General features: G+C 73.3%; 114 protein-coding genes and 3 pseudogenes (2 of these 117 only partly in view). 60 read left to right on the top strand and 57 right to left on the bottom strand.

All coding sequences use genetic code 11. The features are described 5' to 3' along the window. The 3 genes from FKM96_RS07735 to FKM96_RS07725 all read left to right on the top strand — a co-directional run. A protein-coding gene (locus tag FKM96_RS07735) for a vitamin K epoxide reductase family protein (RefSeq protein WP_147794756.1) crosses the window boundary here: on the top strand, window positions 1-260 show its final stretch. The gene continues 436 nt to the left of window position 1, outside the view; only the last 260 of its 696 coding nucleotides appear in the window; its start codon lies off the left edge, out of view; the stop codon is at window positions 258-260. Window positions 261-463: 203 nt separating this feature from the next. Then, window positions 464-1171: a cytochrome c biogenesis CcdA family protein gene (locus FKM96_RS07730; RefSeq protein ID WP_371300506.1), complete on the top strand. Its 708-nt coding sequence runs from the start codon at window positions 464-466 to the stop codon at window positions 1169-1171. A 291-nt stretch (window positions 1172-1462) separates the two neighbouring features. After that, window positions 1463-2320: an SAM-dependent methyltransferase gene (locus FKM96_RS07725; protein WP_147794755.1), complete on the top strand. Its 858-nt coding sequence runs from the start codon at window positions 1463-1465 to the stop codon at window positions 2318-2320. A 148-nt stretch (window positions 2321-2468) separates the two neighbouring features. On the opposite strand, the gene FKM96_RS07720 is transcribed toward FKM96_RS07725, so the two are convergent. The 4 genes from FKM96_RS07720 to FKM96_RS07705 form a co-directional block, all read right to left on the bottom strand. After that, window positions 2469-2663 carry a hypothetical protein gene (locus FKM96_RS07720; protein ID WP_147794754.1) on the bottom strand — a complete coding sequence of 65 codons (195 nt, stop codon included), beginning with the start codon at window positions 2661-2663 and terminating at the stop codon, window positions 2469-2471. A gap of 29 nt (window positions 2664-2692) precedes the next feature. Then, window positions 2693-3694 (bottom strand): c-type cytochrome biogenesis protein CcsB, encoded by a 1002-nt coding sequence (ccsB, locus tag FKM96_RS07715; protein ID WP_147794753.1) that lies wholly within the window; start codon window positions 3692-3694, stop codon window positions 2693-2695. Window positions 3695-3699: 5 nt separating this feature from the next. After that, window positions 3700-4488 (bottom strand): C40 family peptidase, encoded by a 789-nt coding sequence (locus FKM96_RS07710; protein WP_147794752.1) that lies wholly within the window; start codon window positions 4486-4488, stop codon window positions 3700-3702. A gap of 579 nt (window positions 4489-5067) precedes the next feature. Continuing rightward, a complete protein-coding gene (locus tag FKM96_RS07705) occupies window positions 5068-5292 on the bottom strand; it encodes a DUF2188 domain-containing protein (RefSeq protein WP_147794751.1) in 225 nt (74 codons plus the stop codon). Between the two features lie 1150 nt (window positions 5293-6442). Between FKM96_RS07705 and FKM96_RS07700 the strand changes: the two genes are divergently transcribed. The 4 genes from FKM96_RS07700 (at window position 6443) to FKM96_RS07685 (ending at window position 10086) form a co-directional block, all read left to right on the top strand. Beyond that, on the top strand, window positions 6443-7879 hold the full coding sequence (locus FKM96_RS07700; protein ID WP_147794750.1) for a ParB N-terminal domain-containing protein: 1437 nt from the start codon (window positions 6443-6445) through the stop codon (window positions 7877-7879). 569 nt (window positions 7880-8448) lie between these two features. Continuing rightward, the gene (locus tag FKM96_RS07695) at window positions 8449-8805 is read left to right on the top strand and encodes a hypothetical protein (protein WP_147794749.1); all 357 of its coding nucleotides are present in this window, start codon (window positions 8449-8451) and stop codon (window positions 8803-8805) included. Then, on the top strand, window positions 8805-9224 hold the full coding sequence (locus FKM96_RS07690) for a hypothetical protein (RefSeq protein ID WP_147794748.1): 420 nt from the start codon (window positions 8805-8807) through the stop codon (window positions 9222-9224). The genes FKM96_RS07695 and FKM96_RS07690 overlap by 1 nt, the downstream gene beginning before the upstream one ends. A 358-nt stretch (window positions 9225-9582) precedes the next feature. Next, window positions 9583-10086 (top strand): hypothetical protein, encoded by a 504-nt coding sequence (locus tag FKM96_RS07685; protein ID WP_147794747.1) that lies wholly within the window; start codon window positions 9583-9585, stop codon window positions 10084-10086. A gap of 178 nt (window positions 10087-10264) precedes the next feature. Here the strand turns inward: FKM96_RS07685 and FKM96_RS07680 are convergent, their stop codons facing one another. Continuing rightward, entirely contained in the window at window positions 10265-10663 is a 399-nt protein-coding gene (locus FKM96_RS07680; RefSeq protein WP_147794746.1) for a hypothetical protein, read from the bottom strand. 548 nt (window positions 10664-11211) lie between these two features. Between FKM96_RS07680 and FKM96_RS07675 the strand changes: the two genes are divergently transcribed. Beyond that, a complete protein-coding gene (locus FKM96_RS07675; RefSeq protein WP_147794745.1) occupies window positions 11212-12117 on the top strand; it encodes an ArdC family protein in 906 nt (301 codons plus the stop codon). A 596-nt stretch (window positions 12118-12713) separates the two neighbouring features. Here the strand turns inward: FKM96_RS07675 and FKM96_RS07670 are convergent. Together FKM96_RS07670 and FKM96_RS07665 are read right to left on the bottom strand one after the other, a co-directional pair. Then, window positions 12714-13121 (bottom strand): hypothetical protein, encoded by a 408-nt coding sequence (locus FKM96_RS07670; RefSeq protein ID WP_147794744.1) that lies wholly within the window; start codon window positions 13119-13121, stop codon window positions 12714-12716. A gap of 10 nt (window positions 13122-13131) precedes the next feature. Then, on the bottom strand, window positions 13132-13722 hold the full coding sequence (locus FKM96_RS07665) for a hypothetical protein (RefSeq protein WP_147794743.1): 591 nt from the start codon (window positions 13720-13722) through the stop codon (window positions 13132-13134). A gap of 814 nt (window positions 13723-14536) precedes the next feature. Here FKM96_RS07665 and FKM96_RS07660 point away from each other — a divergent pair. Genes FKM96_RS07660 through FKM96_RS07645 form a run of 4 tightly spaced genes read left to right on the top strand, consistent with a single transcriptional unit; the run spans window position 14537 to window position 16477 of the window. Beyond that, entirely contained in the window at window positions 14537-14986 is a 450-nt protein-coding gene (locus tag FKM96_RS07660) for a hypothetical protein (RefSeq protein ID WP_147794742.1), read from the top strand. 47 nt (window positions 14987-15033) lie between these two features. Further along, on the top strand, window positions 15034-15282 hold the full coding sequence (gene nrdH, locus FKM96_RS07655) for a glutaredoxin-like protein NrdH (RefSeq protein ID WP_147794741.1): 249 nt from the start codon (window positions 15034-15036) through the stop codon (window positions 15280-15282). Next, window positions 15279-15803 (top strand): hypothetical protein, encoded by a 525-nt coding sequence (locus FKM96_RS07650; protein ID WP_147794740.1) that lies wholly within the window; start codon window positions 15279-15281, stop codon window positions 15801-15803. The genes nrdH (FKM96_RS07655) and FKM96_RS07650 overlap by 4 nt, the downstream gene beginning before the upstream one ends. Next, window positions 15800-16477 (top strand): ParB/RepB/Spo0J family partition protein, encoded by a 678-nt coding sequence (locus tag FKM96_RS07645; protein ID WP_147794739.1) that lies wholly within the window; start codon window positions 15800-15802, stop codon window positions 16475-16477. The genes FKM96_RS07650 and FKM96_RS07645 overlap by 4 nt, the downstream gene beginning before the upstream one ends. A gap of 29 nt (window positions 16478-16506) precedes the next feature. Here the strand turns inward: FKM96_RS07645 and FKM96_RS07640 are convergent, their stop codons facing one another. Both FKM96_RS07640 and FKM96_RS07635 read right to left on the bottom strand, forming a co-directional pair. After that, window positions 16507-16950, bottom strand: a complete 444-nt coding sequence (locus tag FKM96_RS07640) for a hypothetical protein (RefSeq protein ID WP_147794738.1) — start codon at window positions 16948-16950, stop codon at window positions 16507-16509. Between the two features lie 110 nt (window positions 16951-17060). Next, the gene (locus FKM96_RS07635; protein ID WP_147794737.1) at window positions 17061-17264 is read right to left on the bottom strand and encodes a hypothetical protein; all 204 of its coding nucleotides are present in this window, start codon (window positions 17262-17264) and stop codon (window positions 17061-17063) included. Between the two features lie 442 nt (window positions 17265-17706). On the opposite strand from FKM96_RS07635, the gene mobF reads away from it, so the two are divergent. Beyond that, window positions 17707-21771: a MobF family relaxase gene (mobF, locus tag FKM96_RS07630; protein ID WP_147794736.1), complete on the top strand. Its 4065-nt coding sequence runs from the start codon at window positions 17707-17709 to the stop codon at window positions 21769-21771. Window positions 21772-21966: 195 nt separating this feature from the next. Here mobF and FKM96_RS21815 read toward each other — a convergent pair whose 3' ends face one another. Next, window positions 21967-22098 (bottom strand): hypothetical protein, encoded by a 132-nt coding sequence (locus FKM96_RS21815; protein WP_256375953.1) that lies wholly within the window; start codon window positions 22096-22098, stop codon window positions 21967-21969. 172 nt (window positions 22099-22270) lie between these two features. Between FKM96_RS21815 and FKM96_RS07620 the strand changes: the two genes are divergently transcribed. The 3 genes from FKM96_RS07620 to FKM96_RS07610 all read left to right on the top strand — a co-directional run bounded on the left by FKM96_RS07620 (window position 22271) and on the right by FKM96_RS07610 (window position 24136). Continuing rightward, window positions 22271-22738 (top strand): hypothetical protein, encoded by a 468-nt coding sequence (locus tag FKM96_RS07620; RefSeq protein ID WP_147794735.1) that lies wholly within the window; start codon window positions 22271-22273, stop codon window positions 22736-22738. Then, window positions 22735-23115 carry a hypothetical protein gene (locus tag FKM96_RS07615; RefSeq protein WP_147794734.1) on the top strand — a complete coding sequence of 127 codons (381 nt, stop codon included), beginning with the start codon at window positions 22735-22737 and terminating at the stop codon, window positions 23113-23115. The genes FKM96_RS07620 and FKM96_RS07615 overlap by 4 nt, the downstream gene beginning before the upstream one ends. 280 nt (window positions 23116-23395) lie before the next feature. Then, window positions 23396-24136: a hypothetical protein gene (locus FKM96_RS07610; RefSeq protein ID WP_147794733.1), complete on the top strand. Its 741-nt coding sequence runs from the start codon at window positions 23396-23398 to the stop codon at window positions 24134-24136. Window positions 24137-24267: 131 nt separating this feature from the next. Here FKM96_RS07610 and FKM96_RS07605 read toward each other — a convergent pair whose 3' ends face one another. Both FKM96_RS07605 and FKM96_RS07600 read right to left on the bottom strand, forming a co-directional pair. Further along, a complete protein-coding gene (locus FKM96_RS07605) occupies window positions 24268-25380 on the bottom strand; it encodes a hypothetical protein (protein ID WP_147794732.1) in 1113 nt (370 codons plus the stop codon). 627 nt (window positions 25381-26007) lie between these two features. Next, window positions 26008-27171 carry a hypothetical protein gene (locus FKM96_RS07600; RefSeq protein ID WP_147794731.1) on the bottom strand — a complete coding sequence of 388 codons (1164 nt, stop codon included), beginning with the start codon at window positions 27169-27171 and terminating at the stop codon, window positions 26008-26010. Window positions 27172-27295: 124 nt separating this feature from the next. Between FKM96_RS07600 and FKM96_RS07595 the strand changes: the two genes are divergently transcribed. Both FKM96_RS07595 and FKM96_RS07590 read left to right on the top strand, forming a co-directional pair. Further along, window positions 27296-27601, top strand: coding sequence for a hypothetical protein (locus tag FKM96_RS07595; RefSeq protein ID WP_210417388.1), 306 nt, complete (start codon window positions 27296-27298; stop codon window positions 27599-27601). 4 nt (window positions 27602-27605) lie between these two features. Next, on the top strand, window positions 27606-28166 hold the full coding sequence (locus FKM96_RS07590) for an RES domain-containing protein (RefSeq protein WP_147794729.1): 561 nt from the start codon (window positions 27606-27608) through the stop codon (window positions 28164-28166). Window positions 28167-28343: 177 nt separating this feature from the next. On the opposite strand, the pseudogene FKM96_RS07585 reads toward FKM96_RS07590, so the two are convergent. The 3 genes and pseudogenes from FKM96_RS07585 to FKM96_RS07575 form a co-directional block, all read right to left on the bottom strand. Further along, window positions 28344-28939 (bottom strand): annotated as a pseudogene (locus FKM96_RS07585) (recombinase family protein). A gap of 172 nt (window positions 28940-29111) precedes the next feature. Beyond that, window positions 29112-29795, bottom strand: coding sequence for an ankyrin repeat domain-containing protein (locus FKM96_RS07580; RefSeq protein WP_168216913.1), 684 nt, complete (start codon window positions 29793-29795; stop codon window positions 29112-29114). A 498-nt stretch (window positions 29796-30293) separates the two neighbouring features. Continuing rightward, window positions 30294-30692, bottom strand: coding sequence for a heavy metal-responsive transcriptional regulator (locus FKM96_RS07575; protein WP_166771975.1), 399 nt, complete (start codon window positions 30690-30692; stop codon window positions 30294-30296). Between the two features lie 55 nt (window positions 30693-30747). Here FKM96_RS07575 and merA point away from each other — a divergent pair, with 55 nt between their 5' ends. Beyond that, complete coding sequence (merA, locus tag FKM96_RS07570) at window positions 30748-32127, top strand: mercury(II) reductase (protein ID WP_094180443.1); 1380 nt, start codon at window positions 30748-30750, stop codon at window positions 32125-32127. A gap of 312 nt (window positions 32128-32439) precedes the next feature. Here the strand turns inward: merA and FKM96_RS07565 are convergent, their stop codons facing one another. Continuing rightward, window positions 32440-33039 carry a cadmium resistance transporter gene (locus FKM96_RS07565; RefSeq protein WP_013115601.1) on the bottom strand — a complete coding sequence of 200 codons (600 nt, stop codon included), beginning with the start codon at window positions 33037-33039 and terminating at the stop codon, window positions 32440-32442. Beyond that, window positions 33036-33395, bottom strand: a complete 360-nt coding sequence (locus FKM96_RS07560; protein WP_090034559.1) for a helix-turn-helix transcriptional regulator — start codon at window positions 33393-33395, stop codon at window positions 33036-33038. The genes FKM96_RS07565 and FKM96_RS07560 overlap by 4 nt, the downstream gene beginning before the upstream one ends. Window positions 33396-33577: 182 nt before the next feature. Here FKM96_RS07560 and FKM96_RS07555 point away from each other — a divergent pair, with 182 nt between their 5' ends. The 6 genes from FKM96_RS07555 to FKM96_RS20585 all read left to right on the top strand — a co-directional run bounded on the left by FKM96_RS07555 (window position 33578) and on the right by FKM96_RS20585 (window position 38661). Next, window positions 33578-34177 (top strand): recombinase family protein, encoded by a 600-nt coding sequence (locus FKM96_RS07555; RefSeq protein WP_147794727.1) that lies wholly within the window; start codon window positions 33578-33580, stop codon window positions 34175-34177. Between the two features lie 7 nt (window positions 34178-34184). Next, on the top strand, window positions 34185-35588 hold the full coding sequence (locus FKM96_RS07550) for a Mu transposase C-terminal domain-containing protein (RefSeq protein ID WP_147794726.1): 1404 nt from the start codon (window positions 34185-34187) through the stop codon (window positions 35586-35588). Next, the gene (locus FKM96_RS07545; RefSeq protein ID WP_147794725.1) at window positions 35585-36403 is read left to right on the top strand and encodes an AAA family ATPase; all 819 of its coding nucleotides are present in this window, start codon (window positions 35585-35587) and stop codon (window positions 36401-36403) included. Before FKM96_RS07550 ends, FKM96_RS07545 begins: the two co-directional genes overlap by 4 nt. 258 nt (window positions 36404-36661) lie before the next feature. Next, window positions 36662-37249 carry a hypothetical protein gene (locus FKM96_RS07540; RefSeq protein WP_147794724.1) on the top strand — a complete coding sequence of 196 codons (588 nt, stop codon included), beginning with the start codon at window positions 36662-36664 and terminating at the stop codon, window positions 37247-37249. 13 nt (window positions 37250-37262) lie between these two features. After that, window positions 37263-37880, top strand: coding sequence for a hypothetical protein (locus FKM96_RS07535; protein WP_147794723.1), 618 nt, complete (start codon window positions 37263-37265; stop codon window positions 37878-37880). A gap of 619 nt (window positions 37881-38499) precedes the next feature. Further along, entirely contained in the window at window positions 38500-38661 is a 162-nt protein-coding gene (locus FKM96_RS20585) for a hypothetical protein (protein WP_168216912.1), read from the top strand. Between the two features lie 97 nt (window positions 38662-38758). Here the strand turns inward: FKM96_RS20585 and FKM96_RS07530 are convergent, their stop codons facing one another. The 20 genes from FKM96_RS07530 to FKM96_RS07440 all read right to left on the bottom strand — a co-directional run bounded on the left by FKM96_RS07530 (window position 38759) and on the right by FKM96_RS07440 (window position 61626). Then, the gene (locus FKM96_RS07530; RefSeq protein WP_147794722.1) at window positions 38759-39217 is read right to left on the bottom strand and encodes an HNH endonuclease; all 459 of its coding nucleotides are present in this window, start codon (window positions 39215-39217) and stop codon (window positions 38759-38761) included. After that, window positions 39214-40038: a hypothetical protein gene (locus FKM96_RS07525; protein WP_147794721.1), complete on the bottom strand. Its 825-nt coding sequence runs from the start codon at window positions 40036-40038 to the stop codon at window positions 39214-39216. The genes FKM96_RS07530 and FKM96_RS07525 overlap by 4 nt, the downstream gene beginning before the upstream one ends. A gap of 5 nt (window positions 40039-40043) precedes the next feature. Beyond that, a complete protein-coding gene (locus tag FKM96_RS07520) occupies window positions 40044-40946 on the bottom strand; it encodes a hypothetical protein (protein ID WP_147794720.1) in 903 nt (300 codons plus the stop codon). Continuing rightward, on the bottom strand, window positions 40943-41809 hold the full coding sequence (locus FKM96_RS07515; RefSeq protein WP_147794719.1) for a single-stranded DNA-binding protein: 867 nt from the start codon (window positions 41807-41809) through the stop codon (window positions 40943-40945). The genes FKM96_RS07520 and FKM96_RS07515 overlap by 4 nt, the downstream gene beginning before the upstream one ends. Beyond that, a complete protein-coding gene (gene nrdH / locus FKM96_RS07510) occupies window positions 41806-42051 on the bottom strand; it encodes a glutaredoxin-like protein NrdH (protein WP_147794718.1) in 246 nt (81 codons plus the stop codon). Before nrdH (FKM96_RS07510) ends, FKM96_RS07515 begins: the two co-directional genes overlap by 4 nt. Continuing rightward, window positions 42048-42722: a DUF4913 domain-containing protein gene (locus FKM96_RS07505; RefSeq protein WP_168216911.1), complete on the bottom strand. Its 675-nt coding sequence runs from the start codon at window positions 42720-42722 to the stop codon at window positions 42048-42050. Before FKM96_RS07505 ends, nrdH (FKM96_RS07510) begins: the two co-directional genes overlap by 4 nt. Then, a complete protein-coding gene (locus tag FKM96_RS07500; protein WP_147794716.1) occupies window positions 42719-44509 on the bottom strand; it encodes a type IV secretory system conjugative DNA transfer family protein in 1791 nt (596 codons plus the stop codon). The genes FKM96_RS07505 and FKM96_RS07500 overlap by 4 nt, the downstream gene beginning before the upstream one ends. Beyond that, a complete protein-coding gene (locus FKM96_RS07495; protein WP_147794715.1) occupies window positions 44506-46017 on the bottom strand; it encodes an ATP-binding protein in 1512 nt (503 codons plus the stop codon). Before FKM96_RS07495 ends, FKM96_RS07500 begins: the two co-directional genes overlap by 4 nt. Further along, entirely contained in the window at window positions 46014-47522 is a 1509-nt protein-coding gene (locus FKM96_RS07490) for an SCO6880 family protein (protein ID WP_147794714.1), read from the bottom strand. Before FKM96_RS07490 ends, FKM96_RS07495 begins: the two co-directional genes overlap by 4 nt. Continuing rightward, window positions 47519-49240, bottom strand: a complete 1722-nt coding sequence (locus FKM96_RS07485) for a hypothetical protein (RefSeq protein WP_147794713.1) — start codon at window positions 49238-49240, stop codon at window positions 47519-47521. Before FKM96_RS07485 ends, FKM96_RS07490 begins: the two co-directional genes overlap by 4 nt. A 106-nt stretch (window positions 49241-49346) precedes the next feature. Next, the gene (locus tag FKM96_RS07480; RefSeq protein ID WP_147794712.1) at window positions 49347-50120 is read right to left on the bottom strand and encodes a hypothetical protein; all 774 of its coding nucleotides are present in this window, start codon (window positions 50118-50120) and stop codon (window positions 49347-49349) included. Further along, a complete protein-coding gene (locus tag FKM96_RS07475; protein ID WP_147794711.1) occupies window positions 50120-50470 on the bottom strand; it encodes a hypothetical protein in 351 nt (116 codons plus the stop codon). The genes FKM96_RS07480 and FKM96_RS07475 overlap by 1 nt, the downstream gene beginning before the upstream one ends. Next, window positions 50467-51828, bottom strand: coding sequence for a cobalamin biosynthesis protein CobQ (locus tag FKM96_RS07470; RefSeq protein WP_147794710.1), 1362 nt, complete (start codon window positions 51826-51828; stop codon window positions 50467-50469). Before FKM96_RS07470 ends, FKM96_RS07475 begins: the two co-directional genes overlap by 4 nt. 45 nt (window positions 51829-51873) lie before the next feature. Next, window positions 51874-53553, bottom strand: a complete 1680-nt coding sequence (locus FKM96_RS07465; protein ID WP_147794709.1) for a transglycosylase SLT domain-containing protein — start codon at window positions 53551-53553, stop codon at window positions 51874-51876. Next, window positions 53553-54788 carry a hypothetical protein gene (locus FKM96_RS07460; RefSeq protein ID WP_147794708.1) on the bottom strand — a complete coding sequence of 412 codons (1236 nt, stop codon included), beginning with the start codon at window positions 54786-54788 and terminating at the stop codon, window positions 53553-53555. The genes FKM96_RS07465 and FKM96_RS07460 overlap by 1 nt, the downstream gene beginning before the upstream one ends. Before the next feature lie 295 nt (window positions 54789-55083). Beyond that, window positions 55084-55248, bottom strand: coding sequence for a hypothetical protein (locus FKM96_RS20580; protein ID WP_168216910.1), 165 nt, complete (start codon window positions 55246-55248; stop codon window positions 55084-55086). Beyond that, entirely contained in the window at window positions 55245-55697 is a 453-nt protein-coding gene (locus FKM96_RS07455; RefSeq protein WP_147794707.1) for a hypothetical protein, read from the bottom strand. The genes FKM96_RS20580 and FKM96_RS07455 overlap by 4 nt, the downstream gene beginning before the upstream one ends. A 208-nt stretch (window positions 55698-55905) precedes the next feature. After that, window positions 55906-58188 (bottom strand): hypothetical protein, encoded by a 2283-nt coding sequence (locus FKM96_RS07450; protein ID WP_147794706.1) that lies wholly within the window; start codon window positions 58186-58188, stop codon window positions 55906-55908. 1291 nt (window positions 58189-59479) lie between these two features. Next, on the bottom strand, window positions 59480-60730 hold the full coding sequence (locus FKM96_RS07445) for a hypothetical protein (RefSeq protein WP_147794705.1): 1251 nt from the start codon (window positions 60728-60730) through the stop codon (window positions 59480-59482). Next, the gene (locus tag FKM96_RS07440) at window positions 60727-61626 is read right to left on the bottom strand and encodes a tyrosine-type recombinase/integrase (RefSeq protein WP_246855349.1); all 900 of its coding nucleotides are present in this window, start codon (window positions 61624-61626) and stop codon (window positions 60727-60729) included. The genes FKM96_RS07445 and FKM96_RS07440 overlap by 4 nt, the downstream gene beginning before the upstream one ends. Before the next feature lie 99 nt (window positions 61627-61725). Here FKM96_RS07440 and FKM96_RS22160 point away from each other — a divergent pair. The 3 genes and pseudogenes from FKM96_RS22160 to FKM96_RS07425 all read left to right on the top strand — a co-directional run. Continuing rightward, a pseudogene (locus FKM96_RS22160) lies at window positions 61726-62061 on the top strand (hypothetical protein); the annotation flags it as partial. Window positions 62062-62432: 371 nt separating this feature from the next. Further along, window positions 62433-63170: a putative toxin gene (locus FKM96_RS07430; protein ID WP_168216908.1), complete on the top strand. Its 738-nt coding sequence runs from the start codon at window positions 62433-62435 to the stop codon at window positions 63168-63170. Then, entirely contained in the window at window positions 63167-63784 is a 618-nt protein-coding gene (locus FKM96_RS07425; RefSeq protein ID WP_147794701.1) for a HEAT repeat domain-containing protein, read from the top strand. The genes FKM96_RS07430 and FKM96_RS07425 overlap by 4 nt, the downstream gene beginning before the upstream one ends. A gap of 51 nt (window positions 63785-63835) precedes the next feature. Here FKM96_RS07425 and FKM96_RS22155 read toward each other — a convergent pair whose 3' ends face one another. From FKM96_RS22155 to FKM96_RS07410, 3 genes are all read right to left on the bottom strand, one after another. Continuing rightward, window positions 63836-64090, bottom strand: coding sequence for a transposase (locus FKM96_RS22155; protein WP_168216907.1), 255 nt, complete (start codon window positions 64088-64090; stop codon window positions 63836-63838). An 86-nt stretch (window positions 64091-64176) separates the two neighbouring features. After that, entirely contained in the window at window positions 64177-64611 is a 435-nt protein-coding gene (locus tag FKM96_RS07415; RefSeq protein WP_147794700.1) for a hypothetical protein, read from the bottom strand. Between the two features lie 384 nt (window positions 64612-64995). Further along, complete coding sequence (locus FKM96_RS07410; RefSeq protein ID WP_147794699.1) at window positions 64996-65424, bottom strand: hypothetical protein; 429 nt, start codon at window positions 65422-65424, stop codon at window positions 64996-64998. A 527-nt stretch (window positions 65425-65951) separates the two neighbouring features. Here FKM96_RS07410 and FKM96_RS07405 point away from each other — a divergent pair. The 6 genes from FKM96_RS07405 (at window position 65952) to FKM96_RS07380 (ending at window position 69335) form a co-directional block, all read left to right on the top strand. After that, complete coding sequence (locus tag FKM96_RS07405; RefSeq protein ID WP_147794698.1) at window positions 65952-66377, top strand: hypothetical protein; 426 nt, start codon at window positions 65952-65954, stop codon at window positions 66375-66377. Continuing rightward, a complete protein-coding gene (locus FKM96_RS07400; protein WP_147794697.1) occupies window positions 66370-66600 on the top strand; it encodes a helix-turn-helix transcriptional regulator in 231 nt (76 codons plus the stop codon). The genes FKM96_RS07405 and FKM96_RS07400 overlap by 8 nt, the downstream gene beginning before the upstream one ends. 8 nt (window positions 66601-66608) lie before the next feature. Further along, window positions 66609-66950, top strand: a complete 342-nt coding sequence (locus tag FKM96_RS22150) for an SdpI family protein (protein ID WP_147794696.1) — start codon at window positions 66609-66611, stop codon at window positions 66948-66950. Between the two features lie 337 nt (window positions 66951-67287). Then, window positions 67288-67644: a VOC family protein gene (locus tag FKM96_RS07390; RefSeq protein WP_147794695.1), complete on the top strand. Its 357-nt coding sequence runs from the start codon at window positions 67288-67290 to the stop codon at window positions 67642-67644. Between the two features lie 176 nt (window positions 67645-67820). Beyond that, a complete protein-coding gene (locus FKM96_RS07385) occupies window positions 67821-68324 on the top strand; it encodes a hypothetical protein (RefSeq protein ID WP_147794694.1) in 504 nt (167 codons plus the stop codon). Window positions 68325-68876: 552 nt separating this feature from the next. Continuing rightward, window positions 68877-69335 carry a hypothetical protein gene (locus FKM96_RS07380; protein WP_147794693.1) on the top strand — a complete coding sequence of 153 codons (459 nt, stop codon included), beginning with the start codon at window positions 68877-68879 and terminating at the stop codon, window positions 69333-69335. A gap of 528 nt (window positions 69336-69863) precedes the next feature. Here FKM96_RS07380 and FKM96_RS07375 read toward each other — a convergent pair. Next, complete coding sequence (locus tag FKM96_RS07375) at window positions 69864-70334, bottom strand: hypothetical protein (protein ID WP_147794692.1); 471 nt, start codon at window positions 70332-70334, stop codon at window positions 69864-69866. A 180-nt stretch (window positions 70335-70514) separates the two neighbouring features. On the opposite strand from FKM96_RS07375, the gene FKM96_RS07370 reads away from it, so the two are divergent. The 5 genes from FKM96_RS07370 to FKM96_RS07350 all read left to right on the top strand — a co-directional run bounded on the left by FKM96_RS07370 (window position 70515) and on the right by FKM96_RS07350 (window position 73669). Further along, window positions 70515-70763, top strand: coding sequence for a hypothetical protein (locus FKM96_RS07370; protein ID WP_147794691.1), 249 nt, complete (start codon window positions 70515-70517; stop codon window positions 70761-70763). A gap of 123 nt (window positions 70764-70886) precedes the next feature. Continuing rightward, on the top strand, window positions 70887-72116 hold the full coding sequence (locus FKM96_RS07365; protein WP_147794690.1) for a sugar MFS transporter: 1230 nt from the start codon (window positions 70887-70889) through the stop codon (window positions 72114-72116). 19 nt (window positions 72117-72135) lie between these two features. Then, window positions 72136-72450, top strand: coding sequence for a multidrug efflux SMR transporter (locus tag FKM96_RS07360; RefSeq protein WP_147794689.1), 315 nt, complete (start codon window positions 72136-72138; stop codon window positions 72448-72450). Between the two features lies 1 nt (window position 72451). Next, entirely contained in the window at window positions 72452-72817 is a 366-nt protein-coding gene (locus FKM96_RS07355) for a multidrug efflux SMR transporter (RefSeq protein ID WP_147794688.1), read from the top strand. Window positions 72818-72877: 60 nt separating this feature from the next. Next, window positions 72878-73669, top strand: a complete 792-nt coding sequence (locus FKM96_RS07350; RefSeq protein WP_147794687.1) for a phosphatase PAP2 family protein — start codon at window positions 72878-72880, stop codon at window positions 73667-73669. A 28-nt stretch (window positions 73670-73697) separates the two neighbouring features. Here FKM96_RS07350 and FKM96_RS07345 read toward each other — a convergent pair whose 3' ends face one another. Continuing rightward, on the bottom strand, window positions 73698-75308 hold the full coding sequence (locus tag FKM96_RS07345) for an ABC-F family ATP-binding cassette domain-containing protein (protein ID WP_147794686.1): 1611 nt from the start codon (window positions 75306-75308) through the stop codon (window positions 73698-73700). Between the two features lie 368 nt (window positions 75309-75676). Then, the gene (gene ftsW, locus FKM96_RS07340) at window positions 75677-76906 is read right to left on the bottom strand and encodes a putative lipid II flippase FtsW (RefSeq protein ID WP_246855249.1); all 1230 of its coding nucleotides are present in this window, start codon (window positions 76904-76906) and stop codon (window positions 75677-75679) included. Between the two features lie 442 nt (window positions 76907-77348). On the opposite strand from ftsW, the gene FKM96_RS21385 reads away from it, so the two are divergent. Continuing rightward, window positions 77349-77669, top strand: coding sequence for a GyrI-like domain-containing protein (locus FKM96_RS21385; protein ID WP_246855248.1), 321 nt, complete (start codon window positions 77349-77351; stop codon window positions 77667-77669). A 10-nt stretch (window positions 77670-77679) separates the two neighbouring features. Here the strand turns inward: FKM96_RS21385 and FKM96_RS07330 are convergent, their stop codons facing one another. From FKM96_RS07330 to FKM96_RS07320, 3 genes are all read right to left on the bottom strand, one after another. Continuing rightward, window positions 77680-78456: a glycosyltransferase family A protein gene (locus tag FKM96_RS07330; protein ID WP_246855247.1), complete on the bottom strand. Its 777-nt coding sequence runs from the start codon at window positions 78454-78456 to the stop codon at window positions 77680-77682. Window positions 78457-78661: 205 nt separating this feature from the next. Further along, on the bottom strand, window positions 78662-80275 hold the full coding sequence (locus tag FKM96_RS07325) for a proton-conducting transporter membrane subunit (RefSeq protein WP_147794685.1): 1614 nt from the start codon (window positions 80273-80275) through the stop codon (window positions 78662-78664). Window positions 80276-80348: 73 nt separating this feature from the next. Beyond that, window positions 80349-82934, bottom strand: a complete 2586-nt coding sequence (locus FKM96_RS07320; RefSeq protein ID WP_147794684.1) for a LuxR C-terminal-related transcriptional regulator — start codon at window positions 82932-82934, stop codon at window positions 80349-80351. Between the two features lie 592 nt (window positions 82935-83526). On the opposite strand from FKM96_RS07320, the gene FKM96_RS07315 reads away from it, so the two are divergent. The 8 genes from FKM96_RS07315 to FKM96_RS07280 all read left to right on the top strand — a co-directional run bounded on the left by FKM96_RS07315 (window position 83527) and on the right by FKM96_RS07280 (window position 94449). Further along, on the top strand, window positions 83527-86517 hold the full coding sequence (locus FKM96_RS07315) for a hypothetical protein (protein ID WP_147794683.1): 2991 nt from the start codon (window positions 83527-83529) through the stop codon (window positions 86515-86517). A 171-nt stretch (window positions 86518-86688) separates the two neighbouring features. Further along, complete coding sequence (locus FKM96_RS07310; RefSeq protein ID WP_147794682.1) at window positions 86689-87360, top strand: hypothetical protein; 672 nt, start codon at window positions 86689-86691, stop codon at window positions 87358-87360. Then, entirely contained in the window at window positions 87357-88280 is a 924-nt protein-coding gene (locus FKM96_RS07305) for a hypothetical protein (protein ID WP_147794681.1), read from the top strand. Before FKM96_RS07310 ends, FKM96_RS07305 begins: the two co-directional genes overlap by 4 nt. An 83-nt stretch (window positions 88281-88363) precedes the next feature. After that, a complete protein-coding gene (locus FKM96_RS07300) occupies window positions 88364-89143 on the top strand; it encodes an alternate-type signal peptide domain-containing protein (protein ID WP_168216906.1) in 780 nt (259 codons plus the stop codon). Between the two features lie 135 nt (window positions 89144-89278). Further along, window positions 89279-90238 (top strand): signal peptidase I, encoded by a 960-nt coding sequence (locus FKM96_RS07295; protein ID WP_147794679.1) that lies wholly within the window; start codon window positions 89279-89281, stop codon window positions 90236-90238. Continuing rightward, window positions 90238-91389 (top strand): hypothetical protein, encoded by a 1152-nt coding sequence (locus tag FKM96_RS07290; RefSeq protein ID WP_147794678.1) that lies wholly within the window; start codon window positions 90238-90240, stop codon window positions 91387-91389. Before FKM96_RS07295 ends, FKM96_RS07290 begins: the two co-directional genes overlap by 1 nt. Before the next feature lie 101 nt (window positions 91390-91490). Beyond that, on the top strand, window positions 91491-93119 hold the full coding sequence (locus FKM96_RS07285; RefSeq protein WP_147794677.1) for an MFS transporter: 1629 nt from the start codon (window positions 91491-91493) through the stop codon (window positions 93117-93119). 133 nt (window positions 93120-93252) lie between these two features. Beyond that, the gene (locus tag FKM96_RS07280) at window positions 93253-94449 is read left to right on the top strand and encodes an acyltransferase (RefSeq protein ID WP_147794676.1); all 1197 of its coding nucleotides are present in this window, start codon (window positions 93253-93255) and stop codon (window positions 94447-94449) included. A 191-nt stretch (window positions 94450-94640) separates the two neighbouring features. On the opposite strand, the gene FKM96_RS07275 is transcribed toward FKM96_RS07280, so the two are convergent. Then, the gene (locus FKM96_RS07275) at window positions 94641-94865 is read right to left on the bottom strand and encodes a hypothetical protein (RefSeq protein WP_147794675.1); all 225 of its coding nucleotides are present in this window, start codon (window positions 94863-94865) and stop codon (window positions 94641-94643) included. 948 nt (window positions 94866-95813) lie between these two features. After that, window positions 95814-96149: a PadR family transcriptional regulator gene (locus FKM96_RS07270; protein ID WP_147794674.1), complete on the bottom strand. Its 336-nt coding sequence runs from the start codon at window positions 96147-96149 to the stop codon at window positions 95814-95816. A 159-nt stretch (window positions 96150-96308) separates the two neighbouring features. Between FKM96_RS07270 and FKM96_RS07265 the strand changes: the two genes are divergently transcribed. After that, window positions 96309-96578, top strand: a complete 270-nt coding sequence (locus tag FKM96_RS07265; RefSeq protein ID WP_147794673.1) for a hypothetical protein — start codon at window positions 96309-96311, stop codon at window positions 96576-96578. Window positions 96579-96596: 18 nt separating this feature from the next. Here the strand turns inward: FKM96_RS07265 and FKM96_RS07260 are convergent, their stop codons facing one another. The 3 genes from FKM96_RS07260 to FKM96_RS07250 are packed head-to-tail and all read right to left on the bottom strand — an operon-like array spanning window position 96597 to window position 98618. Further along, window positions 96597-97268, bottom strand: coding sequence for a hypothetical protein (locus FKM96_RS07260; RefSeq protein WP_147794672.1), 672 nt, complete (start codon window positions 97266-97268; stop codon window positions 96597-96599). Between the two features lie 7 nt (window positions 97269-97275). After that, window positions 97276-97725, bottom strand: coding sequence for a hypothetical protein (locus FKM96_RS07255; protein ID WP_147794671.1), 450 nt, complete (start codon window positions 97723-97725; stop codon window positions 97276-97278). A gap of 50 nt (window positions 97726-97775) precedes the next feature. After that, window positions 97776-98618 carry an HAD hydrolase family protein gene (locus tag FKM96_RS07250; protein ID WP_246855246.1) on the bottom strand — a complete coding sequence of 281 codons (843 nt, stop codon included), beginning with the start codon at window positions 98616-98618 and terminating at the stop codon, window positions 97776-97778. 73 nt (window positions 98619-98691) lie between these two features. Between FKM96_RS07250 and FKM96_RS07245 the strand changes: the two genes are divergently transcribed. The 6 genes from FKM96_RS07245 (at window position 98692) to FKM96_RS07220 (ending at window position 104728) form a co-directional block, all read left to right on the top strand. Continuing rightward, entirely contained in the window at window positions 98692-99282 is a 591-nt protein-coding gene (locus tag FKM96_RS07245; RefSeq protein ID WP_147794669.1) for a TetR/AcrR family transcriptional regulator, read from the top strand. Then, window positions 99279-100448 carry a GDSL-type esterase/lipase family protein gene (locus tag FKM96_RS07240; protein WP_147794668.1) on the top strand — a complete coding sequence of 390 codons (1170 nt, stop codon included), beginning with the start codon at window positions 99279-99281 and terminating at the stop codon, window positions 100446-100448. The genes FKM96_RS07245 and FKM96_RS07240 overlap by 4 nt, the downstream gene beginning before the upstream one ends. A gap of 151 nt (window positions 100449-100599) precedes the next feature. Continuing rightward, window positions 100600-101355: a GNAT family N-acetyltransferase gene (locus tag FKM96_RS07235; RefSeq protein ID WP_147794667.1), complete on the top strand. Its 756-nt coding sequence runs from the start codon at window positions 100600-100602 to the stop codon at window positions 101353-101355. 268 nt (window positions 101356-101623) lie between these two features. Further along, a complete protein-coding gene (locus FKM96_RS07230) occupies window positions 101624-102583 on the top strand; it encodes an NAD(P)-dependent alcohol dehydrogenase (RefSeq protein ID WP_147794666.1) in 960 nt (319 codons plus the stop codon). 154 nt (window positions 102584-102737) lie between these two features. After that, on the top strand, window positions 102738-103598 hold the full coding sequence (locus FKM96_RS07225; RefSeq protein WP_147794665.1) for a thioredoxin domain-containing protein: 861 nt from the start codon (window positions 102738-102740) through the stop codon (window positions 103596-103598). Window positions 103599-103627: 29 nt separating this feature from the next. Next, window positions 103628-104728: an AI-2E family transporter gene (locus tag FKM96_RS07220; protein ID WP_246855245.1), complete on the top strand. Its 1101-nt coding sequence runs from the start codon at window positions 103628-103630 to the stop codon at window positions 104726-104728. On the opposite strand, the gene FKM96_RS20575 is transcribed toward FKM96_RS07220, so the two are convergent. From FKM96_RS20575 to FKM96_RS07210, 3 genes are all read right to left on the bottom strand, one after another. After that, on the bottom strand, window positions 104725-104883 hold the full coding sequence (locus FKM96_RS20575) for a hypothetical protein (RefSeq protein WP_168216905.1): 159 nt from the start codon (window positions 104881-104883) through the stop codon (window positions 104725-104727). The two genes, FKM96_RS07220 and FKM96_RS20575, sit on opposite strands and share 4 nt — an antisense overlap. 89 nt (window positions 104884-104972) lie before the next feature. Further along, window positions 104973-105833: a hypothetical protein gene (locus tag FKM96_RS07215; protein ID WP_147794663.1), complete on the bottom strand. Its 861-nt coding sequence runs from the start codon at window positions 105831-105833 to the stop codon at window positions 104973-104975. A 101-nt stretch (window positions 105834-105934) separates the two neighbouring features. Further along, complete coding sequence (locus FKM96_RS07210; protein ID WP_147794662.1) at window positions 105935-106165, bottom strand: DUF6480 family protein; 231 nt, start codon at window positions 106163-106165, stop codon at window positions 105935-105937. A 135-nt stretch (window positions 106166-106300) separates the two neighbouring features. Here FKM96_RS07210 and FKM96_RS07205 point away from each other — a divergent pair, with 135 nt between their 5' ends. After that, entirely contained in the window at window positions 106301-106531 is a 231-nt protein-coding gene (locus tag FKM96_RS07205) for a hypothetical protein (protein WP_147794661.1), read from the top strand. A 13-nt stretch (window positions 106532-106544) separates the two neighbouring features. Here FKM96_RS07205 and FKM96_RS07200 read toward each other — a convergent pair whose 3' ends face one another. The 3 genes from FKM96_RS07200 to FKM96_RS07190 form a co-directional block, all read right to left on the bottom strand. After that, window positions 106545-106808 carry a hypothetical protein gene (locus FKM96_RS07200; RefSeq protein WP_147794660.1) on the bottom strand — a complete coding sequence of 88 codons (264 nt, stop codon included), beginning with the start codon at window positions 106806-106808 and terminating at the stop codon, window positions 106545-106547. Window positions 106809-107078: 270 nt separating this feature from the next. Next, window positions 107079-107828, bottom strand: coding sequence for a ZIP family metal transporter (locus FKM96_RS07195; RefSeq protein ID WP_147794659.1), 750 nt, complete (start codon window positions 107826-107828; stop codon window positions 107079-107081). Window positions 107829-107990: 162 nt separating this feature from the next. Beyond that, window positions 107991-109001 (bottom strand): LacI family DNA-binding transcriptional regulator, encoded by a 1011-nt coding sequence (locus FKM96_RS07190; protein ID WP_147794658.1) that lies wholly within the window; start codon window positions 108999-109001, stop codon window positions 107991-107993. Window positions 109002-109199: 198 nt separating this feature from the next. On the opposite strand from FKM96_RS07190, the gene FKM96_RS07185 reads away from it, so the two are divergent. The 4 genes and pseudogenes from FKM96_RS07185 to FKM96_RS21380 form a co-directional block, all read left to right on the top strand. Then, window positions 109200-110465 carry an extracellular solute-binding protein gene (locus FKM96_RS07185; RefSeq protein ID WP_147794657.1) on the top strand — a complete coding sequence of 422 codons (1266 nt, stop codon included), beginning with the start codon at window positions 109200-109202 and terminating at the stop codon, window positions 110463-110465. A gap of 10 nt (window positions 110466-110475) precedes the next feature. Further along, window positions 110476-111417, top strand: a complete 942-nt coding sequence (locus FKM96_RS07180; RefSeq protein WP_147794656.1) for a carbohydrate ABC transporter permease — start codon at window positions 110476-110478, stop codon at window positions 111415-111417. After that, a complete protein-coding gene (locus FKM96_RS07175) occupies window positions 111414-112229 on the top strand; it encodes a carbohydrate ABC transporter permease (RefSeq protein WP_147794655.1) in 816 nt (271 codons plus the stop codon). The genes FKM96_RS07180 and FKM96_RS07175 overlap by 4 nt, the downstream gene beginning before the upstream one ends. A gap of 29 nt (window positions 112230-112258) precedes the next feature. Then, window positions 112259-113319 (top strand): annotated as a pseudogene (locus tag FKM96_RS21380) (glycoside hydrolase family 127 protein) (its annotated part continues 154 nt past the right edge of the window); the annotation flags it as partial.

The following is a 113319-nucleotide window of genomic DNA, read 5'->3' as shown; positions in this document are numbered from 1 at the left end:
GGGCGGTGATGATCCCGTTGTTCCTGTCGGTGACGCTGCGCAACCTGCAGCGCTGGCAGCTCTCGCTGCCCCAGCCTGCCCGAGCCGCCCTCGCGGTGGCCGTCGACTACCGCTCGACGATCCTCACCGCGTGGTACCCTGACGATCGCGCTGCTCGCGCTGCAACGGTTCTGGTTCTACTGGTCCACCCTGCTGCCGTGACCGGGACCCATCGCCCTCGGGCGTCGTGCTCGTCCACGAGGTCGCCGCGGTGGTCGTGATCCACAACGGGGTCCGCGCCGCCCGCGCGCCGCGAGGCCCCGCGACCGGGGACGCGCAGCTGGGCCGCGCCGGGGTGGCGCGGGTCGCCGCCGCATGAGACCGACCGCAGCGGTGCTCCTGGCCGCCGACGTCGGATCGACGTTCGCCACCGCCGCCTTCTCCGGCCCCCTGCTCCTCGCGGTGCTCGTGTCACTCGTCGCGGGTGCGGTGTCCTTCGCCTCGCCGTGCGTCCCTGCCTTTGGTTCCCGGCTACCTGGGGTACCTCAGCGGGCTCACCGCGCAGTCCGTGCAACCAGTCGGCGCCCCGCTCCCGGGCTCCGCGCCGGCGCCGCGCCGGGGACGTCTCGCGCTCGGGGTGACGCTTTTCGTCCTCGGGTTCGCGCTCGTGTTCGTCACTCTCGGCACGCTGGCCGGATCCCTGGGCGGGACGCTGCTTCGCTGGCAGGACCCCATCACGCGCGCGCTCGGCGTCGTGGTGATCGTGATGGGCATCGCGTTCCTCGGTCGGGTGCCGTTCCTCCAGCGCGAGGCGCGGGTCCACCGCCGCCCGCCCGCGACCCTGTGGGGCGCGCCGCTGCTCGGGGTCACGTTCGGGCTCGGTTGGACGCCGTGCATCGGCCCCACGCTTGCCGCAGTGATGGCTCTCTCCCTTGAGGGTGGTTCCCCGGCCCGCGGCGCCTTGCTGTCGTCTGCATACGCCTTGGGTCTCGGGTTGCCGTTCGTGCTGGTCGCGCTCGGGCTGCAGCGCAGCTCGCGGCTGCTCGAGGTCGTCCGACGGCGCCGGAGGGCGATCTCCGTGGTCGGCGGCGGCATGCTCGTGCTGATCGGCCTCGCCCTGGTCACCGGCCTGTGGGGCAGGTGGGCGCAGAGCCTGCAGGGGCTGATCGTGATCTTCCAGCCCGTGGTGTGACAGCCACCGCCCGGCCGCGCGGAGGCATGAACCACGCCCGACTCACCGGAGGCGCGATCGATTCCCTGTCGGTCCTGAGGTGAACCTTCAGCGGACCTTCATCGACGACGGACCTGTTCTCGCGCTCTTCCCGCGCGAGCAGCGGCGATGCTGGCGGAGACCCCCCGACAGTCCCGGCATGGAGGCCTCATGAGTAGAGACGGCGACCGCCGGTCTGACGTCGTTCGGTGGCTTGCTACCGAGCCCACTCTGGAGGAACTGCGGCGGACCTTCCCGCACGAGTGGGACCAGGTGCAGATCCGCCTGGCTCGTGCAGCGGATGCTGGCGAGGACGCGCTTCGCGCTCTGGTTGTCGAAGTCAGTGCTCCGCGAGCCGGATCGCCGGACCGGCAGCCGCGGGCGAAGGACCTGGTCGCCAACGAGGTGCGCCGTCAGATGCTCGCGCACGCGATCCAGCGGGCCGCGTTCGAGGCCGAAGCCGGGGCCGACAAGTCCCAGATCGCGTTCGACGCGTTCAGCGGCCGGGTACTGCAGCGGCTGTTCTTTCGGCGCGGCCTGGAGCGCAGACCTGTCTCGATGCTCGCGTACGCGGTGCTGTGGCCGCTCGCGCGCCAGCGCCGCTACGTCATGCCCCTGGTCCGCCCGCGGGGGATCTACTGCTTCTACTCCGCGGCGCTCGTGCGTCGGCTCGCAAAGCTGATCGGGCCGCGCGAGACCCTGGAGATCGCCGCCGGCGACGGCACACTCACGCGGTTGCTGAAGGAGCGGGGCGTCGACGTCGTCGCCACGGACAACCAGAGCTGGTCGCGGTCGATCGACTACCCCGAGGAAGTCGTACGCCAGGATGCCGTCTCAGCCCTACGCGCCCGCAAACCCCAGGTCGTGGTGTGCTCGTGGCCCCCGGTCGGCAACGGGTTCGAGCGTGAAGTGTTCCGCACGCCAAGCGTCGAGACCTACATCGTCGTCGGCAGCTCTCGCGAGACCGGCAGCGGTAACTGGTTCGACTACCGGCGACAGACCGGGTTCCAGTTCGTCCATGACTACTCGTTGAGCCGGCTCGTGCTTCCCCGGTACCAGGGGAACGCGGTCCTGGTCTTCCAGCGACGGAAACTCGATGGAGGTGTCCTTGGGATCGACTCGATTCGCTGAGCCCCAGGGTCCCCACGCCTCGCCTCGATCGACGTCAGACGACCCCACCCGACCAGCCGGGCTGAGACCAGGACACCGATGCGGCGCCGGAATGTGCGCCACACCCGTGGGAGGTAGCGCGCCGTCGCCGCACTGTCTGCAGGTCGGCTCATCCCCGGCGGCGGAAGTACCAGAACCGAGTTGCCATCGAGCAGATGAAGAGCAGCGCGACCCCCGCGATCATCGGGGCGGCGCTCCTCGCCACGACACCGGCGACCGTCAGGCTGCCGCCGACGACCAGAGTCGTCACGATCCAGATGATCGCGACCCGGTCGCCACCCGGCTGGCCGGCCTCGTTACGCACCTTGTGGTCCTCTCGCTCCGGGGCGGTCGTCAGATGCCCGAGTACGAGTGCTTGCCGTTGACGAACAGGTTCACGACGGTGAAGTTCGCGATCACGACGGCGTACCCCACGTAGACCAGGTACGCGGCACGCCGGCCCTGCCAGCCGCGAGTGGTGCGCGCGTGCAGGTACGCCGCGTACACCACCCACGCGACGAACGTGGCGACCTCCTTGGGATCCCAGCCCCAGTACCGGCCCCACGCCTGCTCAGCCCAGATCGCCCCTCCGATCAGCGTCAGCGTCCACAGCACGAACGCGATCGCATTCAACCGGAACGACAGCGCCTCGAGGCGCACCGCGCTGGGGACCGTCCGCAGCCACAACCATGACGGACCGGTGATCCGCCACCGACGCAGCGAACGGCGCAGCTCGTCGCCCACGCGCCACGGGCGATCCAGCCGGGACCGCCCGGACTCGCGGGAATCCTGCAGGACCTGCAGCACCGAGGTCGCGAACGCGACTGTGAAGATCCCCGTTGCCGCGATGGCGATGCTGACGTGGACGACCAGCCAGTAGCTCTGCAGCGCCGGCTGCACCGCGTCCGCCCGCAGGTAGAACGAGTTCAGCGCGACCACGAGGGACAGCACGGCGATCCCGGTCACAAGCACCCCGATGAACGGCAACGTGCGGGTGCGCCGTACGGCAAGAAAGACCACCGTCGCGACCAAGATCCCGACGATCGTGAACTCGTACATGTTGGCGGTCGGCCACCGCCCGGCCGCCACTCCACGCAGGACCACACCGCCCAGCAGCAGCGCCGTCGCCAGCGTGGCGGTCGATCGCGCGATCCCCGCCGCGCGGCCGGGCGCGGCGATGGTCGATTCTGCGGTCGTGATTGCGGCCGCGCCGGCACCCACGGCGACCGGGCGGCGCTGCGTTCGGGCCGCGGCATCGGCGACGCGGGCCAGAGCGCTCGAGTACGCGACCAGCGCGATCGCGTACGCAGTCACCGCGCCCCACACGAGCAGGGTGCTGAGGTCTCCGATCGGCACGCCGATCAGCCGATCCGGACGAACAACGGGGCGGACTGCCAGATCTCCCGGATCTGGACCGTCTTGCCGGGTACGGGCGCGTCGACCTGCAGGTTGTCACCGGCGTAGATCGCGATGTGCCCGGGCGACCAGATCAGGTCGCCCGGCTGCGCCTGGTCGCGCGGGACGACCGTGCCTGCGTCTCGCTGGGCCGTCGACGTGCGTGGGATCGTGATGCCGACCTGCGCGTACACGTGCGAGGTAAAGCCGGAGCAGTCGAACCCGCTCGGGGTCGTGCCGCCGTACACATAGGGCACACCGACCAGACCCGAAGCGACCGCGACGACGGCGCTGCCGTTCGCAGACTGGGGCACTGGTGCGCCGACCGCGGTCAGCTCCTGCGGTTCGGTGGGCTCGGTTCGTCGCGAGGAGCGGGCCGCCGGCCCATCGGGTCGGGCAGCCGCTTCCTCGACCACCGGCGGGGGAAGCGGTGGCAGCACCGCGGTCGCGCCAGGGACGTCGAACGACCAGGTCGCGGTGACGGGCGCGACTGCACTCGGGGCGGCGGAGGCCAACGCCCGGGCCCCGGCCAGCGCGTTGAGATCGAGAATGCCGGCGCTGCTCTCAGCCGGTTGTGCAGCGGACGCCGGAACCGCTGTGAGCGAGACCGCTACCCCCGAAGTTGCGACAACCGTGCCGACTCGGCGGCCGGCGAGCGTTGCGGTCGCCCGCGCATTCGCACTGGCGTCGGTCAACGGCGTCCGGGCGGGGCCGGGAGTGCGATGGCGCGAGCTGACGCGCAGATGAGCAGGCATGTGGGCTCCTGTCGCCTGCGAGGTGCGTTGTCAGTTCGAACGAAGCTCTTCGACCGACCCGGGACTCACTTGCCGCCGAGGGCGGTTGAGTGCCCGTGGAGACTGGGTCCCCCCGCTCCTGCCACGCAATCGACAAGCCGGGCGGTGGCAGGACTCGGCGTCCGCGCGGCCCCGGACGGCGCCCGGTCCCGAGCGACGCTAGACGGAGCGTCTCCAGCGATGGTGCTCGCCATCGCACTCTTCAGCGAACCTTCATCACCGCTCGCCGACCGCGGAAGGCCGCCGGTCACCCGGACGCCTGCGCAGAACGCCCCAGCACACCTCGGGCCGTGGCTGGCAAGCGGGAGGCCGCCGACCCTCCTCGGCGATCGCCCGGGCGAGTTGCAGCCTGCTGGGACCGTCTGTTCCCCGGCTGTGACCAGCGATCCGCAGCTGGGTGCGTCAACGCCACACCCGGGCCGGAGATACCTGCTAGACATCTTGGCCGGTCCCGAATATCGGACGTTGCCAGGTGCCCGCCCGGACGTGCCCGTCGACGAGGTCGACGCACCGCGTTGACCCGCGGCGCCGGACCGAGCCTCAGCCCGGGATGTTCCGAGGGTCGTGGCCGTAGCTGTTCTTCTCGTGCACCTGACCGTCCAGACCGTGGATGTGGTGCTCCGTGCCGCGCGCGATCGCCTCATCGCGCCCCGCCGCCACCGCGGCGTCCTTCGTCTCGTACCGGTCACCGACCTGCTGGCCGGCGACCTCGTTGATCCACGCACCGTCGCTGTGCACTGTGTGCACCCCGTTGCCCTGGCTCACCACTGACCTCCTAGTTCGACGTCGTCGCCAGTCTTGCCGCCCCGCGGCGCGACGGCATCCGCAGCCGGGTCAGCACGAGGTGAGCAAGCGCGGAGTCGACAGACACCCGCGCGAGCGTCGGGGTCGCCAGCGTTGAGCGCCATTCGGGCCGGAGGGGACGCTCGGGTGTGTCAACGCCACGCCCTACACTCGTGATTGCCACCTCAGATCGAGCAGCTGCACTCCAACAGACCCGGTGGGAGGGGTCGCCTCATACCTCGCAGCTGCGAGGAGATGGGAGGTGGTGGCAGTGACAGACGAACCGTGTCCGCACTGTCGGAGGTCCGAATCTTCTGAACAGCGAACGACCGGCCGAGTCGCGAAGGGGGCAACCTTCGTGAAGCAACTCATGCCGGTCGTCGTGGAAGTTATTCGCCTCATCCGTGAACTCGTGAACTGAGTTCACAACACCGTGGTGACGTCCCGTCATGGACTTCGTCCGTGGCGGGGCGTCGCCACACTGCTATCAGGATGTTAACACCGTGGTGGCTAACGGGCACAGACGCCCGTGAGTCACAGCGGGACTCGCCGACATGACGAGTGCGGGAAGTTCCGTCGTAACCACGAGCGCAAGATCTTCCGGACGTGCTGCGGGAACTTCTCGCGGACCAGATGGCGGACAAGATCTCGGAGCACCCGGCTCCCCGACGCTGTGACCTGCGGGAACATCGACGCGACGTCGCGCCTGCCGCCCGCCGTATCCCTCGCAGCGACTCGCGCTCCGCGCTCTTAGCTGCTCGCCTCACCTCAGCGTCGGGGTGCTCGAGGTGAACCACCGCCAGCCGGCGCCCCAGGGGCACCAGCTGGTAACGGTCGCGCCTACGGCGCGCTGCACCCCCATCGGCGCCCGAGCGGGCCTCGTGGGCGCCGGCCATCGCGGCCCGCCTCGGCCGGTATCAGGCCGTCGCTCCCCACCCGATGCCTCCGCGCCATGACGTAGCCCACCCCGTCGCTGCGCGCCGGCCTGCGCGACGTCACAGCGCTCCGGCCTCGCGCGGGGCCCCTCCCGCTCCTCGGCCTGATACCTCGCGCCTGCCGGTGAGGCCCGAAAGACACGGGCACTCACCGGCCGGACCAACCGGTACCGGACCACACTGAGGAGAGGGTCACCATGGCCACCACCAGCACCACCCAGCCCGCACCCGCAACGCTGCCCGACGGCGTCGCGTTCCTGTACATGAACCCCGGCGACCTCATCGTGGACGCCAACATCCGCACGAACGCCGACATCACCCCCGAGTTCCGCCAGTCGATCCGCGACCTCGGCGTCCGGGTCCCCGTCACCGCGGTCCGCGCCCCCGAGGGCATCAAGGTCCGCGAGGGCCAGCGCCGCACCATCACCGCCACCGAGGAGCAGGTCCCCACCATCCCCGTCTACGTCGTGCCCGACGGCGGCGACGTCGAGCGGATCATCGGCCAGTTGGCCGAGAACCACGACCGCGCCGCGATGACCCAGCCCGACACCGCCGCCGCCTACGAGCAGTTGGCCCTGCTCGGGCTGTCCGCCTCCCAGATCGCCAAGCGCACCCGCCGCACCAAGGCCGAGGTCACCGCCGGGCTCACCGTCGCCAAGTCCACCATCGCCGTCGAGGCCGCCGAGGGGTACGCGCTCGACCTGGTGTCCGCCGCGCTGTTCGCGGAGTTCGACGGCGACGAGGACGCCACCCGCACCCTGCAGTGGACCGCCGAGCGCGGCGGCTCCCTCGCCCACGCCGCCCAGCGCATCCGCGACGAGCGCGCCCGCACCCAGGCCCTCGACGCCGAGCGCACCCGCCTCACCGCCGACGGCGTCACCATCACCCCCAAGCCCGGGTACTACGAGGTCACCGCCGGCCGCGAGGTCACCGCCCTGCGCGCCAAGGGCAGCACCGGGCCCCTGAGCGCCGAGCAGCACGCCACCTGCCCTCACCACGCCGCCTACGTCCACTACGACGACGCCACCGCCACCGCGCGCGCCGTCTACATCTGCACCGACTGGCGCGCCGCCGGGCACCTGCGGTGGACCGACCCCGCCGCCAAGGCCGAGCGGACCCCCGTGTCCGAGTCCGAGCGGGCCGAGCGCCGCCAGGTCCGCGAGAACAACGCCGCCTGGCGCTCGGCCGAGAAGGTGCGGCGCGACTGGTTGGCGGCCACCATCGCCCCCCGGAAGACCCCGCCGAAGGGTGCCGCCGAGATGGTCGCCGACGCCATCGTGAACCAGGCCTCCCGGCTCTCCTACGCCGCCGACCGGGGCTTCCAGGTCGCGGCCAGCCTGCTCGGGCACACCTCCGAGCACGGCGGCCGCCGGTACATTGCCAACCTGCTTAGCAAGGCCAACACCCCCCGCTCGCACGTCATCACCCTCGTGGTCGTCCTGGCCGCCATCGAGGAGTGCACCGGCGTGCACTCCTGGCGTAGCGCCTCCGGCGATAGCGGCGCCGCCGACTACCTGACCACGCTGGAGACCTGGGGCTACCAGTTGTCCGACATCGAGCAGATCGCGTGCGGCCGCACCCCCACCACCGAGCCCGACCCCGAGCCCGCCGAGGCGGCCGCACCGGCGGCCTGACCCCCAGCAGCACGACGCCCGGCCGGAACCAGTGCAAGTGGCTCCGGCCGGGCGGGGGCGGCGGATCGCAGGGGCAGGACCGCCGTCCACCCCACCGTAGCGAGAAGAGGACCATTCACCATGACCGACTACATCACCTCCAGCGCCACCTTCGACCTCACGACCGCCTGACCCCACGCTGGTGGGCGCCCGCGCGCCCACCAGCCACCGGGCGGCCGTGGCCGGCGCCGGGCGCATCGAGCGCCGGCACCACCGCCAGGGCCTCCGGCCCCGGACCCCGGCCAAGGGGCGGTCGCGCCAGCGGCGCGCAGCACCTATCTGGCGCCCGGCCCGGCCGCACGCCACGTGGCCATCGCGTCTCGCCAGGCCGGTATCAGCCCGTGGCCTTCCCACCCGCTGCCTCGCGCCCGCCGGTGAGGCCGGGCAAGCCCAGCGCTCACCGGCCGACCCACCACCGGGTCGACCCCGCCACCATCGAGAGGACCACCATGACCCGCACCACCCAGCCCTGACCCCCCTACTGGACCGGTGAGCGCCTGCTGGCCGTCACGCCCGACGGCAACGGCCTCATGCACGCCAACGTCACCGCCATCACCGCGCACGACGACCCCACCCGCTCGTGGACCGTGGTCTACGCCCGGCCCGACGGCACCGGCTCCACCGTGCGCGTCGACGACGACGACGACCGCGACGCCGACGCCGACGACCAGGTCAGCCCGCTGCCCATCCCCTACCCCGAGCACACCGTCGTCGTCGCGTTCGACGTCTACGGCGCCGACCGTGAGACGGCCACCACCGTCATCACCGCGCTGTTCGCCGAGGACGGACCGTGCGACGTGCTCGCCGCGCACCCCGCCGTCGACGCCTGGCGGCTCCCCGAGCCCGTCGCACCGATCCTCGCCCTCATCGACGGGCAGACCCCGTGATGCCCGCCGACGACTACCAAGCGAAGCTCCGCGCCGAGGCCGACGCCCAAGGCATCGCCGCGATCGTCGTCGCGATCGCCGCCCACGGGCTGCCCGTCGCCGTCGCGCAGACCAGCGGATGGTGCCTGGTCGCCATCACCGTCCTGCCCGACGAGACCACCATCGGCCTGACCCGCGACGACGACGGCGACGTGCTCAGCATCGAGTACACCCCCGACCAGTGGGCCGGTCAGGCCGCCGTCGCCGACGACGCCGCCCGCCACCACCGCACCGTCGAGGACGCAGCCCCCTGGGTCGCCCAACGGTGGACGAGCCCCGAGCCCGACGAAGAGTCCCCACCGGCGTACGGCTGCTACCCACCCGACCCGTTCGACCGACACGGCCAAGCGTGCGACCTGTACGACGGGCCGCGCGAGTAGCGCCCGTGAGCCCCGCGCCCGGTGATGTGGACGACCCGGCGCGGGGCTCGCCTCGGCGCGCACATGGCCGGCGCCGTGCGCATCGAGCGCCGGTACCGACCGCCAGGGCCTCCGGCCCCGGACCCCGGCGGCGAGCAGCCCGCAGCCGGCCACCGCATCCTGTTCATCGAGGCCGCGGTCCGGGGGGCCGCTCCAGCAGGAACACGCTCGAGCCCGATCCGGGACCTCGCATCCGGACGCCTGCCCGCGGTTCGCGATCCACAGAGCGAAAGTCCCTCGACGCAGCGCTCTGACCTGCTACGTTCCGCCTGGGCGCCAATTGGCGCGCGGAATGTACTTTTTCAGGGGGCTTTTCCGCATGCGCTCTTTCCGTTCCATCATCGCCGTGGCCACGTGCGCAGGAGTCCTGGCCATCTCCGGCCAGGCCGCGATCGCCGACGACGACACCGACGCGACCGTCATCGACGGCATCGAGGTGAACGTCCCGGGTGTCGAGACGTCCGCTGACCTCGAGGCGTTCATCCTGTCCGACGAGTCGAAGACGATCACGAGCAACCCGTCGAACGGCGAGGTCATCTCGGTCGAGACCGGTCAGTCCCTGGTGTCGCCGCTCACGACCTCCTCGAACGTGTGCAAGACCGGCAACATGTGCCTGTTCGGCACCGGGGTGCCCAACGCCAACTACGGCTTCACCGGCGCCGGAACGATGCGGGGCAACTGGCCGGCTCGCACCAAGTACACGTCCGGCAGCTGGACCGCCAAGGTCAGGTTCGCCAACGGGATCGTGAGCCCCGAGGTCGGCCCGAACAGCACCAACCTCTTCGACAGGGTCACCGACGTCATCGCCGTCAGCCTGCGATGACGCACCGCGCCTTCTGAGACCAGAGTCTCCTGGGCGCCCGCGCGAGTACGACCAAGGCTCGTTCACCGGCTCGGTGAACGAGCCTTCGTCGTCACCGGACTACCCGGCACATGAGCGACGCCCGCGTCCCGGGCCCACACGATCCGCTTGATGACCGCGGCCATCGCTGCGGTCGCGGTCACCGGCAGGCCCGGGCCTGCACCCACTGCTCCGGCAGGAACGTGCCGCGGCCCGGCACCAGCACCCTGTGCTCGGTCACTAGCAGCTCGTAGACGCACAGCGCCTCGTCGACCGCCAGCGGCTGCCCGCACTGCAGCACCGCCCGCGACGTCAGGACCACCAGGGTCAGGGTCCGGGCGTCCTCTCCGCGGTCCCGGTCGCGGATCCACGCCTCGTCGACCGCCGCCGGTCCGCCGGCGCCCGGCGGGGGCGCGAGAACGGCCTCGGCGTCGACCAGGAGCTCGTACACCCGGGCGGCGTCCTCCGGGTCGAGCGGCGTCCGCCCTCCGGGGCAGAACAGCACGCCGTTCGTCGTCAGGACCTCGACCGTCTGCATCTTCGCGTCGTTGCGAGCCATGCCCGACGGTCCCGACAGGTCGTCGAGTCCGGCAAGGGCGAGAACCTCACACCTGGGTCGTGCTCGCTGGGCGGAGCCGACCCTCCACGGCTCCGACCAGCGAGGACGGCGCCCGCGATCGGGTCCGGGACGCCGCCGGACGGCACCGTAGCGACTCATCCGTCTGTTGCGTACACCCAGCCGACCACCTGTCCGGGGTGCCGTAGGTGCCCGCCCGCCCAAGATGCTCAGCCGGCGCCGGCAGACGGCACCAGCTGACGCCCGACGCGCCTACGGCGCGCAGCACCCTCCCAGCGCGCCGGTCGGTCCCGTCGTGCCCGGCCATCGCGGCTCGCCAGGGCCGGTACCACCCCGCCCGCACCCCACCCGATGCCGTGCGGGCCTGAGCGATCCCACACCGACACTGCGCGCCGGCATGCGATCCCTCACCCCCGCCCGTCCCCGCGCGGGGCCCCGACGCGGACGGCGCGGCACCTCGCGCACGCCGGTGAGGCCTGGCAAGCCCAGCGCTCACCGGCCCACCAACCCGACGCGAGGAGGAACCCGTCATGGCCCGCAAGATCATCACCCGCACCACCCCCGAGCAGCGCCGCGAGCAGGCCACCGCCCTGCACGCCAGCATCGCCGAGCAGGTCGAGACCCTGCGCGACAGCGACCAGTGGCGCGCGTTCCTCGACCTGTCCAGCGGGTTCCACGCCTACTCGCTGAACAACCTGCTGCTCATCTGGTCCCAGCGGCCCGACGCGACCCGCGTCGCCGGGTTCCGACAGTGGCAGGCCCGCGGCCGCCAGGTCCGCAAGGGCGAGAAGGCCATCCGCATCTTCGGGTACGCCACCGCGAAGATCACCGACGACGCCGACGCCCCGGACGACCTCACGCACACCGACGAGAACGGCCAGCGCCGCCGCGTCTGGTTCCCCGTGCTGTCCGTGTTCGACATCGCCCAGACCGACCCGTCCAACCCCGACGCCGCCGACCCCGCCGACCTGACGAAGACCCTCACCGGTGCCGACGACCTCGGCGTGCTCACCGCCGTGAGCGACTATCTGACCGCCGACGGTTGGCGCGTCGAGCGCGAGGCGCTGCCGCCGGGCCTGGGCGGGTTCACCGACTTCAAGACCCGGCGCGTGGTCATCGCCGCAGGAGTCGAGCCCGCGCAGGCCGCCAAGACCGCGCTGCACGAGGCAGCCCACGCGTTCCTGCACGGCGACCTGGAGCCCGGGGAGTACCAGCAGCACCGAGGCACCTACGAGACCGAGGCCGAGTCCGTCGCCTACGTCGTGGCCGGACTGCTCGGCCTCGACACCAGCGCCTACACCATCGGGTACGTCGCCGGATGGTCCGACGCCGACACCGACCTCATCCGCTCGACCGCCGCCAACGTGCTGCGCGCCGTGCACGTCATCGCCGACGCCATCACCACCACCCCCGCCGACCTCGACGCCGTCGCCTGACCAACCGCGGTGCCCGGCCGCACACCGCAGCCGGGCACCGCAGCCCCCCACCCCCCGGGCGGTGCGCGGCCCTCGCCGGCATCGAGCCGGCGAGGGCCGCTGGCCGGGCGCCGACGCGAGGACAGGTGGCCGTCGCTGCCGTCGCCCGGCCGTCGCGGACCCCGTGCGCCGCGGGCGCAGGCGCCCGCGGCCAGGGCCTCCGGCCCCGGACCCCGGCGATGACCAGCCCGTAGCCGTCCGGCCCGTTACACCCCTCGCCCACCCGGGCACGCCGCGAGCGCTATCGCTGCGCGGCTCGCGGCGCACACAGGTGGACGACGTGCCCCAGCAGGCGCCCCCACCCCAGGTCGCGCCGTCACCTTAGGAGGTCAGGCGGCGGTTCGTGTCGCGCGAGCTGAGTACGGCCTTCCAGCCGGGCGGTGCCCGGCCCGCGAAGGTCGGACACCTCGGGCGGCCGTGCGCGGGTGGCCCGCACCGAGCGCCTACCGGACAGCCCAAGGGGCCGCCGGCCCCTTGGACTCCCGGCAGGGTTGGGGAGTCGCAGCATCCAGTTGCGCCTCATCCACACCTGCGACGGGGATGCACCGAAGGTGCCTTTATCGCCGTGCCGCTCGGCCGGTCGACATTGACAGAATGCAGGCCCCAAGCACAAACCCGGTCACCGAGGTCCCGCCGGCCAGTACGAAGTTGACGCCTGCGTCGGGCATTCGCTCGGGTGACACCGCAGCGATGAACGCCAGGATTACCACCGTGAGCCCCGCGGTCGCCGCACTCACGAACGCAGTCCTCGCCAGCACGACCGTCCCCGCGGCCAAGAGCGCGGCGAGGAGGCCGAAGCTGCCGAGACGAGCCGAGGCGTGCGGCGGTTCGACCGCAGCCCATGTTGCCGCCGACACCGCCAGGTAGCCCACGATGCCGGTCAGGAGGCCGGCGACGAACGTCACCGGGGTGATGGACCGGTGCGCTGTCGTCGCGCCGGGCGCGTCGTGCTGCTTAGTGTCCATGGGTGTCATCTCAGCACCGAAGCCACGTGCGTGCCGACTGCGCGAGCACCGAACCGATGCTCGCGCGGTTGTAGTTCGTCCAGTACCGGAAGTTCTCGGCGCACGAGTACGACGTCGAGACCGTCGTGCTGCCCCCCGGGCTCACGACGCCACCAGCGCTGATCTGCTTCTTGTCCGAGATCGAGTCCGGGGCCCACCCCTCCGCGTCGAAGTAGACGCTGGACGCGCACCCAACGCTGATCGCGAGCGTCGCCTTCACCGGCAAGGTGCGGTTGGTGATCGAGGGCGTGTTGATGCTCGCCGTCTGGGTGCAGCCCGCAGCCAGCGGCTGGACGATCGTCACGGTGCCGTCAGCCGACGTGGTCACCGAGGCCTCATCCACCGGCTGGTTCCGCGGGTCGTCCGCGGCCATCTTGCTGGTCACCGTGACCTGAACGTCGCCCTCGGGTGACACCGTCTTCTCGACGTCCGCGCCCTCCGGCACCTCGATCCAGGCGCGCTCCTGAGCCGTCAGTCCGTACTCATCGACCGGCGGCCCCGGGTCCACCCCGGCCGACGCGGCGTTGAGCCCGGTGAGGCCGAGCAGCGCGGCCACCGTCATCGCAGCCACGGTCCGACCTGTCTTCGTTCGTCTCGCCATCTCGACTAGCCCCCATGCCTCGAACCTATGCGCGACGCCCAGATGCCGGCTCATCACGCCCCGGAGCGGCTCTCCGTGCCTGGAGTGTTCCGCCGATCCAGGGGTGCGGGGCCTGGTCTTGATGAACATCCGATGAACAGGCTCGTGCCTACGCCGCGTGCCTGGTCGGGTGCATCGACCAGGCGGACCGGGGCGCCGCAGGCCCTCTGGAGCCGGACGCGAGGGGAGGTGTCGCCGAGCTGCACCCCTCGCCCACCTGGGCACGCCGCGAGCTCCATCGCTGCGCGGCTCTCGGCGTACACAGGTGGACGACGGGACCCAACAGGCGCCCGCACACAGGCCGCGCCGTCACCTCAGGGGGTCAGGCGGCGGTTCGCGACGCGCAACCTGTGCACGGCCTCGCAGGCGTCGGTGGCACCTGTGGCACGTGGTGCGCCGCGTCCGCCGCGGGCGGCGCGGCCCACCGCCAGGGCCTCCGGCCCCGGACCCCGGCGACGCGCGCCCGCCCGGGGCTGTGGTCCCGGACGGCGTGCGGGTCACCTGCGGGCCCATCGATCCGAGCCGCTGATCGTTGTCGCGCCGCCGTGGGCGTCAAGGGCCGATCACCTCGAGCACGTGGCCGGGGAAGGTGCTCCGCACCTGCGGTGGCTGGGTCGGTCGGTCTGGCCCTTGACCCCCACGGCTCTGCGACATGGGCCTCCGGCTATCGAAGCGATGGCCAGCCGCACCGAGGCCACCGGCGCCGGAACCAACCGGCTTTGACCAGGAGGACACCATGCGCACCACCTTGAACCTCACCGTCGAGATCGACACCGCCGCCTGGGCCGAGGCCTACGGTAGTGAGACGGCCGCTGACATCCACGCCGACGTCCTCACCTACCTGCGCACCCACATCGACTGCGCAGCCGGCCCCGTCTGCGTCATCGCCGCCCGCGTCGTCGCCGACTCCGGGCACGGCGACCAGCGCCCCACCCCGGCCGTCCAGATCGGCACTCACCGGGCCAGCGCGCTCGCCCAGGTCTGGCTCCGGAGCGTGGACCTCCCCGCGTACAACGCCTGGAAGCAGCGCTACATGGCCGCCGACACCGTCGAGGACGCACGCGCCGACAGGGACGAGCTCATCGCGCAGTGGCGCGCCGCCGGGTGCCCGGCTCCCGCACCGGCCTCCAGCCCTGCGCCCCGCCGCGGGCTGACCCACATCGTGCGACGCCTCACCCGCCGCTGACCCGACCCGCTCGCCCTGTCAGCCGCCCACCCGACAGGAGAACCGCCGTGAACATCACCGTCTACAGCAAGCCCGATTGCGTGCAGTGCGACGCGACCTACCGCGCCCTGGACAAGGCCGGCCTGCAGTACGAGATCGTCGACATCACCACCGACGCCGTCGCCCGCGGCTACGTCATGGGCCTGGGGCACCTGCAGTCGCCCGTCGTCGTCGCCGACGGCCAGCACTGGTCCGGGTACCGCCCCGACCGCGTCACCGCCCTCGCCGACCACGCGCACGTGAGCGTCGCGCCGTGAACCCCGCCGACCCGACCGAGGCCCAGGTCGTCGACGAGCTCGCCTACAGGGCGCTGTGGTCCCGTGCCGAAGCCGAGACCATCCGCGCCCGCGACCCGCGGTGGGCGCTCGGCGGCGCCGCACTGCGGCCCGCGCTCGCCGCCCTGATCCACGACCACGACGACCACCGCCCCGATGCCCCCGCCAGAGGGCCCGCCCGCGCCGCGAGCATCTGGGACTGGATCGAGGCCCGAGCCGGCCAGGTCGAGGCACTGCGCGACGCCCGCCAGTCCTGGGCACTGACCGGGCGGCGGGGACCGCAGCCGGCAGGCCCCGCGCGCGAGGTCCGAGACGGGCTCTACGCCCGCGCCGAAGGGCGGCCCGACCCGGGCCTGCTCGCCCACGCGCCCACCGTGCTCACCGCGCTGCCCGCGATCATCGCCCCCGACGCGCACCAGGACGGGAGCACCGCGCGCCTGCTGCACACCCTCGGCCGGCTCCGCGACGCCGACCTCGCCGCGCAGCTGGAGGTGCTGGCATGACCACCACCCTGCCCATCGAGCGGATCGTCCCGAACCCCGAGAACATCCGCCGCGAGCTGCGGGGCATGGACGAATTGGTCGCGTCGGTGCGCGAGGTCGGGATCCTGCACCCGATCACCGTCACCCCGTCCGCCGAGGGCCGGTTCCGCCTCATCGACGGCCACCGCCGCTACGAAGCCGCGTGCCGCGTCGGGCTCCAGGTCATCCCCGTCATCGCCCGGCGCACCCGCACCGGGACCGACCACCTCTTCCTCATGCTCATCGCCGCCCTGCACGACCCGCTCACCCCGCTCGAGGAAGCGGCCGCGTTCGCACGGCTCCGCGACGCCGGCGTGCCGTTCGCCGACATCGCACGCAAGAGCGGACGCTCCCCGAACACCGTCCGCGACCGCCTGGCCCTGCTGCGCCTGCCCGACGAGGCCCGGGCCATGCTCGACGACGGCCAGCTCCCGCTGTCCAGCGCCGTCGACCTCGCTCGCGGCGTCACCACCGGCACCCCCCGCACGGTCCCCGCACGCACCGACGGCCGGCGCACCGGGTGGTTCACGAAGACCCACCGGCTCGCCGCCACCGTCCGCGCCAACTGCACCCACCGCGGCACCCGTCAGATGGTCGGCGGCATCGGCTGCGGCCAGTGCTGGGAACACGCCATCGTCAACGACGCACGAGCCTGATCGGACCCGAGCTGCCTGCTCGGGGCTCATCAGCCGAGGACTTCCGGATCAAGCCACAAGACACCCTGCCCGGCGTCGACCGGGCGCAAGCCTGCCGCGATCGCAGCGGCTGGGTCGTCGCCGGCGCGTACGGCGTCTCGGACCGCGACGGCGCGCCCGCGTGACCCACGCACGTCGCGCAGCGGGCTACCGATCTGTTGTCGGCGAGCGGCCCACTCCCGGCGGTTGCCCGTCTGGTCCGAGGGGTGCAGGTGGCTCGGGTTCTGGCACAGCGGGTTGTCGCACTGGTGCGCGAGAAGCCGGGGAAGCGGGTCGCCCGGGTGGGCGATCGCCCAGGCGAAGCGGTGTGCGATCACGACCAGCCCGTTCCTGATCCAGAACCGGCCGTGCCCGGCCGAGGCGACGGCGCCGCACCACAACCAGCAGTCCGACGGGCCGCCCGCCCGCACGTAGCGCCTGAACCTGTCGAGCACCCGCGGGTTCTGAGTCGCGTCGCGTACCTCGCGTGCGCGTGCGCGTGCGCGTGCGCCGCCGCTGTTCCCGGCTCCGCGTCGAGGTGGAGCCGGGAACAGCGCGTCTTCGCTCACCGGATCAGCGCGCCCGTCAGATCGGGAGTAGCGACTCCCGCCGGCCCCTGTGTCGGCGACATCGGCGCACGGGCCAGCGGGGCGATGCCGTCGGCGAGTGCGCGCAGTCGCTTGCGTTCGGGCTCGTCGACGTCCAGCAGCGCGCGCTGCCACGCCGCCGGCTCGCCGGCTTCCGTCAGCCGTGCGATCTGCGCGCCCATGCGGCGATCGACCGCGCCGACCTCCGCCTGCAGCGCCGCGATGCGCTCGAGCAGCTTCGCGCGCTCGTCGCCGCCGGCGAAGAACCGGCGGCCGCCGCGTCCTCGACCTCGCGGTCACGCTCGGCGCGCGCCGCATCGGCACGCGCTCGAGCCGCACGCGCACGCTCACGGGCCGAGAGTCTTGCCCTCGTGCTTCCAGCCATCCCCAGGAACCTCCTTAGTCGACCCAGGCCGAAGCGCGAAGCTCGACCTAGGCACCGAAGTTCCCCTAGCCAGCACCAACCCTAACCCTCACCCCCTCGGCCTTCGGCCCCAGCGACTCACGCGCAGCACCCCAGACTCAACACACCTCTTGCACTACAGTGAGTGGCCGCGAGGTTCAGCCGCCTCCGCTCGCTCATCGAGAACCGTTCTCGTTCGGGTGGAGGTGTGCGCCGCGGTGATGACCGTCCACGTGCTGCACGCCGGCGACGGGTACACCTACCTCACCCGGCAAGTCGCCACAGGCGACGTCCCCCGCCAGCGGGGGGAGGACCTGAGCGCGTACTACACCGCCTCGGGGAACCCGCCCGGCCGGTGGGTGGGGGAGGGCCTGGACTCGCTCGGGGTGTCCGGACGGGTCACCGAGGCGCAGATGAAGGCGCTGTTCGGCGAGGGTCGGCACCCGGACGCCGATGCGATCGAGCGTGCGCTGGTCGCCGGCGGCGCGAGCGTCAAGGACGCGATGGCCGCGACCCGGCTCGGCCGGCGGTTCATGCTCGCCGACCGCAAGGACGACGACGGGTTCATCAAGGCCCTGCGCGACGAGCACGCCGAGTTCCGCGCCAGGCACGACCGTGACGCCGAGCCCGGCGTCGAGCGCGACGGCCTGCGGCGCTCCGCCGCGGCCCGGTTCCTCACGGCCAAGGGTGAGGCCGCGACGCCGGCGGCGGTCGGGAAGTACCTGGCGGCGCGGGGAGGCGCGGAGCGCCAGCCGGTCGCCGGGTACGACCTGGTGTTCACCCCGGTCAAGAGCGTCTCGGTGCTGTGGGGGCTGGGCGATGAGCACGTGCGCGGGCAGGTGCTCGCCGCGCACGAGGACGCCTGGCGCGGCGCGCTGTCCTGGTTGGAGTCCCAGGCCGCGCTCACCCGGGTCGGGGCTGGGGGCGTGGCGCAGGTCGACACCCGCGGGTTCGCCGCCACCACGTTCGACCACTTCGACTCCCGCAGCGGCGACCCGAACCTGCACACCCACGTCGCGGTGTCGAACAAGGTTCTCGGCCTGGACGGCAAGTGGCGATCGCTCGACGGCCGGGTCATCCACGCCCTCGGCGTCGCGGCCTCCGAGCGGTACAACACGCTCGTCGAGACAGGCCTGAGGTCGCGCCTGGGGGTCCGGTTCGTCGAACGCTCCACCGGGCGCGCAGCGCGCCGGCCAGTGCGCGAGATCGACGGGATCCCCGTCGAGCTCAACACCGAGTTCTCCCGCCGGCGCGAGAGCATCGAGGCCACGTACAAGGACCTGGTCGCCGACTACCGCGCCCGCCACGGGCACGAACCACCCCGCCCGGTGCAGCACAAGCTGGCTCAGCAGGCGACCTTGACCACCCGCGCGGGCAAGGAGACCGGCGTCTCCCAGGAGACCCGACGCGCGCAGTGGATGCCCCGCGCGATCGCGGTCCTCGGGTCGCCCGAGGCCGTCGAACGCACCCTGGCAGCGACCCAGAACCGGCCAGCGCCACCCCTGGAGGCGATGCCCCCGCACGCCGTTCTGGCCGACCAGGTCCTCACCGAGCTGATGACGACCCGGGCGACCTGGAAGTACAACCACGTGCTCGCCGAGTCCCAGCGCGTAGCCCGGCAGTGGGTCGACCACGTCGGGCCCGAGTCCGTGCAGGCACTGGCCGAGGTCCTGACCGACCGCACCCTGGCCGCCTCGATCCGGCTCACCCCACCCGAACCGAACCCCGTACCCGCGGCACTCCAGCGCGTCGACACCACCAGCGTCTACGTCCAGCACGCCGGCGCCAAGTACACCGCCAACCCGATCCTGGACGCCGAGGACCGGCTGCTCGCCGCAGCCCGCCGGCCCGGCGGACTCGTCATCGGCGAAGACGTCGTCGCCCGGCACCTGGCCGGCCCAGGGGCCTCGCCCGACCTCGGACGCGCGCCCTTGGACCCTGGGCAGGCCGAGCTGGTGCGCCAGTTCGCGACCGGCGGGCGGCTGCTGCAGGTCGCGGTCGGACCCGCTGGCGCCGGCAAGACCACCGCCATGCGCGCCTTCACCCGCACGGTCCAGGACGCCGGCGGCACCGTGATCGCGCTCGCGCCGGCGGCCAACGCCGCCGCGCTCCTGGGCAAGGAGATCGGCGTCGAGGCCTACTCGATCCACGCCTTCCTCGCCCGCCAGGGCCTGGACCCCGACGACGCCAAGCTGCTGCGCGGACCCATCCCGGCCGACCTGCCCGCCGGCGAGCTCACGCCCTCGACCATCGTCCTGATCGACGAAGCCGGCATGGCCGCGACCCCGCACCTGGACGCCGTGGTGCGCCTCGCCGCGATGCACGGCGCGAGCGTGCGCGCCGTCGGCGACTGGGCACAGCTCCAGGCCGTCGGCGCCGGCGGCGCGCTGCGGCTCATCGACGAGCAGGTCGGCGGCGCGCACCTCGTCGACGTCCACCGCTTCAAGACCCCCGGCGAGGCACAGGCCACCCTCCGCCTGCGCAGCGGCGACCTGAGCGTCATCGACGACTTCTACGCACCACAGGGCAGGCTGCGCGGCGGCAGCATCGAAGCGATGACCGAGGAGATGTACGCGCACTGGTGGGCCGACCACACCGCAGGTCGCGACGCCGTCATGATCGCCCAGGCCAACACCGACGTCGTCGCCCTGGCCGCCCGTGCCCGCAAGGACCTCGTCGACGCCGGCATGGTCGCCCCCGAGGGCGTCCGCCTGCACGACGACAACACCGCCGGCGTCGGTGACCACATCGTCAGCCGCCTCAACGACACCGACCTCAAGATGCGCACCGGCACCGACTACGTGCGCAACGGCGCCACCTGGACCGTCCTGGCGACCAACCCCGACGGGTCGCTCCGCGCGCGCTCGATCGCCCACGGCGCGCAGGTCGACCTCCCCGCGGCGTACGTCGCAGAGCACGTCGAGCTCGCCTACGCCTCGACCGTCAACCGCACCCAGGGCATGACCGTCACCGCCGGGTACGCCCTGGTCACCGAACGCATGGGCCGCGACGGCCTCTACCCGGCGATGACCCGCGGCACCCACACCAACATGGCCTTCGTCGTCGTCGAGGACCTCCTCGACGTCGACCCGCACCCACCCGGGGCCCCGCCCCGCGCGGTACGCGAGGCGATGGCATCGGCGATGGGCGCGTCCGACGACACCCCCTCGGCCACCGCGACCACCGCAGCGGAGGCCGAGCGGGTCGTGTCGCTTGCCACCACGCACCCGGCCTACGAAGACGCCCTCGCCCGCGTGCTCGACCCCGGCCGCGACGACCGGATGGCCGACGTCGTCCGCACGGCGCTGCCCGACTACGCCGCCGAACTCGTGCTCGAGGACGACGCCTGGCCCACGCTGCGCGACGTCCTCGCCGCTCACGAACGAACCGGGCAAGACCTCGAACACCTCCTCAGCTCCAGCTTCGCCGAGCGCGAGATCGACACCGCTCAGTCCGTCGCGCGCGTCATGTGGCACCGCGTCGGCGCCCCCGAACTCCCCGCCCCGAGCGACGCGCGGCTGCCCTCGTGGGTCAGCCCGGCACCTGACCCGGGCGGCCACGAGATCGCCGACGCTGACGTCGCGCGATGGGCTGCACGACAGGTCGACGAGATGGCGAGCCGCGTCGACCAGCTGGTTGACCGCGTGGCCGAACACCCGCCGGCCTGGGCCGAGAACCTGCACCCGCGACCTGAGCACCCCGGGCCCGAGCGCGCAGCCTGGGAGACCGACATGCGCACCGTTGTCGCCTACCGCGACCGATGGGACATCCGCGACGACACCGAACCCGTACCCGCCGACAACGTCGCCGGCATCCGGAAGGCCGCCCGCGACGAGGCCGAGCGGGCAGCCAGCCGGCTTCAGACCGACACCCCGAACCCCGAGGCCGGCGTCGCTGCCGAACGCACCGCGCTCGCCGAACGCAGCCAGGCCGCAGTCCAGGAAGCCCGCCGCGCCGCGCAGCAGGCATCCGAGGCCGCCGACACTCCCGCGCACCCCGGAACCACGCCCACGGACGAACGCCTCGACGCACTGCGCGCCGCGCGCGACCGAGCCTCGACCCCCGAGCTCGACGACCTGCGCGATCGTCTGCGCACGCTCGCACCAGACACTTCACCGGCCAGCGGCTACGAGGACATCCGCGCCCTGGCGGCCCGGGCGCAGGCAGCCCAGGCCGACCGGCAGGCTCACGAGCAGCAACAGACTGCCGATCGGGCACGCCAGGCCCACGTCGACCGCTACGAACGACCCGTGCCACCGCCGGCACGTGGTCCTGTCCAGCGCTAAGCACCGACGGTCAAGCATCGACGAGATGACCCGCACGAGCGCGAGCGCGGCACGGTGGCAGGTTGCGTCTGAGGGCGGGCGCCCGGCCGCTACGGAACGGCCGCACGCCGGCTACGAGAACGCTCTTGACCGGGCTTCTAGATGTACTACCTTGAACGCATGAACCCAGAGACTCCCCGTGCGCTGCCTGCGGGCTCATGCTGGTGCGGGTGCGGCGCCGACGTCGGTCGCCGCGCCTTCTTCGCCAGAGGCCACGACAAGGTCGCCGAGGGTGCCCTGCTTGCGGCGAAGTACGGAGGCGAGGTCGCACAGCTCCTGCTCGAACACGGATTCGGTCCCGGCTCCTCGGAGTCGGTCACCGCGGCCGCCGTTGCATCCGGTGCCTGGGAACGCTGCCCGGCAGAGGACTGCGGCTACCCCGGCACTCCCGAGAGCGTCCGGAACCACCGCCGCAAGCTGAGCCACTGACCACCATGACCGACGACCACTGGAGGAACGCATGGACGAGCTCCACACGAGGCTGCGGGCCTGGGCGCGCGGCATCTACCCGACGGAGGCGGCGACCGAACTCCTGATCCGCACGGGCTTCGCCCGGGCCGGCAACCCCTGGGTCCGGCGCGAGCCGTCCGGCGGGACGGATCCCGATGACATCTGGATCGACTTCGCGGAGATCCCCGAGCACGTCGAGCCCCTCTCGTCCGGTGAACGCCGCGTGCTCATGTTCGCCGCGTCCCTGTCGGACGTCGTCGATGCCCCGAAGGTCAAGATCGGCGACCTCGTCTCCGTCGATGAGAACCGGCTCAGCCTGTTGGTGGCCGCGCTCCAGCACGCCGGTGGGCGGCGCGATGCCTGGGACCGGGTGCCGGTGATCGTGGACCTCGACCTCGACCCCGACGTCGTCGCCGGCTGGCCGGACCCGTCGTGGTCAACCCGCGTGTCCGACGGTGAGGCCGGGGACCGGCGATGAGGCAGCATGCCGCGGCCGCACGAGTTGAGGAGGAAGCTCGCGCGCTGGCGGAGAGCGTGCGCGCGATGGCGGAGATTCGGCGGGACGAGTACCGGAGGAAGCGGTTCGCGAGTCTCGTGCTCGCCGCCGGGCTCGGCATCACGCTCGCCGCGTCGTCCCTGCTTGCGCTCGATGACTCCGCTGCGCTACTCGCGGGCGATGTCTCCGTCACGACCGCGCCCGCGGTGACGGTCCCCTGGGTCGGCGCCGCAGCGGCGGCTCTGCGGTGGGTCACCGGCGTCGCTCTGGTGCTGACGCTCGCCGGCGCGGGCTGGTGGTCGATGCGGATGAGGGTTGCCCGTCACGCGGCCGAGCGCGTGATCGCTGCCTCGCGCTGACGGCTTGCGCGGCACCCAGCGGGCGGTCCGGGACTGGTACAGAGACGTATCGCGTTGAGACGAGTGACTGGTAGAGGTGCGTGCGCGTGAGATGCGAGTTCCGGGGTGGGCCGCTTGAACGCCTGACCCATGTCGGGCGAGGTGTCGACGGACGGTAGAGGCCGGCACCCCGAGTGCCCGCGCGACCGACGCACGAACCGGCCGCCAGAAACTGACGCACGCGCGGTTGGGAGCCGCTCGGACGACCCCGGCCGAACTGCGGGCATGCCATCATCGGCCGATGGGAGCAACGGCCAAGACCCCTCCGCAACGCCTAACGCCCGTCGGTCGCGATCTCGAGAAGGTGCATCGGTTCGCCAAAGACCTCCTCGCTCAACACGGCCTCGAAGATGACTGGTCCGTCTTCTGGGCGGAGTCGTTGGAGAACAGTGATGGCGGCGGGGTTACGCGCGCCCACGCGCAGCGCATCGTCTTCAGCGCTGCCCACATGGCGATACTTCTTCCGGACGAGCGTCGTGACGCGGTTCGGCACGAAGTCGCGCACGCCATCGTGGGCGTCGCAGCTGGGCACTCAGACGTGTGGCGGAGCAAGGCCATCGAGCTCGGGAGCTCTGGAGCCACGTCGCATTCGCCCAACGTGTTGCTCTACCCCTGGTACGGCCTCTGCCCCGATGGCCACCCCTTCGTCTCGGTGCGGCCGCCGGGCCTGACCGGCTTCGCCTGCGAGGACGACGCCCACGATAAGCCTGTCGAAGTGACAACATGGAAGAGGAACGCCAGGTCTCGGGCCCATGACCCTGGCGTCAAGAAGATGGCTGAGACGTTTCCCGAACCTGTCTCCTCGCCCGCGTTTGGCATCGGGGATACGGTCTACGTCATCCCGTACGGGGACGAGAAGTACGACAACGCGCCGTTGACGGTGACTCGGGTCTTGCTGCGTCAATACGTCACTCGCCACACTGACACCGACGAAGAGGTCACCGTGGATTTTGAGGGAGTCTCCGCCGCTCCCACCGAGTGATCCCCGTCGACCAGCCGCCAGTGTTCGAGCGGGTGCATGAACGGCGAGTGGGCGTCCGCCCGCAGTCATGCGCCAGTCGTCTATTGGTATCGAGACGTATCGCGCTGAGACGGGTAGGCCTGGGCTCGTCGCTATGACTGCGGATGCGCAGGGGTCGCGGGTCCGCGTGCGATTAGTTGCTTCGTGAGAGCGACAGTGGCTAGGTACCACCAGAAGATCCAGTCGAGGAATGCATCGTCATAATCGTCCCGCTGACCGGCTCGATGGTGACGAATCGCATAATTGTTGGCGATGTTGAACAGTGAGTTCTCGTCTTGGGACAACAACTCATCCCTGAGGAGTTGCCGATGTGACTCGAGGATGCCCGCTAGCGCAACAACGGCGGAGCGCTTGTCCTCCCGAGTCGCGCCGCGTCGCCGGAACTGGTCGATTGCGTGGCGAAGCGCATCTGGTGCCGGCGCCTCATCGTCGCCCGCCAGCGTCTCTAGCAGCTCATCTCGGGGATCACCCGTCGTTTCCACCAGCACGCCGTCTGTATCGAGCCTGAGAAGCGAGTCGCTCTCCTCCAGCAGCGCGTTCACTCGCCAGCGATAGACCGCTTGCCCCGCTCTCCTGTCGAAGTCCGAGTAGTGCCACTCCCTACCGTAACTGTGATAGCTACGCTGGCGCGGGCGGGCGGCCAGGTAGTAAACAGCCTCCACAACCGTGTAGGTGTGGTCCACGCTAGAGATGAGCAGGCTCGGAGGCCACTCCTCGCGGGACCCCATGAGGTCGGACAGCCGGTCGCGACCGCGCTTCTGATGGTCGTTTTCGCTATCGACGCAATCTTCTCCAAGCGCACTGTCGAAGTAGCCGGCGCCGTCAAGTTCACCTATGAGCTCGCCGAGCCTCGCCTGGAGTTCCACGAATGTGAGCCGAGGCTTCTCGGCGGGCGCTGGGGTGCGGCCATGTCGATCTCGATAAAGGACGGGCCGTGTGAATACAGGCACGAGCGCGGGGTTTGCCCGGATCCCATCAACGAGTGTTTGGAGTGCCCGTTCCTCTCTCGCGTCAGCGAGCCACTGGGTGCCCGTGTCGTCGTAGAAGGCCTCACTGAAGAGCAGGTCTAGTCTCTCCTGAGAATAGGTATAGCTGGCGGATCCGCCGCCCCACGGGTCTTCGATGCGCTGCGTTGCTGCCTGCAGCTCCTGGACAAAGAGTTCCCGCGGCCACACCAACTGCAGATCCGCGATACGTGCACCCATGTGCGCACCCTAGACGGAGGTGCGTGCGCCGTCACGAGCTGGCCGACCATCCTGAGCGCGCCGCCCGCTCATTCGGCTGCCCAGCGAAACTCTCATCAGATGAGAGATCTGGCCGCTGACCATCGGGGACTCGTACCGACGAGCTCGGCGCCATCGGGCCGGGATCAGGCCCAACCCCTGCCTGACCTGCGGCGAGGCGGCCGAGCGGGGTGAGACGAGTTCTCTAACCCAGTTGCAACTCGTCCTACTCGACCGCCGATAATGTAGGTTATGACACTTCTGGACAAGCGGAGGGATTCGAACCCTCGAGGGAGTCGCCCCTCCTGCCGGTGACCGGTGCGGCCGGGCGACCGCTGTTCCGCACCGGTGAACTCGCGCCGCTAGGTGAGGCAAGGCGACGAGCCCACGTGGAATGTACTGCGCTGGGTCGGCCTCTGTCAGGCAGTTCGCTCTCGAAGCGCTGCGTGCCCTTTGGTCACAACTTTCGTCGAGCCCGTTCGCGAGCCACGGCACACACGGCCCAGGCGACTGCACCGATACCCATCGACGCACCCAGGACCAGCGCCGCCCCTGAGCGGTCGGCCTCGGACCATCGAGCGGTGCCGCTGCGTTGCGCAGGGCCAGGGCCTACGCGCTCTGAGCAGCACCGCCCGTCGCCATCGAGTCGAGGATGCTCTCGAGTGTCCTGGTGGCCAGCGGAGCCTCGCCGGTGTTGTACGAGTTGTTGATACGGCGCCGAAGAGCAAGTGCTTGCTGCAGCCGCTGCCGCACGGCGTGGGTCCGCCACGACACCGCCGGCTGCGCCAGCAGGTCGGCCATCTCACCGGCGCGAGCGTGGAGGTAGTGGCGCCGCGCGTCCCGCAGCGGGCCGTTGATCGTCTCGGCGCACTCGCCGCGACGGCACCCCAGCCGCAGCCGGATGTCGGTGTGTCCGAGCAGGCGCTCCGCGGTGGTGTGTGCCACGGTCATCGCGATGCCCGGCAGGTAAACCCGCGCCCGGCCAGGGTGTCCTTGCTTCTCGACTCCATCGATACGGTCCTGGTAGTCGCGACGCTGGCGCGAAACCGTTGCGCTCCAGTCCACCTTCTCGTGGTCGGTCACTCCCACGGAGTAGCTGTCGGCGTGTCCCATCGCGACCGCGACCTGTCCCACGTTGCCCGACCACCCCAGGGTCGTAACGATTCCGGCGGCACGGAATGCATCCAGCACCGACATCACGTGACGGAACTTGCGGAGACCGACGTTCTCACCACCGAGCGGTGACAGACGCAGCTCGACCTGAGACACACCGAGCTCCGAGTACTCGACGGCGAGCTGCACCGCGTGCTTGAAGGCGTAGTTGGCGGACACCGTGACGATCGGGCGCACCAGCAGCTCGGTCATGGTGCGCATGTCGGACACGAGCGACAGGTTCAGGTCAGCGGATCGTTCATCGCTGACGTAGAAGTGCGGCGGTGTAACCGCGGTGACGAAGTCCGGGTGCGCCCCGAGGACGCCCTGGAGCAGTCGCGTGCGCGCGGCCGGGTCACGGCTCAGCAGGTCGACGTCGTAGGGGTCGTCGCTGTGGTACCCGAGGCCGGTGACGGTATAGCCGGGGGCGACGAGCCGCTCGGTCATGGGGTCGAAGAGCACCTCGACGCCCAGCGCCGCAGCCGCCGCCGCGGCCTCGGACCCCAGTCGCGCCTGCTTGGCGGGGAGCATGATCGCTCCGACGCCGTCGGGCCCGCGCTCGAGGAAGTCCTGCACGACCCTGTGGTCCTTGTGGCCCAGCTGGAACTGCACGCCGCTCATCGACTCCCGCCTCCCGTAGGCATGTCCTCTTGCTCGCGTTGGTGACATAATAGACGTCATACCTACTGACAGGGAAGGTGACACAGTGGTTCCTCAAGGAGCGCTCGCCACGAAGGTCAACGACGTGATCGCCACCCTCGGGCTCACGCAGGAAGAGGTCGGCTCGATCGTTGACGCATCGCCGCGCACGGTCGCCCGGTGGTCCAGTGGTCAGGTCACGCCACAGAAGCTGAACAAGCAGCGGCTTCTCGAACTTGCCTACGTCGCTGACGTGGCGGCGGACGTGTTCCCACCGGACAAGGTGAACCTATGGCTTCTGTCTCCGAACAGGCAGCTCGACCACGACACCCCTGCGGAGCGCATCAGAGCAGGCCACTTCAAGGATGTCCTCGGCCTCATGGAGGCGATCGCTGACGGCGTGGTGATCTGAGGCCGTGCTGGACGAAGCAGTCGTCGAGAGAGTCAACGACCTCGGCACGGTCATCTGGAGCGGCACCACCTACAGGCATGCCAGTGCCGCATTCGACGGCCTCTCGGGCCGCGGCGCTGTGGTGCACGGTGGACGCTGGAACCCTCCGGACAGTTTCGAGACCCTCTACCTCGCCACTCCCGTGGTGACGTGCATGGCTGAACTCGAGCGCCTTGCCGCGGCTCAGTCTCTCGACCCGGTCGACCTGCTCAACGCCCGTCGCCCGCGGATGCTGCACACAATCACTGTGCACGAGGCCGCCGTCCTGGACCTGCGCAGCGATGCCGCGCTCGCCAGCGTCGGACTGGAGCGCGCAGACATCACCGACGACGACTGGTCCGGCTGTCAGGCCATCGGTCATGCCGCGCATTTCCTCGGCCACGGCGGGGTGCTCGCTCCCTCGGCGACCGGAGATGGCCTTGTACTCGCCGCGTTCGAATCCCGCCTTGATCCCGATCAGCTCAGCCTCACCGAGTCGGTCCAGCTCACCGAGGACCTGTATCGCGAGCTCATCTCCCCAACCTGACCTCCTCAGACACGATCAGAAGCACTGAGGCCCACACGCACCGGGACAGGAACGCCGCGCTGATGGGAGTGCCCAGGGGATGGAGAGGTCAGGCTGCCCCCTTGCGCTACTCGCCCGTCACGGCGGACGCCGCAGCGGGAGCGATTCGCACCCGCTCGTTCAACAGCGCCGTGCTTCTCAGCCTCGAGCCGGCGCCGCGTCGACCGCGCCAGAGTCCTGCGCCTGGAGGTACCGGTAGACAGCTGACCTCGATACCACCAACGCCCGCGCTACGCCCGTCACGGTGGCTCCGGTAGCACGCATCAGCTCGTCGGCAGCGGCACGCTTCTCGGGTGTCATCACCGAAGGCCGGCCGCCCACGCGACCGCGGGCGCGTGCTGCGGCCAAACCCGCGACGGTGCGCCCGCGGATCAGGTCGGCCTCGAACTCCGCGACCGCTGCGAAGATGTGAAAGGTCAGCCGGCCCGGCGGCGACGTCGTGTCGATGCCCTCGCTCAGCGACCGCAGCTCGACACCGCGCGCCGCCAGGTCGGTCACCGTGGCCACCAGGTGCTGCACCGAGCGCCCGAGGCGATCCAACCGCCGCACGACCAGGACGTCGCCGGCGCGCGTGTAGTCAAGCACCGCGGCGAGCTGCGGGCGGTTGGCCACGGTGCCGCTGGCGTGATCGGTCCAGACCCGGTCGACCCCGGCGCGCGCGCGAGCGCGTCGTGTTGCGGGGCCGGGTCCTGCAGATCCGTCGACACCCTCGCGTACCCCAACACCTGTCCCATGGGCCCGGAGCGTACGGAACTCGTCGACGTGTGCTTTCCGGACATCTCGGTTTCGGACACGGGTTCCGGACACCGCTCCCCCGGCGTGTCGCGCCGCGGTCGCCGGTGGCCGGAAACGTGTGACTTTCGGCGCTAAATGGCGGGGTTCTGCCGCCGCAGCGTGGCGGGACAGTCAGGTGGCGCCGGGAGTGATGGGTCGCAGGACATCCTCGACCTCGTCGTGTCCCTTCCCGGGCCCGATCTCGGCGCGCTGGTGCTGGCACCACTCCAGGGGCGTGCTGCCAAATCTCGTGTCGCGGCGCGTGGGGTCTGCGCCGTGATGGAGCAGGCGGGTAACGCTGTCGGCTCGGCCGGAGAAGGCGGCCTCGTGCAGGGCGGTGGATCCGTCCCGGTCGACCCCATCTACGGGCGTGGACGCTGCGATGAGCTGATCGATCACGTTCAGCCGGCCGTGTGCCGCGGCAGTCCGCAGGGCCGCGACGCGATCCTCTTCACAGGTCTCGGAGCTCAGGGCGCCGGTGACGTCACCAGCAGCCGCAGCCTGAACCAGGTCCTGCGCTCCGGCGGCGAGTAGGACGTCCACGACGTCGGTCATGCCGAAGACGACAGCGTGTCGGAGGGCGGTCCCTCCTGGGACGCCACCGGCGGTGGGCGACGCGGTCGCGTCCAGGTCCGCTCCAGCCTCGACGAGGACCCGCGCGACCTCCGCGTCGCCGTAGCTGGCGGCGGTCATCAAGGGCGTCTCGGCGTCCAGGGGATCGCCTTCGACCGGAGCGCCGGCGTCGAGGAGCGCGCGGGCGAGAGCAGCGGTGCCGGGGACGTCTCGCCAGGTGTCGCGCGTGGTGTCGAAGCGCATCATCGCCACGTAGCCCAGGGGGCTGGCTCCGTGCAGGTGGTCACACCACCCGGACATCCTCTGGACGGCCAGCTCGGGGTGCGCGGCGAGCAGGTCGACCAGCCGGGCGGCGTCGCCGCTGTCCAGGATGGCGCGTCGCTGGACCTCGAGCTTGAGCTTGGCCCAGTGGGGGAACCCGATACTCGCGGGCCACGGAGAGTTGCGCTGAGCTCAGGGCGAGCTGCTCGGATACGGAGCGGATCCGGGCGACGGCAGCTGGGTCACCGCGTTCGGCCGTCCGTAGAAGGTCCTTGGCCTGGCGCCGGAGCTGCTCGAGGTCGGCGCGCGCTGGCAGAAGGGGCATGACGTCTCCTTAGGAGCTGGCGGCCCGCGCTGCCAGGCAGAGGAGATCGTCGACGGGAGTGGTTCGTCGTGGTGCTGTGGAGGTGGACTCAGTCCTGTCCGCGGGCCCGGTGGCGCCCTCCGCGCCAGCACCGACTCTAAGCCCGCGGCCGCCTGTCAGTGGGTGGGGATGACGTGGCAGACGCCGTCCTCGGAGCAGGCCGCGGGGTTCAGGGTGGCTGCGCGGTCCCGGAGCCGGCGGACCTCCTCGCGCGTCGCCTCGAGCTCTGCGATGCGCTCGTCCAGGGCAGCGGCGTGTCGGTCGAGCAGCGCGGTGACGTGTCCGCAGGGCGGCCCTTGGTCTTCGCGGACCGTGATGATGGTGCGGATCTCGGCGAGGCTCAAGCCGGCACCCTGGGCGGCTCGGACGAAGCGGAGCCGCGCGAGCGATGTCTCGTCGTAGTCGCGGTAGCCCGACGCGGTCCGGGCCGGCTGCGGCAGCACCTGCGCCTGCTCGTAGAACCTCAAGGTCTTCGTCGTCATACCCGCCTGCTCGGCCAGCTCCCCGATCCTCATGGTCTCAAGGCTACGTCTTGACCTTGCCGTGCGGTGGAACGTTTACGGTCCGTCGATGGGCATGGAAGAGACGTGGGACCTGGTCGTCATCGGTAGCGGAGGGGCGGCGATGGCCGCGGGGATTGAGGCCCGGTCGCGCGGGAAGTCGGTCTTGCTGGTCGAGCACGGGGTGCTGGGTGGAACGTGCTTGAACGTGGGGTGCATCCCGAGCAAGAACCTGCTCGCGGCCGCGGGGCGCCGTCACCGGGCGCTCGTCAACCCGTTCCCCGGCCTCCCGACCGGCGCGGGGGGCGTCGACCTGGCGGCTCTGATGGCGCAGAAGCAGGAGCTGATCGACCGGCTCCGTCAGGCGAAGTACACCGACGTGGCCGAGGCGCACGGCTTCCCGGTCATGTACGGCCACGCGCGATTCGTCGACGAGCAGACGCTCGAGGTCGACGGTGAGCGAGTCGCCGGCGCGGCATACATCGTCGCGACAGGCTCGGCCGCTCACATCCCGGCCCTGCCAGGCATGGACACGATCGACCCGCTGACGAGCACCACCGCGATGGAGCTGCAGGACATCCCCTCCTCGATGGTGGTGCTCGGCGGTGGGTACGTCGGGCTCGAGCAGGCCCAGCTCTGGTCCCAGCTCGGTGTCGCGGTCACGCTCGTCGGCCGGCTCGCGCCTCACGCCGAGCCAGAGGTCGCGGACGTGCTGCGGACCGTGTTCGCCGACGACGGCATCACCGTCGTGGAGGAACGCGCGGTGGCGCTCGAGCGCACCGCCGACGGCGCCGTGCTGGTCCGGACCGAGCGCGGCGCGCAGCTGACCGGTCAGCGTCTGCTGGTGGCCACCGGGAGGCACGCGAACACCGACGACCTCGGGCTGGACGACGCCGGGGTGCACACCGACGACCGACGGTTCATCACGGTGGATGCGCACCAGCGCACGAGCAACCCGCGGATCTTCGCCGCCGGTGACGTCTCCGGCGCCCCGCAGTACGTCTACGTCGCTGCACAGACCGGTCACGCTGCAGCTGCCGGAGCCCTTGGCCGGCCCACCACCGTCGACTACCGCGGCCTGCCGTCGGTGACGTTCACGACCCCCCAGCTCGCCTCCGCGGGCCTGACCGAGCAGCAGGCACTGGCCGCCGGGCACGAGTGCGACTCCCGGGTCTTGGATGCCCAGGACATCCCCCGATCGCTCGCCAACCGCGACACCCGCGGCACGCTCAAGGTCGTCGTCGACGCCCACACCCGCAAGATCCTCGGGGTCCACGCCGCCCTCGACGGCGCCGGCGACGTGATGCTCGCCGCGACCTACGCGATCAAGTTCGGGCTCACCGTCGACGACCTCGCCGACACCTGGGCGCCCTACCTGACCATGAGCGAGGCGTTGCGCATCTGCGCCGGCCTCTTCCGCAGCGACATGCCAACGAGCTGCTGCGCGTGAACGGCAGCGGCTGACCGGTTCCGCGCGGCCCGTGTCCCACTTCCTTGGAAGTGGAACAGGCGGGGAGCCCGCAGTTCGTGCGGAGACCGTGTGGTCTTGGCGTTCAGGTGGCGGGGCCTTGTCGGTGTTCTGTGGCGGTCGGGTCAGCTGGCGCCGACAACCAGGGGGTGATCGCGGGTCTACCGCGAGATCTGCCAGCGCGGCCACGCGATGGCAACGCCGGCGCGGCTATCCACCATGCCTCTCCTCGGAGCTCTTCGCTCCGTGCGTGCAGTCTCTCAACCGAGATGCGTCATGGGCCGGGGCAGGGCGTCAGAGGCCGAAGGCTCCGCCGCTGACGAGGATGACGATGCCCAGGCCGATCAGAACGATCGGGAACAGCACGTGTTCCCAGCGTTCGAGGACTTCGGCGATCGGTCGGCGCGTGGCGATGAACTTGGCCAGCATGACGAGGATCGCGACGAGCAGGAGGAAGACGACACAGTAGGCGACCACGGCTACAGGTCCCACGTTGAGGAAGACCGGGACGTAGACGCCGATGTTGTCTCCTCCGTTGGCGAAGGTGACCGCGGCGACGGTCAAGACGCCGACGTTCTTGCCCTCAACCTTGGCGTCATCGTCATCGTCGTCGCTCCCGCGCCAGGCCCGCCATGCGGCCCACAGGCCTAGGGCCAGGGGGATGAGCCCGAAGTAGGGGATGGCTTCTTCAGGAAGGAATGCTCCCGCGCCCAGTGACACGAGCACGGCGGTGCCCAGGATGCCGGCGAACCCGAGGTACTGGCCTGCGGTGATCCGGGCCGTCGTCCCGCGTTGCCCTGCGCCCCGGGCGAAGAACAGCGAGAGCACGATGATGTCGTCGATGTTGGTGGCAACGAACAGGCCGATCGCCTGCAGGACCGAGGAAACGATCACGCGTCAGGCTCCGCGTTGGCGCACCCGGGAACAGGGCAGGCAGGATCGATGCAGGGAGCGTTCTCATTCACGGCGAGGGTGACCTCGACCAGTGCGTTGAGCGCCCGTGCCAGGTGCGGGTCGGCGATCTCGTAACGTGTCTGGCGGCCCTCGGGCTCGGCGACCACGATGCCGCAGTCGCGCAGGCAAGCCAGATGGTTCGACACGTTCGAGCGCGTCAGCCCGAGGTCGCGTGCCAGCTCTGCCGGATAGGCGGGCCGCTCCAACAACGCCATCAGGAGCCGTGACCGTGTTGGGTCGGCCATTGCCCGGCCCAACCGGTTCATCACGTCCAGGCGAGTAGCAATGCTCAGCATGTGCTGAACTATACAGCACTGACTGAACCGGCAGCCTGTGCCGCAAACGAACGATTCCGCTACACGCGCCGGAGGGCCGGGCGGCGCGCGTCGTCGACGAGGCGCCTGATGTAGCGGAACTGCGTGCCGAAAACTACGGCGCGATACTTCCCGTGTCGGACGGGTTTCGCTACGGTCGACGCGTGGGGCATCTCCTGGGGTACGCGCGCGTGTCGACAACCGATCAGGACGCGTCGCTGCAGGTCGATGCGCTGACCAAGGCCGGGTGCTACCGGGTGTTCGTCGACACCGGCTCCGGGTCGCTGCAGCACCGGCCGGAGCTGGACAAGCTGCTGGACCAGCTGCGCCCGGGGGACACCCTGGTGGTGTGGCGGCTGGACCGGCTCGGCCGGTCGATCCGCCACCTGATCGACCAGCTGCAGGTCCTGGCCGACCGCGGCGTGGGGTTCCGGTCGTTGCAGGAGACCATCGACACCACCTCCCCAGGCGGACGGTTGGTGTTTCACGTCTTCGCGGCACTGGCCGAGTTCGAGCGCGACCTGATCCGAGAGCGCACCAACGCCGGCCTGGCGGCCGCTCGTGCTCGGGGCCGCAGCGGTGGGCGGCCGTCGGCGTTGTCCGCGGACCAGGTCCGGGCGGCCCGACGGATGTATGAGCAGAAGGACATGACCGTCGCCCAGATCGGGCAGGTGCTCGGCGTCTCCCGCACCACCATCTACCGGGCCCTGAACCGCGCGCCCGCCGCGGCGGCCCCGTCACGACGAGCCACGAGCGCCGTGTAGGCCGGCCGTGGACGCGGACGGGCGGTGGCGGATCCTGCGGCTGCATGTCGAGGACCAGGTCCCGCTCGCCGCGCTGGCCCGTCACCACGGCCTGGGAGTGCGCACGCTGGAACGCTGGCATGCCCGCTACCGCGCCGGCGGCCTGTCGGCCCTGGGCCGAGTGCCGCGGGCGGACGCGGGCGGGCATCACCTGCCGGCGGACCTCATCGCGCTAATCGAAGGGCTCGGGCTGACCCGGCCCCGCCCACCGATCGCCGCGATCCACCGGACGGTGGTGAAGGTCTGCGCCGGCACCGCGTGGCCGGTCCCGTCCTACGGCGTCGTCCGGTCGATCATCACCGCCCTGGACCCCGGCATGGTCACCCTCGCCCTCGAGGGAGCAGGCTCCTACCGGGACAAGTACGAGCTCGCGTTGCGGCGGACGGCCGACCGCCCCAACGCGATGTGGCAGGCCGACCACACCTTGCTGGACATCGTGCTCGTCGGCACGGACGGCAAGCCGGCCCGGCCGTGGCTGACCGTCGTGATGGACGACTGCTCCCGCGCGATCTGCGGCTACACGGTCTTCTTCGGTGCGCCGTCAACGATGCACACCGCCCTGGCGCTACGGCAGGCGATCTGGCCCAAGGCCGACCCCCGGTGGCCGATGTGCGGCATCCCCGACCTGTTGTACGTCGACCACGGGTCGGACTTCACCAGCGACCACCTGGCCCGCACCGCCGTCGACCTGCACATCCGCCTGATCCACTCCGCCGTCGCGCGACCCCAAGGGCGAGGCAAGGTCGAGCGCTTCTTCGGCACGGTCAACACCGAGCTGCTCACCACCCTGCCCGGACACCTCCACAGCGGCGCGGAGCGCTGGCCCGCGCCAGCCCTGTCCTTGGCTGACCTCGACGCCGCCGTCGGGGCGTTCGTCCTGGACTACAGCGACCGCGCCCACGGCGAGCTCGGCGTCTCGCCGCGGTCGGCGTGGATCGCCGACGGCTGGCTGCCACGCCTTCCCGACAGCCTCCAGGCGCTGGACGGGCTGCTGCTGACCGTGGCCCGATCCAGGACGGTGCGCCGCGACGGCATCCACTTCCAAGGCATGCGCTACGTCTCACCGACCCTCGCCGGCTTCGTCGGCCGCCCCGTGGTCATCCGCTACGACCCCAGAGACATCACCGAGATCCGCGTCTTCGACCACGACCAGTTCCTGTGCACCGCCGTCGCTCAGGAACACCACGCCAAGCAGATCAGCCTCAAGGACGTCCAGGCCGCCCGCAACGCCCGTCGCCGCGCCCTGCGCCGAGGCATCAACGAGCGGATCGCCGTCGTCGCCGCCCACACCCCCGACGCCCCTGCCAGGCCCGTGCCGCCGCGCGTGCCGACCGTGGCGCGGCTCAAGGTCTACAAGGAGGACCTCAGGTGAGCGAACGCTTCATCGTCACCAAGGAGCACCGCCGCTTCACCGAGTTCGCCGACTCCGTCCGGCGCGGGCGCACCATCGGGCTGTGCTTCGGGCCGGCCGGGGTCGGCAAGACCGTCTCCGCACGCCGCTACGCCCACTGGGACCAAGCCCACGAGCTGCTCACCGACTGGGGCCCGCGCTGCGATGACGACGCCAAGATCTACGCCGCGCTGGCCAAGAACCGCACCGCCCTGTACACCCCCGGGGTCCTGACCACCCCGCGGCTGCTGCGCGAGGACCTGGACCGGATCATCACGCGCACCAGCATCTGCATCCAGCAGCACGTCGAAGCCCCCGACCGCATCCCCTTGGACCGGTGGGGCACCCGGCGCACCACCAACTACGTCCAGCTCGTCATCGTCGACGAGTCCGAACGCCTGAGCCCCACCGCGCTCGAGCTCCTACGGGACCGCTACGACCGCGACCAGATCGCCCTGATCCTCATCGGCATGCCCGGGCTGGAGAAGCAGTTCAGCCACTACCCCCAGTTCTACAGCCGCGTCGGCTTCGCCCACCAGTACCGGCCCCTGAGCACCGACGAGATGCTCTTCGTCCTCCAACGCCACTGGCGCTCCCTGGGCAAGACCCTCAACCCCGACGACTTCACCGACGCCCAGACCATCGCCGCGATCAGCCGCATCACCCGCGGCAACTTCCGCCTCCTGGAGCGACTCTTCCCCCAGATCGAACGCGTCCTGAAGATCAACGAGCTGCAGACCATCACCAACGACGTCGTCGAAGCCGCCGCCAGCACCCTCGTCATCGGAGTCAACTAACCGTGCCCCTGAGCGGCTGAAGACCGCCGCCACTCACCGGAGAAAGTCACACGGAAACGGTCGACTACGGACACGCGCTCGCCGTTGCTGTGGTCCGACAATCCAAGGCGCGTTGTCCTGCACGGCGACCGGCGGAGGGGGTCTGCCGCTACGACGACGGATTGCTTCGCCCGTTTCGCCTACAGCGAGGTGCCGGTCCCGCTAGCGTCGGCGTTGGCCCGCGACGACGCGGGCCGCTCATCTACGAGGGGGCTCAAGATGATCGAAGGCGAAGAGGGTGCGCGCGGGGCGCGCACTGCGACAGCATCCCGACGTCCGCGGCTCGGGCGGCGCGTAGGCGTCGTGCTCGCGACCGCCGTCGCGCTGGCCGTGACAACGGTGACGCCCGCTGGCGCGGTGTACTACAGCGGCGGTATGAGTAGTCGGACGTTCTGCGTACAGAACCCGAGCGTCAACCCCACGTGGCTAAGCGCGATCAACGCCGGGCGCAACGCGTGGAACAACCACGCCAGTTTCCCGGGCAACATCTCGGTGTTCAGCGGATGCACGAGCTGGCTGGAGGTGGGCTCCTACGGTGACACCTGGCTCGGCCTGTACTCGCCGCTCATCACCGGCTCGCAGTACCGAATCCGTCTGGACAGCGCGAACCTCAACAGCCACATCAACGCGAACGGCTACGCCTTCGCCAACGTGGTCAGGAGCACGACCGCTCACGAGTTCGGACACGCGCTGCGCCTCGGGGACCACACCAACCTGCCTACCCGGCTGATGAGCGGTAGCCGGAACCGCAACTCTGTGATCAGCCCGACCACGGCCGAGGTCAACGAGTCCAACGGCTACTACTGAGGGGAGTGGAGCGATGAACACGAAGATTCGGAAGTTCACAGTGCTGGCCGGTGCCGTAGCGCTCATGCTGAGTGCGTGTGCCACGTCCCCTGGTGAACCGACGGCCGGCTCGACGGTCCAGCTGCAGGCCGACTACCCGGTCTACGACCAGGCGACTCTCGTCGAGGAGGCGACGCTGATCGTCGAGGGCGAGGTCCTGGCGACCGAGCCGACCGTCCTGACGCCGCGCTTCGAGGGCGACACCCCGGAGGAGAACCCGCTTCTCGGGCTTTCCGAGGCCGAGAAGAAGGCGGCGCTCGAGGAGGCCGACGGGGTGCCTGCTACGGCTGTCACCTTCCGAGCCGACGTCGTGCACCAGGGCACCGTCACTCCGGGCCAGGAGATCCTCATCGTCCAGACCGGCGGCAAGATCGACGGCGTCGACTATGTGCTGGAAGGCGGGTTCATGCTCGCCAAGGGCGAGCGCTACCTGTTGTTCGCCACCGACAGCTTCGACGGCGCCTACGCGATCCTCGGAGGCTCCGCAGGCACCTTCCGCTCGACGGGAGGCGACACCTTCGCCGCGGTGGCGCCCGATGTGACGCCGTTCTCCGAGCTCAGCACCGCCCAGGTCGACGAGCTCACCGAGTAGCGGTGACCGCTGGCGCCGGCCGGTGCTGCTCTCGGGCATCGGCCGGCGCTGACCTGCGGGTTCACCAGAGGCGAGCCCGCAGGTCGGGGACTCGTGTCCGGATGCTGGCCCGACCGGGGCGACGCTCGGGTGGTGCATGAGCTCCGAACGGAACCTGGTGGGCGATCTCGAATCGTCCGGAAACGGTCGATTTCCGACGGAGTCATAGCGCAGACCCCGCTCGCGTGCAGGACCTCCGTGGTGTGCGTGCGTATGGCACGTTGGCTGATGAGTCCGGAGTTGGCGGCCACCGTCCTGGTAGCACTCGCTGGCCCCGCTGCGACTGTCGTCACTGTTGTCCTAGAACGCAGGCACGCTGAGCGCCTCGCGGCTCAGAACTACCGTCGAGAGCGAGCGGAACGAGTCCGCCAGGACAGCCTGAGTGCGTACGCCGACGCGCTGGGACACGCCATCGATCAGGATCGGAAACTCCACGCCGTATGGGCGTTCAACGGCGAGCATCAGTTCAACCTGTCGCCTCGGCCGGCGGGCGCTCCGCTGTCTCTGGCTCCGATGGACGAGATCACGTCCGCATGCGGCTTTTGGCGGACGGCGACGTCGAGGCGGCCGGGACGCGTACGTGAGCGCGTGGAACGGCTACCACTTCTGGGGCAACACCGATGGTGGCGTCCCGGGCGAAGATCCGCCCGAGTCCGTCGTCCAGCCCTTGCGTGACGCCATCGCCGACTTGAAAGTTGTCTGTCGGCAGTCGCTCGAGCGCGACGAGGATGCCCACACCTGAGCGCTCACGCCGCGGACCCCGACGCGCGGAGGCACCAGACGGCACTCATCCGTGCCGGGGCGTGGCTGGGGGTGTGCACTCGGAGCGGCCCTCGACTTCATCGCCCTCGGTACCAGGCGCCGGGTCGGCGAGGGACGCCGACCGGGAAGTAGCGACGGCGGCGCCAGGCGATCACCGCGGTGGTCAGCAGCGCGGGCATCCGGCCGCCCTTGGGCTGGTTGTGCCGCACGCACGCGGCGACCAGGTTCTCCGGTTCGGTCGCTCCTCCGCGTGCCCACGGTCGGAAGTGGTCGGCCTGCTCCGCCGCAGCCGGGCAGCGCTGCCAGGACCACGCGGCGGTGTACTCGCAGCGCCCGCCGGCCCGCGCGCGACCGGCGGCCCGCTGGTAGGCGTCGAACCATCGTTGCGGGTCCCGGCGCCGCCAACGCGCGCGGCGGCCCCGAGCGAGGACGACCAGCACCAGGAGGCCCCACCCCCAGGCCGGGACCCGCTCAGCGAGGGCCGCTGCGTCGGCGAACAGCTCGGCCGGGTCGTACGCGGGCGCGGGCAGCGTCATGTGGCGGCCTCGGCGTTCTGTGTGGTGCCGAGGGCGGCGAACCGCCGCGCGAGCGCGACCATGTCCGGCTCCGCGGCGTCGCCGTAGGTCGCCTGGGGGCACGGCGAACCGTCGGCGTGCCGGAGGTTGTGCCTGCGGAAGTCGAGTGGAGGTCGCATAGCAGCCCCGCACACGCAGGCCACGCCGCCGGCGTAGGCCACGGCCTCGATCCACCGACTGAGCCGTTGACGGTCTCGGTCCGCGGCGGCCCGCGAGGTCTCGACCGCGCGCCGCGCCACCGCCAGCTCTCGCTCGAGCTGTGCGACCCGCGCGGGCGCGTCGGCGTTGTCCGCCTGACGGATGCGCGCCTCGGCTCGACTCGCGCGCCGGAAGGCCTCGACCATGAACTCCTCCGGAGGTGGCTCGACGTCGGACCGCCTCGCCGCTTTCACTCGCACCTGTGCACGGCCGGCGGTGACCTCGATGAGCCCCACCCCCGCGCCCAGGTCCTCGTCACGCACCAGCCCTGCCGGCGTCGCGAAGTAGACCCGGTGCGCGTACCGGGCGAAGGCCGCGAGCTTGTCCGGGGAGGCGAGCTCGTGCGTCAGGTCCGCGCGCGAGACCTTCACCTCCACGAGCACCCGCTCGTGGCCGCGGGGGGCGCCGGACCACGCCCCCACCAGGAACAGGTCGGCCCGGCGGGACCTGCCCCACCCTCCGGGGCCGCCGGTGAACTCCTCGAGCGCGGCCCACTCCGGACCGAGGCCGTCACGCTCGGCGCCGAAGTGCCGCCGGACCGCCGACACCACCGCGGACGCGCTGACGTCGCAGCTGGCCAGCACGCCCCTCACCGCCCCGTCGCGGCCGGCTTCACGCCCGTCAGGATCGCGACCGCGTCCTCGCCGTCCAACGTCCCGCGCGCCACCAGCGCCGCGGTGAGCTCGTCCAGCGCGGGAGCGTTCGCTGCGAGCAGTGCGGCCGCGTGCCCGCGCGCCGCCTCGAGCAGGCGATCGACGCTCAGCGGTCCCGCGAAGCCGACGGGCCGTCCACCGCTCGACGCGATGAACATGGCTGCCGCCGCTGCCTGGCCCCAGTCGTCTCGCGAACCCGGCCAGGCGTGAGCGCCCTCGGTGACCTCGACCGCGCCGGCCACCGCGGAGCACAGCTCGCGCCACGCCTCGTCGGAAGCGCACTTCTCACTCTTGGCCGACCAGCTGCACCGGCCGGCGCTCTCGTCGTTCGGCACCGCGCGCACCATCAGGAGCGTCGCTCCCATCGCATGAGCGACCACCGCATGCGCCGCCTCGTGCCGGGCGACCCGCTCGTCCACTGCGCTCACACCGCGCGCTCGCGCGGCCCCGACCGTGACAATCGGAGGCTGTGGGCTCATCCGTGCGGCCAGCCGCCGCGAGGACGCCAACCTGACCGCTCGGGCGATCCACCAAGCGAGCAGCCACACACCGATCACGATCGCGATCGCCCGGTCCTGCGCCCGCGGGCCCGCGACCATCAGCGCGCTCACGAGGTCGCGACCGTAGGCCACCGTTGCCGGCCCGATCGCTGACCAAACGGTGTACGTCGCCATCGCGCCGACGGTGCTCAGCCCGATCGTGCGCGAACGGTGAGCGATCAGATCCCGCCGGCGCAGGCCAGTCGGCCATACCGGCCGGTCCAGCCACCTGGTCATCGAGGCGTTGATCCACCGCCCGGCAGACGTGAGGCGTACGCGGACCGTGGTGGGCGCGGTCATCGGGTGGTCCGCTGGACGAGCACCGGGGTGAAGCGCAGGGACACCCCGATGGCGTCGGCGATGACCCGGGGCGCGGTGCGCTTGCGCTGCGTCTCAGGGTCGGTCCAGCTGTCGGTGACGACCCTGCCGGTGACCACGACCCGATCGCCGCACCGCAGGCACGCGGCGGCGTGCTCCGCGGCCGGGCCGGGGACGCGCACGCGATGGCGGGTGGGTTCGGGCCTGGTGGACTTGCCGTCCTCGTCGACCTGCTCGCCGGGCTCGTTCACCAGCACGACGAGGTCGACGTAGGGGCGTTGCGTCTCGGCTGAGGTACGGCGTTCGGGGTCGGCGGCGAGGTTGCCCTCGAACGTCACGGTGGTGGTCAGCAGCATGCTTCGTCCTCTCGTGGGCGGGTCGGTTCGGGCGGTCGCGATCAGGTAGGCCAGGGAGTGCGTGGTGTGCCGGTCGGGTGCGGCGAGCTCGACGGCGAGCGGCGCCACCCTGGCGGCCAGGGTGAGCAGGCGCGGGTCCGGCAGCCCGCGCGCGGGGCCGTGCATCGCCAGGGCCATGTCGCGGGACCAGTGCGCCGGCTCGGGACCGTGGCGGCCGGCTTCCCTCCACCGCTGGTGCTGCTCGGCAGCCTCGGTGACCTCGCCGGCTCGGCGCAGGATCCACGCGAGGATCGCGGCCGCGCGCTCGTGGCCGTCGACGTCGCCTGCCTGGTGCGTGTCGTGGTCGTGGATCAGTGCTGCCAGCGCCGGGCGCAGGCCGCCGGCGGCCGCGGCCCACCACGCCGGCAGCGCCGCGCGGATCCGCTCGGCGTCGGACCGGGACCACAGGGCGGCGGTGAGCAGGTGGTCGACCGCGATACCCGGCTTCATGCCGGCCCCGGTGTCCGGCGCGCGGCCAGGGCGGTGATCTGGTCCGGGCGGTACCCGGACCAGTGCTGGCCGTCGGCGACGACGACGGGCGACTGCAGGTGCCCCAGGCCCATGACGTAGTCGCGGGCGACGGCGTCGGTGGTGATGTCGACGATCTCGTACTGGAGGCTGGCCTTGTCCAGGGCGCGGTAGGTCGCGTCGCACTGCACGCAGCCCGGCTTGGAGTAGACCGTGATCCTCACCGGTCCTCCTCAGCTGGAGGTTCGCCCAGGGGCGGCCCCTCCAGCGCGTCGGTCGCCGGTCCGGGTGCCGGAGTGGCTGTCTGCGCGTCGGCGGCGATCGCAGCCGCGAGGGCTTCGGCGGTCGCGGCGGGTACGTCGAGGGTGTGCCGCAAGTCGTGGGTGGTGGCGGTGCAATTGCGGAACCCGCCCGGGCGGGCGTGCAGCCGGTCGATGGCGGGCCACAGCCACCGGTCGTGCCAGGCGATGATCGCGTCTGTGGGGTCCTCGCCGGCGTAGGCGGCGTCGTGGGCGACCATCAGCGCGGTGAGCTCTTCGACGGCGACCGGATGCTCCGGCCAGCACGGCCAGATCGCGACCGACTGCGCCGCGTGCCCGTAGCGGGTGTTGTACCAGCCCACGAAGGCAGCGACCTGGTGCCACAGGCCCTCGCGCGCTGGTCCTGGCGGAAGGGTGCGCCACCGCCAGCGGGCGCGGCCGTTCTCGACGTCGTGGTCGGTCAGGTCGGTGACGCGTCCGGCGATCTTGGTCACCACGCCGGCGAGATCCCGCACCGCCCCCGCGAGGTCGGTGTGCTGCCTGCTCAGGTCGTCGTGCTCGGCACCGACGGTGCGCAGCGCGGCGACCAGGTCGTCCTGGGTGACGTACCCGCCGCCCGGCAGGTGCTCGCTCACTGCTCCATCCGCCTTCCGGTGAGCCGTTCGACCTCGAGGCTGTCCTGGCGGAGCTGGTCGGCGTCGGGCCGCTCTTGCCACGGCGTCAGCCGCAGGTGGACCGCGGGCATGTTCCCCGCGATGAGCAGGGCGGTGCCCATCGGCATGTTGTGGATCTCGTCCTCGGCCATCCGGTTCTCGCGTTCACCAGAAGTCGTGGCGCTGGTGCGGCCGTCGCTCTCGGTCACCGAGAACCGGGCGACGCGGTGCTGTCCGGTGAGGAACGACAGGTGACGGAGGACGTCCGGCTCGGTGATCGACGGGAGCGCCAGGAGCGCGTTGACGCCGGCGAAGATGGCCTCGGTCTGCTCACGGCCCCACCGCTTGACCAGCTGAGCCTTGGTCTGGGCGATCATCCGTACGGAGATGCCGCGCCCGCCGGAGTCCGAGATCAGCTGATCCAGGTCGGGCAGCGGGGCGATGTTCGCGATCTCGTCGCCCACGAGGGAGACCGGAGGCCAGAACCGGCCGCCGGGCAGCCTCTGGGACATCTCGTCGGCCGTGCGCAGGATCATGTCGGCGAACGCGGTGATGACCGGGGCCACGCTCTTGCGGCCGCCCTTGGACAGCAGGTACAGCGTCGAGCGGGTCGTCAGGAAGTGGTTCACGTCGAACGGAGCGGTCCCGGGCTGCGGGCACACGGCGGTCATGACGGCGGGGTCCGACAGGGGTTCCAGGACGCCCAGGAGGGTGATCTGCATGGACCCGACCGTCTGCTCCGACTCGTTCCTGGTCTGCGAGGCCAGCAGGTCCGCCCAGGAGGAGGTGTCCGGGCGGTCCTCGGTCGGGCGCGGGACGCCGAGCTGGCGCAGGACGTCCACCGGTTCGGGGTTGTCCAGGTCGCTGGCCCAGGCCAGGACGTCGCGGGCGGTGCCGCCGGGCTTGAGCGCCGCGGCGTGCAGCAGGTACCCGAGTACGCGTGCCGCCAGTGCGTTGAACCAGTCGCCGTTCGTCGTGCCGCCCGAGGGCGCAGCACCGGCCATCGCGGTGGCGCGGGCGACCGCCTCGGAAGGGTCCTCGCAGCCGCCGACCAGGTCCCAGGACAGCTTCTCCGGCCACCCGGTGATGTCGCGGAGGTCGAGGACGTAGACGTCGCCCAGGCGCCGGCGCGCCAGGATCGTCAGGTACGGCACGTCGCTCTTCGTCGACGTCGCGATGACCGGGCCCGGGGCGTCCAGGACCCACCCGATGACGCAGTTCGAGGTCTTGCCCGATCGTGAAGGTGCGATGCCCAGGAGGCTGAGCTCGTGCTGCAGGTAGATGCGCTTGGACCCGACGCGGCCGAGCGGCACGACCAGGTCCTGCGATGACATGTTCGCCACCGCGTCCCCGCCGATGCGCCGGGCGGTCGCGACGGCCTGCTGCTCCTGCAGCGGCGCGACCTCGGCCGCTGTCGCGAGGCTCGCGGTCGTCGGGGCCTCCCGGTACCGGCGCCGGCCCCAGGCGAGCAGCACCCGCCACCCCGCGAGAAGGAGCACCCCGAGCACGACTCCCCACACCGCGTACGGCGGCCAGGTAGGCCCGATCGGCTCGCCCAGGGCGCTGACGGGGTCGCCGGGTCGGGCGACCACGGCTCGGGCGGTGCTCGCGAGCGGGGGCGCGGGGTGACCGTTGGCGTGCGCGGTCAGCGCGATCGTCGCGTGCAGCAGCAGCACCGACAGCGCCACCGCGGCCAGCACCGACATGATCGCGACGAACGCCGCGGTCGACCCCGACGTCGGCGGTCGCGTCGGTGCCGGGGCGCTCATGCCGCCTCTCCTGCGTCGTGCAGGGCGATGGTCGCCTCGGAGGTCATCGCGTCGTCGGTGTTCGCCACCGACACCTCCCAGTCCGAACGCACGTGGTTCAGCACGAACGGCTTGCCGCCACCGACACGGACCAGCGCCGCCCCGTCGGGCAACGTCTGGATCAGCGAGACGCACTGCGCGGGCAGTCCGAAGGTCTGCACGCAGGCGCGGGCCTCGTCGGGCTTCTCCTGCCGGTAGACCACGACGGTGCCGGCCTCGCGCAACGTGGCCAGGGCGTACGGGTCGCCCTGGGTGTCCGAGACGTGCTGCATGCCGCTGACGTTGCTCAGTGCCTCGCCGCGGGCGACCTTCTGGTTGCGGCGGGTGACCTTCGCGAAGCTGCCCTCCATGACCAGCCCGGCCTCGTCGACCACGAACACCGTGGGCACCGTGTCGGCCTGCGCCGCCAGCGTGCCGCGCAGCCAGGTGTTCACGATGGCCATGACGATCGGGACCGCGGGCCCGTCCTCGGGCAGCGCCGAGATGTCGAACACCGTCAGCCCCGCGGTCAGGTTGATGTCCGGGGACGTCGGCCCGTCGACCAGCCCGGCCAGGTCCTCCTCGACCATCCGGGACAGCTCGGCGGCCGCCTCCCGGCCCCACCCAGCGAGGTCCTCCAGCGCCTCGTACTGCGAGAGCCGCCCCTGGGCGCTTGGTCCCGGGTCGGCGAGCTGAGCGATGACCTCACGGATCGTGGCGACCTGACCGCCCGCCTCGGCGTCCGCGATCGCGACGTCGACGGCGATCCGCAGCGCCCGCCCCTCGAGCGGGCGGATCGGCCGGCCCAGTGCCTCGGCCAGGATCGCGCGCAGCAGCTCGTACCGGGATACCTGCCCGGCCCCGATCGCCGGGTCCAGCGGGTTGATCCGAGACCCGCCGGCTCCGCCGCCGGTGGCGAAGCGGATCGGGGTGACGCCGAGCTCGCGGGCGAGCAGTGCGTACTCGCCCTCCACGGTGCCGTCCGCGCGACGTTGGGACTTCTTGTCCACGATGACGACCCGGCGCCCGAGCAGGAGTGCGCGGATCACCAGCAGGGTCTTGATGAAGGAGGACTTGCCGGCGCCGATGTCACCGACGACGACGATGTTCGGGTTCTTCAGCCCTCCGTCGAGGTAGAGGGTGAACACGTCGAGGAACACCGCCCACCGGTGGTGCCAGTCCCGGCCGGCGAACAGCCCGCGGTGAGAGGTCGGTGCGGCGCTCGTGCCCAGGTGCAGCGCTCCGATCTGCCGGGTGGTGGAGAACGCGGCCGTCAGCAGCAGCTCGTACCAGCCCCACCGGTTCAGCAGCGCGATCCGCGGTCGCACCCGCGCCCGGCGAAGGTGCTTGTGCAGCCGGCGCGCGCGGGCCTTGTCCCGCCGCTGCCGGTCCTTGTCGCTGGGACCGGCAGCGGGTGTGGCAGGGGTCGCCGTCTCGGGTGCGGCGGTGCTGGGCGCCGCCGGCTCGTGGGTCGTGGTCGAGGTGCTCATCGGGTCCTACCCATCCCGTGCGCGAGCGGGAGCGTGGTGCAGAACGCCCCGTCGTGCCATCCGTCGACGAAGTCCAGCCGGGTGATCGCGGCTTCCTCGGCCGCGGTGGCCAGCTGCTTGCTCGCGCGTGCCAGGTCCCGCAGTGACGGCGCCTGGATCGTGATGGTCGCGACCCAGGCGGCTCCGTGGTGACCGCTGCCGGCGGCCAGGTCGACCAGGTGCTGCTCGGACAGCGACAGCTGGCGGCCGGCGCCGCCGTCGTCGACGGAGCTGGTCACCGCTTCCATCGCGGCGGTGCCGTCGGCGGTGACGTCGTCGCGGGCCTTGGACCGGGCCCTGTCCGCCGGGATCAGCTCGACGTGCGTGCTGACCGTGCGGACCAGCGTCGGGGTCATCGATCCGGTGAGCGGCCACAAGAAGTCCGCCGGCAGTGCCCCGGGTGCCACCGCGTCGGCGGGGATCACCGCGGTGCGTGTCCACCATCGACGATCGGAGCCGTGGATCACCATGTGCCGGGGGTGCCAGGTCTCCCACGGCGCCCACGCGGAGTCCCAGGCCATGCCTGCGGTCTGATCCAGCGGGTGATCGGGGTCTTGCAGCCCGCGGATCACCGCGGCGAGGCGCGGACCTGTCAGCGCACGCAGCTGGATGCCCTGCATGGCCGCGAGCTGGCTCACGGACTCCGCGATCTGCTCGACCGACCTCAGTGCCCGCTCGTCGGCGTCGAGCTCGTCATCGCCGTCGTCCAGGTCGTCGGCGACGTCGACGAGGCCGGCGTCGCGGACGCGCGCCGCGAGCCAGGTGCGGGTCTGGTCGGACTGCTCGCCCCCGATGTCCAGGAGGTTGACGTAGGAGTCGATGAGCCGTTGGTTCGTGCCCGGCGGGATCTTCCCGGCGATCCAGTGCACGTGATCGGCCATGTCGTAGGACCCCACCCGCGACACCTGCTGCAGCCCGACCACCCGCGGCTCGGCGGTCACGCACGCGGCGGCGAGCTTGCCGAACCGTTCCTGGTCGGCGCCGAGCATGTAGTCGTTGTCGAACCCCGCGCGGGCGCCGACCATCTCCCACGCGACGGTCTGGAACGCCCGCCGGCCCGGGCTGTGATGGCGCACGACCGACAACCCGGAGGGGGCCTCGCGGGCCTTGAGCGGGGCGAGCGGGCTCGGTGGTGCGGCCTTGCCGTCGCGCGCCAGGGCGAACACCGACATCGCACGCCGCCGCCGAACCCAGAACCGCAGCCACCACAGCGCCCACAGCACCGCCGACCGCTCCTGCATCCCCGGCCACGGCGTCCACGCCCCGACCGACACCGCGGCGCCGGCCACCGCGACCAGAACGGTGGACAGGCTGAGGGTCCCCCCGACCAAGGGCATCAGCGACACCACCAGGCACCCGATCATCCCGGTCCACTCGAACCCGGACCGAGTGCCGCCCAGGATCCCGCGCGAACGGGTCGCACCGCCCAGGTGCACCCGCCGGTCGATCAGGTCGGGCGTGCTCACTGCTCACCACCTCCGGTCTGCGGCGCGGCAGCAGCCGACGCCTCCTTGGCCTTGCTCGCTACCGCGGTCACGCCGGCAGCGGCGAGCTGGGCCGCCAGCAAGGCCCCGCCCGTCGCAGCACCGCCCGCCGCCGAAGCGGCCTTGCCGCCCGCCGCGCCGGCCCCGCTCGCCGAACCGCCGCCGGCCGACGCGGCGCCGGCGTTCTTCGACCCCAGGCCCCCAGCGCCCTTCGCGGCGGGGCTCGTCGACGTCGCCGGGTCCCGCGGCGCGCCGTCGCGCTCGGCGCCCGCCCCGGTGCCGCCGTTCTTCGACGCCCTGCTCCCGCGGCCGCCTCCGGGCGCGTCCGAGCGGGCGGCGTTCTTGGAGCCAGCGCCCGAGCCGCTCTTGTCGGGCTGCTTGCCCCTGCCCGGGTTCTGCTCCTGCCCGCCGGACTTGGGCTTGGTCGCGCCGCCGCCGCTCTTGGCCGACCTGGGGGCATCACCGCTCGAGCCGCCGCCCGAACCACCGCCACCGCCACCGCCGCCGCCCCCGGAGCCGCGGGCGTGCAGCATCAGCATCGTGGTGGCGATCGAGCCCATGCCGCCGGCGACCGAGGTCGCCATCGTCGGACCGGAGGAGTTCACCGACTCGCTGCCGTCGGGCAGCAGCGGGAAGAACTTCATCACCGCCCACGGTGAGAAGGCGATCATCACCAGCGCGATGATGAACGTCAGCCCCTGCACGAGCAGCTGTGTCGGGTCGTCCAGGCCCCCCTTGGGGTCCATGTTTCCCAGGTACTTCGCGATGATCCCGATGACCAGCAGCCCGGCCGGCTTGGCGAACAGCAGCCCGACGAACAGCCACACCACCCGCAGCGCCTTGGGCCGCCACTGCGGGTCCACGCTCATCCCCCAGGCCACCCCGCCCACCGCGCCGATCACGTGGGTCGACAGGGACTGCGTCAGCCACGTCCCGAACACCCCGAGCGAGGCCAGCAGCAGCACCAGGAACATCAGGATGCCGATGCCCATGCCGAACCCCGAGGCGGCCGTCATCTGGGTGAACACGGCGCCGTTGGTCAACATGTCGACCACGTCCGGGCCCATCCACTTTAGGATCCCGGCGTTCATGCCCCCGGTGATCCGGCCCAGGACGTAGCCGACCGGCGGGCCGAACATCATCATCAGCACCGCGACCGGGACGTACTGGGTGATGACCTCCGACGCCTTCGCCGGCCCGATCTTCCCGACGGCGGCACGCCGCAGCGTCGTCAGGATCATCACGACCATGACCGCCATGCCGATCCCGGCCGTCGCGGCGTAGGCCTCCCGCCACCACTGCGCGCCGGCGTCGAAGGTGGTCTCGTCGACCACGTACGAGATCGACCTGGTGAACCAGGTGATCGCGTCCTCCTTGAGGTCGTTCGCGAAGTGCTGGTAGGCGCGCTCGGGGTTCAGGACCAGGCCCGCGACCTTCGCGACCTGCTCGACCCCGTCGACCAGGACCGGGCACACCAGGCCGAGCACCGGGCTCACGATCGGGGCGACGGTGCACACCAGCGACGACCCGCCCGCCGCCGACTTCTCGCCGTCCCCGCCGTCCTGGTTCTGCAGGACGCCGCCGACGATGTCCTGCCCGACGCCGCACACCATCCCGTTGATCGGGTTGATCGTGCCGAGGATCCCGCACACCAGCTGCTCACCGATGCCAGCGGTCTGCGAGGTCGTCGTGATGCTCACCGGGGCGGTTGCCGGTGTCGGGGCGGCTGCAGCAGCCCCGGCGCCGGTGACCCAGACCAGGACCGCGAGGACCGCGACCCACGCGGCCCGAGCGCGACTACGAGGGCTACGCGCCGGCATCGGTGAACTCCGTCCACCCCGCGCCGCCGGCGGCCGCGATCGCCGCACGCCCCCGCGCGTCCGCCGGCGGGGTCCACCCCTCGCCCGGGGCGGTGGTCATCGTCTGCCAGGTGTCCCACTGGGCGAAGGGGTCGAGGGTGACCAGCCGCCAGTCCTCGCCGTGCCACGCCAGGTCCACGGCCACCGGCATCACCCCACCGAACGGGGTGCCCGCGGCGGTCCCGCCGGTCACCAGTGCCAGATCCACCCCGGCGGACGTCCCCGCCACGCACGAGCGCACCCGGAACAGCGAGTCCGTCGGGTACAGCCGGGTGTCGGGCACCGCGCTGGCGACCGCCGGCGCGGTGGCCAGCACCTCCAGGAGGTGATCGGTGGAGTGCGCGCCGGCCGTGGCGTGCAGGCCGGCGGACAGCTCCTCGAGCATCCCGGTGTAGGACTCGCTGTCCCAGCCGGTCGGGTCGACCAGCGGGGTGATGACCGCCACCGCGTAGGACGCGGCCGCTGCGATCGCGCTGCCGCAGTCCGGGTCGAACCCGACCGGCACGCCGGTCGAGGACAGGTCGGACCCGCCCGAGCCGTAGGCGACCAGGTACCGCCCGTCGGCGTCGACCTCGGCCCCGGGTGCCTCGTGGGTGACGCCGCCCGGGCCAGCGGGCGGCGGCTCGCCGGAGCCGCCATCGACGAGCCGGCCGCCCAGCAGCCCGAGGCCGACCAGCCCGAGCGCGATGCCGGTGCCGAGCAGCACCTTGCCGCCGCGCATCAGCCGTTCGCCTGCTGCGCGAAGATCAGGACCGCACCGATGATCAGCGAGAGCATGGCGGCGATCCCGAAGACGATCAGAGCCTGCTTGAACTCGTTCGCGCCCTCGGCCAGCGCCTCACGGTTGTGGGAGACCTTCTTGGCCCACGCCCACTTCGCCAGGCCGATGATCACCGCGGCGACGGTGTAGAACAGCACGGCCGCCCACAGCCCGCCGAGTGCGAGCTGGACGGCGCCGGTGAACTTGACCCCGAACACGTTCAGGTCCGGGGTCACGTTGTCCAAGGGGTTGGGGATGTCGGCCGGCAGGCGGGAGGCCACGGCGACGATGATCTCCAGGGGGGTGTTCATCGGTTCGTCTCCTTCAGGGGGAACGTCGACCAGCCGGGGCGCTGGCCGGGTCGGGCGGACAGCACCTGAGCCACACGGGCACCGGCGCGCAGGTAGGCCCGGCGGGTGGCCGGGGCGAGCTGGTCGAACGTGATCGGGCCGCCGACGTTCAGGTGCGGGTCGAACGGCACGTGCACGACCGCCGCGGTGGTCTCCTCGAAGAACGCCGACCAGCGGGCGATGTCCGCCGGTGCCTGGCCGGACTCGCCGCTGTCGGAGATCACGGTCACGGCGTGCTCGACCAGGTCGTCGCGGCCGTAGGCGCGCAGCTGGTCGATGAGCCGGCCCGCGGACAGCACGCTGTCGGGCTTGAGCGACAGCGGGATGACCAGGGCGTCGGCGACGTCGACGGCCGCGAGGAAGTTCGGGGAGCGGGCGTTGTTGCCGGTGTCGACGACCAGGACCTCGTAGACCCCGGTGAGCAGGTCGTGCAGGCGAGCGAACGCCGCGGCGTCGATCTGGCTCATGCGCGCGGGATCTTCGTCGGACACCAGCACGTCGAAGTGCCCGGAGGCCTGGTGCCGGACGAACGCGGCCAGGTCCCCGGCGCGCACCCCGGCGCCTTCCAGGTGGCCGAGGGCGCGCAGCAGGTCGACCGCGGTGGTGGCGTACCGCTGCGGGAAGGTCCGGACCCCGAGGGTGCCCGTCGTCTCGTTGTTGTCCCAGGCCAGGACCCGCCCGCCGCGCACGCACCCGTACGTCGCAGAGAGCCCGACCACGGTCGGTGTCTTGCCGCCGCCGCCCTTGGGGTTGGCGACGATGACCGTGCGGGCGCCCGCCAGCTGCACGCCGACCGCGGCGGTGTCCGCGACCAGTTCGCGGGCCTCGCGCGAGGGACGAGGTCGGACGATCCCGAGGCTCGCGATGCGCACCGCGCGCCGCCACCCGGTCAGCGGGGCCGCCGCGGCCGCGGCGTCCGGGTCCGGGCTCGCCAGCAGGTCCGCCGAGACCGACGTGCGTGGCGGGTCGCCGGCGAGCACGTGGTCCCACGCCGGAACCGGCGCGACCGGCACGCCGCGCACCGGGGTGGCGACGTCCGCCTGCGCCGGGGGCGCGGCTGGGGCCGCAGCCGCCGGTGGGCCCTCGCTCTGCGCGGTCGAGGCGGTGGGGTCGCCGGGGGTCTTGCTGGCCAGCAACGTGCCGGCCGAGGTGGGCTGCGGCCCGCCGCGTGGACCGGCTTCCTTCCCAGCCGGCGAGGGCTGCTCCGCGGGCTCGGCCGGCGCCGGTGGCGGCGCAGCTGTCTGCGCGGCCGCCGCCACCTTGGCGGTGACCTCGTCGTCGTCTGCCTCGTAGGCCGACCCGGGCCAGATCAGGTTCATCTGCGCTTCCCCTAGCTCGTCGTGTTCTGCCGCCGCGGTGCGGCGCTACTCGCGGTACTCGTCCCCGGTCGGGTCCAGCGCCCACATCGCCTCGACGTCGTCGACCAGCCACGGCGCGCTGACCTGCGTGCGGGTCAGGCGGAACGTCGCGACGACGTAGGCCTGCTCGCCGGTCCACCCGTCCTCGCTGACCGGGGTCAGTCGCACCCCGCGCGTGCGGACCGCGACGGTCGTGGTGTCGGGTGTGCGTCCGACCAGCTCGTCGACGTCGTCGACCGCGGCCAGGCGCCTGCCGGAGTGCGCGGCCAGCTCCAGCCAGTCGGCGTCGATGGCCGGTGCGGAGGTCACCTGCTCCAGCGCCGTCGGCGTCAGCCAGGGCGCGGCCCGGCGGGCGGTGTCGGCCGGGGATGCGTCGGTTCGGGTGTCCCCGGCCCACAGCAGGCCCGCGACCCGGTCCGCGACGACCGAGGGGTCCTCCACCGCTGCCGGCTCCGGCGCCCCTTCGGGCGCGGTGTCAGCGGTGGGCGTCGTGGCGGGCGCCGGCGCGGTCGCTCGAGGGTCCGGAGCCGTGCTGGTCCGTGACGGGCGCGCTGACGCGGTCGGCGCCGGGTCGGGTGCCGGCGAGGTGCACCCCGTCGTGGTGGTCACCACGATCAGGGCGAGGGCCAGGGCGGTCTTGGTGTGCTTCATGTGCGGACTCCCACGTACTCCCAGTGCCATGCCTCCGGCTTCGAGCCGCCGATCCGGGCCCAGGACGGGTGCTGCCAGCCGTAGGTGGGGCCGTGCTCGCGCAGCCAACCGGTACCGCTCGGAGCCCTCCGGGCTGACGCCGATCAGGTCGGCCGCCAGGCCCCACCCGTGGTTCGAGGTGCCGGGCTTGGCCGCCAGGTGCGGCTTGGCGGCGGCGATCGCGACCTGCGAGGCGTAGTCCCGGTACCCGTCAGAGACCCCCAGCGGCGCCCCGAACCGGTCCGTGTACGCCACGTTCAGGCGCTCGAGGGCCTGGGCGGCGTCGCGCAGCAGGATCCGCGGCGACCACGACAGCTCGCACAACGTTGAGGGGTCCAGGTGCCCGGACCCCGGCATCGAGACCCGGTAGGTCCCGTCGGCCGACACCCCGGGGCCCTGGCCCTCGTACTGACCGTCGTCGCCGGTCAGCGTGTACTTCGCGACCGCAGCCAGGACCCGGTCCACGTACCGGCGGGTCTCGGTGAACGGCGGGATGCCGCGGTGCTTGGCCACGGCTCCGGGCCCGGCGTTGTACGACGCGAGGGTGAGCTGCACCGCATCTCCGGACATCGCCCCGGACGCCAGGCCGGCGTCGCTCAGGTCCCGCAGGTGGCACATGTAGTCCGCCTGCGACCCGATCGCGTCGGTCGCGTTGAACGGGTCCGCGACGCCGTCGCCGGAGTAGTCCCGGCCCCACGTCCGCCAGGTGCCCGGCATGAACTGCGCGATCCCCTGCGCCCCGGCCGGGGACACCGCCGCCGGGTTCCAGCCCGACTCGACCTCGATCTGCGCGGCCAGCAGCGGCCCCGACACCCCAGGGCAGCGTCCAGCGGCGTCCAGCAGCGCGGCGCGGAACTCCTCGGGCACCGCCTCCAGGTTCAGCTCCCCGGAGCCTCCCGAGTCCTCGACCGGGCGAGGCTCGTCGTCCAGGACCACTCCCCCGACAACGAGCAGCCCCGCGAGCAGCGCCCCGAACGCCGCGATCAGCGCGCGCATCAGAACACCGTCGCCTTCGAACCGTGCGCGGTCAGGCCGTCGGCCGTCACCGACCAGCTGTGGTCTCCGGCCGGCAGCCCGGTGAACGTCGCCGAGTACGACCCCGTCCCGGTGCTGACCATCGGCAGCGTCACGCCGGCGACCGTCGCCGTCACCGAGGCGGCCGCCCACGACGTCGTCGCGGTGACGGTGACCTTCCCCGGAGTCCCGTCGGACACCGCGCGCCCCGGGTTCAGCACCCGCTGCGTCGACACGCCCGACCCACCCGACTCGCCCCCTGCCCCGGCCCCGCTCGACCCGCCCGGTGCCGTCGAGCCGGCCGACCCGCTGGCGCCGCCGCCGCCCGAGGTCGACCCACCGGAGCGCCCGCTCCCCTGACCTGCGGACGAGCCCCCCGCGGACCCCGAGCCGGTGCCGGTGCTCGCCGGCGGAGCCTGCGCCGCCTGCCACGCCAGGTGCGACTCGCTCACCGCAGCCGCGGCCGCCTGCAGCCGCTCACGAGCTGCACCCAGGTCCGCCGCAGCGGACTCCAGCGCCTCGAGCGCAGCGCCGGGGTCGACCCCGGCGGCGAGCAGCGCAGCCCCGTCCTCGATCGCCGCAGCGAGCTCGTCCCGCACAACCGGGTCCTGAACCCGGTCCTCGGTATCGGCGAGCAGCGTGGTTGCTTGCTCCACCACGGACGTCAGGTCCTCGCCGGCCTTGCTGACCCGGTCGAGGGCTGCGGCCACCAGCCAGCCCTGGTGCGACGACGCCAGCAAGTCGCGCGCCAGCTGCAGTTGCTCGCGGAGCTCGCGCGCCTCGCTCGCCTCGGAGCGCAGCGCCGCCGTGATCGACACCACGCGCTCGCGCGGCCAGCTCCCGAGCCGCTGCGACGCCACGACCTCAGCCCGGCCGGCGGCGACGTGGTCGACCAGGCCGGCCAGATCGACCGTGAGGTCGACGTCGAGGACCTGCTCACCGACGGAGTCCAGGACCTCGCGGGCGCGTTCGGCCTCCAGGTGCGCGCCCGCCAGGGCCGCCGACAGCTCCTCGATCGCCAGGAGGTACACCGTGCGGGCCTCGCGCAGCTGCCACCACCGCCAGCCCACGGTGCCGCCGGCGCCGAGCACCAGCACCAGCAACCCCGCCACGGCCGCGCGCGCCAGACGGCGGCCGCGGCGCGGGCCGGGCAGCACCGTCGGGCCGACCAGGCCCTGAAGCGTCTCGTAGGCCGACGCCGGAGCCGCCGCGCTCACCGCGGCCCCCAGGAGCCCGGGCGCGGGGTGCAGCTAGGGGATGGGCACCTCGCGCCCGGGAGTTCACGGCCGCCCCCCGAGGCGACCGATGTCAGGCGGGAGGACGCCAACGGCCGGGCCATCGGTCTGGGGAACCAACCCGGGCCGCCGGCGCCCTCCCGGTTCCAGAGCGGCACCATGACCCGCACGCACCAGCGCACGCCGGCGCACGACGGCGACGCGGTGATCTGCAGGTTCGTTGCCATCAGTCCCCAGACCGATTCGATAGATGAAGCGCCCCGCGAAGGGCGCACGGTCACTCGATGCCCAGCTCGTCGATCGCCTTGAGCTCGACCCACGCGCACACGGCGGTCGCCACGAGCGCCACGGGAGCCAGCACGACGAGCAGCCCCACCCACGCGGCCTCCTCCGCCCGCTCCCGCAGCCGTGAGCGGGCGGCGGCCATCTGGACGTCCTTCATGCCGACCGCGTCCCCGGGACGCGGTGCCAGGGCTGGCCGAGCACGCGGGTCGGGTCCGGTGCCGGTCGACCGACCCGGACCCGGGCAGCCACGGCCAGGGCCTCCACCCGCGCCCAGACCGGGTCCTCGGCGAGCGCGTCGACCCCGCAGCGCAGGTCGGTCGGCAGCGGCGGGTAGCGGCGCACCACCCTGGCGACGCCGAGCGAGTCGACGCTCACCCGGTCCTCGCGGGTCAGGCGGGTGCTCTCCAGCAACTCGGCCATCGACGGGTTCCCCAGGATCAGGACCGTCACCGGGCGGACGAACTCGGCCAGGTGCCTGCGGCGGACCGGTGCGCGGTCGACGCGCAGGTTCGCGACCCACCCCTCGGCGTCGACCGTGTCGTGGTCGCCCGGGTCCGGCCAGACCTCCATCTGGTACGTACCGCCCTCGCGGATCGCGTCGTACATGACCTGGTCCTTCCGTGTATGTCGGGGGTGGTGCCGGCTGGTGGGGGTGTAGGGCTCACCCGCCGGCGGGTGACGTACGGCAGGTCCCGCCCCTACCCACGGGGATGCCTGCCCGGCCCCGGGCGGTCGGGGCCGTGTTGTCCTGCGCCGGCGGCACGGAAGCCGAGGGGAGGCGGCACGACGCCGCCGGCGCAGGAGCTGGGGGGCGCTAGCCGGTCGCGCCCGCCGTCCGCCGCTGCTCGGACCAGCGGGTGATCGACCCGCCGGTCATCGCGAGCACCGCCGCCACGACGAGCATCAGAAGCACCCGGACGGCGCCGGTCTTCGCCAGCGCCGAGGCCTCGTCGTCGGCGGCCGCCGCCCAGTCCTCGGCCGCGCGCGGTTGAGGCTTGACCGTCTCGGCGGCGAGCCCGCACTCGGACACCACTTCGGTGTCCCGGGAGACGGTCGTCTCCTGGAACCCGTAGGTGAGGTCCGTGCGGTCACGCGGCGTCTCGTAGATGAGTCCCGTGTCGTAGTCGCTCACCCCGGGCACCAGGTCCAGGTCGACCTCGGCCAGCGGCTCGCCCTCGCACACCGGCGGCCCGTCGTTCGGCCAGGCGTAGAGCCTGACCGTGACCTGGTCGCTGGGCAGGATCTCTCCAGTCACCCTCACGCGGTCACCGATCCAGTCGCCGTACCACGGGCCGTCCGAGCTCTCCGCGTACGCCGTCGTGACTGTCTCGATCGGCGGGAAGTCGACCTTCGTGGTCTGCTCCGGCGTCCCGTACGGCTCGGCGATCAGCACCTCACCCTCGGGAGTGAGGATCTGCGGCATCCACGACAGCTGCAGACCCTCGTGCGGCGGCAGGTCGCCGTCGGTCAGCGCCAGCTCCGGTCCGTCCAACTGCAGCGTCTGGCCCACGGCGAGCTCCGGGAGCACGATCCCGACCTGCGGGTCGCTCTCCCCAACCTCGTCGGCGGGTTCACCGTCCCCGGGCTCGCCGCCCCCGTCCGGCTCCTGGCCGGGCTCGGCGCCGGCGACCGGGCCGGGCTCGATCACCGTGGCGTCCGGACGGCAACCCGCGTCTCCTTGCAGGGAGTAGCAGGCGTTCCACACCAGCCGAGACCCCACCAGTACCGGACCGGTGATCACGACCCGGTCCTGCGAGGTGCCGGCGCCGACCACGCCACGTTCCGTGGCCTTGCTGACCATCTCCGGCAGCGGATGGTCGACCACCGTGGTCTGCGCGCCGACACCCCAGTCCTCGCGCATCAGCTCCACGCCGAGCGCGTCGGTCACCACCGGCACCCAGCCCAGGTACAGGCGCGCGCCCGGCGGCGTGCCCGCCGGGACCTCCACCTCCCAGGCCGGGGTGCGGTAGACGTCGACCTCCGGGTCGACCGTCACCGGCTCGCCCATCGGGAACTCGGCCTCCTCCGGGCAGGTCAGGTCCGCATCGAGCCAGCAGGCCTCCCAGTGCAGGGTCCAGTCCGCGCGCTTCTCACCGGTGAACGTCACCTCGTCGCGGACCTCGTCACCCGTGGTCGCGCTCGACGTCGCCGTCGAAGCCATCCCCGGCAGGTCCGCCGTGACCAGGGTGGTCTGCGAGGCGGTGCCCCACGGCTCGCGCATCAGCTCGATGCCGGCCCGGTCCCGCAGCACCGGGGACCAGCCCACGTGCACCGCGAGCGTCCCTGGCGGGAAGTCGTGGATGCTTGGGGTCGCCAGGTCCGGGTGGATGTACGCGCCGGTGCGCGGCACGTCGACCGTGTGCGTCACGACCGGGTTCTCGCACCCGGGCTCGTCGCCCGGGACCCACGTGCACTGCTCCCAGGTCAGGGTCGCGCCCTCGGTCGGGAACGCCGGACCCATGATCATCACCGTGTCGGCGATCTCACCGACGCCGGCTCTCGCCGACTGCGAGGCGGTGGACATCATGTCCAGCCACATCGAGGGGTCGTCCCGCACGCAGAACTGCTCACGGACGTCGTCCGCTCTGCTCGAGAACGGAGCGACGCGCGTTGAGCCGGCGTAGGAGTAGATCGCGACGTAGCAGCCGGCCTGGTTCGGGACGATATGGTCGTCCTCGCCGTACCCGACCTCGTAGGTGCCGTTGCGGGCCGGCAGCGTGGTGCTCATCAGCACCGGCGTGCCCTCGGGCACCTCCGGCTCGGTGAAGTACCCGTCGGTCTTCGGGCCGTACACCGTGAAGTCCGCGAACTCGCCGTCGGGGCCGAACGGCCCGATCCCGTCGAACTCGCCGTAGTCGTCCGGGAACCCGGAGATCGTGACCTCGTCGAACGCGCGCCCGCCTAGCTCCACGTTGTACTCACGCATCTGCGAGAAGTGCTCCAGCGGCGCCCGCACCACGGTCGTCTCAGCGAACTTCGTCCCGTCGGTCCACACCACGTCCTTGACGTACTCCCGCGACACCGCGGGCTGGAGCTGCTTCGACGACCCCCACACGTACACGTACGTGATCGGCTCCGACGCGAGCCCAGCGCTCACCGTGATCGGGGACACCAGGGCCACCGGTCGCGACCGCCGTCCCGGAGAACACCGGCCTGCCCGACGGGGCGGTGTTGGACTCCGGGATCGGGGTTGAGCCCACGTCGTACACGTCGTAGGAATACGTCACCGGCACCGGGCGCCCATCGACGTGCACCCACTCGTCTTCCGGGTGCGCCTGCGGGACGAACGTGTCCACCAGCTCCTCGCCGACATCCACGAACGCCGGCGCCGACGACACCCCCTGCGGTCGGAAGTCACCCACCGCACGGAACGTCGGACCCGGCAGGATCAGCTCCTCCGGGTCAGACGGCGCCCGCAGGCCGTACGTCAGCTGAGCCTGCCGCTGCCCGGACGGGTGCACATACGTGAGGGTCTGTCGAGGCAGGTTCGAGTAGCGGTAGGAGCCCGTGACAGCGCCGTTCGCCCCGGGTTCAGCAGTCCACGACAGGTAGAACGTCTCGGCCCGGCTTGTCCCCGTCCATGTCTTGGTACCGGTGGCATCGAGAGTGGCAGGGCCGTTGAGTGTGAAGGTCATCGGGTAACCGACAAGCGGGACGCCTCCGCGTCCCACGAGCGGGTGGATCGCGATCACGCCGGTCCGAGTGCCCGAGCCGGAGGCTGACGCAGGGGATGCAGCCTGCAGAGGGCCCGCAAGCCCTTCCGCTTCGGCGACGAGCTGCGCCGCACGGTCCTTGACGAACTGCGGAGTCGCCGCGGCGATGAGGGAGCGGACGGTGCCGACGTTCCCGCCGGCCATCGAACCGGGGATCTCGCCGCGCATGTGGGTCTCGTATGCCACCGCAGCCGCGGTCGCATCGTCGGTGGCGTAGCGGTGCTGCGAGTAGACGTACGCCAACACCGGGTCGGAGAAGACCGAAGTCGAGGCGATCGTGTCGCTGCCGCTCGGCGGGTAGATCCGCGCCTGCACGCAGTAGCCGACGGAGTCGTCGACACCAGCGGGTGTTTCGTACGGGCCCAGGTGCACGGCCCCATACCCGGACGGGTAGATCGTGACACCGGGGCCGAGCGCAGCTGCGCGGGCCGGGTTGAGCCCCGCGACCAGCATCAGCGGGACCAGGAGTAGGACCGCCAAGCCCATACTCAGCCCTCTTCGGGCATGCCAAACTTGCCTTGCTTGCACGTCAAAGCCTCCCCGGGGCTCACGCCCCGCCGGTGGTCGTCTCTTCCAGGGATCGCGCAAGCGGAGGGCCGGTGTTCGTAGCACCGGCCCTCGCCCTGTTCAGGGCGAGGGTCCCTTCGCTCGCTGCGACGTCAGGTCAGCCCGCCATCAGCACCACCCTCCAGAGCCCTCGACGCCAGAGGTGTCGAACTCGCCGCACCACGTGCCGGAGCCCTCCTCCACCCAGGTGCCTCCGCCCGACGAGGTCCCGCCTCCAGACCCGGAGGCGGACCCGCTGCCCGACGAACCGGAGGAAGACGATCCGCTCTTGCCGGAGGGCGCCGGAGCGCCAGAGGATCGGTTCCCGGTCGACGAGCTTCCCGTGCGGGCCTTGGACCCGCCGGAGTTCGTGGTGCCGCCCGACGCCGGCGAGGCTGCCGCCGCTGCTACGGCGGACGCCTTGGCGTTCTGCGCCTGCGTGACCGCGTCGCGTGCGCCGGCGAGCGCGTCGACGTGCGCGCGCAGCTGGGCCGCATGCTCGGGCAGCGCCGCGGTGATCGCGGCCGCCTCCTCGAGCGTCTGATCTGCTCGCGTGATCAGGGCGTTGACGGATGCGAAGTCCGCGTCGTCGAGCGCATCGGCGAGGTCCGCCAGCACACCGACGGCTTCGGCGAGCAGCGCGCGGCCAGGCTCGACAGCCTCGCCGGCGGCGGCCTCGACCGCGGCCGCAGCCGCGTCGATCGCCTCCGTCAGTGCGGCCCGCGCTGCGTCGTCCAGGGTGTCGCCTTCCGAGACGGTCAGGTGTTCGCGAGCACCGCCCAGCGACTCCTGCACCGCGGCGACTGCCGCGTCCAGGTCGGTCGCCGCAGGCTCCAAGACCTCGGCGAGGACGTGAGCGACGCGGTTCGATGCCACGGAGAGTTGGACCACCGCGACATCCCGAGCCAGGTCACCGCGAGCGAGCTCCACGGCGGCGACGACCTCCCCGACCCGGTCGATCTTCTGCGCCCGGGACATCCACGGGTCGATGCCCAGGTCAAGCTCACGCTTCTCAGCCACCTGGATCGCGAACGCCTCCAGATCATCGGCGCCGGCCGATTGGACGTCGGCAGCCTGGACGACCCCCTCCGCACCGGACTCCGGTCCCGGCGTCTCGACGCCGGCCGCGAGCCCGGCCGCCACCGCCTCCGCAGCCGCCAGGTCGGCCTCGAGCCTGTCGATCGCCTCCCGCCACTGCTCCAGCGCCGCGGTGTACCGGGCGTCCTCCCGCACGTTCCACACGATCGCGCCCGCACCGCCGCCGACGACGACCAGCGCGGCCGCGGTCACGGCTGCCATCAGCCAACGCGGTCGCCGGGGTCGCTTCGGCTCCTGCTCCTCGAGCGGTGCGCTCGTACCCAGCTCGTTGATCTCGGTCATGCCGCCAGTCCCATCGAGTTCGAGTTCGTGCGCGCACTCACCCGGGCGGTAGGGCGCAGCAGCGGGAGCGTCGCGATCGCGTCGACGCGTCGCTGCTGCCCCACGGCCGTGTACCGAGCCGTCGTTGCCAGCGAGCGATGCCGAAGCAGCTCCTGCACGACCCGCACATCGACGCCCTCGGCGAGCATCGTGCTGGCGAACCAGTGCCGCAGCCGGTGAGCCGTGCCCTCGGCACCGACCCGCCTGAAGCCCCGCGACACGCTCGCGGATAGGGAGTTCGACGTCATGGGACGTCGCGGGTCGAGCGAAGAGGGAAACCACGGGCCGCGAGCCGGCATGAGCTCGACGAGCTCGGCGAGGCCCGGCGCCACGGGGACGTAGTCCCGGACGCCACCCTTGCCGACCACCTCGACCATGCCCTCGGCCTGTCGGAAGTCCCGCGTCCGGACCTTGGCGACCTCGCCCGGCCGGAAGCCGGCGACAGCACCCAGGAGCATCTTGGCCTGAAGCTGCAGGCCGGCCGCTGCGATCGCGCGGTGCACCGCCTCGTCCGGGAGCGACCGCGGTGCCGCTCTCGGCAGCTTCGGGCGCGGCACCAGCAGCGTCGGGTCGTCCTCGCGATACCCCTGGCGTACCAGGAAGACGCTCCACGCCCGGAGCGCGTTGTAGTACGTCGCGCGCGACCCGGGCTCGCGCATCAGGCGCAGCCACTCCATCATCGCGTCCGCGGTCAGCCGGCAGCTGGGCAAGCCGGTCGACGTCGCGGCGGCGCGCACGATCCGTGCCCGCTCGTTGATCGTCTTCGGCGAGTTGTTCGCCATGTCCATGTGCGCCAGCCAGCGCTGTAGCGCCTGGCCACCGCAGATGCACGCGTACGGCATCGTTGTCGTCGTCATCCTCACGTCCCTACCCCTGAACTCGCCGGTTGAGTGGGGGAGGCGGCAGCCCGTACGCGTCATGCCGCGACCGCGGCGGGCACGCGCGCCGCCGGTTGAGTGGTGGGAGCCGGCCAGGAGTCCAGATCACTCAGTCGCCACTCAACCTTCGGATCAGAAGGTTGGGGGTTCGAGTCCCTCCGGGCGCACCCAGCAGGCAGAGGCCCAGCACCGACGAGGTGCTGGGCCTTCGTCGTCCCGCCGGAGCGACGTCGCGCCCAGGTCGGTCGCCCTTCCCCAGCCGGAGCCGGAGCCTCGTCGCCTCGGGCCCCCCGGGAGCCGCGACGGGCGGCTCCGGCAGGCGCAGTCCAGACGGGCGCGAACGCCCGAGTCCTGGCCTACGACGGCGCCGATCGGGTCGTCTCGATCGAGGGCGATGGTGCTGAGACATGGTCGTACGCCTACGACGGGGACGGTCTTCGGTCCACCACCACGCTAGCCGCGGCCAGCGACGCCCCCCAGGGTCAGCAGTTCGTCTGGGATCGGACATCCGCCGTCTCGCTCTTGCTGTCTGACAGTGAGCACTCGTACCTCTACGGTCTTGGCACCGCACCACGCGCGCAGCGCGACGACACCGGTGTGCGCGAGTTCCTGCACGGCGACGCCCTCGGGTCGATCCGGACTGTCACCGACACAACAGCCGCGGTGATCGCGGAGTCCAACTACGAGCCGTACGGGTCCCCGACCATCGCCGCGACCTCCGGTAGCGCGGTGGCAGTCGTCACGAGGTTCGGGTTCGCCGGGGAGTACACCGACGCGACCGCCTGGTGTACCTGCGGGCACGCTACTACGACCCGAGCACCGGTCAGTTCGTCTCCGTTGACCCCGCTATCGACGCGACCCGATCGATGTACGGCTACACGAACGGAAACCCGCTGCAGTTCGTGGACCCGCTGGGCTTGGAGTGGTGGGAAGCACTCATCGACTCCAACGACGAATCGCTGGTCAACAACGCCCTGCAGTCGTTCGGCGCAGGTGTCCTCGACTTCTTCATGAATGCTGCCAACAGCCTCACTCGTATGACCGGGAGCCCCGCAGGAGACCCGTTCGAGCTGATCGGCAACCCCAACGCCTGCGACTCGACCTACGACTGGTCCTACAAGCTCGGCAGCCTCACGACGGCCACCGCGGTGACTGTCGGTTCATTCGGCGGATCGGGATCGAGGGCCGCCTCGGGCGCGGCGGACGACAGCATGGCGGGTGTCCGCGCAACCGGAATCGCCGGCGAACAGGCCGCCGGAATCGTCAAGAACACCCAGCGCATCCCGTCACTGAGCGGGACAGCGAACGACCGAATCCCCGACGAGCTGACAGCCACCGCGATCGGCGAAGTCAAGAACGTCGCGCACCTCAGCTACACCGCCCAGCTGAAGGACTTCAACCTCTACGCGCAGCAAAACGGCATGGCGTTCAACCTCTACGTCCGCGAATCGACGACGTTCAGTTCGGCCCTGCGCGACGAGATCACAGCCGGGCACATCAACGTGATTAGACTCCTGATGTGAGTGACAACGCCCGCACCGAGGAGCTGCGGCCTCGGGAAGACGAGATCCTGCGGGATCTCGAGTCCGTTGGGGTGAGGACTTCGTCGGTCAGCGCCCTGCGGACGTCCGGCGTGCGATACCGGGCCGCGGTCCCCGTTCTTCTGGCGTGGCTCGACCGCGTGGACGACCCGCGCCTGAAGGACCAGCTCGTGCGCGCTCTCTCGGTGCCGTGGGCGGGCCCGGAGGTGCGACAGCGGTTCCTGAGCGACTTCCGCGAGCTGGATCCGCAGGAGGACCCGACCGGTACCGGCATGCGCTGGACCATCGGCAACGCGCTCAACGTCCTGTTCAGCGATGTGTACTACGACGACTACGTGACGCTGGTCGTCGAACCGGCGTTCGGGCGGGGCCGGGAGATGCTGGCGCTCGCGCTGGGCAAGTCGAAGCGTCCGGAGGCAGCTGCTCTGCTGGCGTCGTTGGTGGGTGACCCCACGATCGGCGGGCACGCGATCCAGGCGCTCAGCCGCGTGGCTACACCGTCGGAACGTGCGGCGCTGGAGTCAGGGCTCCAGGATCCTCGCGGGTGGGTCCGTGCGTCGGCACGGCGCGGGTTGTCTCGACTGACGCCCGGCTGAGCGACACGGCCGTCTACACCCATGGCGTGAGCACGAAGCAGCGGCCGGGGCTCAGCCGGTGAGTGCCGCGTCCCCCGCGCAACACGTGGCGGCCGGTGGCTCGCAGGGTCGCCGCACATCCATACGCATGACCACCCCCACCCGCTGGTAGATCGAGTTCCACTTCCCGAGCCGGGCCGGCACGTCCCGCCACGGCGAGCCCGTGCGGTACTTCCAGACCATTCCCTCGATCGCGCCACGGTGGTCCGACCACGGGCGACCTGCACCCTGCGACGACGGCCGCAACGGCTCGACGACCGACCGCACCTCGTCCGAGATCTCCGTGCGTACCCATCAACCCTCGCCCACGACGACATCAACGCGGTTAATCAACACGCCCTAGTGGTCTGGCGTCAGTGCCGCGCGAGGGCGCGGGCCTCGGCCAAGGCCGCCTTGCACGCCAGGTACCCCGGCGACCGGCGGCCGGGGACACCGGCGGTCGCGGGCTGTTGCCGTCGCTGTCGGGCTCGCTCGACGGCGGCGGCGCGGCAGGCCTCAGCGACCTGGGACGGGGCCGGCAGGGGCACGCCGTCGGCGTCGAGCCAGGCCGCGAGCCGCGCGACCAGCCACCCCCGCGCCCACCGCACCCCACGGGCGCCGTCGTGCGGGTGCGGCGCCCCGTCCGGGGTGCGGTCGATCGCCTTGACGAGGTCCGCGACCGACCAGCCCGCCAGGTGGAAGGTCCGTACCCGGGAGGCAAGGTCGCGTGTGGATATGCCTCGCAGGACCGGCAGCCGCCACCGCAGGTCGAGTGCCGCCTCGAGGCGTTGCGCGCGGTCCTCAGGCAAGCGACCCCCAGCACGTTCTCGGCAGCGTCCCGCAGGATGCGGGCGCCGGCGAGGGTGGATCGGACCTCGTGCATCCAGACCTCCTGCCTGACGCGGCGCGATCCCGGAGGGATCGCCGCGGCGACGTACAGGCCGCTGGTCTCCTGGGCGATCGTCGGCGTGAACGGCAGCAACGCTCGCGCTCGGGCATCCGCATGCTGCCCGCGTCCGCCCGGGCGCGACGCCCCGGGCAGGTCGGTCGCGCTCACGCGTGCGAGTCCGGCGCCGCGGCGCGGCGCGGGCACCTGGTCGCCGTCTGCTGCGCGGACCCGGTCCAGCAACCACCCGGCCTGGGCGGGGCGCTGCGCGGGCGACCACGCGCTGGTGATGCCGGCAGCGAGCACGTCACAGACGGTGGCGCGCACCGCGTGCGCGGCCAGCGCCGCCCTCGAGCACCGCTCCCGCCAGCGCGCGGCGTACCGAATCGTCGGGCAGGGACCGAGGCGCCGCCGCTGGGACCTTCGGGCGGGGGACACGCAGCGTCGGGTCGTCGTCGCGGTACCCCTCGCGGACAAGGAAGATCGACCACGCCCGCAGCGCTTGGTAGTACGTCGCCCGGGACTCGGGGTTGCGAAGCAGTCGAAGCCACTGAGTCATCGCGTCCGCCGTCAAAAGGCAGTCGGCCAGCCCTGTGTCCCGAGCTGCCGAGCGGACGATCCTCAGTCGCTCGGAGATGGTCTTCGGCGAGTTGTTCGCGACGTCCATCTTGGCGGCCCACCGCTGCAAACTCACGCCCCAACAGGCGCATGCTGGGGGCGTCATCGTCGTGTCCATACGCACCTGGCTACCTGGCGTCCTGACCGGGTGAGTGGGGTAGCTCTTGCCACGCACGTTCACGCTGCGAGTGCCTCAGTCGGATCGACCGCCCACTGAGTGGTGGCGTCTGCGAAACCACTCAAGTCGGCGTTTCGCCACTCAGGCCTCGGATCAGAAGGTTGGGGGTTCGAGTCCCTCCGGGCGCACCCAGTGTGACAGCGGGATCGAGGCCCAGCCCCGAGACGGTGCTGGGCCTTCGTCGTTCCGCCAGGAGCCACGTTCTTGCAGGTCAGTGGATCGTGATGCGCCGGAAACGGCCGCACCGCGGTCTGAGGTCGCCGTCGAACCGATAGGCGACCATCAACGCCGCCGTGGAAGCCCAGCCGTGGAGTACCCCGATCCCAGCGCGTGGCACGCCTGAGGAGCGATTCAGGCAGCGGCCGGTGCCGCCCTGGGGGTCTACGCGACAGCGGCCGCGCTCGGGGACCAGGCAACCTGGCTGCACCCGGTTGCACGCGTGTTAAGTACGCTTTACATTGCTGTGCATGACAGGGAGGCCGATCGCTACCGCAAGTGCCACGCTGGTGGTGCTCGTCGCTCTGGGGGCGGTGCTTGGAGCCGCTGTCGGCGACGGCATCGGATCGTTGCTGTCGGGTGCCGGCGTCGGATTGGCGGTCGCCGTCGCGGCGGCCGTCCACTTCGGGGCGCGGACACTCGCTGCACGCACAGCCGACGCGCGGGGGCCCGAGTTCGCATCGGACTCGGTCGAGCGGGGGGTGTTCAAAGACGCATTGGGCGGAGTGGCCCCCGACGCGCTCAGCGCGATGGCACTGTCCACGGTGCTCAGCCTCCTCATCCCGGATCTGGCCGTGGTTCGGGTGGTGCTGATCGGCGCGTTGGCGATCGTCGTGATCGACCTCGTGGTGCGGCTCCGGTTGGGGTGGCGCGCAAGGGTGGTCGACGATGCGTAACGACGTCCGTCACCTGCGAGAGCGGCGCGGCATGACGCAGTCGGGCCTGGCGGAGGTCGTCGGGGTGTCGCGGCAGACGATCATCGCGATCGAGCGTGGCCGCTTCGATGCGAGTCTTCCCTTGGCTTTCCGTCTGGCGGCCGCGCTGGGGACGCGCGTGGATGAGCTGTTTCACGTGGACGACTCGGGCGCCGGTCCGGGCGTCGACGTCACATTGACGTAGGGGGAAACATGGCACCAATCATCATCACTATCGTGCTCGCAGTCGTCGTGACTGGGGTTGTCTGGGGCGCCGCCCGCGGGGCGTTGCCCGCGAACGGGATGGTCGGAATCCGGACTCAGAAGACTCAGCGGTCGGAGGGTGCGTGGCGCGCTGCGCACCGTGCGGCACTTCGGCTGGTTCTCCCAGCGAGTGCGGTGGTCGTCCTGGCGGGGGCGCGATCGCCCTGTTCGCTCTGCCGAGCGGCTGGAACGCGGAGGTCGTGGGCCTCGTGCTTCTGGCGTTGTACGCGATCATGCTGGTCGGCGCGGGGCGTCGCCCAGCGCGCGGCGACCGACTCGCAGCCGGTCTAACCCCCCGCCCGAAGTCTTAAGTCCCTTGACTGGAGTGGGCGCGGGCGTCGATCGGCCTGTGGTCCTTCGGACTGATCATGATCGGCGCAGCGTGCTCGGCTCCCAACGTCGATCTCGTGGTGCGTGGACGGGAAGACCCGGCGGAGTTCGAGTTCCCGACACCCGCAGGCGGCGAAGGGCAGCTTCTCGCACAGAGTCGCCACGAGGCGGGCTCCTAGGCACCGCCCGGCCGCCGTGGAGGTCGGCGATGTCGTCACGGCCCCGCGGCACGAGCGGGACGGGCTGGTGACCCACCGGGTCGTGCAGGTCACCCCCGCGGCCGCTCTACGGTGTGGCCATGACGACGCTCTCCGTAGGCATGATCACCTTCGACACCACCGACGCGGTCTCTCTGGCGACGTGGTGGGCCCGGCACGTCGGCGGGACCGTGCGCGACGAGGCGGACGGCTGGTTCGTCACCGTCGACCGGCCCGACGGCCCCGCGCTCGCGTTCCAGAAGGTCGCCGACCCCACGCCCGGGAAGAACCGGGTGCACCTCGACATGCACGCGCAGGACCGGGAGACCGCCGTGCGCGCCCTGCTCGCGGACGGCGCGTCGCTGGTGGCGCAGCAGCAGATGCCCGGGTTCCGATGGACGGTGCTCGCCGACCCCGACGGCAACCAGTTCTGCATCGCGCAGGCGGACGGCGCCTGACGGGACCGCGGCCGACCCCGACCGATCGGTCGGATCGCCGGCAACGCTGCGCCCGCGTCTGGGGCGGCGGTTTCGGACAGTGGGAGCAGAGTATCTTCGAGTGGACAGGACTTGCCGCCGGCATGTCGGGTGTGACGCCACCGGGTAGCTACAAGCCGGTTCTGCCGGGGACCGCGGTGCACGCGATGCTCGTCGCGAATCTCATGCCGCTGCAGGTGATTCGTTTCATTGCCTCGCGCGGTGAGGGCGGGAGGGGTCGACTGACCCGAGCTCTGCTCGGGGCGCGCTCGCTCGTGGCCGCGCATTGGGGCGGAGCTCCGGACATCCGAGTGCGACTCGGGGGCCGCAGCATCGTCCACGCGGCATCCGCGATCGGACACATCGCGAATTTCGTCCCAGGTGCCGCCTGCCTGGTCGTCTATATCAATACCGCGGCGGCGCTATTCATCCGGCTCGCCCGCTTGCTTTTTTCTCTCGGCGCGGCCCACTTGGCAGTCGGGATCTCGCATTTGCCGCGATCGATCGCTACAGGCATGGACTGGGTGGCGTGGTCCGACTCCGGGAACCCGAGTGATTGGTCGCCTCGAAGCAGTTCGCAACCCAAGGCATGGGATCTTGTTGGTTTCCTCGTCGCGTGGACTGTGATCGCTGGAACGTCGATCGGCGTGACGGTGACCTGATGGGATTTCCTCGCGTAGTGCATGTGGGAGGTGAAGAACGGTGGAAGGGTATCGATTGATCCTGGCGAGTAGCAATGACGATCGCGAGGGCATGGCGCTCGAGCTTCAGACGACACAGGGCGAGCAGGTCGCGGACGTCTTCGAGAGCGAAGAATCGGGCCACCGGAGCGTGCGATTCTATACGCAGTCGGAGGTTCCGATTGAATTGGTCCGATGGTTGCTGAGAGAAGCAGACCGTCAACTGTAGAGGTGCGAGCCCGGCGTGAATCGCGAGGTCGCCATGAGCTGAGGATCTGAGCGCGTACCACACCGCCTCGGGCAACCCGCCCGGCCGTTGGGTGGGGAGGGCCCGGGTGCTCTCGGTGTCTCCGGGCGGGTCGCGGAAGCGCAGATGAAGGCGCTGTTCGGTGAGAGTCGCCACTCGGACGCCGACGCGATCGAGCGTCGAGCCGGAACATCCACGCCGGGTGGGTGTCAAGATCGTGAAGGGTCGCTCAGGTCGCTGACAGCTCCCCCGGCGGACAGGAAGGCGTGGTCGTGAAGGAAGAACGAGTGAGCGCTACCTACGTCGTGGGCGTGGAGCGCTTCGAGATTGCCTTCGAACCCTACGGCGAGGAGTTGTTCGCAACTCTCACCATAAGGATCCGTGGCGACGAGCTGTGGCGGTCTACCGAGCGTTCGTGGCGTCCAGTTGGAATCGGGAACGGGACTCGTTCGGCTTATATTTGGACGGCGAGGACTCTCGTCGAGCTGTCGACGTCCGGATCGATGTGGTCCGCGAAGTTTGACGAGGACCTGATCTGGGTCTACCAGGCCGGCGCGGCGTGGGTTGCAGTCTGCGAAACTTCGGTGCGACTTGTTGGAACCGAGGGTGAGGTGGACAGGTGGGAGCTTGCCGACGTAGTTGCCGAGGCTGATTGGCGGGGTGAAAAAATGTACGTCCGAGACGTGGCTGGACGTGAGGTCTTCCTCCGTGTGCATGGTGACGAGTTCCATCCCAGTGTGCCGTGAGATGGCGCGCAATGAGTCGTTGCCTGACGGTCCAGCTGGGCACATGCGGATAAGTCACTGGTTGTGAGACGTGCTAGAGCGTGGGGGCTGTCCCGTCTGAACCGACGCCGGCAGGCCGCGAGCAGCTCCTCAGAGCCGGAACAACGGGTTGTGCCCGTGCCTGGCAGTCGCTTTGGTCCTCGGCAGCCCCAGGTCGCGCAACGGGCGGGTCAGGCAGGTGTCCGGCCCAGGAGCCGACACGCTCCATGTGCGCAAAGACGCGTGCGTTCGGCGTGTCACGGGGCGATGAACTCCGGGAGAACCTCAACGACGGTGGCGTGTCGGGCTTTCGTCGTCCTGCTGGCCATGCCTCGTCCCGGGCCCAGGGCCCGGTCGCGTGACGTGATGAGACCAGCCTCGCTGTACTCGCGAGCGAGGTCGAGGACGCAATCGACGGCCAGGTCGCGGGTGGCCATCTCGGTGACCTGACCGGAGACGTCAGGGCGCAGCCGCGCCAGGCCTGCGGCCCACCCCGCGACGCCGCGGGCGCTACGAGACCGGCGCCGGCGAGAGCCGAGCGCCCGTGACACCTGCCGCCCTGAGGTCTCGTGCGATCGCGGCGCTCACGACGAGCGTGTCCGCCGCGGTGCGGGAGGGCATGTGGACCACGCGGCCATAGGCCTCGACGTCTCGCGCGGGGGTGTGCCAGGTCGTCATCGCGTGGCCGGCGAGCTTGGCCGGGGAGTAGAAGTAGCGCCCGGGTGTGCCGAGCCGGGGATCCCGCTCGGCGAGCTCCTCGTCGAGGACGTCGTGGTGAACGGGGAAGTGCGGGGTCCAGTACGTCAGTTCCTCGCCCTCGCCGTGCTTGAGCGCGCCGGGCAGCCACTGCACCTCGTCCTTCGGGCCGAGGTGGGATTCGAGAATGTCCCGCACGCGGGGGCTGACCAGACGCACCGCGTCCACGGTGAAGACGAGGTCGAACGGCAGTCGGGTCGTCGAGAGCCACCGCCACGCGGGCACGCCGGCGTCCTCGATCCGGCCCGTCTCGCACAGGCGCCGCATGAGTTCGAGGTCGTGGCCGTCCGGTTCGGCGACGAGCGAGGCGTCGGCCGACGCGTCGGCAGAGAGCTCGAACCACTGGGCTGCGTGTGCTCGAGAGCGGGGAATTGCACGTCATCTCCACCTGTCCTAATCCCGGCAGTGTGCAGCACGTACGACCGTCGCGTCTCGCAGTTCGACTTCGGAGCCGTCGCGCTGGAGTCCTGCAAGAAACACTGCCGATCGCTGCGCTGCCGGGAACTCCTGAGCGAGCCGGTCGGCGGCCTGCATGCGCTGGGGAACCCGGTTGTCGTCGTGCTCGTGGTGGCGCTCCTCGTCGGGATCACGGCGCTGGTGACGTTCCCGGTGCGGCGGGGCTCCGACGACGGGGGCACGGACCCGCGCCTCTGACGGCGTGGACGGCGTCCCGACCCGCCCGCCTGATCGGTACGATCGTCCACATACGCTGCGGGCGCTCGCCGGCCGGAGCCGTCCGACCATGCCCGAACCCGCCGAGAGGCAGCGCACCACGCCGTGTACTCGCTCCTGCTGACGATCGTCTACGTCGCCTTCATCAGCCTCGGGCTGCCCGACTCCCTGGTCGGGTCCGGGTGGCCCGTGATGCACGAGGACCTCGGGGTCCCGCTGGCCTTCGCCGGGATCCTCACGATGATCATCTCGGTCGGGACGATCGTGTCGAGCCTGGCGTCCGACCGCCTCACGCGCCGGTTCGGTGCCGGCCTCGTCACCGCCGTGAGCGTCGGGATGACCGCGGCGGCGCTGGTGGGCTTCTCGCTGTCCGGGTCGTTCTGGCTGCTCTGCCTGTGGGCGGTCCCGTACGGCCTCGGGGCCGGGGCGGTCGACGCGGCGCTCAACAACTACGTGGCCCTGCACTACGCCGCGCGGCACATGAACTGGCTGCACAGCTTCTGGGGCGTGGGCGCCTCGATCAGCCCGTTCATCATGAGCTACGCCCTCGGCACCCGGCTGGGGTGGTCGGGCGCGTACGGGATCGTCGGCGGCATCCAGATCGCCCTGACGCTCGTGCTGCTCGTGAGCCTGCCGCTCTGGGGCCGGGTGAACCCCGTGCGTGCGGCCGAGCGCGCCGGGGACGACGAGGACGCGCCGGCGTCGGGGGCCCGCGCGGCGCACGTCCCGCTGGCCCAGGCGCTGCGCATCCCGGGCGTGCTGCTGATCCTCACCGCGTTCTTCGCCTACTGCGCGCTCGAGAGCACCGCGATCCTGTGGGCCTCGACGTACCTGGTCACCGACCGCGGCGTCGACACGGCCACCGCGGCGGCGTTCGGCTCCCTGTTCCTGCTGGGCATCACCGGCGGGCGGTTCCTGGCCGGGTTCTTCGCGGACCGCGTCGGCGACACGCTCCTGATCCGCGGGGGCTTCGTGACGGTCGCGGTCGGGGTCGTGCTCATCGCGCTCCCGGTGGGGACCGACGTGCTCGCGCTCGCCGGCCTCGTCGTCGCGGGGCTGGGCTGCGCGCCGATCTACCCCGCGATCATCCACTCCACGCCGGTGAACTTCGGCCGCAGCAGCTCGCAGGCGATCATCGGCATCCAGATGGCCGCGGCGTACACGGGCTCGACGCTGGCGCCGCCGCTGTTCGGGGTGCTGTCGACCTGGGCGGGGACATGGATCTTCCCCCTGTTCGCCGCCGTGCTCGTCGCGCTCGGCCTGGTGATGTCCGAGCGGCTCAACCGCCTCGTCGCGCGCCGCGCGCCGAGCGCGGCCGGGGTCACCGCGTCCTGAGGGCGCGGTGGAGTTCGCCATGGCGTGGGTCGTCCTCATCGGGTCCGGCATGCTCGAGGCGGTGTGGGCGACGGCGCTCGCGGCGTCGAACGGCTTCCGGCGCGTCGTCCCGACGGTCGTGTTCTTCCTGTCGATGGGCCTGAGCATGGTCGGCCTGGCGTGGGCCATGCAGATGCTGCCCACCGGGACTGCGTACGCCGTGTGGGTCGGGATCGGCGCGACGCTCACCGTCGTGTGGGCCGCGGCGACGGGCCAGGACCGGCTGGGTGCCGCCCGGGTCGCGCTGCTGGTGCTGCTCATCGGCTCGGTCGTCGGCCTGAAGGCGGTGAGCTGACGTGCCGTGGCTCGTCCTGCTGGTCAGCGCCGTGTTCGAGGCGGTGTGGGCGACCGCGCTCGGGATGTCCGAGGGCCTGAGCCGGCCCGTGCCCACGGTCGTGTTCTTCGCGGCGCTCACCGCCAGCATGGGCGGGCTGGCGTGGGCCACCCGGACGATCCCGATCGGGACGGCCTACGCGGTGTGGGTCGGCATCGGCGCCGCGCTGACCGTCACGTACGCCATGGTGGCGGGGGACGAGGCGGCCTCGCCGGCGAAGGTGCTGTTCCTCGCCGGGATTGTCGGCGCGGTGATCGGGCTGAAGCTGGTCCCGCACGCCCCGGGTACCCGGGACCGCGGTCGACCGGACGACGCCGCGTCCTCCTGACGCACCGGTCCGCGCCCCGCTCGCCGGGCGCGCGCGGGCGCGGCCTGGGACGATCACCCGATGCCCCCCGAGCCCTGGTTCCGGCGGACCGTCGCCACCGCCCGACGGTCGGCGCTCGCCGTGTGGGACCGCCGCGGGGAGCTGCGCGACCCGACCTCGCGCGCCGCCGTCGTGCTCGGGCTGCTGCTGGTGGTCGTGGGCGTCACCGGGCTGCTGGTCGTGCACGACGCGGTGGCCGAGGGCGACGACCTCGCCGAGGCCGACCTCCCGGTGCTGGACTGGCTGGTCGCCGCCCGCGGACCGGGGGTCACGGCATTCCTCACGGCCGTCTCGGCGGTGACGGGGCCCGGCGTCCTGCCGGTGGTCGTCGTGGTCGCGTGCCTGGTGTGGGGGCTGGCGACGCGCTCCTGGTGGCAGCCGGCGCTGCTGGCCGGGGCCATGGTGCTCTCGACGCTGGTGTCCGTGGCGATCAAGTCGGCGGTGGCCCGCCCGCGCCCGCCGCTGGACACCATGACCGTGCCGGGGTCGGAGTCGACGTACTCGTTCCCGTCGGGCCACACCGTCGGCACCGCGACGTTCCTGCTCACGGCCGGGTACCTCATCTGGATCCGGAGCCCGCACGTGCGCTCGCTCGTGCTCTGGGCCCTCGGGACCGGTGCGGGCATCCTGCTCGTCGCCGGGAGCCGGCTGTACCTCGGCTACCACTTCCTCACCGACGTGACCGCGGGGTTCGCGCTCGCGGTCGCCGTGCTGGGCGTGGTGGTCGTGGTCGACCGGCGCCGGGCGGTGCGCGCCGCGCGCATGACGGCCGGCGCCGGGGGCGACGACGCGGGGGCCACGCCGGCGGGCTGACCCCGCCGGCGCGTGCCCGGCCCCGCCCTCAGCCGGGCAGCTCCGCGCGCCGCCGCAGCCGCCCGTCCGCCCCGATCTCGAGCACCGCGTCCAGCCCGAGCCGCTCCAGGAACGGCCGGTCGTGGCTCACCACGAGCAGCGCGCCCCGGTACGCGTCGAGCGCCTCCGCGAGCTGCGCCACGCTCGCCAGGTCGAGGTTGTTGGTCGGCTCGTCGAGGACGAGCAGCTGCGCGGGCGGGTCCGCGAGCAGCAGCCGCGCCAGCGCGACCCGGAACCGCTCGCCGCCGGACAGGGTGCGCACCGGCCGGTCCACCGCGTCGCCGCGCAGCAGCAGCCGGGCGAGCTGGTTCCGCAGCGTCCCGGGCGGCGTGCCGGGCGCGACCGCCTGCACCGCCGCGAGCGCGCCGGCCTCGTCGTCCAGGCCGTCGAGGCGCTGCGGCAGGTAGCCGACCGCGTCGGTGAGCAGCCGGCCGTGGGGCCGGCCGGGCGCCGGGGCCGACCCGCAGACCAGCTGCTCCAGCAGGGTCGTCTTGCCCGTGCCGTTCGCGCCGACCAGGGCGACGCGCTCCGGCCCCTGGACGACCACCGTGCCGCCGGCGCCGTCCGCGAGCTCGGCGATCCGCCGGCCCCGCGGCACCCCGGGGTCGGGCAGCACCAGGTGGATGTGCTCGTCGTCGCGCACGCGGGCGTCGGCGGCGTCGACCGCGGTCTGGGCCGCCCGCACCCGGTCGTCGAGCGTGGACCGCAGGGCGCCCGCGGAGTTCTGCGCCCGGCTGGCCCGGTTGCCGGCGAGGATCTTCGGGATGCCGCCGTCCCGCTGGGTCGCCCGGGCGGTGCGGGCCCGCCGGGCGAGCGTCGTCTCCGCCTCGGCGCGCTGCCGCTTCTCGGACCGCAGGGCCTGCTGGGCGGACCGCGCGGCCTGCTCGGCGGCCGCCTGCTCGGCCTCCCGGTGCTGCTGCCAGGCGCTGTACGTCCCGCCGAACGTCTCCAGGGTCCCGTCGTGCAGCTCGGCGATCCGGTCGACGTGCTCCAGCAGCTCGAGGTCGTGGCTGACGACGACGAGCGTCCCCGGCCACGTGTCGACGAGCTCGCCGAGCCGCGCGCGGGTGGGCCGGTCGAGGTTGTTGGTCGGCTCGTCGAGCAGCGTGACCGCGGTGCGGCGCAGGCGCAGGCCGGTGACCGCGATCAGCACGGCCTCGCCACCGGACACCTCGGCCACCCGCCGGCCGAGGTCGGCCGCCGAGAACCCGATCTGGTGCAGCGACTCGTCGGCGCGGGCCTCGATGTCCCAGTCGTCGCCGACGGCGTCGAAGTGCCGCGGGTCGACGTCCCCGGACTCGATGGCGCGCAGCGCCGCCAGGGTGCGGTCGATGCCGAGCAGCTCCGCGACGGTGGTGTCCCGCGCGAGCGTGAGCGTCTGGGGCAGGTACCCGACGTCGCCGACGACCTCGACCGCGCCGGAGGTGGGGGTGAGCAGGCCGGCGACGAGGCGCAGCAGCGTGGACTTGCCCGAGCCGTTGCGGCCGACCAGGCCGGTGCGGCCGGCGGTGAACGTGGCGTCGAGGCGGTCGAGGGCGACCGTGCCGTCGGGCCACTCGAGCGTGACCCCGCGCAGGGTGACGGTGGGGGAGGGGGACATGGGCGTGCTCTTCTCTCTCCCGGGCCCGTGGGCGGGGAGGGCTGGTCGGCGTGGGCGGCCGGCCGAGGTGCGCGCTGCGCGGCCGGCCACGCGCGGGGGCGTGCCGGGGCGGGCGGCCGGGCGGTCGCGCACCGGGTCGGGTGCGGCGCCGGACGTGCGGGGACTCGTCGCGGCGCGGTCGACGCCCGTGGCGGGCGGACCGGCGCTGCGCGTCGGACGACGGGGCGAGCCACCGGCGGTCCGGTGGCTAGGCTTTGTCGACCTCGATCGTCTCCACGGGGCGACCGTAGCAGCGGTCCCCGCCGCCGGCCCAGGCCTTTTCCGCCGGGGGTGACCCACCGTGCGGGCAGCCCCGGCCCCCGGGCCCGTCACCGCGCCCGTCGCGAGCGGGTGGCGCGTGGCCGCCCGAGCACGCCGAGCGACCGCCGCAGGCGGCCCGGGCGCAGGGCCAGCGCCTCGGCCGCCCCCGGTTCGGTGCGCGCGCACGCCAGGACCACGCCGAGCGCCAGCATCGTCGCGACGAGCGAGGACCCGCCTGCCGACACCAGCGGCAGCGGCACGCCGATGACCGGGGCCAGGCCGATGACGGTCCCGATGTTGATCAGCGCCTGCGACACCACCCAGCCCAGGACGCCGCCGGTGACGACGCGGGCGAACGGGTCCGGGTGCCGGCCGATCACGCGCAGCATCGCCAGCGCGAGCACGGCGAGCAGCGCCAGCACCAGGAGCGTCCCGGCCAGCCCGAGCTCCTCGCCGACGATCGCGAAGATGAAGTCGTTGTGGGCCTCGGGCAGGTACGACCACTTCTGCCGGGACTGCCCGAGCCCGGTCCCGAGCCAGCCGCCCGAGGCCAAGGCCCGCACGCCCTGGGTGGTCTGGTAGCAGCTGCCGAGCGGGTCGCAGTCGCCACCGAGCCAGTCGCTGATCCGCTGCACCCGCCGGGGCGCGGACGCGGCGATGGCCACGAAGGCGAGCGCGGCCGCGGCGCCCGCCACCGCGAACAGCCGCAGCGGGGCGCCCGCGACGAACAGCGCCGCCGCGACGAGGGTCGCCATGACGAGCGAGGTGCCGACGTCGTGCCCGGCGAGCGTGGCGACGATCGCGACCACGGCGCCCGGCACCGCCGGGAACCCCGCCGTCCGCCAGTCGCGGATGCCCTCCTGCCGGGCCGCCAGGACGCGCGCGAGCCACAGCACCAGGCCGAGCTTCACCACCTCGGCCGGCTGGCCGACGACCGGGCCCAGCGCGACCCAGCTCCGCCGCTCGCCCTGGCTGAGCCCCAGCGGGGTGAACACGAGCAGCTGCAGCACCAGCGCCGTGAGCAGCAGCGGCGCCGCGGCCCTCCGGTACGCCCGCAGCGGCACCCGGGCGGCCACGAGCATGGCTGCGACCCCGAGCACCGCGAACTGCAGCTGCTCCGCCGCGAGCGCGTAGGGGGAGTTCCCGCGGGCGATCGAGTCCACGGCGGACGCGGACAGCACCATCACCTGCCCGAACACCATCAGGGTCAGCGAGGCGCCGAGCAGCAGCTGGTAGCTGGCGGCGCCGTCGGCGCGGGGCTGCCCGGGGGCGGGCGACCGGTCCGTCGGCGAGCTCACCGAGCCACGCTAGGCACGGTGCCGGGCGCGATCAGCGGCGTCTGAGTGGTGGCGGTGGAGTGGTTGGGTGAGGCCGGACGGGGAACCCGGGTGCCGCGCGCCACGCGCCCGCGCCATGATGAACGGGACGGCGACCTCGGGAGGGCGGCGGTGGCGATCGACGTGCGGCGTGAGCGCGCCGAGCTGTACCGGGCGGGCGCCGAGTGGGCCGAGGTCGTGGTCCCCCCGGCGGACTACCTCGCCGTCGACGGGCACGGCGACCCGAACTCGTCCGCCGCCTACGCGGACGCCGTCGGCGCGCTCTACACCGTGGCGTACGCGGTGCGTGCGGCGCGGAAGCGGCGCACCGGGGAGCCGTTCGTGGTCGGGCCGCTCGAGGGCCTGTGGTCGAGCGCGGACCCCGCCGCGTTCGGCCGGCCGCAAGGCCGACTGGGACTGGACGATGCTGATCCCGCTACCGAGCGCGGTGGCCGGTGCCGACGTCGACACCGGACTCGGGGCCGCTGCGGGGCGGCGGCCGGATCTGCCCGTCGACCGGGTCCGGCCGCTGACGCTCGACGAGGGCCGGTGCCTCCAGGTGCTGCACGTCGGGTCGTACGACGACGAGGCGCCCGCGCTCGCCCGGCTGCACCACGAGCTCATGCCCGCCCACGGCCTGACCTGGAACGGCCGGCACCACGAGATCTACCTCGGCGACCCGCGCCGGGTCGCGCCCGACCGGCTGCGTACGGTGCTGCGGCAGCCGGTCCGCCCCGCGGGCTGACGCGGCCGGGTCAGCGTGGCGGCGCCGCCGGCGCCGCCTGCCCCCGCCACCAGGCCGCGCGGCGCTCCGGCGCCCGCCACGGCGCCTGCTCCGGCCAGTGCAGCACGACGGACCGCCACCCGCGGGCCACCCGCCGGCCGAGCCCGCGCGGCGACCGCAGCGGCCGGGCGGAGATCGACACGGCCAGGCCGGCGTCGTACCGGACCGACCCGGGCGGCAGGTGGAAGCTCAGGTCCAGGTCGTCGTGGACGTCGGCCTCGCGGTGCACCTCGTGCCGTGCGGTCCGCCAGGCGGCGGCGCGCACGGCGCACGCCGACCCGAACACCGGGGGGCCGCCGAGCGCGAGCCCCGCCAGGACGAAGTAGGCGCGCATGTAGAGCAGGTGCACCAGCGCGCTGCCCAGCCCGCCGACCGACCCGAGCCGGAACCGCCCCGGTCCGGTGACCGCGGCGCACCCCGGGTCGTCCGCGAGCAGCACCTCGACCCGCGCGAGCCACCCCGGGGGCAGCACCGTGTCCGCGTCCACCCGCGCGATGACGTCGCCGGTCGCGGCGTCGTACCCGGCCGCCGCGGCGGGCCAGATGCCGCGCTCGGCCTCGTGCACCACCCGGGCGCCGGCCGCGGCGGCCACCCGCGCGGTCCCGTCGCCGCTGGCGTTGTCCACGACGACCACCTCGTCGGGGAGCCGGGTCTGGGCCGCGAGGGACGCGAGGCAGCGCGGGAGCCGGTCCTCCTCGTCCCACGCGGGCACGACGACGGAGATGCGCAGCGGGGGGCGGCCGGTCACCGGAGCGTCCTTGTCGGGTCAGCGAGCACGCCCCATCCCCGCACGGCGAGGGCCGCCCGGCAACCGGGGACGCGCCGTCGTCCGCGGCGCCGTGCGGGCCCACCCGCCGGTCGGGCGGTTCCCCGAGACCGGCGACCGGCTCGACCAGCCGTTCCGGTGCCTCCCGGTGCCTCCCGGTGCCTCCCGGTGCCTGCCGGTGCGGGCGTCAGACGGGCTCGTCCGGGGGGCCGGGCGCGCGGGCCGGCGCCCGCCCGTCCGATGCCCGTGCGTGCGCCGCGGCCGCCGCGTCGAGCGCCCCGCCCAGCACCGCCACGAGGTCGCCCCGCGGGACGGTGGCCGCCCGCAGCCGCGGCGGGACCAGGCCGGCCCGCACCGCCACGGCCCCGACCCCGGCGAGCCCCAGGCCGAGCAGCACCGGCCAGGTCGCCTGCCACAGCGTGACGGTGTCGAGGGCGGGCACGGACAGCACCGGCACCCACCGGCCCGCGAGGTACCAGGTCGCGACGGTCCCGCCGAGGCAGAGCACGACCCAGGACACCAGGCCGACGTCGGCCCCCACCGGGCCCGGTCGGACGTGCCGGCGCAGGATCGTCGCGGTCCGGACCAGGATCAACGTGGAGACGGTCGCGACGAACGGCAGCGCCACCGTGATGACGGCCAGCTCGGGGCCGTCGGCGAGGGTGCGCTTCGCGGCGTACTTCGCCACCGCGCCGCTGCCGAACGGCGCGCCGACCACGGCGAGGGCGAGCACGGCGGCGCCGGCGAGGACCAGCCCGCGCAGCCGCCCGCCCCCGTGCCGCTGCCAGATCTGCACGGACAGCACGAGGCCACCCTTGGCCATCCCGTGGTGCACCGCGTAGACGACGGCCGACAGCGCGCACGCCTGGGCGAGCTCCGGGATCGCGAGCGCCACCCCGACGAGCACCGTGATGAAGCCCATCTGGCCGACCGTGCTGTACCCGAGCGACACCTCCGCGTCGTCGTTCAGCACCCCCGGCACGACGGCGAGCAGCCCGCCCGCCAGCCCGACGACCACCAGGGCGGTGCCCCAGCCCGGCAGGGCGACCTCGCCGAGCGGCAGCAGCCGCAGCAGGCCGACCAGCCCGACCTTGACGACGGTGCCGCTGAGCACGGCGCCGACCGGGATCGCGACGGTCGACTCCAGGAGCGGAAGCCAGCCGTGCAGCGGGAACGTGGCGGCGCGGATGCCGAACGCGACCAGGGTGAGCGCCACGACCGGCACCAGGACGGGTGAGGTCGCCACCACCGCGGGCACGTCGGCGAGCCGCCCGCCCCCCGCCCCGACGACGAGCGCCGCGGCGGCGACGAGCGCGGCGTCCGAGGTGACGGCCAGGGCCAGGTGCACCCGGGCGGCGGACCGCGCGGGACCGCCCGCCGGGAGCCGGGCCATCAGCCCGACCGCGACGGTCGTGACCAGGCACCCGGCCACCAGCGTCACCACGTCCGCCGCCAGCAGCGCCAGGGCGTTGCCGGCGCAGCAGAGCAGCAGCAGCGCCGTCAGCCGGACGGCGCCGGGCGTGCCCGCCCGCGCGGTGACGACCAGGGCCGCGGCGTACAGCACGGTCGCGACCAGCACCAGGGGGCGCGACAGCGCGTCGACCAGCACCAGCCCGTCCGAGCCGGAGCCGGTGCCGGACCCCGCGCCGGTGCCCAGCACGGCCAGCGCCGCGAGCGGGAGCAGCGCGAGCGGCGCGGCGGCGGCCGCGGTCCGGCGGCGGTCGCCGCCCCGGGCCAGCAGCACGGCGCAGAGCGCGGCGGGGAGCGCGAGGGCACCCAGCCACAGCAGGTCGGTCGTCACGGCCGCAGCCTGGCAGGAGCGGTCGCAGCCGCGGTCGCCCGCGCAGGCGTGGGTAGGTGGCGGCCCACGGCGGTCAGGCGTAGGGGTCGACGATCCGGCCGATGTCGGCGCGGTCCTTCGCGCCGGTCTTCCGCCTGATGTTGTACAGGTGGCTCTCGACGGTCCGCCGGCTGAGGAACAGCCGCCGGGCGATCGCCGAGGTCGACTCGCCGCGCGCGATCAGCGCCGCGATCTCCCGCTCCCGCTCGGTCAGCTCGGCGCTGCCCGCCTGCTCGTCGAGGGGGACGGAGGGCGTCGACCCGAGCACCTGCGCGTCGGCGCGGGCGCGGGCGGCGCCGTCGTCGTCCCCGGCGACCTGCAGGAGGCCCGCCGCGATCAGGTAGCAGCGGACCGCCTGCTCCCGCATGTCCAGGGCGACGAACCGTCGGGCGACCGCCACGAGCGCGTCCGGGTCGCGCCCGTCCCGCAGCGCGTGCTGGGCGTCGAGGTAGGTCAGGTACGCCTCGCCGCCGACCCGCTCCGCGGTGCCGCGGAAGGCGGTCGCGAGCCCCGGGTCGAAGGACAGCAGCAGCCGGTAGATCCGGGTGGCGTCCGCGGCGAGGTGGTGCCCGAGCCCGCGCTCCCGGTCGGTGAGCAGGTCGAGCAGCCGCGCGCCCTCCTCCGGGTCGCCGCCGGCGAACAGGCTCATCGCCGCGACCCAGAGCGCGTCGCCGAACGGCAGGGCGTCGGCGGGCGCCTCGTGCTCCTCGGCCAGCGCGCGCAGCCCCTGGACGAGACCGGTCTGCTGGCTGTGCAGCGACAGCGTGGCGAGCAGCACGCGGGCGGCCAGGTCGGGAGCGACGACGAGCGCGCGGGCGCGCAGGCCCGAGGCGAGCACCGGCAGCAGCTCGCGGCGGGCGGCGTCGAGGCGCATCCGGCTGCCCAGGCACAGGGCCGCCACGTACAGGCCGCCCACCCAGGTCGACGGCGAGCCCTCGTCGACGGCCGCGCCCGCGAGCGCGCGGGCCCGGTCGACGCCCTCGGCCAACCGCCCGCTGCCGTACCGGGTGAGCACGGAGAGCACGTCGGCGCTGTCCCGGAGCAGGGCGGGCCAGCCGCTGCGCTCCCCGGCCAGCAGCGCGGCCGTGTCGTCGTGCCGGCCCGCGATCACGTGGCACGCCGCCAGCGCCACGCGCGCCGCGGCCGCCGCCGGGTCGTCGCCGTCCACCCGCGGGCCGAGCGTGGCGGCGTAGCCGTCGGGCACGTCCCCGTACTCGGCGCGGAGCGCCACCGCGAGCGAGTCCAGCGCCTCCCGGTGCGCGGGTGTCGCGCCGGCCGGCAGGCCGGCCACCAGGCCGTCCGCGACCGCGGCGGGGTCCCCGCCCTGCGCGATCGCCCAGCGACCCTCGAGGTACCGCAGCTGCACCGGCGCGAACCCGTCGAGGTCGGTGGTCCGGTCGGTGCGCGCGAGGACGTCGTCCACGCGGCCGGGCTCGTCCTCGACCGACAGCAGCAGCCGGAGCAGCTCGGCGGCGTGCTCGGTGCGGGGGTCGTCCTGCCACCGGCGCGCGGCCGCCGCGAGCTGGATGCGCACCCGGGTGGCGAGGAGCCGGGCGACGGCGGCGCCCCCGGCCCCGGGGTCCTCGGACCAGCCGGCGGGGACGGGCCCCGCGACGTCGTCGCCGACGGCCGCGAGCAGCCCGCGCAGCCGCGTGCGCAGGCCGGCGTCCTCGCCCCCGGGGTCGGTGTCCAGCGCGTCGAGCGCCGCCGTGACCAGGCGGTACCGCGTGGTCTCGCCGGTGGCACGGGCGAGGTGGTCCGCGAGCCCGGGCGGCGCGACGGCGACCGTGGGCTCCCCGCCCGAGCGGCCCGCGCGGAGCATGCCGCGCCGCTCCAGGGCGGACAGCCGGTCCCCGCCGAGCAGGGCGAGCGCGGCGCGCAGGGGCAGCGGCCCGACGACGCCGAGCAGCTCGACCGCGTCGCGGTCCTCGGGCGGGAGCCCGGACACGGCCGCCGCGTGCATCCCGGACACCCGCGCGGAGCGCAGCAGCTCGTCCGGCACGGGGCCGGGCTCCCAGCCGCGCCGGCGGGCCTCGTCGAACACCGCCAGCGCCAGCGAGGGCTGGCCGCCCGTCTCGGCGTGGATCCGCACCGAGAGCTGGGGCGGCACGGGGCCCTGCGCCCGCTCCTCGAGCACCGCGTGCAGGCCCTCGGCGGACATGCCGCCGATCGCGACCTCCACCACCGGCCGGACGTTCTCCACGAACCACGGCACGAACGGCACGCCGGGCACGACGGTCGTCACCACGGGGGTGCCGAGCCGGCGGTGCACCGCGCCGAGCAGCCCCCAGGACTCCCGGTCCAGCAGGTGGCCGTCGTCGACGACGAGCACCGTGTCGTCGTCGCCGAGGTGCTCGAGCAGCGCCTGGTGCAGGCCGGCGAACCCGACCGGCTCGGCGCCGCGGCCCGGGAGCACGCCGGGCAGCGCCAGCCGCACGGCGGCCAGGGGCGGGGTGCCGGCGACCCCGTCCACCCGGAGCACGTCCCGGCCGGACCGGTCCAGCTGCGCGGCGACGCGGCGCAGCGCGTGCGAGCGCCCGGACCCTGCCGGACCGGTGAGCAGCACGCTGGTCCCGCGCCCGGCGAGGGCGGCCACGCCGTCGGCGATCTGATCGGTCATCGGTCCCACCTGGTCCTTCGTCCGCGGACATCGTCGAGCGCGCAAGCAACCGGGCCTCCCAGTGGACCGCTGTTCGGGCGGATTGACCAGACCCGGGCGCGCAGTCGCGTGGTCGACCGGCCGGCAGGGCGTCGTCGTCCGCCCGACGACGTGCCCGAGATCCCCCCGGAACGCCGGCCGGTCGACCAGGGACGACCCTGGTGCCCGACCTGCCCGGCTCCGAGCAGCGCTGAGTACCCCCGTCGTCCGAGCTCAGTGCCTCGCCCGCCGTCGTTGAGCGCGGCGCCTGCGGAGCTCCGTCCCCGGCCGACGGCCGGACCGTCTGCCGGATGCGCAGGGTGACGACGAGCTCGCGGGGGGACCGGGCCGGCGTGCCGGAGCCCGGTCGCACCGAGAGCACCGCCGGGGCCGCGGGCGATCGCACCGAGGTCGGGTGCGTCCGTGCGGAGGAGCGCCGTCGGTCCCACCGAGGAGGGGCTGAGCGGGGACGAGCGGCCCGGAGTCTTGTCCCGTCCAGTTCGCACCTGTCACCGCGACGAGCCACCCGGGGCGAGAGCCGCCGGAGTGCCGATGCCGTCGCGAGGAGGCCTCGATGATCTCACGTCACTCGTCCGGCGCCCGGCCCCTGCGCGGCGTCCGGCCCCAGCGCGGCAGCGGGCCGATGCGCGCGCTCGCCGGTCGGTGGTCCAGGCCGGTCGGTGCCGTCGCCGCGAGCGGCGCGCTGCTCGCGACCGGAGTGACCGCCGCCCACGGCGACCCCGGTGCCGCGCCGTCCGCCTGGGCGCACGAGTTCCTCGTGGACTCGCTCGGGACCGAGGGCGACGACGCCCGCGGCGACGGGGTCTGCGCCACCGCGAGCGGCGCGTGCACGCTGCGCGCCGCGATCGAGGAGTCGAACACGATCAACGCCGGCGTCGGGCAGGTGCGCATCGGCGTGCACCCCGACTTCGCGGGTGGGCTCATCGACATCACCGGCCCGTCGGAGAGCACCTGGATGCGGACCACCCCGGTGTCGACGGGCGGCACGATCACCGGCGACAACGGCGCCGTCTTCGAGATCACCGCACCCGTGACCATCGACCTGGAGAACCGCCTCCGGGCGGCGCCCCCGAACAGCTCCGCGGTCCCGAGCGCGGCGGTGTTCCACATCGACGGGCCGGACATCACCCTGCAGGGCGTCGACGACTCGTGGGGCGCGGAGACGACGTTCTACGTCGGTCCGCGGGCCTCGGACGTGCACATCACCGGCGGGACGATGGCGACCCCGAACGCGAACCCGAAGCGGTTCCTGGTCGTGCGGGGCGGGGCGTCCAACGTCCGGCTGACCGACTACGAGGTGTCGGGGTTCGCGTCGAACGGGACCACCCAGGGATGGGGCTTCGTCGACGGGTCGTCCGCGTCCGCCCCGGTCAGCGGGCTCGCCGTCGAGGGCGTGCGGTACTCCGGCTCCGCCACCGGCGCGTGCAACGCGTCCTCGGCCACCGGCTGCACGTCGTCCCCCATGTCGTTGCGCAACCAGACGGTCCGCGACCTCACGTTCTCGGGCAACACGGTGGTCAACTTCGCGCAGGCCGTGAACAGCAGCTCGAGACTCGTGGACCTGCGCTCGGCCGTGGTCGACACGATGACGTTCGAGAGGAACGTGGTCGAGGGCGCGCGGCTGCGTGAGCCCGTCCCGCTCATCGACTTCGGGCGGACCACCGCGGAGGCGGCGCGCGTCGAGGAGTTCTCGATCGCCGACAACACCTTCACGGGGCTCCAGGTCACCCACGCGTCCCCGAGCGCCGTGACCGCCCTCGTCCACCTCCCGCAGGGCAGGGGTATCGGGCGATCCGGCTCGATCGTGGACAACCGCCTCCACGCCACCCCGCACGTCTCCGTCTCGGCGGTGCACTGGACGGGCCCGCACGGCAGCAGCCGGAACGTGACGCCGTCGGGTGTGACCATCGAGCGCAACGACATGGTCGGGTTCCAGGTCTGGTGGGGCACCACGTCGCTGCCCCGGAACAACCTCGTCCACCTGTCGGGGACGGGCGCCGTCACGGTGCGGATGAACACCCACCGTTCGCCCGCGCTGAGCACCGCCTGGGCGCCCAACGACTTCGAGATCGGGCTCACCGAGAACATCCTCGTGAACGCCAACGAGGGCGCCAACGGGAAGCTCGCCCCCTGGTTCCCGACGGCCCGCGGGAATGCCGCGACCCAGCCGACGCCCTACCCGGTGGGGTGCACGGCCGAGTTCGACATCGAGCCGCGCACGGAGCGCCGCCTCGACGCGCCCACCGTGGTGGACGTCCTCTGGGGCACCGCGACGGGGCACTCGACCGCCGTGCTCGACTCCATCGAGCTGACGTCGCAGCAGCGGCAGCGGATCGCGGTCACCATCCCGGCGGCGGGAGACCCCCGGCTCGCGCACCTCGAGCCGGACGCCGTCGCGCCGATCGACCCGGCGACCGGCGCGATCAGCGGCCACCTGCGGGTGCAGGCGCACTACGCGGTACCCGGGGGGCAGCTGGCCTCCACCCAGATCTCGCGCGCGCTCACCATCACGGGTTCCTGCCGCGTCGACCTGTCCATCGACCAGGCCGCCGACCAGAACGACCCGACGCTGGCGCGTGACCTGCACTACACCGTGAAGTCGACGCTCCCGCTCGACCCGGGGACGTTCACGCCCGACTCGTTGACCGTGACGGCGGAGCCCACGGACGACACCATCGACGCCGAGCGGCTCAACCCGCGCGCCGTCTCGGTCACCCCGGTGGCCGGCACCGGGAACACGGAGTTCACCGTCGTCGCGCAGGTCGACGACTCGGCCGTCGTCACCGCCGCCATCGAGCCGGGGCGGGTGACCGCCGAGGCGGGCGTGACCAACATCGGTGCCGCCACCAGCTCCGACAACCAGATCACCTTCGTCAACCCGGTCGTGGTCGACCCTCCGGCCGTCGCGCTCGTCGTCGGTTCCGGGGAGGAGGCGGAGTACGCGCTGGGTGTCCGGCCCGGTGCTCCGGTGCCGAGCGACGACCTGCGGTTCAGCACGGCGCTGGACGCGCGCGGGACCGAGCTCGGCGTCACCCTCGGGACGCCGGACCCGGAGATCCGCGCGGGCAGCGGCACGACGGGCCCGCTGCCGGTCACGGTCGGCAGTCCCGACCTCGACGAGAACGGCCTGTCGGTCAGCGTGGGGCACGCGGTGACCTCGGCCGACCGCAACTACGACGGCCTCGTCGTGGGTGCCCTCGACGTCCGGCTGTTCTCCACGAACCCGAACCTGGAGATCACGAAGCAGGCGTTCGTCGACGTCGGCGACCCGACGTCGCCCGCGAGCGTGCTGGCGACGGGTACCGAGGCGCCGGCCGGGTCCCGGCTCAGCGACGGGCAGGCGGTCTGCTGGGTCTACACCGTCACCAACACCTCGGCGGACGACTGGGCCTCCGTGCTCACCGACGTCTCGGTGCGGGACACGGACACCCGGCTCGGCTCGGACGGGCTCATCGGGACGCTGCCCGAGCTGGGCGTCGGTGCCGTGCACCGGCTGCACGCCTGCGCGGTCCTCATCCCGAGCGACACCCGGGTCCCGGGCTGACCCGACCGGGTGCTGAGGCGGGCGTCGCCCGGCCCCGCCGGCGCACTGAGACGTGCGCGTGAGGGCGCGGAGGCGAGCGCGGAGGGCACCGAGGAGCCCCCTCAGGCGCGGTCCGGCCGCCCAAGGATGGATACATCGGCAAGCACGGCACACCACGGGAAGGAGGAGGACATGAACGCACGGACCACCACCACCGCGCCGCGGATCACGCGGCTCGGCGCGCCGGCCCTGGCCGCGCTCGTGGTCGCGCTGCTCCTCCTGGGCGGGACCTTCGCCCTGTGGGCCGCGGACGCCCGGTTCGTCGGCGGCACCATCACGTCGGGCGACCTGGCCCTCGAGGTCGGCGTGCCGACCTGGGAGCAGGTCACCCCGGGTGTCGCCTACCGCGAGCAGGGCGTCTTCGACGGCACGGTCCCCGCGGCCTTCTTCACGAAGCCGGGAGACGTGGTCGAGATCGCCCAGCCGGTCACCACGACGCTCGTGGGCGACAACCTGGCCGGCGGCTTCGGGCTGCGGCCAGCCGACCGGTCCCGGCTCGCCGACGACATCGCCTCCGGCAGGATCGCGGTCACCTTCTCGGTGCGCGACGACGCCGGGACGACGATCGCGCCCGAGGGCGACGGCGCCGAGCTCGGCGAGACCGTGGTCGTGCCGGGCCTCGCCGGAAGCGGCGACGAGGGTCCGCAGGACTGGGTCGTGGTGATCCGCGTCGAGGTCCTGGGCGAGTACGTCTGGACGGACGGCCACCCGGTCGACGCCGCCGGCGTCTGGAGCAGCGGCGGCCTCGTGATCTCGCTGGAGCAGGTCCGCGAGGGCGACGGGTTCCGGGGAGGTGCCGAGTGAAGCGCCCCCAGGTGACCCGCTCGGCGGCGGTCGTGGTCGGGCTCGGGCTGTGGGCCGGCGCGCTGAGCGCGCACGCGCTCTGGTCCGACAGCCGCGACGGCGTCGAGCCGAGCAAGCGGACCGGTGCGGTGACGTTCGCCGGCCAGGTGCCGGGCGAGGACGCCTCGCGCGTCGTCTCCGACGGCGGCGCCCCGGTGACCGTCGTGCTCCCGGGCTCGGAGATCGCCCGGGTCGTGGGCGACGAGGGCGGGACCACCGGCCCCCTGTTCTGGCGGTTCGAGGCCGCCGGGGCCGCGCTCGGCATCACCGGCCTGGTCTTCGACGTCACGGTCGGGTCCACGGTCGCCGGCGACGGCACCGTCACCGACATCGCGGACGGCGTCGCCCCGGACGGCACGGTGCTCGGCGGTTCGGTGATCAAGCTCTACCCCGCCGCCCTCGGCGGCGACTGCTCCGCCGTGCCGGCCACGCCGCCCGGCGAGGAGCACAAGAACGTGCTGGTGATCGGCGGGGAGCAGGACGTGCTCCAGGCCGCCGGCACCAACAGGGCGGGCGACGAGGTCGTCCGCGAGTGGTGCGTCGCGATGTCCTGGCTCGAGGAGCAGGACGGCCTCTACGCCAACCGGGTCGAGGCCGCGGGCGTCGCGACGGACGGTTCGGCCGTCCTGGCGCTCGACGACTGGCAGGCCGCCGTGGCCTTCCCGCGGTCGCTCCCGGACGGTGCCGTCTACGGCAACCTCGCCACCGCCGAGGCGGTGGGGGTGGGCGGTACCGCGCTGCGCGACTCGTCGGAGTGGCACGCGCTGCTGAGCCCGGACCCGTCGGCGGAGCCCGACGTGGTGATCACGCTCGACCCCGCCGTCACGAACCTCAACCCGGACGTGGGGACCGGCGACCAGCCGGTGTTCCCCGCCCGCTAGAGCCCCGTTCGGCCCCGCACCGGGGCGTTGAACGGTCCACCAGATGGCCCCTCATGGGCCGAACGAGAGGAAAACCACCCACCATGAGCACCACCACCAACGCCCCGGTCGTCGTCGTGACCGAGGAGAAGAAGCGTCGCAAGGGCCTGCTCTGGGTCGCCGGCGGCACCGCGCTGCTGCTCGGCGGATCCACCTTCGCGCTGTGGTCGGCGAGCGCCGACATCGGCGGCGGTTCGGTGACCGCCGGTGACCTGAACATCACCGCCGAGGAGGACTCCTCGTTCTGGGACGTCTCGGCGGACCGGAACGACGCGACCCAGACGCTCCCCGGCACCGACGGCTCGCAGCTCGGTCACGTGATCGACGACACCGCGACCTGGCGCATGGTCCCGGGCGACAAGGTCGCCGCGGTGTTCGACGCGACCGTCACCCTCGAGGGTGACAACCTGGTCGGCCACCTGACGGTGGACGGTCTCGACGGTGCCCCGGGCCAGTTCAACGAGGGCATCAACTGGAGCTACGAGGTCTACGCCGACGGCACGCGCCTGTCGGCGGAGGCGGCCCTGCCCACCGACGGCGACACCGGCATGTTCTTCGCCGCGCCCCGCGCCGGCCAGGGTGGCGGCTCGTCCGACGCGAACGACCTCGTGGTCGAGATGGCGCAGACGACCAAGGACGTCACCGTCGTCATCTACGGCGAGTTCGACGCGGAGACCGAGGGGCGCGACCAGGTGACCGTCGAGCACACGCTCGGCGACCTGAAGCTGACGCTCAACCAGGTCCGCAGCGTCGGTGAGCAGTTCGTCGTCCCGGACACCGTGGACCCGGTGGACCCGGTGGACCCGGTGGACCCGGAGGACTGAGCCGTCCGTCCGACCGCGCCGCGATCCGCCCCGGGTCGCGGCGCGGTCGGTCGCGACCCCGTGCGCCCGGTCCGGGCGACGGCCCCCGCACGACCCGACCGACCGACCGCAGCACGAGCCAGGAGGAGCCGCCAGATGGGCACGCGCGTCAGCACGAGGAGCCGCCCGGTCCGGGTCTCCGGATCCTGGTACGACTCGCCGTGGCGGATCGCCGGCCACGCGGTCGGCACCGCCCTGACCCTGGCGCTGATCGGCCTCGTCGTCGCACTGGCGATCGTGCCGCGGCTGTCCGGCGGGGCCTCGCTCACCGTGCTCACCGGCTCGATGGAACCCACGTTCGCACCCGGTGACGTGATCGTCGTGGCGGGCGTCGACGCCGCCGACGTCTGCGCCGAGGTCGGCGTCGGCCAGATGGTCACGTTCTACCCCGAGCCCGACGACCCGGCGCTGATCAGCCACCGGGTGATCGGCAAGACCATCGGCACCTTCGACGACGGCACCTCCTGCCGGCTGGTGACCCAGGGCGACGCCAACACCGCGGTGGACGACCCCGTGTCGCCCGAGCAGGTCCGCGGCGTCTTCCGGTACGGCGTCCCGAAGCTCGGCTGGGTCCGGCAGTGGGTCGGGGACAACGTGCAGACGGTGGTGGTCGTCGCCGCGCTGGCGCTGGTCGCCCTCGGCATCGCGTCCAGCACGCGCAAGCCCCGCACCCGGATCTACGCGGCGCCCGGCGACGCCGGCAGGCCTGCGGGCCCCGCGGACCTCGCCCTCGCGGACCTCGCCCCCGCCGCTCCCGCCCCCGCGGCTCCCGCCGCGCCGGCCCTCGACGCCGAGGAGCTGGCCCACGACCGCGCGCTGCGCGAGCGTGACCTCGACCTGCGCGAGCGCGAGCTGGAGCTCCGCGAGCGCGAGCTCGAGCTGGTCCGGCTGCAGGCCCGCCCCGCCTGGTCCGAGCGTGCGCCGCGCCCCGACCGCGGGCCCGACGGCGACGACGTCGGCCTCGAGCCCGAGCACGACCCCCAGCCTCCGACGGCACCGGTCGCCGTGCTCGCGCCCCCTCCCGCAGCTCGTCTGCTCGACCGAATCGAGGCGTGATGTCCTCCCGTACCGTGGTTCTCCCGGCCGGCCCCGGGGCGCAGCCCCAGGTGGTGCGCGTCGACGGGAGCGGACTGTCCCGGCGCGGGCGCACGCTCGCCTGGGTCCTGGCGCTCGTGCTGCTGCTGACGGGTGCCGCCGCGCTGACGGCCGTGGGCCTGACGCCGATCAACGGTGCGCCCCTCACGGATCCGGCCGTCGGGTCGCCCGGCTCGTCCGGCTCGTCCGGTGGTGCGGACGGCGGTGGCGCGGCCGCCGCCGCGGCCACGGGCCGGGAGGCGGACGAGGGCGACGACGCCTCGGAGCGAGGGGTGACCGGCTCGGACGGCACCGTCGTCGACGGCGCCCTGGTCGGCGAGTGGGACGGCCCGACCGTGCACCTCGACTGGTCCGGCCAGCGGTACACCACGGTCGAGGCGGACTTCGTCGGTGACCGGGTCGCCTCGCCCGGCGATCGCGTCGAGCGCACCCTGACGCTGCGCAACGCCGGCCCCGAGGACGCGGTCCTCTCGGTCGACCTGCTGCTCGACCAGACGGTCCCCGCCGGCTCGCCGAACCCCGGGCTCGGCGAGGCGGTCGAGCTGCACTGGGACGTCGCCGGCGTCGAGGGCTCCGAGCGGTTCGCGGTGCTGCACTCCGAGCGCCGGCCGACCATCGCCGAGGTGCGCGTTCCCGAGGGCGACACCGTGCCCGTCACCGTCGGGTTCACCATGCCGCCCGCGGAGACGGCCCAGCGCGGCGGCGACGGCTCGACGACTCTGCACTTCCGGCTGCTGGCTCAGCTCCAGGGCGAGACCGACGTCGAGCCCGGCCCGGTGCCGCCCGAGCCCGAGCCGGTCGACCCGGAGGAGCCCGTGGCGCCGGAGCCGGCGCCCGACGGCGGCCTCGCCGTCACCGGGTCCCAGCTGCTCGGGGCGGTCCTGATCCTGCTGAGCCTGCTGCTGGCCGGCTGGCTCCTGGCGGCCCTCGGCCGGCGGCGTGCGGCGTGCGACGTCTGCGGGGGCGGTGTCGGCCGCGGCGACCGCTGGACGGTGCACCACGCCGAGGACGGCACCCGGAGCGTCGAGTGCGGGGAGTGCTGGGCCCGCCCGCGCCTCGGGGCGCAGGGCCAGGAGCCCGGGCGGGAGCCGGTGGGACCCGCGGCTCGCTGAGGCGCAGCCCGTCTGGACGCTCCTGCCCTCCCGGGAGCACCCTGGCCCCACCCGCACCGCGCCAGGGGCGTGGTCCGCGGGCGGCCGGGGGGAGCCGGGGCATGAGCGAGGAGGACCGGGAGGCCACGCCGCGTGCGGCGGAGCGCGCGTCGTGGCTGCCGCTCGTCTGCCTGTTCCTGGCGCAGGTGCTGATGGCCTTCAACCTGGCCTCGCTGCCGGTGTCCATCGGCGGCATGGTCGCCGACTTCGGGGTCCCTCCGACCGCCGTGAGCGGCGCGATCGTGACCTACGGCCTGTCGGTCGCCGCCCTGGTGATGACCGGGGCGAAGGTCGGGCAGCGCCTGGGCTGGGTGCGCGCCTTCCGGGTGGTCGTCGGGACGTTCGCGGTGTCGAGCCTGCTCATGCTGCTCGCGCCGGCCGTCGGGTGGGTGATCGCGGCGCAGGCGCTCGCGGGCGCGTCCGCCGCGGTGATCGTGCCCTCGCTGGTCGCGCTCATCGCCCAGAGCTACGTCGGTGACCAGCGGGCCACCGCCATCGGGTCCCTCGGTTCGGCGCGCGCGCTCGCCGGGGTCGCCGCGTTCCTGCTCGGCGGGGTGCTCGGCACCCTCGTCGGCTGGCGCCCGGTGTTCGGCGTGGCCCTGGCGCTCGCCGTGGTCGTGCTCGTGCTGAGCACCCGGCTGCCGCCGGTCCCCGGTGACCCGGGGGTCCGGGTCGACGCGGTCGGCGCGGTGCTGGTCGGCGCCGGGGTGGTCCTCGTGTCCGTCGGCTTCCAGAACCTCGACGCGTGGGGCCTGCTGCTCGCGGCGCCGGGCGCGCCGTTCGACGTCGCGGGGGTCTCGCCGGCCCCGGTCCTGGTGGTGCTCGGCGTCGTCCTCGGGCAGGCGTTCGTGCGGTGGACCCGCCGCCGGGTCGCGGCCGGGCGCACCCCGCTCGTCGACCTGTCGGTGCTGGGGTCGCCGCAGGAGCGCGCGGCGGTCTACGCGATGTTCACGGTGGTCGCGCTGGAGGCGGCGCTGAACTTCACCGTGCCGCTCTACATCCAGATCGTGCAGGGGCGCACGCCGCTCGACACCGCCCTGGCGATGATGCCGTTCAACCTCACGGTGCTCGTCGTCGCCACGCTCGTCGTCCGGCTCTACGGCCGGTTCCCGCCGCGCACGATCGCGCTCGCGGGCTTCGGGCTCACCACCGCGGCGCTCACGTGGCTGTCGCTGGTCGTGACGAACAACTGGGAGACGCTGCCCACCGTCCTCGGGCTGGTCGTGTTCGGGGCGGCCCAGGGCGCCCTGGTCACGATCGTGTTCAACGTGCTGGTCACGGCCGCCCCGCGGCAGCAGGCCGGGGACGTCGGCGCGATCCGCGGCACCACGCAGAACCTCGCGTCGGCCGTCGGCACCGCCCTGGTCGGCGCGCTGCTCGTCACGATCCTGGGGCTCGGGGTCGGGCGCGCCGTGCTCGCGCACCCGGAGCTGCCGCCGTCGCTGGTCGCGCAGGTCGACCTCGACTCCGTCGACTTCGTCGGCAACGACGACCTCCGCGCGGCGCTGGGGTCCCGCACCGACGCCGACCCCGCGCAGATCGACGCGGCCGTCGCCGTCAACGAGCAGGTCCGGCTGGACACGCTGCGGGTGGGGCTGCTGGTGCTCGCCGGCCTGAGCGCCGTGGCCGCGCTGCCGGCGAGCCGGCTCCCGCGGTACCGCGCCGGCGAGGACGCGGGCCGGGTGGGCTGACCGGTACGTCCATTCGGGCGAAAAACCCACAAAACGGACAGGTGTGCCCGGGTCCTGGGCTATCAACAGACTTTCGGGTCGCGACGCCGGGCGCCGTCGGCCGCCCGGGACGGCCCCCGACCCGGAGGTGGCGATGTCCGTCCCCACGACCGTCCGCGGCCCGGCCCCCGGCGCGCCGGCAGCCGGCGCAGTCGGTGGCCGGCTGCCGGGCCTCGACGGCCTGCGCGGCGTCGCGGCGCTCGTCGTCCTCGTGCACCACTCGCTGCTGCTGACGCCGGCGCTGATGGCGGTGCACGACGACCCGGCCGCCCCGCGGAGCGCGCTCGTCCAGGCCGTGTCGGCGACGCCGCTGCACCTGCTCTGGGAGGGCGAGGTCGCGGTGCAGGTGTTCTTCGTGCTGAGCGGGTTCGTGCTCACCGTCGCCGCGACCCGCCCCTCGCACCGGTGGGGGCCGTACTACCCGCAGCGGCTGCTCCGGCTGTACCTGCCGGTGTGGGCCGCCGTCGCGCTGGCGCTGGTCCTGCGGTTCGCGGTGCCCGTCGGCGACACCGCCGGCCTCAGCCCGTGGCTCACGTTCCACGGAGACGTCGGCCGGGCGGGAGTCCTCGGCGACCTGCTGCTGCTCGTCGGCCCGGCGGGCTCGACGATGACCGCGCTGTGGTCGCTGCGCTGGGAGGTGCTGTTCTCCCTGCTGCTGCCGCTGTTCGTGCTGGCGGCGACCCGGCTGCGGCACTGGGCGCCGCTCGTCCTCGGGGCGCTCGCGGCCGTGGCCTGGGTGGGCGCGGCGACCGGGCCGGTCGACCAGCCCTACGCGCTGGGCGCGCTCTACCAGCTGCCGCTGTTCGCCCTCGGCTGCGTGCTGGCGGCCGGGCGGGACCGGGTCGCCGCCGTCACCGCGCGCTGGGGCCGGGTCGCCTGGGCCGGTGTGCTCGTCGGGGCCGTGCTGCTCACCACGAGCTACTGGCTGCTGGACCTGGGCGGGGCGCGGGAGGACGTGCCGCACGGCGTGGTCGCGCTGACCCGCGTGCTGCAGGCGGCGGGCGCGGGGCTGCTCGTGCTCGCGGCGCTCGGGCCGCTCGCCCGGCCGCTGAGCCGGCCGGCGGTGCGCTGGCTCGGCACGCGGTCGTTCAGCCTCTACCTGGTGCACGAGCCGGTCGTCGTCGCGGTCGGCTACCTGACGGGCTGGACGTCGCCCGCGGTGCTGCTGCTGACCGTCCCGGTCTCGCTGCTGCTGGCGGAGGGCTTCTTCCGCGCGGTCGAGCGCCCGTCCCACCGCCTGGCCCGCGCGGTCGGCGGGCGGCTGACCCGGCGCGCGGCCCCGGTGCCCTGACGACCTCGGCCCGACTCGTCCCGCCCCGCCCCGCCCCGCCACCCACCCGGCCCCCGCCCGGGCTCCGCCTCGCCCCCCACCCCACCCCGGCCCCCGCCCGGGCTCGCCGAGGTCGGTGGTTCGCGCCGAGATCGGTGGGTACAACCACCGATCTCGCGCCGAACCACCGACCTCGGCGCCGCGGCCGGGCCTCAGCCCCGGCGGTCGAGCGCCGTGCCCGGCGTCCGGGCGGCGGGCGCCGGGTCGCCGGGCAGCGGGACGACCGAGCCGACCGGGAGCCAGTCCGCCGCGGGCAGGTACCCGTCGACGGGGACGTCGGCCCGGTCGGGCCGCCGGCGCAGCGCGCGCACGAGGTCGATCCCCGCGACGACGCCGGTGCCGCCCTCGTCGAGGGTCCGGCCGGCGGCGGCGAGCACCGGCAGCGCGGCGGCCGCGAGCGCGGCGACCGGGCCGGCGGACAGGGCGGCGAGCCCCCGGCACCCACAGCGTCAGGAGCGCGCCCGCGCCGACGGCCGCCGCGAGCCGGCTGCGTCCCGCGGGGCCGAGCGGGACCACCCACCGGTGCGGCTGCGCGACGGGCCGCCACGACCGCACGCGTGCCCTGGCCCCTCGCCGGACGGCGAGGCCCACCAGCACACCGAGCACCGCGAGCCCGAGCCCCAGGCCGCGCGCGCCGGCGGTCATCGGCGCCGAGGTGATCTGGAGCTCCGCGCCCTCCCGCACGGCGGACGTCCGGTGCGGGGCCAGCGCCAGGGTCACGACGCACAGCGCGAGCACGGTCACGGCGACCACCCGCGCCGCCGCGATCCACGACCGGACCCCGATCCGGGGGCGCGCGACGATCCCGGGGATCCGCCCGCTCGGGGTGACCGTCTCCCCGGGCTGCACGACCAGCTGACGGGCGACCATCCGGGCGCGCCAGTGGCCGCCCCAGATCGCGATGCTGAGCAGCATCGTCGGCGCCCACCAACGGACCAGGTCGAGCGGCGGGTCGTCGCCTCCGAGCACCGGGAGCCAGGCGATCGCGGCGATCGACGCGAACGCGACCACCCACCGGCGCACGACGAACCACGGCCCCTCGATGTCGTCCCGCGCCCAGTCCCGGTACCGGGGGTCGAGCCGGAGCTCCAGCGCGACGTACCCGAGGTACGCGAGCAGCGGCGGGTGCTCGCGCCACCGGGTCCGCCAGCCCGCGACCAGCAGGCCCAGCCCCGAGCGCAGGTCGAGGCGCCGCGCGCCCGGGGGTGCCAGGTCGGCCAGCACCGCGGTGATCTCGTCCGCGCGGGCGGCCCGCCACCGCCGCGGGTACGCCCGCAGCCACCGCCCGACCGACCGCGCGAAGGCCGCGTCCACGCCGGGGCCCATCAGGCGATCCCGGGCCGGGTGACGCCGCCGAGCAGCCGGTCGGCGCGCCGGGCGAGCGCCGTCAGCCGGGCGGTCTCGGCGGTGAGCGCGTCGTGGCCCTCGGGCGTGAGCCGGTAGTACCGGCGCAGGCGCCCGTCGACGACCACCTCGCCCGACCCCTCGGCGTAGCCGGCGGCCACGAGCCGGTCCAGGATCCCGTACAGCGTGCCCGCGCCCAGCCGGACCGCGCCGCCGGACAGCGTGCGCACCTCCTGGACGACGCCGTAGCCGTGCCGGGGCTCGTCCGCGAGGGCGAGCAGCACCAGGTAGGCCTGCTCGGTGAGTCGCATCGCCATGGCCGATATATATCGCGCCGCGATGCATCACGGCAAGGGGCCGCGGGCGCCACCCCGGGCGGAGCGGCGCACAGCAAGTCCCCATCTCCCGGACGCCCGGCGTTCATCTCCGGGCGCCACACTCGGTGCCATCGGTCGCGCGCGGGAGAGGTCGGGCGGATGCAGGTGGTTCGGGACGTGGGCACGCGGTACTCGTGGGTCCAGGTGGAGCACCCGGTGTACGTCGTCGACTTCCTGGCCTCGGCGGGCGCGCCCGCCGAGCGCTGGCGGCTCGTCGACGGCGGCGACGTGCTCGAGGTGCTCGAGTGGGTCGGCCGGCACCAGCGCGGGCGGGCCGTCGCGGTGAGCCTGGAGGTCGAGGATGCGGGCGGCTTCTCGCTCGTGCAGCTCACGCCGGCCGAGGGGCTGCGGCAGGTCGCCGGCTGGTGACGCCGGGCGCGGGCCCCGTCAGGTGCCCGCGAGGGCGCGCAGCAGCGCCGGGCCGAGCAGGAGCCCGAGCAGGAAGGCCCACCCGCCGGTGAGCCGGCGCTCCGGTGCGGTGCTCCCGCGGCGGTCCCAGACCGGCGTCGGCTCCAGCGCCAGGTAGGCGATCGCGACCGGCCACGCGTGCACGGCCAGCCAGAACCAGGCCCAGCGCGTCGCGAGCCGCGGCTCGGGCCCGGCGACCAGGGTGAGCGGCAGGGCGACGAGGGCACCGAGCGCCAGGTACAGCTGCCACGCGGGGCTCGACCGGCTCGGGAGCTCCTCGACCTCCCGCACCTCGACCTCCCGCGGCGAGGCCGCGGCCGCGGCGAGCAGCCGACGCCCCTCGTCGACCCGCTGGTCCGAGATCGAGTCGAACCGGTAGGTCGCGCGGCCGGGTCGCCCGTCGCCGGTCCACGCCACCCCGACCCCGCCGATCGCCGGGACGGTCGGCCGCTCGATGGTCATCGTGGCGACCTCGCCCGCGGCGAGGGCCGCCGCCAGCTCGTCCGCGGTGCGGTCGACCGGCCGGAGCGCCGCCTGGACGGCGCCGGCGACGAGCACCGCCAGCAGGACGAGCCGCACCGCCAGGTGCACGCGCGACGACGGCCGCACCGGGCGCACCGGCACGACCGCGGCAGCGAGGTCGCCGCTCACCGCGGCCTCAGCGCCAGGCGAGCAGCGCGGTGAGCGGCGTGCCCAGCAGCAGCCCGATCAGGAAGCCCCAGCCGCCCGTCAGCCGGCGCCCGGGCGCCCGCGCCGGCTCGCGCCGCCACGCCGCCGTCGGCTCCAGCAGCAGGTAGACGACCGCCGCCGGCCAGACGTAGGCGACGAGCCAGAACCACGCCCACCGGGTCGCCAGCCGGGGCTCCGGGCCCGCGATGATCGTGGCGGTGAGTGCGACGAGCACCGCGAGCGCGATCAGGACGTCCGGGGCGTCGTACGAGCCGAGGCCCGAGCGGTCGGCGCCCGTGGGCCGCAGCAGCGCGTACGCGACCGAGGCCAGCACCGCGACGAGCAGGGCGAGCCGCACCACGAGGTGCGCGGCCGAGGACGGCGGCACGGGGCGCGGCTCGGGCGGGGCCGGGGGCGGTGGGGCGCTGGGCGGGCTCATCACCGCCACGCTAGGCCAGCGACCCGCCTCGGTGGGCGGATTCCGGCGGGTCAGACCAGGCCCACGCGCGCGAACCCCTCGACCAGCCCCTCGACCTGCGGGCCGGCCACGACCAGGTCGGCGACCGCGAGCACCCGCGGGTCGGCGCCCTCGATGGCCACGCCGGTCCCGGCGTGCTCCAGCATCTCCAGGTCGTTGAGCCCGTCGCCGAACGCGACCACGTCCTCGCGCGGGACGCCGAGGTGCGCCGTGACGGCCTCGATGCCGAGCGCCTTGTGCACGCCGCGCAGGTAGATCTCGCCGGCGGACTCCCCCATCGCGGCGATCGAGCTGGGCAGGATCCCGAGCCGGTCCCCGAGCTCCGCGCCGAGCTCCGGCCACGGGATCGCCGCGCCGAAGTAGGTGATCTTCGCGAACGAGCAGGCGGCCAGGTCGTCGGGCGTCTGCAGCGCGGACAGGATCTCCAGCGGGCTCGCCGCGCCGTCGGCGCCGCCGCGGCCGAAGTGGCCGTCCAGCAGCTCGCCCAGCCGCTCGTCGACGCCGGGGCGGCCGTACAGCGCGTCGGGGGCCTCCAGCAGGTAGGCCGCGCAGTGCCGGTCGAGGACCTCGATCGCGTGCGCCGCGAGGTCCGCGGGGAACCGCTGGTCGCGCAGCACCTCGCCGTCGACCTCGACGTACCCGCCGGCGGACGCCACGATCCCGTCGAAGCCCGCCGCGCGGATCCGGTCCGGGAGCATCGACTTCGGCCGCCCCGTGCACAGCAGCACGCGGTGCCCGTTGGCCCGGGCCGCGCGGACCACGCGCTCGTGCCCCGGGGGGACCTCGCCGTGGTGCGCGTAGGTCCCGTCGACGTCGAGGAACACGTACCGGGGGGCTGAGGGCGCGGGAGTCACGGGGCCCATCCTCTCGCACCCGCGCATCCCTACACCCATGAGGTGAAAACCTACAGGGTGTAGGCTGGGTCTCGTGACCCGCGCCGGACTGACCCCCGCCCTCGTCGTGGCCGACGCCGCGGCGCTCGCCGACGAGGCCGGCTTCGACGCGCTCACGCTGTCCGCCGTCGCCCGGCGGCTGGGGGTGCAGACCGCCAGCCTGTACGCGCACGTCCGGGACCGCGCCGCCCTGCTGGACGGCGTCACCGCGCTCGCGATGGGCGAGGTCGCCGCCCGGATCGCCACCGGGATCGCCGGCCGGTCGGGCCGGGACGCGCTGCGCGGGTACGCCGACGCGTTCCGCGACTACGCGCGCGAGCACCCCGGCCGGTGGGCGGCGATGCAGCGCCGCGCCGGTCCGGCCGCCGTCGCCGCGCCGTCGGCCGTGGACGTCGTCGCGCTCACCGACGCCCTGCTCCGCGGCTACGCCGTCCCGGCCGACCAGCGCGTGCACGTGATCCGGCTGCTCGGCAGCACCATCAACGGCTTCGTCCAGCTCGAGCGCATCGGCAGCTTCGACCACAGCGCGCCCGCCCCGGCGGACTCGTGGGGCCGGACGGTCGACGCGCTCGACGCCCTGCTGCGGGCCTGGCCCGCCCCCGACCCCGAGGACACCCCCGCATGATCGACGTCCCCCGCACCGACCTCGCCGCGCTCGTCCGCGGCGCCGACCGGACCGAGCGCACCGCGCGCGGGCTCCGGCCGCACCGGCTGCCCGCGTGGGTGGACCGGCAGCTCGGCGACCCGCAGCTCGCCGCGATGGAGGTGCAGCCCTCCGGCGTCCGGCTGGCGTTCACGACCACCGCGACCGCGGTCGAGGTCGTGCTGCACCCGACCCGGCTCGCCTACCGGCAGGTGGAGCGGCCCCGCGGAGCGGTCGACCTGGTCGTCGACGGGGCCGTGCTCGCGAGCGAGCCGCTGACCGGCGGCGACGCCGTCGAGACCGACCTCGCGACCGGCGCGTCCGCGCTGCTGGCCGGTGCGCCCCAGACCGTCGCGTTCGGCGGGCTGCCCGCGGGGGAGAAGGCCGTCGAGGTCTGGCTCCCGCACAACGAGTCCGTCGAGGTCGTCGCCCTGCGCGCCGACGCCCCGGTGCGGCTCGCCGCCGACCACCGCCCCGTCTGGGTGCACCACGGGTCGTCGATCAGCCAGGGCTCCAACGCCGCGACACCGTCCGGCACCTGGCCCGCCCTGGCGGCGCGCCTCGGCGGGGTCGACCTGCGCAACCTCGGCCTCGGCGGCAGCGCCCTCGCCGACCCGGCGACCGCACGGGTCATCCGGGACGCCCCGGCCGACCTGGTCAGCGTGGCGCTCGGCATCAACGTCGTGAACCTCGACGGCATGCGGCGGCGGACGTTCGAGGCGGCGGTGCACGGGTTCCTCGACACGATCCGCGACGGCCACCCGGACACGCCGCTCGTGCTGGTGACGCCGATCTTCTGCGGGATCCACGAGGACACGCCCGGCCCCGGGGCGTTCGACGTCGCGGAGCTCGCGGCGGGCCGGGTGCGGTTCGTGGCGACCGGCGGTGACGACCTGACGACCGGACGGCTGACGTTGCGGGTGGTGCGCGACGCGCTCGCGGCCGTCGCCGGCAGGCGCGCGGACGACCCGCACCTGCACCTGCTCGACGGGCTGTCGCTCTACGGGGCCGCGGACGCGGAGGAGCACCCGCTGCCCGACGGCCTGCACCCGGACCCCGTGACGCACCGGCTGATCGGCGAGCGGTTCGCGGCGCAGGTCTTCGCGGCCGGCGGGCCGTTCGCGCGGTCGGGGACGGTCCGAGGCTGACACCGGCGGTCGGTGGGATCCACTTCCCGCCGAGTGGCCCTGGTGGCGGACCGGCGCGCCCTGCGAGGGTCGCCGTGTGGAGGTCGATCTGCGGGATCCGTGCACGGAGGACCTGCGGGGTCGGGCGCGCCGAGAGCTGACCCGGGTGCCGGTGAACACCCGCTTCGCCGGGGCGGTGCTGGACGGGACCGCGCCGGGTGGGCTGTGGTGCGACCGCGCCGACACCCCGAGGGCCTTCCACGCCGTGCACGGGTACGGCATGTCGCTGGTCTGGGGCCCGGCGGTGGACGAGGCGTTCGACGCGGTGCTGCTGCGGTTGCGGGGCGGGGCCGGACCGGCCGAGGAGTGGCTGCAGGTCGAGCCGCGCTGGACCGGTCTCGGCTGGGACCCCGCGCTCCGGGCGGTCCCCTTCGACGCCCCCGGGGCGGCGGCCCCCGGCGCGGCGGCCCGGCACGTGCGGCTCAACTTCCGGCACGACCCGGCCGCGCCTCGCGCCGCCCGCCCGCTGCCGTCCGGCTGGCGCACCCGGCCCGCCACCGCCACCGACTTCGGCTGGTCCGGCTCCGTGGCGCCCGCCGGGTTCTGGCCGGACGCCGCGGCGTTCCTCGCGCACGGCGGCGGCGTCGTGGCGGAGCGGGCGGCCGACGGCGCGGTCGGCGCGATCGCGTTCACCTCGTACCGCACCGGGCACGAGCTCGAGATCGGCATCGAGACCGCGCCCCCGTTCCGTGCGCGGGGCCTCGCCGCGAGCGTGGCGGGCGCGTTCGTCGACGCGGTGCTGCGTGCCCGGCTGACGCCCGTGTGGTCGTGCCGGGAGGACAACGCCGCGCCGGTGCGGGTTGCGCTGTCGGCGGGGTTCCGGCCGACCGTGCGGCTGCCGTACTACCACCTGCGCCGGACCGGGTGAGGGGACGCCCGCCGGATCCGGTGCCGGAACCGGCCACGCGGCGCGGGCCCGGTCGGTAGCGTCGACGCCGGGTCCCCCGCGCGGGGCGACCCCCGACGACCCGCCCCGGAGGACACGTGGACGCCCTCAAGCCCTGGCACGTCCTGACGGTGGTGGTGGTCCTGGTGGTGGTCGCCCTGGTCGTCGTGGCCGCGGTGGCCGTGAGCCGCGCGCTGCGTCGCCGCTGAGGGTCTCGAGTCGCGCGGCGCCCGGCCGCCAGGATCGTGCCGTGCGCGCCCTGGTGTACGACCGTTACGGCCCTCCCGACGTGCTGCGGCTCGCGGACGTGCCCGTCCCGGAGCCCGGTCCCGGTCAGGTCCTGCTGGAGACCGAGGCCGTCGGGCTCAACCTCTCCGACTGGGAGTGCCTGCGCGGCTCCCCGGCCTACGCCCGGATCGGCGGGCTGCGCAGGCCCGCGCGCCGGGTGCTCGGCTCCGACGTCGCCGGCCGGGTGGCCGCGGTCGGTCCCGGGGTGACCCGGTTCCGGGTCGGCGACGACGTCTACGGGGACAACCTCGCGCTCAAGGGCGGCCTCGCGGAGTGCACGCTGGCGCGGGAGTCGGCGCTGGCGCTGCGCCCGCCCGGGCTGTCGGCCGTGCAGGCGGCCGCGATCCCGCAGCCGGCGGCGATCGCGCTCCAGGGCGTCGCGGGCGTCGGGCCGGGCTCCCGGGTGCTGGTGAACGGCGCGGGCGGTGGGGCCGGGTCGCTGGCCGTGCAGCTCGCGAAGGCCGCGGGCGCGCACGTCACCGGCGTCGACAATGCGGGCAAGGCCGCGTTCGTCGCCTCGCTCGGGGCGGACGAGGTGCTCGACCACCGGGTCGACGACTTCACGCGCACCGCCGCCGGGTACGACCTGGTGCTCGACCTCGTCGCCCACCGCTCGGTCCTGGCGTACCGGCGCGCCCTGGCACCCGGCGGCCGGTACCGGTGCGTCGGCGGGACCACCCGGGCGCTGCTGCGCGTGCTCGTCGGGGGCGCCGTGGTCGGGGCGGTCTCCGGGCGGCGGATCGGCGTGCTGGCGGTGCGGGAGGGGCCGGCGGCGTTCACGCCGATGGCGGACCACTGCCTGGCGGGGTCGGTCCGGCTGCACGTGCACCGCGAGTACCGGCTCGACGAGGCGCCGGCGGCGCTCGCGGACGTCGGGGCCGGGCGCGCGCTGGGCAAGGCGGTCGTGCTCCCGAGGGCGTGACGCGCGCGGACGGGTTGCACGGGAACCGCGGAGATCCCGGGCAGGGCCGCCGGCCCCGCACGGGACCGGGACCTAGGGGACGGGGGAGCGCGGCGGACCCGTGCGACCCTGGTGCGGACACTTCGAGGGGGGCACACCCGAAGGAGTCAGCCAGATGACGACTCGTCCGACGACGACACGCGCCCGCTCGGGCCGCACCCCGTCCGGCCTCGCCCGGGCGCTGCGCGCGGCGCTCGTCGCCTGCCTCGTCGCGCTGCCGCTCGCCGGGTGCGGTGGCGCGGACGCACCCGGTGACGACGGCGACCAGGTCGGGTACGGCGGCGGAGCCGAGGGCGTGGTGGCCCCGGCGCTCGCGGACGTCACCGCGCCCGCCGCGGCCGACGCGACCGGCGGCATCCCGATCGGCCGGGCCGGCGTCGGGGTGGCGGGCCCCGGCGACGTCGTCGTCGACGTGTACGCCGACCCGTGGTGCCCCTGGTGCCAGCGGTTCGACGAGCAGTACTCGGACGCGCTGATGGACCTGGTCGACCAGGGCGGGGTCACCGTCGTGCACCGGCCGCTCGCGTTCCTCGACGCCCGGTTCGGCGGCACGTACTCGACCCGCGTCGTCAACGCGCTCGCCGTCGTCGCCGACGAGTCCCCCGAGCACTACGTCCAGGTGCTGCACGCGCTGATGGCCGCCCAGCCGCCGACGGACCAGCCCGCGGGCCTGCCCGACGAGGAGATCGCCCGGATCGCCGTCGAGGCCGGCGTGGCGGCGGGCGTCGCGGAGCGGTTCACGGCGGTGCGGCCGACCCCGTACGAGGCGACCACCGCGGGCGGCGGCACCGAGGAGCGGACGGCGACGTCCCGGGTGTTCGCGCCGTGGGTCGCCGCCGCGACGCACCAGGCCGCGCTCGACCTGGCGGAGGTCCGGGTGCCGACGATCCTGGTCGACGGCGTGCCGGTGGACGACTGGACCGAGCCCGGCAGCCTCACGGACCTGGTCGCCGCGGCCGTCGCGGCGCGCGGGTGACAGCGGGGGCCCCACCCGCTCAGCACCCCGTGCCGCCGTCGGTCCGTGCCGCGGCCGCGTGGTCGTGGCGGGTGCTGGCGGTCGCCGGGGCCGCCACCGTGGGGCTGTGGCTGGTCGACGTCTTCCGGGTGCTCGTCGTCGCGGTCGCGGTGGGCCTGCTGCTCGCCGTCCTGCTCACGCCGCTCGCTCGCTGGCTGGAGCGCCGCGCCCGGTTCCCGTCCTGGCTGTCCTCCCTGACCGGGGTGCTCGGGCTCGTGGCGCTCGGAGCGGCCCTGGCGGTGCTGTCCGGCCGGTCCATCGCGACCGGCCTCGGGGACCTCGCCGAGCAGGCGCTCGCCGGCGTCGACCAGGCGCTGGCGTGGCTGTCGGACGGGCCGCTGGGGCTGGAGGTGGACCGGATCGACGCCCTCGTGGCGCAGGGCCAGGCCGCGCTCCGCGACAACGCCGGGACGCTGCTCACGGGGGCGTGGTCGGCGACGCTCACCATCGGCCAGCTGCTCGCCGGCGCCCTGATGGCGCTGTTCTGCGCGTTCTTCTTCGTGCGGGACGCCCGGCCGATGTGGGCGTGGACGGTCGCCCTGCTGCCCCGTGCGGTCCGCCCCCGGGTGCACGAGGCGGGCCGGCGCGGGCTCGTCACGCTCGCGGCCTACACCCGCACGCAGATCCTGGTCGGTGCCGTGGACGCGGTGGGCATCGGCGTGGGCGCGGCGCTGCTGGGGGTGCCGCTGGCGGTGCCCATCGCCTTTCTGGTGTTCCTGGCGTCGTTCATCCCGTTCGTGGGCGCGGTGAGCACCGGCGCGATCGCGGTGCTGGTCGCGCTCGTCGCGCAGGGCCCGGTGACCGCCCTGCTCATGCTCGGCGTCGTGCTGCTGGTGCAGCAGGTCGAGGGCAACGTGCTGCAGCCGTTCCTCATGGGGCACGCGGTGGCGCTGCACCCGGTCGCGGTGCTCCTGGTGGTGAGCGCGGGATCGATCGCGGCGGGGATCGTCGGCGCGCTGTTCGCGGTCCCGGTGGCGGCGACCCTGAACACGATGCTGCGGTACCTGCACGGGCACGACCGGTTCCCCGGTCTGGGGACGGAGGGTGCCGGGGCGGAGACGGAACCCGCGTCGGCGACGAGACCCGCCTAGCGGGACGCCGCCCTCGTGCGCGGCGGACCGTGCAGCTGGGCGTCGACGACGGCCCGCAGCTCGCCGGCCGACGGCAGCGCGACCCGGAGCTCGAGGTCGGCCAGGAGGTCCGCGTATCCCGACGGCTCGAGATCGGTCCCGGTGCTGTCGCTCACGCACCCGATCCTGCACGTCACGACCCGCCACCTAGGTCGCGGTGGGACAGCGGCGAGGGTGCCTGCGTCGCGCCGGTCCGGTCCCGGCGTCAGGACGCCGGGCTCCCGAGGTGGCGGGTCGGCAGGCCGTCGAGCCGCCGGTACAGCCAGGCGGTCGTCGCGAACCCCACCGGGTAGGCGAGCGTCAGCCCGACGAGGCACACCATCGACCCGGCCGACCCGAGGAGCGCGACGGCGAGCACCAGCAGGATCGTCGTGCCCAGGTGCCGGCTCGCGAGCCGGGCGCTCTCCCGGATCGCCGCGACGGGCCCGAACCCGCGGTCGAACGACAGGTACACCGCGTACTGCCCGAGCAGCGCGATCACCAGGCCGGGCAGGTAGAGCAGCAGCAGACCGACCCCGGTCAGGACCGCCAGCAGCAGCGCGGTGGCGATCGGGCGCCCGAGCCCGCGCGGCGTCCAGAACTCCCGCGCGCCGAAGGGCCGGCCGTCCACGAGGGCGAGGCCGAACCGCGCCCCGAGCACCTGCACCAGCATCGTGACCGCCTGCAGCGCGACGACCGCGGCGAGCAGCCCGACGAGCGTCGCGGGCGTGACGGCCCAGCTCGTCCCGATCACCTCCGCGCCGGTCCGGGACCCTGCGGCCTGGGCCTCGACCTGGGCGCGGAGGTCGTCGACCATGACGGCCAGCACCGGGACGTAGACCGCCGCCACCCCCGCGACCAGCAGGACGACGGGCACCGCGAACAGGCCGATCGCGGTGCCGAGGCGCGTGCGGACGGCCTCCCAGCCGAACCGCAGGGCGTCGCCGACACCCGGCTCGGGCGGCGGGCCCCACGGCGGGACGCCGTACCCGGGCGGGGGCGGCCGGTAGCCGGGCGGCGGGGGACGGTACCCGGGCGGGGGCGGCCCGTACCCCGGCGGGACGGGCGCGGTCGGGTCGCTCGGCACCGGTGCTCCTCGGGGTCGTGTCCGCCCCGCGCGGGCGGCCCGCCCCGGACGCTACCGGCCGGGCAACCGCTCCCGGGCTCGGTTCGCGACGAACCGCCCGGTCAGCCCAGCAGCCCCACCACGTACCCGACGAACAGCAGCAGCGCGAAGACCACCACCACCCCGATCAGCACGTACACCAGCCAGTTCGTGCGGCGGCTCGGGAGGTCGGGCTCCTGGAACGCCGCGCCGGACGTGCTGGACTCGCCGGGCGGGGTGTCACCGGGCGCGACCCCGCCGCCGGGCTCGAGGCCGGGCGTGTTCTCCGGGTCCGGGTCGGGGATGCTCGTCATGCGGCCACGCTAGGCACGGGTGCCGCGAGCGGCGACCGGGGAGCGTCACCGCAGGCCGCGGGGCCGCCCGCGCGGGGCGCGAGGGGCGCGCCTACCGTGGGGAGCACGCGGCCGTCGCGCGACGAGGGGGTCATCATGTCGAGCAGCGAGACCGGGGGCACCACCGGGACCCCGGACAAGGACTACAACCTCATCTGGTTCGCCGAGGCGTGCCTGAGCAACGTCCTGCGGCTGGAGCAGTACGCGCAGGACGCCGACCGGGCGGGGGACGCGGAGCTGGCGGAGTTCTTCCGGCGGGCGCAGCACGAGAGCCGCAAGGGCGCGGAGCAGTCGAAGGCGATGCTCGCGCGGCGGCTGCAGGGCTGACGCCCCGCGGTCGTCAGGCGGTGAGGCCCCGGGTCCGGATCGCCTCGGCGACCTCCTGCACGAACCGGTCCATCCGCACCAGCACGTCGCGGTCCCACGGGTCGACGGCCTCGGAGTACAGGTTGAGGGCGATCGTGGTGTCGGCGTCGACCTGCGCCGGCAGGGCGGCGGCGGACCGGAACCCGGCGTCGGCCGCGGCCGTGCGCCACGCGGGCCAGCGCGTCTCCGCCAGCACGTCCGGCACGAGCTCGCCGCGCAGCTGCTGGATCGCCAGCACGCACGGCCCCTCCGCCGTGTCGACCTCGGTGCGGTCGCAGCTGGCGCGCGCGCTCGCTGCTGCTCGCGACCTGGTCGAGGAGCTGGTGGTCGCGGAGGATGATGCTGCACTCGGTCGGGACCCCGACGCGGACGGTGGCCTCCGTCGCGTAGGCGTCCAGGACCGCGGACAGCGGGTCGAGCTCGGCCGACGCGCTCATCGTGTGCCTCCTCCGGCAGCTGGGGGAGACGCACTGTCTCACACCACCGGGCCGAGGCGTGAACCGGCCGGTCAGGCCCGCTCGATCGCGAACGCGGTGAGGAACCCGAGGGCCGTGATCAGGCCGGTGAGCAGGTGCGCCCGCTCGAACGCCTCCGGGATCATCGTGTCCGCCAGCATGGCCAGGATCGCGCCCGCGGCGACCGCCGTGATCGCCGCGACCGTCCCCGTCGACGCGTCCTGCAGCAGCAGCGACCCGAGGAGCGCGGCGAGGCCGCTCGCCACGGCGATACCGGTCCACACGCCGAACACGTAGCCCGCGCCGCGGCCCGCGCGCTTCATCCCGGCGGCGCTCGACAACCCCTCCGGGACGTTCGAGATGAACACCGCGGCCAGCACCCCGACCCCGACGCCCTGCCCGCCGAGCACCGACAGCCCGAGCACCACCGACTCCGGGATGCCGTCGAGCAGCGCCCCGATCGCGATCGCCACGCCGCTGCCGGCGGCGTCCTGCTCCGAGGGCTGCTGGCCGCCCGACCGCTTGCGGTGCCGGGCGCCGCGCCGGGCGAGCACCAGGTTCGCGGCGACGTAGGCCACCGCCCCGCCCAGGAACCCGCCGACCGTCGGCAGCAGCCCTCCGGCGCGCTCCGCCTCGTCCACCAGCTCGAACGCCAGCGCCGAGATCAGCACGCCGGCGCCGAACGCCATGATGCTCGCGACGACGCGCTGCGGGACGCGGACGAACCACGCGACGAGTGCGCCGAGCACCAGCGCGGCGCCCCCGACCAGGCCCCACGCGCCGGCCTCGAGCCAGACGGGCACGGGTCAGGCCCTCGGGCGGAGCCCCGTGGGGGCGAGCGGGCCGGTGCGGGACACGGGCGGACCTCCCGGGACGGCGATGCCCCGGTCGGCCCCGGGGCTCCGCCACGGTAGGCCCGGTGCACACCCGGGGCGACCGGAGCACGGGCCGGCCGACGCCGGTGCTCAGCCCCCCGTGGACTCCCGCACGATCACCCGCGGCGTGACGGTCTCCACCCCGCCCGGGTCGCGGCCCTCGAGCCGCGCGAACAGCCGCTCCGCCGCCCGCCGGCCCATGAGCTGGAAGTTCATGTCGATGCTCGTCAGCGCGGGGCGGCACCCGGCGATCATCGGCTCCCAGTTGTCGAAGCCGATCACCGCGACGTCGTCGGGCACCCGTACCCCGCGGTCGTGGAGCGCGTCCAGGACGCCGCGGGCGATCTGGTCGCTGCCGCAGACGACGGCGTCGACGTCCTGCTCCAGCATCGCCGCCACGGACGAGCGGCCCCACGCCTCGGACCACGAGCCGTACCGCACGGGCCCGACCCGCTCGAGCCCGTGCTCGGCCAGTGCGGCGTCGGCGCCCGCGGCGCGGTCGGTGGCGGCGTCGTAGGTGATGTCGCCGGAGACGTGGGCGATGCGGCGACGGCCCGTGGCGAGGAGGTGCTCGACGGCGATGCGGCCGGCGGTGACGTTGTCGGGGACGACCGACGCGTCGGCGGGGTCGGTCGACGGGGCGTACGTGTAGACCACCGGGACGGGCAGGTCCCGGCCCAGCGGGGGCCGGGCGTCGGTCTGCGAGCCGACCACGATCAGGCCGTCCACCCGGCGGCCGAGGAGCGTCGACAGGTGGTGCTGCTCGCGGATCGCGTCGCCGCGGGAGTCGCAGAGGAGCACGCTCGACCGGCCCGCGCCGAACGCGTCCTCGGCGCCCATGAGGATCGGCAGCGAGAACCGGCCCTCGAGGTCGTGGGTCAGCAGGCCGACGGTGCCGGTGTGCCCGTCGAGCATGGCCCGGGCGAGCGCGTTGGGCGTGAACGACAGCCGCTCCGCGACGTCGAGGACCCGGCGCCGGGTCTCCGGGCTGACCTCGGCCTTGCCGTTGATCGCCTTGGACGCCGTGGCGACCGAGACGCCGGCGAGCTGCGCGACGTCGCGCAGCGTGACCTGGCGCCGGCCCGGTGCGTCGGTGCTCATGGATGCCCCCTGTCCTCGTGCTGGGACGCAGCGTACGACGAAAACGTCGCAACCCGGCACCCCGTTGACGCCCGCGACACCCTGGTGCTAGCGTCCCCGAAAACCGTTTCGGGTGTTTTCGTCCGGGGCGGCGCACCAGCGATGGCCGCGGCACCGATGCCCGGCCACCGACCGCACTCGACGAGGAGACCGGTCCGCATGAACGCACGACGCAGCTCGCTCATCGCCCTGGCCGCCGTGGGCGCGCTCGGGCTCGCCGCCTGCTCCGGCGGCACCAGCGCCGGGGGCGGCGGTGGCTCGACCTCCGGGGGCGACGGCGGTGGCGACGGCGTCGTCACCGTCTGGCACTACTTCTCCGACCCCAACCAGGTCGCGCTCATGGACGCGTACAAGGAGAAGTTCGAGTCCGAGAACGACGCAGAAGTCGAGAACGTCTACGTCCCCTACGACCAGATGAACTCGAAGCTCGTGTCCGCCGCGGGCGCCGGCACCGGCCCCGACGTCGTCGTGTTCAACGGCGCGGAGGCCGCGACGCTCGCGCTGGGCGGCGTGCTCGCACCGCTCGACGAGCAGTGGGCGGACTTCGCGGACGCCGACCAGTTCCCCGACTCGGTCCTGCACAGCGTCGACGACCAGCTGTACGCCGTGCAGGGCTACGTGAACCTGCTGGGCCTCTGGTACAACCAGGACATCCTCGACGAGATCGGGGTCGAGCCGCCCACCACGATGGACGAGCTCGAGGCCGCGATGGCCGCCGCGAAGGACGCCGGGTACGGCGGCATCACGCTGTCCGGCCTGCCGCAGTCGCAGGGCGAGTGGCAGGCGTACCCGTGGATCAGCGACGCCGGCTTCGACTACGAGAACCTCGACGCCGACGCGCTGGCCTCCGGGTTCGAGCGGGTGCGCGGCTGGGTCGACAACGGCTGGCTGACCCAGGAGGCCGTGACCTGGGACCAGACGGTCCCGTTCCAGCAGTTCGCGGCCGGGAAGACGGCGTTCGCGCAGAACGGCAACTGGCAGATCGGCACTGCCGAGTCCGACGCCGACTTCGCCTACGGCGTCGTCCCGCTGCCGCTCGGCGACACGGGCCAGGTGTACCTGGGCGGCGAGGGCGAGGGCATCGGCGCGCACGCCGACGACCCGGAGCTGGCCTGGGAGTACCTGCAGAGCACGTACCTCGACGCGAAGGGCCAGGAGCTCGCCCCCGACCTGGTCGGCTCGATCCCGTCCCGTGCCGACACCGCCCAGGCCGACGTGGTGACGAGCAACGACCTGCTCGACCCGTTCGCCCGCACGATCGCCGACTTCGGCGCCAGCTACCCGGCCGCCTCCATCCCGCCCGCCGCCGTCGCGGACGTGCAGCTCACGGTCGGCCAGGCCTGGTCCGCCGTGATCGGCGGACAGCAGGCGCCCCAGGCCGCGGCCGACCAGGCGGTCGCCGCGCTGAAGAGCCAGATCGGCTGACGAGACCGCCATGTCCGCACCCGTCACCACCGCGCCCGCGCGGCAGGCGAGGGCCGGCACCGCCCCGACGACCCGGCGTCGTCGGGGCGGCAGCCGGATCGTCTTCCTGCTGCCCGCGGCCGTGTTCCTCGGCCTGTTCAGCCTGTACCCGCTCGTCCAGCTCGCCCGGATGGCGGTCAGCCAGGTCACCGCGGCCACCCTGAACGCCGACTGGGTGTTCACCGGCCTCGACAACGTCCGCCGCGGCTTCGAGACCGGGCAGACCGGTCCCGCGATCACCCGCACGCTGGTGTTCGTGGTCGTGGTGACCGTGCTCGGCATGCTCGTCGGGTTCGGCGCGGCGGTCGCCCTGCGCACCACGGGCCGCTGGTCGGCCTGGCTGCTCGCGCTCATGGTGTTCGTCTGGGCGCTGCCGCCGGTGGTGAACGGGTCGGTCTGGAAGTTCCTGCTCAACGACGCCGGCCTGATCAACACCGTGCTCACGAGCACCGGCCTGCGCGACACCCCCGTGCCGTTCCTCTACGACCAGCACTGGGCGCTGTTCTCGGTGGCGTTCGTCAACGCGTTCGCGGTGATCCCGTTCAACACGCTCGTGTTCCGCGCCGCGCTCATGACGATCGACCCCGAGGTGTTCGAGGCGGCGCAGCTCGACGGCGCCAGCAAGTGGCAGCAGATCCGGCACATCATGGTGCCGTCGGTCCGCCCGACCACGCTGGTGCTGCTGATCCTCACCCTGGTCTACGGGTTCCGGTCGTTCGACTTCATCTACGTGATGACGTACGGCGGCCCGGGCACCGCGACCAACACCCTGCCGTTCCTGGGCTACCTGCAGGCCTTCGTCCGCTACGACTACGGGCTCGGCGCGGCGACCTCCGCGCTCGCCGTGGTCGGCGTGCTGGTCCTGGCCGTGGTCTACGCCCGGAGCATCAAGCGCGAGGAGGCGGACGGATGAGCGTCAAGGCCGGCCCGCTGGCGGTCGCCGCCAAGGTCCTGCTCACCCTGATGTACGGGGTGCCGATCCTGTGGATCCTGCTCACCTCGGTGAAGTCGTCGGACGACGTCTTCGACCCGAGCCGCACGTTCCTGTTCCGCCCGGTGACCACCGCGTACGTCGAGGCGCTGAGCGGCGACCTGGCCCGGGCCCTGCTGCAGTCCGTGATCATCGCGACGAGCACCACCGCACTGGTCCTGCTGATCGCGATCCCCGCCGCGTACGGCCTGGCCCGCACCCGCGGGTGGCTGCCCACGGTGGCGCTCGGCCTGCTGATCGTGCTGCAGATGATGCCGCAGACCGCGACCGTCATCCCGCTGTTCCAGGCGTTCTCCGGCTGGCGGCTGCTCGACACCACGATGGCGGTGGTGCTCGCCGACGCCGCGCTGCTCACCCCGTTCGCCACCCTGCTGCTGCGGCCGTTCTTCCGGGCGGTGCCGCCGCAGATCGAGGAGGCGTCGTCGATCGACGGCGCGGGCATGCTCCGGACGTTCTGGTCGGTCGTGCTGCCCGTCGCCCGCAACGGCGTCGCCACCGTCGGCACGCTGACGTTCCTGCTGGCGTGGGGCGAGTTCCTGTACGCCGTGAACTTCTACCTGACCCCCGGGCAGTACCCGCTGTCCGCGCTGCTCGCGCAGCAGGTGAGCGCCTTCGGCATCAACTGGCCGGGGCTCATGGCGCTGGCCGTGCTCACCTCGATCCCGATCCTCGTCGTGTTCAGCAGCACCTACCGGCTGCTGCGCGACGGCCTGACCGTCGGCGCGGTGAAGTGACCGCCGCCCGCCCGCGCCCTGGAGGCGACATGTCCGACACGTCCACGACCACCGTCGACCGCACGGAGCAGCACGGCCGCCCGCTGGTCCCCTCCGCCGCCCGCTGGCGTCCGCTCGGCATCGACGAGGTCCGCCTCGACGGCGGGTTCTGGGGCGAGCTGCAGGAGCGCAACGCGACCGCGATGATCGCCCACGCCGAGCGGTGGGTGGAGGAGATGGGCTGGGCCGGGAACTTCGACCTCGCCGCGGCCGGCACGCTGCCCGAGGGCCGCCGCGGCCGCGAGTTCTCCGACTCGGAGATCTACAAGCTGCTCGAGGCGATGTCCTGGGAGGTCGGCCGCACCGGCGACGCCGACCTCGACCGCCGGCTCCGGGCGCTCGCGTCCCGGGTCGCCGCCGCGCAGGAGCCGGACGGGTACATCTCGACGATGTTCGGCCGCCCGGGCCAGGGGGAGCGGTGGTCCGACCCCGAGTGGGGCCACGAGCTGTACTGCATCGGCCACCTGATCCAGGCGGGCGTGGCCCGGGCGCGGACCCACGGCGACGACGAGCTGGTGCAGGTCGCGGTCCGCGCCGCCGACCACGTGTGCGACGTCTTCGGGCCGGAGGGGCGGCAGGGGGTCGACGGGCACCCGGAGATCGAGCCCGCGCTGGTGGAGCTGTACCGGCTCACCGGCGAGCGCCGGTACCTGGACCAGGCGCGGCTGTTCGTCGACCGCCGGGGGCGCGGCGTGCTCGACGACATCGAGCTCGGGCGCTCGTACTTCCAGGACGACGAGCCGGTCCGGGAGTCGACGACGCTGCGCGGGCACGCCGTCCGCGCGCTCTACCTCGCCGCGGGCGCTGCGGACCTCGCGGTCGAGGACGGCGACGACGAGCTGCTCGCGGCCGTGACCCGGCAGGTCCGGTCGGCGCTCGCGCGTCGCACCTACCTGACCGGCGGCATGGGGGCGCACCACGAGGGCGAGTCGTTCGGCCTCGACTTCGAGCTGCCGCCGGACCGTGCCTACGCGGAGACCTGCGCCGGCATCGGGTCGGTCATGGCCAACCACCGGCTGCTGCTGCAGTCGGGCGACGCCCGGCACGCGGA

This window comes from Cellulomonas sp. Y8 (assembly GCF_008033115.1).
Classification (GTDB): Bacteria; Actinomycetota; Actinomycetes; order Actinomycetales; family Cellulomonadaceae; genus Cellulomonas.
Note: the sequence above shows the minus strand (reverse complement) of the source record. Positions and strands in the feature narration are given on the sequence as shown.

Excerpts from the sequence above, each read along its gene's own strand:
- FKM96_RS07180 (WP_147794656.1), top strand. The coding sequence starts at position 110,476 with ATGTCCGCACCCGTCACCACCGCGCCCGCGCGGCAGGCGAGGGCCGGC.
- FKM96_RS07350 (WP_147794687.1), top strand. The coding sequence starts at position 72,878 with ATGCCCCCCGAGCCCTGGTTCCGGCGGACCGTCGCCACCGCCCGACGG.
- FKM96_RS07680 (WP_147794746.1), bottom strand. The coding sequence starts at position 10,663 with ATGGCTCGCAACGACGCGAAGATGCAGACGGTCGAGGTCCTGACGACG.
- FKM96_RS07500 (WP_147794716.1), bottom strand. The coding sequence starts at position 44,509 with ATGAGCGCCCCGGCACCGACGCGACCGCCGACGTCGGGGTCGACCGCG.
- FKM96_RS07440 (WP_246855349.1), bottom strand. The coding sequence starts at position 61,626 with ATGACGACGACAACGATGCCGTACGCGTGCATCTGCGGTGGCCAGGCG.
- FKM96_RS07175 (WP_147794655.1), top strand. The coding sequence starts at position 111,414 with ATGAGCGTCAAGGCCGGCCCGCTGGCGGTCGCCGCCAAGGTCCTGCTC.
- FKM96_RS07610 (WP_147794733.1), top strand. The coding sequence starts at position 23,396 with ATGGGAGCAACGGCCAAGACCCCTCCGCAACGCCTAACGCCCGTCGGT.
- FKM96_RS07670 (WP_147794744.1), bottom strand. The coding sequence starts at position 13,121 with ATGGACACTAAGCAGCACGACGCGCCCGGCGCGACGACAGCGCACCGG.
- FKM96_RS07480 (WP_147794712.1), bottom strand. The coding sequence starts at position 50,120 with ATGCGCGGCGGCAAGGTGCTGCTCGGCACCGGCATCGCGCTCGGGCTG.
- FKM96_RS07225 (WP_147794665.1), top strand. The coding sequence starts at position 102,738 with ATGACGACTCGTCCGACGACGACACGCGCCCGCTCGGGCCGCACCCCG.
- FKM96_RS07605 (WP_147794732.1), bottom strand. The coding sequence starts at position 25,380 with ATGGGTGCACGTATCGCGGATCTGCAGTTGGTGTGGCCGCGGGAACTC.
- FKM96_RS22150 (WP_147794696.1), top strand. The coding sequence starts at position 66,609 with ATGGCACCAATCATCATCACTATCGTGCTCGCAGTCGTCGTGACTGGG.
- FKM96_RS07280 (WP_147794676.1), top strand. The coding sequence starts at position 93,253 with ATGTCCGTCCCCACGACCGTCCGCGGCCCGGCCCCCGGCGCGCCGGCA.
- FKM96_RS07600 (WP_147794731.1), bottom strand. The coding sequence starts at position 27,171 with ATGAGCGGCGTGCAGTTCCAGCTGGGCCACAAGGACCACAGGGTCGTG.
- FKM96_RS07495 (WP_147794715.1), bottom strand. The coding sequence starts at position 46,017 with ATGAGCACCTCGACCACGACCCACGAGCCGGCGGCGCCCAGCACCGCC.
- FKM96_RS07690 (WP_147794748.1), top strand. The coding sequence starts at position 8,805 with ATGCCCGCCGACGACTACCAAGCGAAGCTCCGCGCCGAGGCCGACGCC.
- FKM96_RS07535 (WP_147794723.1), top strand. The coding sequence starts at position 37,263 with ATGAACACGAAGATTCGGAAGTTCACAGTGCTGGCCGGTGCCGTAGCG.
- FKM96_RS07515 (WP_147794719.1), bottom strand. The coding sequence starts at position 41,809 with ATGAAGCCGGGTATCGCGGTCGACCACCTGCTCACCGCCGCCCTGTGG.
- FKM96_RS07390 (WP_147794695.1), top strand. The coding sequence starts at position 67,288 with ATGACGACGCTCTCCGTAGGCATGATCACCTTCGACACCACCGACGCG.
- FKM96_RS07685 (WP_147794747.1), top strand. The coding sequence starts at position 9,583 with ATGCGCTCTTTCCGTTCCATCATCGCCGTGGCCACGTGCGCAGGAGTC.
- FKM96_RS20580 (WP_168216910.1), bottom strand. The coding sequence starts at position 55,248 with ATGAAGGACGTCCAGATGGCCGCCGCCCGCTCACGGCTGCGGGAGCGG.
- FKM96_RS07665 (WP_147794743.1), bottom strand. The coding sequence starts at position 13,722 with ATGACGGTGGCCGCGCTGCTCGGCCTCACCGGGCTCAACGCCGCGTCG.
- FKM96_RS07660 (WP_147794742.1), top strand. The coding sequence starts at position 14,537 with ATGCGCACCACCTTGAACCTCACCGTCGAGATCGACACCGCCGCCTGG.
- FKM96_RS07520 (WP_147794720.1), bottom strand. The coding sequence starts at position 40,946 with ATGACCGCGCCCACCACGGTCCGCGTACGCCTCACGTCTGCCGGGCGG.
- FKM96_RS07675 (WP_147794745.1), top strand. The coding sequence starts at position 11,212 with ATGGCCCGCAAGATCATCACCCGCACCACCCCCGAGCAGCGCCGCGAG.
- FKM96_RS07620 (WP_147794735.1), top strand. The coding sequence starts at position 22,271 with ATGGACGAGCTCCACACGAGGCTGCGGGCCTGGGCGCGCGGCATCTAC.
- FKM96_RS07295 (WP_147794679.1), top strand. The coding sequence starts at position 89,279 with ATGGGCACGCGCGTCAGCACGAGGAGCCGCCCGGTCCGGGTCTCCGGA.
- merA (WP_094180443.1), top strand. The coding sequence starts at position 30,748 with ATGGGCATGGAAGAGACGTGGGACCTGGTCGTCATCGGTAGCGGAGGG.
- FKM96_RS07240 (WP_147794668.1), top strand. The coding sequence starts at position 99,279 with ATGATCGACGTCCCCCGCACCGACCTCGCCGCGCTCGTCCGCGGCGCC.
- FKM96_RS07270 (WP_147794674.1), bottom strand. The coding sequence starts at position 96,149 with ATGGCGATGCGACTCACCGAGCAGGCCTACCTGGTGCTGCTCGCCCTC.
- FKM96_RS07315 (WP_147794683.1), top strand. The coding sequence starts at position 83,527 with ATGATCTCACGTCACTCGTCCGGCGCCCGGCCCCTGCGCGGCGTCCGG.
- FKM96_RS07615 (WP_147794734.1), top strand. The coding sequence starts at position 22,735 with ATGAGGCAGCATGCCGCGGCCGCACGAGTTGAGGAGGAAGCTCGCGCG.
- FKM96_RS07290 (WP_147794678.1), top strand. The coding sequence starts at position 90,238 with ATGTCCTCCCGTACCGTGGTTCTCCCGGCCGGCCCCGGGGCGCAGCCC.
- FKM96_RS07695 (WP_147794749.1), top strand. The coding sequence starts at position 8,449 with ATGCACGCCAACGTCACCGCCATCACCGCGCACGACGACCCCACCCGC.
- FKM96_RS07635 (WP_147794737.1), bottom strand. The coding sequence starts at position 17,264 with ATGGGCGCGCAGATCGCACGGCTGACGGAAGCCGGCGAGCCGGCGGCG.
- FKM96_RS07710 (WP_147794752.1), bottom strand. The coding sequence starts at position 4,488 with ATGCCTGCTCATCTGCGCGTCAGCTCGCGCCATCGCACTCCCGGCCCC.
- FKM96_RS07455 (WP_147794707.1), bottom strand. The coding sequence starts at position 55,697 with ATGTACGACGCGATCCGCGAGGGCGGTACGTACCAGATGGAGGTCTGG.
- FKM96_RS07205 (WP_147794661.1), top strand. The coding sequence starts at position 106,301 with ATGTCGAGCAGCGAGACCGGGGGCACCACCGGGACCCCGGACAAGGAC.
- FKM96_RS07580 (WP_168216913.1), bottom strand. The coding sequence starts at position 29,795 with ATGCGCTTCGACACCACGCGCGACACCTGGCGAGACGTCCCCGGCACC.
- FKM96_RS07465 (WP_147794709.1), bottom strand. The coding sequence starts at position 53,553 with ATGCGCGCGCTGATCGCGGCGTTCGGGGCGCTGCTCGCGGGGCTGCTC.
- FKM96_RS07530 (WP_147794722.1), bottom strand. The coding sequence starts at position 39,217 with ATGACGCTGCCCGCGCCCGCGTACGACCCGGCCGAGCTGTTCGCCGAC.
- FKM96_RS07185 (WP_147794657.1), top strand. The coding sequence starts at position 109,200 with ATGAACGCACGACGCAGCTCGCTCATCGCCCTGGCCGCCGTGGGCGCG.
- FKM96_RS07470 (WP_147794710.1), bottom strand. The coding sequence starts at position 51,828 with ATGAACCTGATCTGGCCCGGGTCGGCCTACGAGGCAGACGACGACGAG.
- FKM96_RS07475 (WP_147794711.1), bottom strand. The coding sequence starts at position 50,470 with ATGAACACCCCCCTGGAGATCATCGTCGCCGTGGCCTCCCGCCTGCCG.
- FKM96_RS07645 (WP_147794739.1), top strand. The coding sequence starts at position 15,800 with ATGACCACCACCCTGCCCATCGAGCGGATCGTCCCGAACCCCGAGAAC.
- FKM96_RS07360 (WP_147794689.1), top strand. The coding sequence starts at position 72,136 with ATGGCGTGGGTCGTCCTCATCGGGTCCGGCATGCTCGAGGCGGTGTGG.
- FKM96_RS07285 (WP_147794677.1), top strand. The coding sequence starts at position 91,491 with ATGAGCGAGGAGGACCGGGAGGCCACGCCGCGTGCGGCGGAGCGCGCG.
- FKM96_RS07410 (WP_147794699.1), bottom strand. The coding sequence starts at position 65,424 with ATGGACACGACGATGACGCCCCCAGCATGCGCCTGTTGGGGCGTGAGT.
- FKM96_RS07345 (WP_147794686.1), bottom strand. The coding sequence starts at position 75,308 with ATGTCCCCCTCCCCCACCGTCACCCTGCGCGGGGTCACGCTCGAGTGG.
- mobF (WP_147794736.1), top strand. The coding sequence starts at position 17,707 with ATGACCGTCCACGTGCTGCACGCCGGCGACGGGTACACCTACCTCACC.
- FKM96_RS07400 (WP_147794697.1), top strand. The coding sequence starts at position 66,370 with ATGCGTAACGACGTCCGTCACCTGCGAGAGCGGCGCGGCATGACGCAG.
- FKM96_RS07405 (WP_147794698.1), top strand. The coding sequence starts at position 65,952 with ATGACAGGGAGGCCGATCGCTACCGCAAGTGCCACGCTGGTGGTGCTC.
- FKM96_RS21385 (WP_246855248.1), top strand. The coding sequence starts at position 77,349 with ATGCTGATCCCGCTACCGAGCGCGGTGGCCGGTGCCGACGTCGACACC.
- FKM96_RS07575 (WP_166771975.1), bottom strand. The coding sequence starts at position 30,692 with ATGAGGATCGGGGAGCTGGCCGAGCAGGCGGGTATGACGACGAAGACC.
- FKM96_RS07310 (WP_147794682.1), top strand. The coding sequence starts at position 86,689 with ATGAACGCACGGACCACCACCACCGCGCCGCGGATCACGCGGCTCGGC.
- FKM96_RS07190 (WP_147794658.1), bottom strand. The coding sequence starts at position 109,001 with ATGAGCACCGACGCACCGGGCCGGCGCCAGGTCACGCTGCGCGACGTC.
- FKM96_RS07320 (WP_147794684.1), bottom strand. The coding sequence starts at position 82,934 with ATGACCGATCAGATCGCCGACGGCGTGGCCGCCCTCGCCGGGCGCGGG.
- FKM96_RS07700 (WP_147794750.1), top strand. The coding sequence starts at position 6,443 with ATGGCCACCACCAGCACCACCCAGCCCGCACCCGCAACGCTGCCCGAC.
- FKM96_RS07255 (WP_147794671.1), bottom strand. The coding sequence starts at position 97,725 with ATGAGCCCGCCCAGCGCCCCACCGCCCCCGGCCCCGCCCGAGCCGCGC.
- FKM96_RS07210 (WP_147794662.1), bottom strand. The coding sequence starts at position 106,165 with ATGACGAGCATCCCCGACCCGGACCCGGAGAACACGCCCGGCCTCGAG.
- FKM96_RS07265 (WP_147794673.1), top strand. The coding sequence starts at position 96,309 with ATGCAGGTGGTTCGGGACGTGGGCACGCGGTACTCGTGGGTCCAGGTG.
- FKM96_RS07560 (WP_090034559.1), bottom strand. The coding sequence starts at position 33,395 with ATGCTGAGCATTGCTACTCGCCTGGACGTGATGAACCGGTTGGGCCGG.
- FKM96_RS07540 (WP_147794724.1), top strand. The coding sequence starts at position 36,662 with ATGATCGAAGGCGAAGAGGGTGCGCGCGGGGCGCGCACTGCGACAGCA.
- FKM96_RS07445 (WP_147794705.1), bottom strand. The coding sequence starts at position 60,730 with ATGACCGAGATCAACGAGCTGGGTACGAGCGCACCGCTCGAGGAGCAG.
- FKM96_RS07300 (WP_168216906.1), top strand. The coding sequence starts at position 88,364 with ATGAGCACCACCACCAACGCCCCGGTCGTCGTCGTGACCGAGGAGAAG.